Genomic DNA, 114471 nt, shown 5'->3' on the forward strand with positions numbered 1-114471 from the left:
CGATCACAGCATTTCCAAGCGCACGGCGTTCTACGGGCGCGCGGGCTTTCTCAAGAACAACGGCACGTCGACGGCTGGCTGGCCGGGCATCTCGCCGAACGGGCTCAATGCAACGGAAACGCTGGTCGCGGCGGGCATGACGCATCGGTTCTGAGTAAGCGCTGGTTTTCACATGAGAGGTGGTTATGGTTCTGATTCGAATTGGAGTGCGCGCGACCGCATCGGCGCTTGCATGTGTCGGCATGGCATCGGTGTGTGCGTTCGCGCAGGGCGGCGCCGCGAAATTTGCGTCGCCCGCAAGCGTGACAGTGGCTTCGGCGGTAACGGGCGCGGCGGCGTCATCGTCGAAAGCTGCGGACCGCGCGCTCGTGCGGCGAGTGCTCAATGCGCTCGAGAAAGCGAAAGGCTTGCGCGCGAGCGGCATCACCGTGCGAGCGAATAACGGCGCCGTAGTGCTGGAAGGATGGGTGCCGGAGACGTCGCAGGTCGACCTGGCGACGCATATCGCGGAAGGCGTGCCGGGCGTGAAGTCCGTGCAGAACACGTTGACGTTGTCGACGTTCTGAGCAGGTCGCGCTTGTCGCGAGATGGACAGAGTGTCACGCTGAGCGGTTACTGTTTTGGTACAGCCAGCGCGTGATCGTCGATCGATAAAGCGCCTCGGGCTCCGGATCTGTTCTGGCATCGTCCTTGCATTGGCTGTTCTCCTTAGACCACTTCGAGCCCTGCAAGGAGACACCATGAGTCTGGACCTGACGTTTCGCGCCGGCGAGGCCACCGTTTTTGCCGCCCCCGGACAAGCCACCGATGCAATGCCCGAAATCCTGATCGGCCGCGTGGATGGGCCGGTCGGTCACGCCTTCGCCAACATGATGGCACAGTCGAAAGGGCATACCGCCATGTTCGCCATCCGCGCGTGCAACCAGTTGGTGCGTCCCGCGACGATCATCGTCCCGAAGGTCACGCTCAAGGACATGGCGAATATCGACCTGTTCGGCGGCGTGGTGCAATCCGCGACGGCGGACGCGGTGGTCGATTGTTTGATCGAAGGCATCTTGCCGAAGGATCAGGCCAACGATCTGTGCATCATCAGCCTCGTGTGGATCGACCCGCGCTGCGCCACCGACGCGAACCTCGACAAGAAAGACATGTATCGCACGAATTACGAAGCGACCAAGCTCGCCATTCAGCGTGCGATGAATAACGAGCCCAGCGTTGAGACGCTCATTGCAAATCGGCACAGCATCAAGCACGACATGGACGACTGGAGTTAGGTGGCTAGCGATTACCCGCCGGTCGTGCGCTTGCGGCGCGCTTGCGTGATACGCGTGGTGCGGGTGATGTGCGTGGCGTACGGGGCGTACTCGGCGTACGTTGAGGCAAGGCCGCGCGATCTTCGACAACAGGCGCGGCTGCCGACTCGCGCTCGCTCGTCAACGGCGATAAATCGGCCGCCTTCAGTTTGAAATTCACGTGCACGGTGTCGTAGGGAAAGACAATCGCGCCGTTCGCATCGTTTTCCAAGAGGCCGGCTTGCAAAAGCGCTTGTACATCGCGATGCACGCCCTTCACATCGCGCTCGAGCCGGCGGGCGAGCTCGCGGATGGACATCGGCCCCGCGCCCGTCATCACGCGAATGATGCGCCAGCGCGGCGTGGTGAAGGTGCGAAAGAGGAGCTCGGGCGTGGCGTAGGAGAAGTTGCGGCCGTGGAGCGGTTTGCCGTTTTTCACTGCCGCGAGAATCTGCTCGGTGACTTCATCGAGCGAGGAGATTCCGATCGTCGCAGTTTTCTTCATCTTGACCTCCATCTATTCCATATATTCACATCCGCTTGAAAGTCGGCAAGCAGTCTTTCGATCGTGGAGAACATGTAGGGCGTTTCGTTACCTACGAAATGGCGATGGTCGCCCTTATCTCGCTCGTTGTCGTAACGCAGCACGCACTGGCCGGAAATCACGTAAGCAAGACGATACTTGTAAAGGTGCCGGCATCCCGGTACAGGATGCGGAAGCCGCCAGATGACCGTTTCGGCAAACCCGCTCGCAGTGATGGCGCTACGGCGATCCTCAATCAAAACCGCTTTGGTGTTGGACATTTTGACAACGCCTCAGTGTGTTGTCAAATGGTCCAACATCGCCGACTTGCTGCCTATTTCCCGAATGGACGACTTGACGTAACGCCAGGGCGTCGGACCGTCGCTCACACTCCACCTGCAAATTCTCGCGAGCCTCGCTATTCTTATAGGGGCGTTCTATCGGCGGCATTGCCACAAATGCATTTCATCTGCCGACGGCTCTCACATATATTGTTGGATGCCGCCGGCTGTCATCGACACGATGCTTGTGCGCCGCACCATGTCAGACGCGCGACGCCAACGAATGATCGGCGGCAACCTGAATCCAAGGTCGGACCCATCGACACAGCCGGCGCTTTCTTCGTCCACACGGGACCACGCGTCGGCGCCATGTAAAACAAGCAAGCAGAGGCAAGTCCCCCAAGGAGGTAACGCATGTCAAACGAATCGAAGTGTCCGTTCAATCACACCGCTGGCGGTGGCACGACGAACCGTGACTGGTGGCCAAAACAGTTGCGCGTGGACCTGCTCAGTCAGCATTCGAACAAGTCCAATCCGCTCGACAGCAACTTCAATTACGCGGAAGCTTTCAAGAGTCTCGATCTCGCGGCAGTCAAGCAAGATCTCGCCGCGCTCATGACCGACTCGCAGGAGTGGTGGCCCGCCGACTTCGGCCACTACGGTCCGCTTTTCATCCGCATGGCATGGCATAGCGCGGGCACGTATCGCACCGGCGATGGACGCGGAGGCGGCGGGCGCGGTCAGCAACGTTTCGCGCCGCTCAATAGCTGGCCGGACAATGTCAGTCTCGACAAGGCACGACGCCTTCTTTGGCCGATCAAGCAGAAATACGGTCAGAAAATCTCGTGGGCTGACCTGCTGATTCTCACCGGCAACGTCGCGCTCGAAACCATGGGCTTCAAGACGCTCGGTTTCGCGGGCGGTCGCGAAGATACGTGGGAGCCGGACCAGGACGTCTACTGGGGCAACGAAAAAACCTGGCTCGGCGGCGATGTCCGCTACGGCAAGGGGGCGGCCGGCAAGGACGACGATGAAGGCGTGATCACCGCCGATGCGCAAATGCACGGCATCGAACAGAGCCGCACGGATGGCGGGCGCGACCTGGAAAATCCGCTTGGCGCGGTGCAGATGGGCCTGATCTACGTCAACCCGGAAGGCCCGGATGGCAACCCCGATCCGCTTGCGGCAGCGCACGATATTCGCGATACCTTCGGCCGCATGGCCATGAACGACGAAGAAACCGTCGCGCTGATCGCGGGTGGCCACACCTTCGGAAAGACGCACGGCGCGGGTCCGTCGGATAACGTGGGCGCGGAGCCGGAAGGCGCCGAACTTGAAACCATGGGCCTCGGCTGGAACAGCACGTTCGGCACGGGCCGTGGCGCGGACACCATCACGAGCGGTCTCGAAGTCACCTGGACCTCGACGCCGACGCAATGGGGCAACGGCTTCTTCGAGAACCTTTTCGGCCACGAATGGGAACTCACCAAGAGCCCGGCGGGCGCGAATCAGTGGATCGCCAAAGATTCGGCGGAGACCATTCCGCACGCGCACGATGCGTCGAAGAAGCTGCGGCCGACCATGCTGACCACGGACTTGTCGCTGCGCTTCGATCCGGCTTACGAGAAGATCTCGCGCCGCTTCAAGGACAACCCGCAAGAGTTCGCCGATGCCTTCGCGCAGGCGTGGTTCAAGCTCACGCACCGCGACATGGGACCGCGTGCGCGCTATCTCGGGCCGGAAGTGCCGCAGGAAGAGTTCGTCTGGCAGGACCCGATTCCCGCGCTCGATCATCCCGTGATCGACGAGCAGGATGTGGCCGCGTTGAAGCAGAAAATCGCGTCCGCAGGGCTATCGGTCGGGGAACTGGTGACGACCGCGTGGGCATCGGCTTCGACGTTCCGTGGCTCGGACAAGCGCGGCGGCGCGAACGGTGCGCGTATTCGTCTCGCGCCGCAAAAAGACTGGGCAGTCAATCAGCCGGCGCAACTGGCGAAGGTGCTGAAGGCGCTCGAAGGCATTCAGGGCGAGTTCAACGGCGCGCAGTCGGGCGGCAAGAAAGTGTCGATTGCCGATCTGATCGTGCTTGCGGGCGGCGTGGGTATCGAGCAGGCCGCGGACAAGGCGGGGCACAAGGTGAGCGTGCCGTTCAAGCCGGGCCGCATGGATGCGTCGCAGGATCAGACGGACCTGGAATCGGTCGGCATGCTCGAACCCGCCGCCGATGGCTTTCGCAACTATCTCAAGCAGAAGTACGGCGTGCCGGCGGAAGCGTTGCTGATCGACAAGGCGCAGTTGCTGAACCTGACCGCGCCTGAAATGACCGCGCTCGTCGGTGGCTTGCGCGTCTTGAACGTGCGCGCCGGGACCGAGACGCACGGCGTGTTCACGGACAAGCCGGAGACGCTGACCAACGACTTCTTCCGCAACTTGCTTGATATGGAAACGGAGTGGACGCCGATCACGGAAGCGCGTGACGCGTTCGAAGGCGCCGATCGCAAGACCGGCGCGGTGAAGTGGACGGGAACGCGCGTCGACCTGATCTTCGGTTCGCATGCGCAACTGCGCGCGCTCGCCGAAGTCTATGCAAGCGAAGACGGCAAGGAGAAGTTCGTGCGCGACTTCGTGGCGGCGTGGACGAAGGTGATGAATGCAGACCGCTTCGACCTGAAGTAATCGCTGCAAAGCGTTGTTCGACGAACGCGGTGGCCTTTCCGGGCCGCCGCGTTTTTTTGTCAATGCGAAAAGCCCGGACGATCGAGCGCCAGTTGCAGCCTGTGCGCCTGATCCAGTTGCAGAATGAAGGACGGACGCGAGCGCACGAGCAACGTCTTGAGATCGGCGCTTGTAGTCGAACGGATGAAGCCATCCACTAACTTCACGAGCTGTTGCAGGAAGAAGACTTCGCGGTTCAGATAAGTAAGGTCGAAATCGCGGGCATCGGCGTTGTCGAGGGTTTGCAGGTCATCGCGCGTTTGTCGTGTCAGGTCGTCGCTTACGCCGCTTGGCTGCGCCTCTGCGCCGAGTCTTTGCAACAGCGCCAAGCCTTCCTGATAGACCTGTCCGTGTTCCGAGACCATCCGGCTCGCGAAGCTCTGCACGCTGCGCGATTGCGTCCGGCGCAACGCAAGCTGACCGGTCGCAATCTCGGCCTGATTCGCAACGAGCAGAATGCCGAGCATCTGCGCATCAGACGGACGCGAGGATTGAGCGAACGCGTGAAGCGAAGCGAGCAGCAGCAAGAGCGCGCTCGCAACGGTTCTGATGGTGATCGCCTGTCTCATGGATATCGGGCCCTTTGCGGCATTCGCGCCTCGCAGGGTAGCACCTGACGGAATAACACACGATGACCGCACCGGTTTCGCCGCGCACGCGAGCGTGGCGAAACCGGCCTAAACACCCAGCCCTAAAGTCGACAACGCGAACCGCCATCCGAAGAAACATACCGACGAGCAGAGCGGCAGCGCCAAAAGCACGGGGCCGTATCGAAGGCCGAACAGGCAGACGGACGACCACAGGCGCGAGCCGCAGTCGAAAAGCCGGCGGCGTTTCGAGCCTTTCACAGCCGCGTCACCACGACTTCGAGATACTCGCTTGGCAGCACGAGCGTCGCGTCGCCCGAACGATTGCGGCTCTCGATCAGCGCCATCATCTCACCTAGAAACGCCGCCTGACGCTCGCCTTCGAGTGCGCCGATAGCCTTGTTCATGGGCCCGTAATATGTGCGGAACACGTCCATGAAATGCGCGGCCGAGCGATACCGAAACGTGAAATCACGACTCGTCGCGACGATTTCCTGCGCGCTGCCGTCGAACAGCGCGTCGAGCCGCGCCTTCGTGCCCCAGAGTGCAGGCGACATCACGCCGGCTGGCGGCGCAATGTATTTGCCGATCGTCTTGAACACTTGTCCGATGAAACTCTCCGGCGTCCAGTTCGCGAGCCCGATCTTGCCGCCTGGTTTGCACACGCGCGCAAGTTCGCGGGCCGCCTTGGCTTGATCGGGCGTGAACATTACGCCGAACGTGGACATCACGATATCGAACGATGCGTCGGCGTAGGGCAGCGCTTCCGCGTCCGCTTCCTGAAACTGCACGACGAGCCCTTCAGCCGTGGCGCGGGCGCGGCCTGCATCGAGCAGCGCGGCGACGTAATCGGTCGACGTGACATCGCACCAGCGGCGCGCGGCGGCGAGGGTCGCGTTGCCGTTGCCGGCGGCGACGTCGAGCACGCGGCTGCCCGCGCGCAAGTCGAGCGCTTCGCAAAGATTCTCGCCGACGATCTGCAGCGTGGTGCCGACGACGGCGTAGTTGCCCGTCGACCAGGCGGCTTGTTGACGAACCTTGACGGCGGCGAGGTCGGCGGCGGGCGAGAAAGCGGGATCGGCTGCGGTCATGACGAACTCCTGAAAAGGCAAGGGCAGCGATGCGACATGCATGATGTGCTGCTGTTCCGATGGCGCCGCGATATCGCAATCGAGACTGCCCGCGCGGCAACGGGCAATCCGGCGATCATTCGGCCACGCTCACGCCCGAGCCGCCCAATTCGGCTGGAAAGTCCTTCAGTTTGGGCAAGCCGTCTTTCATGCGCAACACCGTTTCGGCGTAATTGACGTGCACGCCCGCTTCGTAGGGAAAGTCCGTCAGGTTGGCGGCGAAGACATCGACGAGCCCGAGCCCCGGATGTTCCGTGAAGAGATGACCGCCGCAGTTCCTGCACCATTTGCGATAGCTGTTCTCGGTCTTGTTGTAAGTGCCGATATCATCCGCGCCGCGCGTCACTTCCAATGCCTCGGGCTGCCAGAGCGTGAAGGCGTTGAGCGGGCTTGCCGACCAGCTTCGGCACGACGCGCAATGGCAGTAGCCCATGCCTTCTGGTTTTCCATGTACCGTGAATTGCACTGCACCGCAAAAACATTGACCGCGATATTCCTCTGCCTGACTCATGCCGTCCTCCTGTTTCGTGGATGCGCGTCTCGTCCGACGAACCGTTTCGCGTTCGTTGTTGCAAGGTCGCATGAGTGCTAGTATCAGCACGCGAGCCGGCTTATGGAATGACCACGCGTCCAGATATTTTGCGCAGGACGCCGAAACTGATGGGCGCCTACATGGATGCGCTTTCCGACGTGCTTCGCCTCGTGCGTCTCGGCGGGGCGGTTTATCTAAATGGCGAATTCACAGCGCCCTGGTGCGTCTTCGGCCACGCCACGCCCGACTTGTGCGCGACGTTTTTGCCGCGCACCGAGCGCATCGTCTCGTATCACCTCATCACGGAAGGCAGTTGCTGGGCCTCGCTTACAGGCGACCCCGCTTCCGCCATTCACGTGAGCGCGGGTGAATTGCTTGTCGTGCCTCAAGGCGAAGCGCATCTGATGGGCAGTTCGCTCGAACTCACGCCCGCGTCGGCAAGCGCCATGCTTTCGAAGTATCTGGAAACGTCGCCGGGCGAAGTGATGAAGCTGAGTTATGGCGGAGGCGGCGCGCACACGCGCCTGATCTGCGGCTTTCTCGCTTGCGACGATACCCTGACCAATCCCGTGCTCGCGGCACTGCCGCGCCTGTTCAAAGTCGACATGCGCAACGACCCGCAATCGGCGTGGCTCGAAACATCGCTCAAACTCGCGGCTGTCGAGGCCGCCGAATGTCGCGTCGGCAGCGCGATCGTGCTGGCGCGATTGTCGGAACTGCTTTTCGTGGAAGCGGTGCGGCGCTGCATCGACGCATTGCCGGACGATCGCAAAGGCTGGCTCGCGGGCGTGAGCGATCGTTTCGTGGGACGCGCGCTCGCGTTGCTGCACGCGCAGCCGGCACACGGCTGGACCGTCGATGAACTCGCGCGCAAGGCAGGCCTCTCGCGTTCCGCGCTGGCGCAGCGCTTCACGCAACTGCTCGGCCAGCCGCCTATGCAATATCTTGCGCGCTGGCGTCTGCAGATTGCCGCGCAGGAATTGCGCAACGGGACCAGCTCGCTTGCGGCCGTCGCCGAGCAAGTGGGTTATGAATCCGAGGCGGCGTTCAATCGCGCGTTCAAGCGCGAGTTCGGCACGCCGCCGGCGAGTTGGCGGCGCAATCTCGGCCTGGCGGATGCGAGCGATTCGCTGGCCGATATGGAAGATGTCGGCGACGCGCTCGCCGTCAGAGCCGCGGGCGGTTCGGCCGAAGGCCAGATCGCGTAGCGGTTGCGCAAGAAGCGAGCGCATTGCTTGGGCCTTGCCCTTGCGCTTCATCCCCAACCGCAAGATCATGGGCGACCAACCCAGTGAGACACGCTCATGCCTCGCACCGTCGCCGAAAAACGCTCGGCCTTCCGCGCACTTCATGATTCCGGCTGCTTCGTCTTGCCCAATCCATGGGACATCGGCAGCGCGCGATACCTCGAAACACTGGGCTTCAAGGCTATCGCAACGACGAGTTCCGGCTTCGCCTGGTCCAAGGGTCACGCCGACAACACGGTCGAGCGCGACGCCGTTCTCGCGCATCTGAAGGAACTGGTCGATGCCACCGACCTTCCCGTCAACGCGGACTTCGAAAGCGGCTTTGGCAAGACGCCGCAAGAGATTGCAGCGAGCGTGAAGCTGGCGATAGCGACCGGCGTGGCGGGACTATCGATCGAAGATTCCACCGGCGATGAATCCGCGCCCTTGTTCGCCATCGATGTCGCGGTGGAGCGCATGAAGGCCGCACGCCGCGCCATCGACGAGAACGGCGGCGACACGTTGCTGATTGGCCGCGCCGAGAATTTTTTCGCGGGCAAACCGGACCTCGACGATGCCATCGCGCGTCTGAAGGCCTACGCCGAAGCCGGCGCCGATTGCCTCTACGCGCCCGGCATCAAGACGCGCGAGCAGATTGCGGCGGTGGTTGCGGCCGTCGCGCCGAAGCCCGTCAATCTGCTGATTGGCTCGGCATCCGAATTCACGCTCGCCGATGTCGCCGCGCTGGGCGTACGGCGCGTGAGCGTCGGCGGCGCGCTGGCACGCGCGGCCTGGGGCGGCGTCATGCGCGCCGCGGAAGGCCTCGTGGAAGGGCGCTTCGACGGCTTCGCGGATGCCGCGCCCGGCGACAAGCTCAACGGCATCTTCAAGCCGCGCGCATGAGGCGCATGACGCGTTCGAGTGCGCGGACGAATCAATCCGCGTGCTCGCGATCGAACGCCCACACTTGCGCGAAGCCCATCAACTCGCACATGTCCGAGAACGGATACATCGCGTCCTTCGCGCCTTCGGTGCTCTTCTTCGCGAGGATCTGGCCGTACACATCCTTGAGAGCCTTCGCGACCGTGAGGAAGCCGGACGCCGGATAAATCGCCAGCGAGAAGCCGAGCTTCTGCAATTCATCGGGCGCGAGTTGCGGCGTGCGTCCGCCTTCCACTACGTTCACGAGCAAGGGCATATCGAAGGCGCGGCCGATCTTTTCCAGCTCCTCCACGCTTTCCGGCGACTCGATGAACAATACATCGGCGCCTGCCTTCGCATAGGCTTCGCCACGGCGCAACGCTTCGTCGAGTCCGAGCGACGTACGCGCATCCGTGCGCGCGATGATGTGAAACCCGTCATCGGTACGGCTCTCGACGGCCACCTTGATCTTGCGCACCATGTCTTCGAGCGGAATCACGCGGCGTCCCGGCGTGTGGCCGCACTTTTTCGGGAATTCCTGATCTTCGAGCTGAATGCCCGCCGCGCCCGCCTGTTCGTAACCGCGCACCGTATGCGCGACGTTCAGCAAGCCGCCGTAGCCGGTGTCGCCATCGCAGATCATCGGCGTGTTCGTGCCGCCGCAAAACGCCGCGACGCGATTCACCATGTCCGTGTAGGTCGCGAGTCCCGCATCGGGCAAGCCCAGATAGGACGCGACCGTGCCGAAGCCCGTCATGTAGAGACAATCGAAGCCCATTGAATCGGCCATCTTCGCGGAGATCATGTCGAAGATGCCGGGCGCCGTCACGATTTCCTTCTGCGCGAAACGTGCCTTCAATGCCTGCCGTTTAGCCTGACTGGTGGTGTTCATAGCGTGTCCTTGTGTGAAGTTCGACGTTGCAGAGTCAATGATGCGATTCGCGCGATAACGCCAGCGCGGCGTCGGCGTCCGTATCGAGCGTCGGCGCGATCTCTTCGAGCGAGCGCTTGTTCGTTTCGATGCCGAATACCGCGAGCACGACGGCCATCACCACGCACGCGCCGATGATCATCGACAACACGTCCTTGATGCCGCCCGTCGCGTACATCACGACGACGAGCTGCGGCGCGAAAATGCCGGTGATGCGGCCCGCGCATCCGGCTATGCCATTTGCGCGCATGCGGTTTTCGGTCGCGAAGAGTTCGGGGATATACGTGGCAATGCCGAGCGCGACCATGAGATACGTCAGCGTGAAGAGGATGAAGCCGAGAAGCGTCGCCATCTCGACACTGGTCGAATGGCTGTACAACCAGCCGATGACCGCAGCGAGGGCGGCCACCGCGATCAAACCGTTCTTGCGGCCGATCCTGTCCGCGATCAGCACGCCGACGAGCGCGCCCGCCGGGCCGCCGAGCGACATCAGCGTGGTGTATCCGAGCGACGAAGCCATGCCGATGCCTTGCTTCATCAGGAACGTGGGCACCCACACGATGAAGCCGTAGATCACCATGTTCACCGCGACCTGCACGACGATCGACACGAACGTGCGGCGAATCAGTGCGCCCGAAAACAGCTCGATGAGCGTGGTTTTCTTGGTGATGGCGCGCGGTAGGTCGGCAATCGGCGGCAAGGGACGCACGCGCGCCGACTCTTCCTCGGCGGCGCGCAGGATTGCTTCGGCCTCGTCGTAACGGCCTTTCGATTCGAGCCAGCGCGGCGACTCGGGCATCTTCTTGCGGATGACCCAGACGATCATCGCGCCCACGCCGACGATAGCGAACATGGCGCGCCAACCGATGGTCGGAATGATCAAATAGCCGAGGAAGGTCGAAAAGAACAGCGCCGAATTGGTGATGAGCGACAGATACGCCGACCATTTGCCGCGCACGGCGGGTGGCATGAATTCGCCGACCGATCCATAACCGACGACGATCTCCGCGCCAAGTCCCAGGCCCATGAAAAACCGGCAGACGATGAGCCAGGTCATGTTCGGGGCAAACGCGCCCGCAATCGACGCGAGCCCGAAGACCGCGAGATTGAACTGATACGTGAACTTGCGGCCCTTGGCGTCGCCGAGCACGCCCGCGGTGAACGCGCCGAGCAACATGCCGATGAACGTCGACGATAAAAACGCCGCGTTCAGATGCATGGACGACCAGCCGGTCTTCGAGAGCGCGCCGAGTACGCCGCCCGCGAGATAGATATCGAAGGAATCGAGGAACATGCCCGCGCCGATCAGCCAGAGCACGCGCTTGTGGAACCCGGAAATGGGCAGGCGGTCCAGACGCGGACCGGCGTTCACCGTACTTGGCTGCATGTCGTGTCTCCGATGTCTTTCGTGTGCGACGGTTTTTTATCGACGGTGCAAGGGGCAACAACGCTACGGACTGAGATGCTCCCGCTCGTGGCGGTCCAGCACGGCCTTTTCGGCGGCCATGATGTGACAGCGCGTGATGGCTTCCGCCCACACCGCATTGCGCTGTTCGAGCGCGAGCACGATCTCGAAGTGCTGACGCGCGCTGCGTTCGCGGTCTTCGTCGCTGTAGGCGTCGAAGGTCCATTTGATGAGCGGCGTTTCCTTCATCGACTTGAGCGACCGGTCGAGCCGCGCGTTGTTCGCGGCGGCGGTGACGATGGCGTGGAATTCGCCGTTCGCGGTGAACCATGCCTCGCACGATTCGGCCGTGGACGGACGATGCGTAATGGCGAGCATGGCGTCCGCCAGCGTGCGAAGGCGCTCGATATCGGCAGGCTCGATCTTGAGTGCGGCGCGCCCCGCGAGATACGGCTCGATCAAGAGACGCGACTCGAAAATTTCGCGCGCGTCCTGCAGGGTCCACGCCTTGACGCGCACACCGTAGTTCGGACGCGTTTCGACCCAGCCTTCGGCGTCGAGTCTTCGCAACGCTTCGCGCACCGGCGTGCGGCTCACGCCCAAACGCTTGGCGAGTTGTTCCTCGCGCAGATACTGGCCCGCGCCGTACTCGTTGCCGGCAAGCGCGCGCTTGATGGCGAGATAGACGTCATCGCCAGGACGAGACGTATCAGGCGTGATTGTATGCAAAGCGGCGCTTATGACAGCCATCGAGGCCCCGTTATGGGAGTGAACGGGATTCATTGTATGCAATGTGCCGCAAATGAAACGTGGGGATTTTCCGCAGCATCACGCGGCCGAACGCGACCGAACGTTATCGAATGCGCCCGAAAAGCGGTGACGCGAGACTCGCAGCCGCCAGTTCGCCGGCGGCAGCAAGCAGCGTCGAGCCAAGCGCGGGCATGCGCTTCTCGGTGAGCCGCACGGCCGGCCCGGCGATGCTGATGACGCCGATAGCCGGATAACCACGCCGCTGCACGGGCGCCGCCATGGCCGTCATGCCGGGCGCGAAGACTTCGTAGATGGTCGCGTAGCCGCGCATGCGGGCGGCGTGCACGAATTCGAGCAAACCCGTCACCGTGGTCGGCGCGCGCGGGCCGTATTGCTTCGGCGCGCCGAAGCCTTGCCGCGTCACGAGTTCGAGCGCGCGTTCGTCGCTCATGGTCATCATCCAGGCGTGGCCGGTGGCGCTGCAAGACAAGACCGTGTCCATGCCCATGTCCGGGTCGTAGCGCAGGCCCTTGAGCGCGCCTTGTGACTTCGCGACCCACGTCAGCCGGTCGCCATCGACGATTGCGAGCCGCACCAGTTCGCCCGAGCTTTCCGCGAGCCGGTCGAGCATGCTCTGCGCGATATCGACGATGCCCGACGTTGCAAGATAGCTGAGGCCGAGCCCGACGAGCTTGGTCGTGAGCACGTAGTCGCCGTGTTCGCGCAATTGCCGCACGTAGCCGCACTGCTTGAGATCGACCAGCAGCCGATGGCACGCGCTACGTGGAATTTCGAGTTGATCGGAGATCATCGCGAGCGGCGTGCCTTCCATTTGCGTCGCGAGGAATTCGAGGACGGCAAGCGTTCGTTCGGTGACGCCGGGCATGGGTTTTACCTATCGTTCGACTCGATGATTTGCGCATGATTGCATATTGCGGGAAGAGATTCCACACTGGAACGATATCCCACCCGGCGCTGTTAATCTGTGCGCCACGTCGTTTTATCGGGATACGACGATTCCCGGGTAAGCGAATGAACGTACACAGAGACACGCCCGAAGAGGAGACAAGATGCAATCGCACTTAGAAGAAACCGCGCACCAGTCGATGCGCACCCGAGCCGTCACCGCCGCCGCCATTGGCACGGCGCTGGAATGGTTCGACTTCACCCTTTACGGCGCGCTTGCCGCGACCGTGCTGCCCAAGCTCTTTTTCCCCGCGATGGATTCGACCTCCGCGCTGCTCGCCTCGCTTGCCACCTTCGGCGTCGGGCTCGCGGCGCGGCCGCTCGGCGCGATCATCTGCGGGCATCTCGGCGACAAGCTCGGCCGCCGCAATCTCATGCTCGGCACCGTCACCGTGATGGGCCTCGCGTCCATGCTGATGGGCTTCTTGCCGACTTACGCGAGCATCGGCGTATGGGCGCCCACGCTGCTCGTGATCCTGCGTATCCTGCAAGGCTTTGCGCTCGGCGGCGAATCGACCGGCGCGCAATTGATGGCAATCGAGCACGCGAGCCCCAGCGCGCGTGGAAAATATTCGGGCCTGCTCGGTCTGTGCTCGCCGCTCTCGCAGATCATGGCGAACGGCGTGCTGCTTACGCTTTCATCGGCCATGTCGGCCGAGTCCTTCGATGCCTACGGCTGGCGCATTCCCTTCATCTTGAGCTTCGTGCTCGTGATGGTCGGCGTGTATATCCGCTTGCGCGTGGCGGAGACGCCCGCGTTCGTCGCCTTGTCGAAAACCGAAGTCGCGGACGTCGGCAGTCCCTTGCGCGACGCCCTGCGTCTTCACTGGCGCACCGTGCTGCGCTGGATGCTCTTCTTCTGCGGACCGGCGGCGATTTTCTATCTGATCGTCGTGTTCTCGCTGAGCTATGTGACGAAGACGCTCGGCGTGCCGAAGCAAACCGGCTTTTTGCTGCTGATGGGCGCGAATGTCTGCGCCATCGTGGGCGCGCTGGCGGGCGGCATGCTGAGTGACCGCATCGGAAGAAGGAAGGCGCTGGCAATCGGTTCGACGGCGACCTTGCTGATGCTTTTCGTCTACTTCCAGATTCTCGACACGAAAAGCTTCCTGCCGATGCTCCTCGCGATGGGCTTCTTCCTCGGCTTCACGCAGTTCCAGAGCGGCATACAACCGGTCGCGTTCGCCGAAGCGTTTCCGACCAACGTGCGCTACTCTGGCTCGGCGCTCGCCTATACCGGCGCGAACCTGATCGCGGGCGGCCCGATGCCGGTCGTCGCGGTCTGGCTCTTCGCGCTGTGCAACGGTTCGCCGTGGGGCGTCGTGGCGGTGTGCGTGATCTTCAACGTCATCTCGCTCGCGATGATCCTCACCGCGCCCGAAACGCTCGGCATCGACCTGAACCGTACCGATTCCACCGCTGAAGTGATCGGCGCGACGACGCAGGCGCCGATGCAATCGAACACTCATTGACTCATCGACAACATGAAACCTCTCGTCTATGTTTTGAACGGCTCCAATCTGAACTTGCTTGGCAAGCGCGAGCCGCATTTGTATGGCACGACGACGCTCGCGCAAGTGCAATCGCGTTGCGAAGCGCTCGCCGACGAACTCGGTCTGCAATGCGATTTTCGTCAGACCAACCATGAAGGCGTGATGGTCGACTGGCTGCAAGAAGCGTTTGAAAAGGACGCATCGGTGGTCATCAACCCGGCCGGATTTTCATTCTCGTCGATACCCGTGCTCGACGCCGTGAAGCTCATTTCGAAGCCGCTCGTCGAGGTTCACGTGACGAATATTCATCGGCGTGACGAGCAGTATCGGCACTCGCTGATCTCGCTTGCGGCGCGTGGCGTGATCTGCGGTCTGGGCGTGCAAGGATACGTGCTGGCGATCCGCGCCGTGGACGAGATGTTGCGCGAGGGGTGAGCTAAAGCGCGTTGGTACGGGCGTTGCTGAGTAGCCAAACATACCAACGTCCCCGGAGTTCAAATGGATACGCGCGCCTATCAACCCTTGCCTTTCGATCCCTCGTTCGAACAAATCCCCGACGACGAAGCCGAGACCACGCAGCAACTCGCCGAAGCCATGCGTAGCATCACGGAGAAGACTTACGCCGATAGCGGTCACGCAATCCGCAGCGTGCACGCGAAGAGTCACGGGCTTCTAACCGGAGAGCTGCAAGTGGTCGATGGCTTGGCGCCTGAGCTCGCACAAGGCATCTTCGCGCACGGCGGCACGTATCCGGTGGTGCTGCGTTTATCGACGAATCCCGGCGATATTCTCGATGACAAAGTCTCGACACCGCGCGGCCTCGCGCTGAAGGTGATTGGCGTGGAAGGCGCGCGCTTGCCCGGGAGCGAAGGCGATGTCACGCAAGACTTGGTGATGATCAATGCGCCCGCGTTCACGGCGGCGACGCCCAAAGCCTTCCTCGGTAACCTGAAGTTGCTCGCCAAGACCACCGACAAAATGCCCGGCACGAAGCAGGCGCTTTCGGCTGTGTTGCGCGGCACGGAAGCGGTGATCGAAAAACTCGGCGGCGAGAGCGGCACGATCAAGAGTCTTGGCGGACATCCCGAAACGCATATTCTTGGCGAAACGTTCTATACGGCCGTGCCGCACCTCTATGGTCAGTACTTCGGGAAGATCAGCGTGGCGCCGGTATCGCCGGAACTGACCGCCTTGACGGATGCGCCCGTCGATCTCGACGATAAACCCAACGGCCTGCGCGAAGCCGTCAGCGATTTCTTCGCGGCCAATAGCGGCGAATGGGAAGTGCGCGTGCAGCTTGCAACGGATATCGAGAAGATGCCGATCGAAGATGCATCGAAGCGCTGGCCGGAAGATGAAAGTCCATACGTAACTGTGGCGCGGATTCGCGTGGCGCCGCAGACTTCGTGGAGCGATAGCCGCGCGGCCGCTATCGACGATGGCATGGCGTTCAGTCCTTGGCATGGGGTGGAGGCGCATCGACCGTTGGGCGGCGTGATGCGCTCGCGCAAGCCGGCTTACGAGATGTCGTCGCGCTTTCGTGGTGAGCGCAACGGCTGCCCGATGCATGAGCCGAAGGGATCGGTTGAAGCATGAAGGCTGAGATTGACGCGCGCGGCGAGTGTCGCGCGCTTCGTCAATTGATCTGCTTTTGCCAGAACGCCAGCGCGGCGCCGCAAAGCGCCACACCCATCACGAACCAGAAGCCGTCCAGCGAACTCAGAAAGCTCGCTTGCTGCGTCACCGCGCGGCCTATTTCCGCGAGCGCAAGTCCTTTTGCATCGGCGGCGTTTCGTCCCAGGGCCTCGAAGCCGCCTATCAGCCGTGCATACGTCTCCTGAAACACCGGATCGAATGGATTGACCCGCTCCACGAGCCGCGTCTGATGCACGGCCGCGCGATGCTGTTCGAGAATGATCACGGTCGCCGTGGAAAACGACACCGTCAGTTGCTTGACGATGTTCTTGAAGCGATAACCATGGTTGAACTCCTCGATCGCGAAGATGCGGAACGTGATATTCGCCACCGGCAGCGCGATGAACAGCAGCACCATGCCGCGCAGCGTGAGCGGTGCGATGAGCCATGGCATGCTGACATCGGGCGGCATGTTCACCATCCACACGCTGACGAACGCGGAGATCAGAAAGCCCGTGCCGATCAGCCACTTCTTGTGCGCGACGCGCGCCGAGTAGCGAAAGTACAAATAAGCCGCGGCAAGCGCGACGAGCGACGTGCAGCCTGTGAGCCTGCCCGCATTCTCCACCGGATAGTGCAGCCCGCCTTCGAGAAAACGCGAGACGAGAAAACTGAGCGTGGTGTTCACGTAATAGAACGCGATATACAACATGATGCCCACGCGAAACGGCTTCTCGCGCAACGCATGCAAGCGGATGAGCGGCCGCGGATGATGCCACTGATGCCACACGAACCAGCCGAGCGCAAAAAGTCCCGCCGCCGTGAGCATGATGAGCAGCGGCGAGCTGCTGAAGAGTTGAAAGCGCACTTGCTGCATGACGATCTGCAACGCGCCTTGCGCAAACGCGAACATGATGTACGGCCAGAAATGCGCCTCGCCGCGCGCTTCGGGTTGCACGCGCCCGCTCGACGGCACGGCGAGCAGCACGAAGAGGCCGCACGCGGCTCCCGCTATCGCCGTGCTCGTGAATAGCGCACGCCAGCCAAACGACGCGACCAGATATCCGCCGATGAGCGGCGCAAGGGCGCTGCCGAGCAAGATCATGTTAAGAAACGCGCGCGTCGCTCGCGGACGTTGCTGCGGCGTGAAGCGCATCTGAATGAGGATGCGGCATGCGCTCATCATCGGGCCGATGAAGTAGCCTTGAAAGCCGCGCGCGAGCGCCAGTTCGAACGACGATTCGCACAGTGTCGCGGCTATCGCGCCGGCGGCAAACAGAAAGAGACTTCCGCCGATATACCGCCGGTTGCCAAGCCGCTCGATCCACCATTGCTGTTGAAGGATGCCAAGCACGGACGCAACCGCGTAGGCACTCGACGCCCACACGAGTTCGTCGGTCGATGAGTTGATGCCGCCCGCGATATAGCTCGTGAAGAACGAGAAGATCGAGTTGTCGAAGTAATCGAGTCCGGTGGCAAGCGCGATGGCCCACGGAAACATGACGTCGCGAAGCGTGGCGGCGCCAAGCTTTGGTGCGGGTAAGCGTGGTAAGCGTGCTGCGGTCATTCGCCATCGACCTCTTGACTGCCTGGCTGGTTGCCGCGCTTCGTCTTTTTCTGCGCGGCCATACGCTCCTGAAACAAGTCTTCCTTGCTTTCTCCGGCAATTCTTCGCCGCAGGTAATCAAGGTCCGCGTTGAGCTCGCCGCGCACGGATTGCGCTTCCTTGAGTTCACGACGCACGCTGGCAATCCGCGCATCGAGCGAATCGATTTGTTGCGACAACGCCTGTTCGATCTCGCGCAGCGAATCCGGCGAAAAACCCGTGCGTCCCGCGCCGAGCGTTTCCAGCGGGCGCTTGAGGATCTCGGTAATGCCTTGCAAGGAAAAGCCAAGCGAACGCAGCCGCAGAACGCGCGCGAACTTCTCCAGATCCTGTTCGCTGTACAGCCGGTAACGTCCCTCGCTGCGGTCCGGCGTGACGAGACCGCGCTCCTCGTAATACTTCAGCGTGCGCGGCGTGACCTGAAGACGCTCGGCGGCGTCGCGAATAGTCAGAAGCGCGGGCTTCGTCGTCATGTGAATGCACTCGCGGACACGTGAACGAGCCGGATTATAAAGCAACGTGTACGTTCACGTTCAGGTTTGAGCGGCCGTGCGTCTTGCTATCGAGCATAGCCAGCCTCGGGCGAAGTTCAATCGTTTCTATAAAAAATTTCGTGAAACGGCCAAAGTGGAAATAATCGGCGAAGATCTTTCGATTTCCGACGCTTTCTGCGCAAGCCGCGGCTTCTTTGAATGATAGACTTGAGCAGTTTTTAAAACCATCAGGGACGTCGCGCCCTCACGAGTTCGCCATGAATACCAACAACACCGGCAAGAAACGTTTCTCGATGATCCGCGAGTTTCATCTGGCCGACTGGTTCACGCTGGGCAACGCGGTCTGCGGCACGGGCGCGCTGTTCTCGTCAATGTCCTATCTCGACGACAACGACGTCCTCCATATCTATCTTGCGTGCGCGTTGGTGTTCGCCGCGCTCGTCTTCGACGTACTCGATGGCCGTATCGCGCGCTGGCGCCAGAAGGCGTCGCTCTTGGGGAAAGAGCTCGACTCGCTCGCCGATGTGATCTCGTTCGGCGTGGCGCCGGCGGTCATCGGTTATGCGTGCGGCATGCGCGGCCTCTATGACCGCGTGATGCTCGCGTATTTCGTCGCGTGCGGCGTCTCGAGGCTCGCGCGTTACAACGTGACCACCGAGGAAATGTCGGCCGGCAGCGGCAAGGTCACGCACTTCGAAGGCACGCCCATTCCGACGTCGTTTGCCATCGTGTTGATGCTCGGCATCGCGGGCTGGTACAACGCGGTCGGCGCGAATCTCTGGTTCGGCGCGTGGGAATTCGCGGGCTTCACGCTGCATCCCTTGACGCTCGTTTATGCCGTCTCCGGCTCGTTGATGATCAGCCGTATCCGCATTCCGAAGCCCTGAGTGGCGAGCCCAGATCAGTGACCGCGCGCGGCGGTGTGTCGGCCGAGCGCGAGGTAATGCACCAACGCCACGAGCGGGAACGCCGTGGCGACCCATCCCACCAGCGTCCAGCCGCCGTGCTCGTAGAGCGGGCCCGCCAGTGCCGAGCCGCACGCGCCGCCCACGAAGATACTCGTCATATACACGGCATTCAGCCGGTTCCGGCTCGTCGCATGCAGCGCGTAGATTTCGCGCTGGCCGAGCACCATGTTCATTTGCACCGCGAAGTCGAGCACCACGCCCGTGACGACGAGCGCGCCCACGCCCCATGCCGGATGAATCAACGCCGGAAGATACGCGAGCGCCGCAAGCGCCAGCGCGATGAAGGTGGCGCGCACGGTGTGACCGGCATCGGCGAGGCGGCCGGCGATCGGCGCGGAAGTGGCGCCCATCGCGCCGATCAATGCGAACAAGCCGATCTGCGTCTGCGTCAACCCAAAGCCGCGCGTGAGCTCGACGGGTATGGCGGTCCAGAAGAGACTGAACGAAGCGAACATCAGCCCTTGATACAGCGAGCGATGACGCAGCACGGGCATCGTGCGCACGAGATGGCCGAGCGAGGCGATCAGTTCGAAGTAAGTCGCCTGATGGCTCGGCTGACGGCGCGGAATGGTGAAGGCGAGCACGCTGGTCACGACGACCATCAGCACGGCGGCCGCGCCGAACATGGCGCGCCAGCCGAAGTGGCCCGCGACCACACTTGAAATCGGCCGCGAAAGCAGGATGCCGAGTAGCAAACCGCTCATGATCGTGCCGACGACCTTGCCGCGCGACTCGTCGGGCGCGAGATGCGCGGCGAGCGGAATCAGGATCTGCACCGCGACGGATGAAAACCCCACGAGAAGCGAGATGCAGAGGAACCAGACGGGATCGTGCGAGAACGCGGCGGCCGTCAAGCTTGCGATGGAAACGAGCGCGGTCACGATCATGAGCCTTCGGTTTTCGAGCAGATCGCCGAGCGGCACGATGAAGAAGAGGCCGAGCGCATAGCCTATCTGCGTCAACGAGACGATCAGACTCGCGGTGCCGCCTTTCATGTGCAGATCGGGCGCGATGAGTTCGGTGATCGGCTGCGCGTAATACAGATTCGCGACGATGGCGCCGCAGCAAAACGCAAAAAGCGCGATCAGGCCGCGCGTGAGTTCGATGCGCCGCGCGCCATCGAGCCCGGACGATGCTGGTGTCGACATGGATGATCCCTGTGTGAAGCCGCAAGGATACGTGTTCGCGAAGCGGCTTGCAGGGCGCGGCGTTTTGAAAGGCGCATGCCGATGCGCGTTCGATCAACCTTCGCGATGCGCTTCCGCGTGCGCATCGACCTGAAACAGATCCTCGTCGCCTGCCGCGAACCGGTAGGTGCCGCGTTGCTCGCGCTTCGCTTCGTAGAGCGCCGCATCCGCGCGTTTCAGGGCGCTCTCGAACAACTCGCCGCGTCGCGCCAGCGCGATACCGACGCTCACGCCCACGCGCGCAATACCGCCATCGTCGAGTTCGTAAGGCGCCGACAGATCGCCGATGATGCGCCGCGCGAATGCCGCACCCGACGTTCGCGCAATGTAAGTCGCCACGATGGCGAACTCGTCGCCGCCGAGCCGCGCGACCAGCTCGCCGCGCCGCATCGCGTTACGCAGGCGGTCGGCGGCCTGGGTCAGCAGCTCGTCGCCCGCGTTGTGGCCGTGCGTGTCGTTGACGCGCTTGAAGCCGTCGAGATCGACATACATCACCATGACCTTCTCGCGGCCCGCGCCGTTCGCCATCAGCCGTTCGGCGTGATCGCCGAGATAGCGGCGGTTGGGCAGTCCCGTGAGCGAATCGTGATGCGCCCAGTGCAGAAGCCGCGCTTCCGAGCGGCGCCGCTCCGTCACGTCCTCGATGATGATCACCGCGCTGCCGTCCGGCACCGCGTTACGGCAAAGTTCGAGTTGCCGCCCATCGGCGAGATTCAGTTCGAGCGCGCCTTGCCCGTCTTTCAGCCACAGCGCGCAACGTTCGACCAGTTGCGCACGCAAGGTCTCGCCGAACTTCGCGAGTCCCGCATGGCCGATGAAATCCGGCAACGATATGTTCAGCCGCAACATCTCGACGGTCGAGCCGAACAGTTCCGCCGCCCGGCGATTGGCGATGATCACCTTGCCTTCCGCATCGACGGTGCAAAGGCCGTGCGGCATGTGGGCGAGGGCGGCGTCGAAGCGCGCGGCGAGTTCGGCGTGACGCTGCTCCGCGATCATCAGCGCGACGAGCGTGCGATAGTGGCGGCGCACGACCGAGCCCATCGCGCCGATATACAGGAAAAGCGGCGGCACGAGCATCCAGAAACTTCCGCCCGCGAGCAGCGCCCCAAAACCGATCGGCGCCGCGCCGAGGCAAATCTGCGCGCTGACGAGATACGGCGTGCCCGCATTGCGCGATGCGATGCCGCCGAGCAATCCCGCCGTCACCATGATCGCGAGCGCGGCCAGCACGGTATCGCCGGAGATGACGCAGGCCATGGCGCCGAGTCCCAGCGCGAGACACGCAAGGAGCGCGAAGGGCGCATAGCGCGCGGCCCAGGGCTCGGGATGCGGCGCGTCCGGGCGGCTCAACGCGCGATACCGGCACACGATACCGACGCGCGCCGCGAGCAACAGCACATCGGCGCCGAGCCAGAGCACGGTCCAGAGCGCATGCAGACGCAAGAGCGCGATCGTCGCGACGAAAGCGCTGGAAAGACCGGAGAGCAGAAGCGGCCGAATGTCCTCGACGAGGGTGGATAGCAGCGACGCGCGAATGGCCGCCGTGATCGGTCCGTCCGTGGTCGAAGGCGTGGCCAGAATGGAATCGCGCAAGGACGAAGTGGCTGACATACTGAGACCGGCTAAACGTTGTAGTTGCGCGGGAGAGCGGATGAATCGCCGTTAGCGCCGGTATACGCGTTATCGGCTGCCCGGTGACGAGCTTTAGCGCGCAACGCGCGACGCATGGCTATTGTCAGTGCGCGCCGCGGGTTGCAGAATCTGCGCATCGTCGAAAGCGAGGTTCGAGCTTTCCACGCTTCATTCATCCACCGAAAGGAATTCGTTATGGCAAAGATCCTCACGCTGCATGGCGTCAATCTCAACATGTTCGGCAAGCGCGACCCCAAGCAGTACGGCACGGCCACGCTCGCGCAGATCGACGAACAGTTGCAAGCGCTCGGCAAGGAACTGGGCGTCGAGGTGGAAAGTTACCAGACCAATATCGAAGGGGAGATGTGCGCGCGCATCCACAAGGCGTTCGAAGACAAGGTGGATGCGATCATCATCAACGCGGGCGCGTGGACGCATTACAGCTACGGTATTCGCGATGCACTCGCCATTCTCACCGTGCCTATCGTCGAAGTGCACATGTCGCATGTGCATGCACGCGAGGAGTTCCGTCACAAGTCGGTATTCGCGGAAGTCGCGAAGGGGCAGATTTCCGGCTTCGGCGTGGACAGCTATCTGCTCGGCTTGCGCGCGGCGGTGGCGGCAATCAAATAATTCATCGGCAGCGGCCGTTTGTCGGGCGACAACGGCCTGCCGTATTCGGACGCGGTACTTCGGGACCGCGCTACTTCAGGCCGTGTGGCTGAAATCCTTGATGCGCTCGGCAAGCGTGCGTTGGTCACGACGCACGCGCGCCGGCTTCATTTGCTGCGCCGCCGAGCCGCGGATGAACAGCACCGCGCAGATCGCGCAAATCGCCCACACAGTTGCGATGATCGTCAGGTAGTTCATGTTCTCTTCCAGATTCTTTGGGCTTGCGCGTCTAATTCCCTGATCGCGGACGGCTTCCACATGGAGCCGCCGCGCTTCTCTTTGGTGCTTAAATTTTCGATGCCGGTAGCGCGAGCAATCGGCCGATGGTCAGTTGCGCCAGTTCTTTCTGTTCGGTGATGGAGACCGCGTCTTGCGCCGAGGCGTCGCGTCCGGCGAGCAGCTTGCCCGCGAGGCGCATGATGTTTTCCGACGCCGCCTGCAGCGTGCTCAAGAGTTCCGCTTCCGAATCCGCTTTCGAACCGATTACGCGATGCGGTGCCGCGTTGCCTTCCATCGTCTGAAACATGTCGACTTCCCCGTTGAGTGCATGAGATGAATTTTGCGGTCGCGGGTGCCGAATCAATCCTCCGAACAAGCCCTGATTCCGGCCTCAAATCGTTTGCGCGGTAGGCCTAAAGTTGCCGGGAACGGCGAGCAAGGTCCGCCCGATAAGGCTCTGCGGCGGCCAGGCGGTAGAATCGCGTTTCGTCCGCTTCGCTGGCCAAAACGATAAAAGCAACGTTTGCGTGTCATTCGGACAAAAAAACAACAGTGGGCCGCTTTGCGGCTCAAAAGAACCCTAGGGGTTTTCGCGCAGTTCAGGCAGGCATCGACATGGCTTTAGGCACTTCACAGACAGAACAGGCAGTACAGGCATCGCAGACGACACTCCGCCGAGGACTCAAGAGCCGGCATATCCAGTTGATCGCGCTTGGCGGCGCAATTGGCACCGGGCTCTTTTTGGGCGTCGCGCAAACCATCCGGCTCGCGGGGCCGTCCGTGCTGCTCGGCTATGCCATCGCCGGGCTGGCGGCGTTTTTCATCATGCGGCAGTTGGGCGAGATGGTCGTCGATGAACCGGTGGCCGGCTCGTTCAGCCATTTCGCTGCACGTTATTGGGGCAACGCGGCGGGCTTCATCTCCGGCTGGAACTATTGGGCGGTCTACATTCTCGTGAGCATGGCGGAGCTGTCGGCCATCGGCATCTACATGCAGTATTGGTGGCCGATGCTGCCCGCGTGGGTGTCGGCGCTCGTGTGCTTCGCGCTCGTCAACGCCATCAATCTGACGGGCGTGAAGTCATACGGCGAGATGGAGTTTTGGTTCGCCATCGTGAAGGTCGCGGCCATCGTCGGCATGATCCTGTTTGGCGCGTATCTGCTGATCTCGGGTCACGCGGGGCCGCAAGCGAGCGTTACCAACCTGTGGAAGCTCGGCGGCTTTTTTCCCTATGGCGTGAGCGGGCTCGTCATGTCCATGGCCGTCATCATGTTTTCGTTCGGCGGGCTCGAACTCGTCGGCATCACGGCAGCGGAAGCGGAAGACCCGTCGCGCAGCATTCCGCGCGCGACCAATCAGGTCATCTATCGCATTCTCATCTTCTATATCGGCGCGCTTGGCGTGCTGCTTTCGCTGTATCCGTGGGACAAGGTCGTGACGGGCGGCAGTCCGTTCGTGTTGATCTTCCGCGAGATGAACAGCGGCCTCGTCGCGAACGTGCTCAATGTGATCGTGCTGACGGCCGCGCTTTCGGTCTATAACAGCGGCGTCTATGCCAACAGCCGCATGCTTTACGGTCTCGCGCAGCAAGGCAATGCGCCGCGCGCCCTGTTGCGGGTGAGCGCGCGCGGCATTCCGCTCGTCGCGCTCGGCGTGTCGGCGCTCGTCACGGCGGCTTGCGTGCTCATCAATTACTTCATTCCGGGACGCGCCTTCGAATTGCTGATGGGTCTCGCGGTATCCGCGCTCGTCATCAACTGGGCGATGATCAGCATCATCCATCTGAAGTTCCGCGCCAGGAAGCGCGCGAGCGGCTCGGTGACGGCGTTCCCGAGCCTCGGCTATCCGCTCACGAACTATCTGTGTCTTGCATTCGTCGCGGGCATAGTCTGGGTGATGTTCGAGACGCCGGGCTTGCGGCTCTCCGTCTGGCTGATCCCGATCTGGCTGGCCGTTCTCGGAATCGGCTACTATCTCGGAAAAAGGAACGGCAGCGCGGGCCAATCGCGCCGCGCGCCGACTCGCTGAACTCCCGTCCCGAAGTCCTGAAACCACCACCATGTTCGAACATATCGATGCCTACCCCGGCGACCCGATTCTCACGCTGAACGAAAACTTTCAGAAGGACCCGCGCACCGACAAGGTCAATCTGAGTATCGGCATCTATTTCGACGATGCCGGCCGCCTTCCCGTGATGCAAGCCGTGCGCGAAGCCGAGCTTTCGCTCTTGCAGGAACTCGGCCCGAAGCCGTATCTGCCGATGGCCGGGTTCGCGCATTATCGCGATGCCGTGCAGACGCTCGTTTTTGGCGCCGAGAGCGCACCGCGTGCCGACGGACGCATTGCGAGCGTGCAGACGCTCGGTGGTTCGGGCGCGTTGAAAGTGGGCGCGGATTTCATCCGGCGTTACTTCCCGGACGCGAAGGTGTGGGTAAGCGATCCGACGTGGGAGAACCACCGTTTCATCTTCGAGCGCGCGGGCTTCGAAGTGAACACGTATCCCTATTACGACGAAGCAACCGGCGGGCTGTTGTTTGATGCCATGCTGGACGCCATCGACAAGCTGCCTGCAAAGAGCGTCGTGCTGCTGCATGCGTGCTGTCATAACCCGACAGGCGTCGATCTGGACGAAGCGCAGTGGGTGAAGGTCATCGACGTGCTGCAAAAGCGCGACTTGCTGCCCTTCGTCGACATGGCGTATCAAGGCTTCGGCGCAGGGCTCGACGCCGATGCCTTCGCGGTGCGCGAGATTGCGCGGCGCGGCGTGCCGGCGTTCGTCGCCAACTCGTTCTCGAAGAATTTCTCGCTGTACGGCGAGCGCTGTGGCGGTCTGCATGTCGTATGCGACGATGCCGCCGAAGCCGATCGCGTGCTCGGTCAATTGACGAGCGCGGTGCGCGCGAACTACAGTAATCCGCCGACGCACGGCGCGAAGATCGTGACCAAGGTGCTGAACACGCCGGAACTCGCGCAATCGTGGCGCGAGGAACTGGCGGCGATGTGTCAGCGCATCGCGCGTATGCGGCACGCGATTCACGACGGCCTGCGCGAGCATGTACGCGGCGAGGCGCTTGCGCGTTATATCAAGCAACGCGGCATGTTCACGTACACCGGCTTGCAGGCGGAGCAAGTGGACCGTCTGCGCGAGGAGTTCTGCGTATACATCTTGCGCTCCGGCCGCATGTGCGTCGCGGGCCTGAACGACAGCAACGTGCAGGTGGTGGCGAACTCCATCGGCAAGGTGCTGGCGCGCTAGTCATAAAGCGGGACACGAGAGCACGCTCTGCGAAGGCAGCGTGCCCGGTCCCGCATCCACCCTTCGAACCGCGCGGCGGCGTCGCAACGAGCCGCACGCTGTTCTCTCCCGCATTCGCGAGCACGTACTGCTCGGGACGTCCATCGGGCTGCCAGTACACGCGATACACCGCATCGTCTCGATAGACGTGCAGCGCGCCTCGTATCGTCTCGTCGCCGCGTTGCAGATTCACGCTTTCGCCTTCGCGCAGCGCGAATGAGTTGCCCGACGCGCCTTCGAGTGTGCCGCATGGCGCGGCTTCGGCGCTGCTTGCCGCGACAGCGCGAAACATCAACGCTATCGCGCATAGCGAAATCACACGAATGTTCATGAGTATCGGCCTCGTTCGATAAAGGGCTGCGCCCCACACTCCGCGCGCGTTTTGCCCGACGTCCCCGCGCGCGTGTGCTACCTTGAATGAAGCAGCGTTCAGTCCCGGAGGGCCGCCATGTCAGTGATCGCACCGGACGAGAAAGCGGAGTTTCTTGCGATTCTCGCGCGCCACCGTTTCACCGAGGGCGATTTCCTCGTGACCGAAGCAGGCGCGTCGGATGTCGTCGACGACGTCTATCCATTGCAGGGCTATGTGACGATCGTGCGGCGATCCACTTCGAAGGAACGCGAATATCGCATCGGGCATGGCTCCCACTGGACCGTTGCCTTCGAGAAGGATCTGAACAAGCGCGTGTTCGGCTGAGGCGGGCACGCGATATCGGGCACGATGACATCCCTGAAGCGGAGCACGCGATGAGACCGACCGATTTTGCCTCGTTCAAAGCGCATGTCGCCATGTTGTTGCGCGACCTGCCGCGCGGCATGACCGCTGATTTTAACGACGTGGCCGTGGCTTACTGGAACGGCAAGCAAGTGATGGGCGCGTACCTGCGCGATAACGGGCGTATCGACGAAGACTTCGATTTCGACGAGAACGCGTGGGGCGTGTGGTGCGACGAGTTCCTCGCGTGGCTCGACGCGCCGCGCTTCTCCGAACGAAGCGATCTGAAAGCTGCATTACTCGCCGATCTCCCCATGGCCGACGTTCGTCTCGGACGCTGGCCGCGCGCTCTGGCTTGAGCCATTGCAACGTGTCGTCACGGCACGCGAATTGCTACCCTCCCCCGGTTCACCATGTCCGAACCACGGCCGCAGGACGGCTGTGTTCCGCCATTCATCATCACGGAGGGTAGCAGTATGGCTGGCACCGGAAGACTTCATCCGCTCACGTTCGTCACGGCCGTCGGGTTCATCATCATCGGCGCGGTGCTTGCGGCCGGTGGTGCTTACCTCGTGACCTTGCAAGGATCGTGGTACTACGTAATGGCGGGCGCGGCCATCGTACTGACCGGCCTTTTGCTGTTGATACGGCGGCGCTCCGCGCTCTTGCTGTTTGCAATTTTCCTGTTCGCCTCGACGATCTGGGCCGTCTTCGAAGTCAAGTTCGATTTCTGGCAACTCATGCCGCGTCTCTGGATTTGGCTGCTGCTCGCACTGTGGCTGCTGATTCCATTCGTGCATCGCGGCGCGCTGTTCGGGCCGCCTTCGACTGCACGCGCCGCACGCGTGCCGCTGGCCGCTGCCGTCATCCTCACGCTGTTGCTCGGTGCAGGCACGTACTTTCAGGACTTCCATGACCGTCCGGGACGTATCGATGTCAACGTAGCCGCCGATCCGAATCAGGCCGATCTGAACGCCGGCACCGGACGCGCGGCAAGCGACTGGACCGATTACGGCGGCTCGCCGCTGGCGCAACGGTATGTGCCGATCGCGCAGATCACGCCCGAAAACGCGCATCAGCTGAAAGTGGCGTGGACGTTTCGCACCGGTGACATGCCCGGCCCCGACGATCCCACGGAGACGACGGACGAGAATACGCCGATCAAGGTCGGCAACACCATTTTTCTGTGCACGCCGCATAGCAAGGTGATCGCGCTCGATGCCGCGACGGGTGCGGAACGCTGGCGCTTCGATCCGCAAATTCAAAGTCCCATCGGCTTCAAACACTGGGAGCACATGACTTGCCGGGGCGTCGCTTATTACGATGCGGCAATGCACGTGGGTCCGCCCTCCGCCGCCGATGCGGCTGCTTCCGCTTCCGCTTCCGCGCCAGCGCTCGACGCGAGCGCATCCGCGCCCGCGGCTTCGACGGATACGACGGCTTCCGACGCCACCGCTTCGGCCAGCGCCTCCGCGCCCGCCGAAGCATCCGCGCCCGGCGCACCGGCCGCACCGGCCGCACCCGTAGCCGTTGCTCAAACCGCCGCCACCGGCGAGTGCTCGCGCCGTCTCTTTCTGCCGACCGCCGACGCCCGGCTCTTTGCGCTCGACGCCGATACCGGCAAACCCTGCACGAACTTCGGCAAGAACGGCGCGATCGATCTGCGTTTGAACATCGGACCGTTCACGCCCGGCGGCTATTACTCCACCTCGCCACCCGCTGTGGTGCGCAATCTGGTAATCGTCGGCGGTCACGTAACGGACAACGAATCGAACAACGAACCTTCTGGCGTGATCCGCGCGTTCGACGTGGACGACGGCCATCTGGTCTGGAACTGGGACTCGGGTAATCCGGACGCCACCGAACCGATCGCGCCGGGCGGCACCTACGTGCGCAACTCGCCCAACATGTGGTCGATGTTCAGCGTCGACGAAAAGCGCGGTCTCATTTATCTGCCGATGGGCAACCAAACGCCCGATCAGTGGGGCGGACAGCGCACGCCGCAAGCCGAGCGCTTCGCGGCAGGCCTGGTTGCGCTGGATGCGTTCACGGGCAAGCTGCGCTGGAACTACCAGTTTACGCACCACGATCTGTGGGACATGGATGTGGGCGGTCAACCGACGCTCGTCGATTTGCAGACGGCGGAGGGCACGCAACCGGCGGTGATTGCATCGACGAAACAGGGCAGCATTTACGTGCTGAACCGCGAGACCGGCAAGCCGATCGTGCCCATTACCGAGACGCCGGTGCCGCAAGGCGCTGCGCGTGGCGACCACACCGCGCCGACGCAGGCGGTTTCCGCGCTCAACTTCAATCCGCCGCGCGTGCGCGAGGCCGACATGTGGGGCACGACGCCGTTCGATCAGCTCTGGTGCCGTATCAAGTTCAAGAGTCTGCGTTACGAAGGCCCGTTCACGCCGCCGTCCGAGCAGGGCACGCTCGTGTTTCCGGGTAACTTCGGCGTGTTCGACTGGGGCGGCGTGTCGGTCGATCCGGTACGGCAGATCCTCATCGCGAATCCAGACTACATGGCGTTCGTGTCGAAACTGATTCCGCGCGAGAAGCTCGACGCGCAGCAAGGGGAAAAGAAGGGCAGCGAGACGAGCGGTATCAAGCAGGCGCGCGGCACGCCGTTCGCCTATGAGATCAGCGCGTTTCTTTCGCCGCTCGGCATTCCGTGTCAGGCGCCGCCGTGGGGTTACGTGGCGGGCGTGGATCTGCGCACGGGCGGGATTGCGTGGCAGCACAAGAACGGTACGATCCGCGATAGCGCGCCGCTGCCCATTCCGATGCCGCTCGGCGTGCCAAGCCTCGGCGGAACGATGGTCACGGCAGGCGGCGTGGCGTTCCTCACCGGTACGCTCGACCAGTACGTGCGCGCCTACGACGTGCGCGATGGCCACAAACTGTGGGAAGCGCGTCTGCCCGCGGGCGGCCAGGCGACGCCGATGAGTTACGCCGATGCCAGCGGCAAGCAATACGTGCTGGTCACGGCTGGCGGCCACGGTTCGCTCGGCACGAAAGCCGGCGACTACGTGATTGCCTACACGCTGCAGTAGCGCAAACGGTAAGCGAAAAAAAGGAACGGCGGGCAATTGCCCGCCGTTCCGTTTTCAACCTGCGCGACAGCATGATCGCCGCCGCATGTGGCGCGACTCAAGCCGCGCGCCGATAGGCATCGGCCATGAGCTTGCTGACTTTTGCGCGTGTCTTGAGCGCGTCCAGAAAAGCGGCGCGCACGGTCTTGGCAATGGCGAAAACAAACGAACTTGAGGTAACGGCGATGACGGCCATGACTAAACTCCCTTAAAAATGAACGACCTAGGGTAACTAACTAGGTAATAACCCTATATTAGCATGTTGTGACGCAGTGCAACAAGTTGCTTTCAATATTTCCAAAAGTGTGGTTTGCGTGCAAGCTGAAGGGCATAGGCCGCATGTGATGGAAGTGGAATCCAAATTGCTTCAATGCAGGGCAAAACCGACTGATTACGCCGTTCTTCCAGAAGGGAGGATGTATGAAAGGGGATCGCTCGAGCCGTGCCGGCGCGTTGCCGTGGCTGTGTAGCGCAGTAATCGTGTCGGCCATCATTGGCGGATGCAGCGGGGGAGGCGGTTCCAGTTCGACTCCGGCGGCGGGCAGCAGCGCGCCGGCGTCGAATCCTTCGGCGGCTTCTAGTCCGTCGGCGGCATCGACTCCGTCAGGCGCGTCGAGTCCTGCGGGCGCTTCGAGCCCTTCAGGCGCATCGGGCGCACCCGGCGCTTCAGGGTCTTCGGGGTCTTCGGGCGGAGCGGGCGGGGGCACCGTCGTTACCCCTGTCGCCCATCCGATGGACGTTGCGACCTATCACAACGACATCGGCCGCACCGGCCAGCAACTCGCGGAAACGAAGCTCACGCCCGCGAACGTCAATTCGACCACCTTCGGCAAGCTCAACGTGCTTGCGGCGGACGGACCCGTGGACGCGGAACCGCTCTTCCTGACGAGCGTGGCAATCGCGGGCGGCACGCACAACGTGCTCTACGTCGCCACCGAAAACGCCAGTGTCTACGCGTTCGACGCCGACACCGGCGCGATTCTGTGGAAATCGTCGACGTTAGGCGCAGGCGAAACACCGAGCGACGACCATGGCTGCGGCCAGATCACGCCGACTATCGGCATTACGGCGACGCCGGTCATCGACCGCACGCGCGGCCCGAATGGCGCGATCTACGTGGTCGGCATGTCGAAAGACACGTCGGGCAAGTATCACCAGCGCATTCACGCGCTCGACATCACGACAGGCGCGGAACTTTTCAACGGTCCGACCGAAATTGCCGCGTCGTATCCCGGCACGGGCGCGGGCAGCGCGAATGGCCGCGTGAGCTTCGATCCCGGCCAGTACGCCGAGCGCGCTTCGCTGTTGCTGCAAAACGGCGTGGTCTATACCGCGTGGACATCGCATTGCGACATCATGCCGTACACCGGTTGGGTGATCGGCTATAACGCCAGCACGCTGCAGCAGGCAAACGTGCTCAATCTCACGCCGAACGGCCAGATGGGCGCGATCTGGATGAGCGGCGCGGGCCTCGCGTCGGACGGCACGTCGATCTATTTCCTCGATGCCAACGGCACTTTCGACGCCACGCTCGACGGCAACGGCATGCCGATTCATGGCAATTTCGGCAACGGCTTTCTGAAACTCGGGACTTCGCCCGCCCTCGCCGTCACTGATTATTTCCAGCCGTCGAACACGGTGAACGAATCGGCAGCCGATGAAGATCTGGGTTCGGGCGGCGCGCTCGTATTGCCCGATCTCGTCGATACGGGCGGCACGACGCATCATCTCGCGCTCGGCGCGGGCAAGACATCGACGATCTACGTGGTCAATCGCGACGCGATGGGTAAGTTCGATTCGAATGCGGATCACATCTATCAGGAGATCGTCGGGCAGATTCGCGGCCCGATGTTCGCCATGCCCGCGTACTTCAACAACACCGTTTATTTCGGCTCGATTGGCGACAGCATCAAGGCGTTCGGCATCGCGAACGCCGCCTTGTCCACGACGCCGACGAGCCAGACCGCGAACAGTTTCGGCTCGCCGGGCGCCACACCGAGCGTGTCTGCGAACGGCGCGGCGAACGGCATCGTGTGGGCGGTGGAGAATGGCACCATCGCCGTGCTGCACGCCTACGACGCCAGCAATCTCGCGCGCGAGCTTTACAACAGCAATCAGGCGGCGGGCGCGCGCGATCAGTTCGGGCAGGGCAACAAGTTCATTACGCCGATGATCGCGAACGGCAAGGTCTATGTGGGGACGCGCAACGGCGTGGGCGTGTTCGGTCTGCGGTGATGCCTGTCATGGACGCGGATTGGTGGCGATGAATTGCTTCACGGCGGCGTAGGCGGGCTTGGGCGTCTGGCCGTCGTCGAGGATCACGCCGTAAGGTCCTTCGCCGCCAGGCGGATCGTCGTAGAGCTGGTAGATCTGCAAGGATTCGATGTCGTAGCGCACCGCGATCGCTCTCAGGCCGCCGAGCATGTCGTTGGCAAGGAAGGCGGCCGCTTGCTGATCGGTGCCGAAGTCGGGCCGCACGCCCATTTCATTGATCCATACCGGCTTGCCGAACCGGGCAAGCGCGCCGATGACGTTGTAGCAGCCCGTGCCGCCGCACGCGTGCTCGATGTTGCCCTGGTCGGAATACCAGTGCCATGCCGTGATGTCCCACGTCACGATGGGATGCCCGCCCGAACCGTCCGGCTGTGTGCCGTTCGCGAGCATCGTCACGAAGCCGTATTGCATCCACGCATTGCCGCCCATGACGATCTTGCCCGACGGGTCCATCGACTTGATGCCGGCGATCATGCCTCGGATGACGCCACGCGCAATCTGGAACTTTTGGTTGTCGAAGTCCGTGGGCCGCACGCCGTCCACCCATCCGGCGACCGTTGCCGAGCCGAGTTCGTTGGTCACTTCGTAGTAGGCGTAACGCTGCACACTCACGACGTCGCGCGCGAGCGCATAGGCCGATTGATACGCGGAGTCTTCATCGGCAAAATCGATGCCCATCAAGATCACCGGGTACACCGTCACCCCACCGGCGGCCAGCGCGTTGGCTACATTGGCGAGACGCATGGCGGTTGATTTGCTATACACCTCGTTGCGATACAGTTTGATGCCGAGATCCTGAAGCTGCGCTAATTGTCTGGCGGCGCCAGCGAGATAATAGACATCGCCATAACTGTTGTGACCGTTCATTCCGTAGAATAAATCGCTGGCGACGGGATTTATGGCGGCGGACGCGGCGTGATGACGATAGCGTGAATTATCGACGCTCGATGGCACGTTAGCGCTGTCCGAACCACCGCAAGCGGTTAATAACAGACTTGCTGAAAAGATCGCAGGCAAAACCGGTTTTGTGTTTCTGCAAAAACGAATTAAGCGATGAGCGATTTGCATAATCCAAAACAAGCCGATGACGTGTGCTCGCCTATGTCGCGGAAAATTAAATTCATTCGCGGACGCGAAGACAGGTGAATAGCGCGATGCTGATAACGCGAAGCGCAAGCGGGGCCGCGCCTTTTGCCGATGGAAATGGCGCGGTGCGTCGAGAAATATAGACGGTGACAGACGGGATAATCAAGACTTAATCGCGTCACTTTCACGAGCCGCGCTTATCTTTGCGAGATAATCGAAGAGCGGAGGATGTAATCTTAATGGCGACAGCGATTCAGGCTTCAGAAGGAAACGCGTTGCGAGATTTATTTGGTCGGAAAAATTAAAGCTGAATAGTCAGCGGGCAATGCGCGGCGCATTTGAAAATAGAAAATTCGCGACGCGCCGCCCACGACGTGTTGGAGAGAATGATAAACGACGTATGCTTCTGACCTTTGTCGTTTCAATCGACTTCGCGCGTTCTCGAATTACGCATCCGATCCAATATCGCGCGGCACTTCGCCAATTTGCCGAAACACGCTCAACCAGTCTTCCAGATGCCACGTCTTCGACACACGGTCATCGCGTATCTCATGGAACGAGTGAATGGCAAACCGAACCGGCTTCGATGTCGCCGCGATGCCCATCAACGGACCGGACTGCGTACCGCTCACCTCCGCGCGCACGCCGACGCGATTGTCCTGCGTGAGCATGTCTAGAATCTCGATGCGCATGTCAGGCAGCGCAGCCGCCATCTCCGCGAAGATGGGGATCATCTGGTCGGGACCGGCTTTGAAGCCTGCCGGCTCAGGCAGATATTCCCAGTCCGACGTCACGGCTTGGCGCAGCAAGTTCACGTCCTTTTGCGCGAAGGCGGCGTAAAGACGCTCGACGGCCGCGCGGGCTTCTGACTGGGTGATGTGTTCTGCCTCCATGGTGCCTCCTGAGCGTTAGGGATGCGGCGTTGCAACCCACTTTAACCCAATGGTCCGGATCGGGTGATCTGTCGTGTTAAGCTCGCGTTTCTTCGTTGGGGAGTAGCCGGCTTTCCCGCCCGGGAAAGCGTCCATGTCAACACGCTCGGTCTTTCGACCGTGGCATGGGCAGCCGTCACAGGTTGGCAAGACCATCGACAGAATGCGCTTCCGGTCGGGCGCGCCTTCTGTCCTTGTGCTTGCCCGACCAGACCAGAGCGCTACTCGATGAACCTCGCTTCCACCGTATTCCTTGCTTTCGCCATGTCCACCGACGCCTTCGCCGCCGCCGTGGGCAAAGGCGCGAGCCTGCATAAACCGCGCATCGGCGAGGCGCTCAAGGCGGGAGTCATCTTCGGCGTAATCGAGGCGCTCACACCGCTCGTCGGGTGGGCGCTCGGCCGCGCCGCCGCGCAATACGTCACCGCGTGGGACCACTGGATCGCTTTCGGCCTGCTTTTCGTGCTCGGCGCGCGCATGATCCGCGAAGGCTTAAGCAAATCGGCTCACGAAGAAGAGAAGCCCAACTCACATTCCTTCTGGGTGCTCGCCGTCACGGGCTTTGCCACCAGCATCGACGCGATGGCGGTCGGCGCGGGCCTCGCGTTCATCGACGTCGATATCTTCTCGACCGCCGCGACCATCGGCTTCGCAACCATGCTCATGGTGACCATCGGCGTGATGGTCGGACGGCTGGTCGGCGCGACTATCGGCAAGCGCGCGGAGATCTTGGGCGGGCTGATTCTCATCGGCGTGGGCAGCGTGATCCTTGCGGAGCATCTCAATTACTTGAGTTGATGCGAAGTTCTGCATGTCGCGTTTGAAATCGCCGCCCATGCCACGAACTCACCACTTCGCCTCATCCGTTCCCGGCGGCACCGATGGCCTCGCGTAACCCGCCGGCGTGCGCTCGAAGCGCGCGCTCGGCGTGACCGCGCGCAGCATGCCGAAACCCGATTCGCGTTCCTCGGTGTATGCGGCGATGTCCGGCCGCGCCGTCTTCAACCCTCCGTCGATACGTCCAAGCCCGCGCAGCCAGTGTCCCGTCTGTGCGAGCGAAACCTCCACGTGCCAGCTACCGCCTTCCGTTTGTTGCTTCCATAGCGCGGCGGCCGCGCCGAATGCCATCAGAAAGCCGCTCGCCATGTCGAGCATCTGCATGGGCAGCGCTCGCGGTTTGCCATCGCCCTGCGCTTCGCCTTCGGCGGCGTTGAAGCCTATCGCGGTCTGCACGAGCGAATCGAAGCCACGCCGATCCGCCCACGGACCTTCCGTGCCATAAGCCGACAAGGACACGTACACGATGCCCGGCCGCCGCGCCACCAGCGCCTCGGGCCCGAAGCCAAGCTCGGCGATCCCGCCCGGCCGATAGCCTTGCGAGAAGACATGCGCCTCATCGATCAGCCGCCACAGCGTCGCGCGACCGTCCTCCGTGTGCAGGTCGAGATGCGCGGAGCGCTTGCCGCGACTCGTCTCGGCGATAGCGGGAATGTTCGGCAGATGCGGCGAATTCACGAGCATCACGTCCGCGCCGAACGAGGCGAGCGCTCGACCGCCCGTGGGACCGGCAAGGATGCGCGTGACGTCCAGCACGCGGATATCGGTCAGCGGGCGCGCGTCATTGTCGAGCGCGGGCAGCGCGAGAGGCGCGGCGTCGCCGATACGCGTGATCTTCAGCAACGGCTGCGCGGCGATGGCTTTGGCTTGCGGCGTCGCATCCCATTCTTCGAAGCTGCGCAGCATCGTCACGACGAGGCCGCGTTCGGCGCACGCGGTTTCGTAATCGTTCGCGCGCCATTCGAGCAGCGCGCGTTCGGCATCGGCGCGCGTGGCGCTGTGCGGGTCGAGACCCAGCACGCGCAACGCGCCATCCTGATGATGCTCGAAGTTTGCGTGTATGCGCACGTAGCCATCGGCCGTGCGGTAGAGGCCCGAGAACTCGCCCCAGGTCTCGGGTTCGGCGCCATCGACCGTGAACCAGTCGGTGCATTCGACGGCCGCGTGCGTCATGTCGACGCTCACGCGCTGGCGGTCGACGCCGCGCGCATGAGCCAGCTCGGAGGCCGCGAGCGCTGCCGCCGCGATGGTCGATTGCGCCGCTTCGCCCACGGCGAACGATGACGGGAACACCGGGTCGTGTCCGGGTAGATCGACGAGGTGGAGGGCATCGTCGGGGAGGCCGGCGAGTTGCCAGAGATTCGTAAGCGTTGCGAAAGAAGTCATGGCGATGAGTGCGCGCGGGTCAGCGATGACGCATTGTCGCGCCGATTGATTGAGCGCGCACGTTGCGCTTGTCTGCAGCGCGTGGATCAGCGGAAAAAGTGGTCCGCGAGGCGGCGCAGGCGGTCGCGACTTGACGCCGACGGCTCAACGCTTGGCATAGGCCCGCAGGATGCCCACCGCCAACCGCCCGCACACCGTCACTTCCCCGCCATCGCCAACACGCGCTCCAGCTCAGGCAAATCCACCGGCTTGACCAAATGTGCGTCGAACCCGGCCGCCCGCGTGCGCGCCATGTCTTCGTCGGAACCAAGACCCGTCATTGCGGCGACGATCACACGCTTGCCTTCATCGCGCATCTGACGAATGACGTCGAAGCCCGTCATGCCCGGCATCGATAGATCGAGCAGCACGACTTGCGGACGCGTCGTCCCGAACGATGCCAGCGCTTCCGGGCCGTCATACGCCGCGCGCGCCGCGTGACCGAGCATATCGACGAGCAAGGTCATGCTGTCGGCCGAGTCGCGATTGTCGTCGACGACGAGCACGTCGAGCTGACGGCTCGCCACTGCATTCGGCGCGGAAGGCGGCATGATGCCCTGCGTGGGCGGTTGCGCGAGCGGCAGCCACAAACTGAACGCGCTGCCCTTGCCAGTGCCGCCGCTCTTCGCCTCGACGTGGCCGCCATGCAATTCGGCGATCGCTCGAACCAGCGTGAGGCCGATGCCAAGCCCGCCTTCATCCGGATGCGCGCCCGGCGCATGCTCCTGCACGAAAAGATCGAACACGGAGGCGAGCGCATCGGCGGAAATGCCGCGACCCTGATCCGTCACGCGCAGAAGCGCCGCGCCGCCGCGTGGACCGATTTCCAGCCGGATGGTCGACTCGGGCGGACTGAATTTCGCCGCGTTGTTGAGCAGGTTATTGAGCGCTTGCACGAGCCGCGTCGGGTCGCCATTGACGAAGAGGCGCTGGCCGCTGTCGTCCACGTCGAGCCGCTGCCCGCGCGCCTCGAAAAGCGGTTGACTCGCTTCGACACTCAGGTGCACGACATCGGCGATATCCACGGTCTCGGTCGCGAGCCGGATCTTGCCGGAACTCACGCGGCCCGCTTCGAGCAGATCGTCCACCAGCTTGGTCAGATGCGCGAGCTGCCGGTCGACGATATGGCGGCTGCGAATGACATCGGCATCGTCGGAAGCCTTCAGTTTGAGAATGCTCACCGCGTTGCGAATGGGCGCGAGCGGATTGCGCAGTTCATGGCCGAGCAACGCGAGAAACTCGTTCATGCGGCGGCTCGACGCCTCGAGTTCTTCCAAACGCCTGCGCGCGGTCATGTCGCGCGTGATGGCGACGAAGCCTTTTTCGCGGCCATCGGCGGCGGGCAGCGCGCTCAGAATGACGTGCGCCCAGAACTCCGAGCCGTCCTTGCGCGTGCGCCAGTCCTCGTGTTCCGTGCGGCCGCGTTCCGCCGCGAGACGCAAGTCGTCGCCAGGACGGTCGCGGCCCTGTTCGTCCGACAGATAGAAGAGCGCGAAATGCCGGCCGATCGCTTCTTGCGCGGTGAAGCCGTAGAGCGCGCGCGCGCCGTCGTTCCACGAACGGATGATGCCGTCGTGGTCGAGCATGCAGATGGCGTAGTCGCTCACCGAATGGATGAGGAGCCGCAGGCGTTCGTCCGCTTCCGTCGCGCGGCGGCGATCCGTGATGTCGTGGATGAAGCACGCGAACTGCCGCTGCCCGTCGAACCACACTTCGCTGATGGTCAGCTCGGCGGCGAATTCGCTGCCGTCGCGGCGCAGCGCATGCAGTTCCACGCGCGTGTTCATCATGCGCGCCTCGCCGGTGGCGAGATAGCGCGTGAGACCGGCGCGATGCGCATCGCGATAACGCTCCGGCACGATGAGCTGCGCGAGTTCGCGGTCGAGCGCCTCTTGCGCGCGCCAGCCGAAGAGGCTGGTTGCGGCCTCGTTCCAGTCCACGACCATGCCGGCTTCGTCCATGGCGACGAACGCAATATGCGCGTTGTCGAGCACGGTGCGGCGACGACGCATGGCATCGGCGAGCTTTTTTTCGTATTCGATACGTAACGACAATTCGACCGTCAGGTCCGCATTTACGCTTTGATTCTCTTGCAGGAGTTTGCGGTTCTCCTGCGCGATTTCCTCGCGTGCAAAGGTTTCCGCAATGCACGCGCAAAACGCGTTGAGAATGGAGATATCGCTTTGGCTGAAGTAATCGGGTTCGCTTGAAACGAGTTTCAGCACCGCGACCGAACGGCCTTCGTAAATGACCGGCGCGACCACCATGGAGACAGCGCCGACGGCTTCGCATGCAGCACGATCCACGCGATGATCATTCGCCGTATTGCGGCTGATGAGCGCTTGTTGCCGCGTGATGCACAAGCCCGAAAGACTGCCCGCGGTGGGCAAACGCGTGCCGACGCTTTTCGCGGCGACTCCGCTCGCCGCGCAATAGACGAGCTGATCGCCTTCGATCCACTCGACAACCGCGGACGCCACGCCGGCAACTTCCCTCAAGGTATCCGTGACTCTTTGCAGATAAGCGGGAAGCGGTAGCCGGGAATGGGCGAGACTTGCAAAAATAGCGAACCAGCGCTGAAAGTGCGCCTGACGGTTATGTTCCGCCTTTGATTTCATGTTCGGAGTCGAAGCCTCGAATTGCGAGTGCATAGCTCTTGTTCCAATCGACGGATCGCGAATTGTAATCGCGGAAATATCGAAAAGCGCAGCCGATATTTTATTTTGGTATTGAAACACAAAATCCTGCGCAAACGTTTGCGAGGAGAGGAAATTTTGACTCCGCTTGTAAGGCGAAGCTGAATCGATTAGGAGTCGATACGGCGAAACCCGCCTTTCGGATGCAAGTCATGCATGCCTTTTAAACGCCGGACCGATTGAAAAACAATATTCTTTGTAGCTTCAGCGGTAAAAACAGCGAACTTCGAATACCGATTTACTTGCCTTCGTCAGAAGCCGGTAAATTTTGGCTTCGGGCTTCGGGCTTCGGGCTTCGGGCTCCGGGCTTCGGGCTCATGCAGTCCGCGCCGCCGGACGAATGCCGGATGGCCGCGCCGCCTTGAACCAGCGTTCTGCCGCCACCCAACGATTCTTGCCCGCGCGCTTGGCTTCGTAGAGTGCGTTGTCGGCGTCGCGCAACACGCCGTCGAGTTCGCGGTCGTCGTCGCTGAACTTCGCAATGCCGATACTCACGCCGATCCCAAGCGCCATCCCGTCGTTCGCCATGAATGGCTTCGACAGTTCGCGCACGAGCGTATCGGCGAGTGCCGGCGGGTCGGCTTCGGGCGGCGTCACGATCACGAATTCGTCGCCGCCCAGGCGCGCGACCAGCGCGCCTTCGCCCGATACCAGGCGCAAGCGTTTCGCGACGAGCGCGAGGAGCGTGTCGCCAATTTCGTGGCCGTGATCGTCGTTGATCGCCTTGAAGCCGTCGAGATCGAGATAGAGCAGCGCGCTTTCATCGTTCTGATAACGCTTGCCTGGCACGCGCGAGCGCAACGCCCGGAACAGACCGGCGCGATTGAGCAGGCCGGTGAGCTCGTCGTATCGCGCGCGGCGGTCGTTTTCCTGCTCGGCCTTCATCGTCGTGACGAGCATGCCGTTCAGGCGGTACGCGGCGGCGCTCATCGCGAAGAGATAAAACGGAATCTGCAGGCACGTGACCCAGAGCGTCGGCTCGCCCGACAGGAGTGCGCCTACGCAGCACGGCCCGAGCGACAGGAAGATCATCACGGCGACCAGACGCGGCGCGCCGAAGTTGCGAAAACAGATGCCGCCAACCATCGCGGCCGCCGACAAAAACGAGAGCGTGGCCGCGACCCAGTCGCCGGAGAGCACGCTGACGAGGGCGCCGTAGCCGACCGTCGCGCCCCACATGGGCGCGAGCAGCACATAGAGATCGGTGAACGTGGCGCGCCGTTCGCGCGCGCGGCGGCGCGCAAGGACGAGCACGACGAGCCGCACGAAACACACGGCGATTTCGAGCGCGAGCCACACATGAAACGCGATGGTCGGATGACGGCGCGTGAGCACCCAGGCGACGAGAATCGTGTTGAGCACGCCGCCCGCGAAAATGGGCAGCGTGCCGAACAGACTGCCGACCAGGGCGACGCGAATCGCGCGGGGGATGTCTGGCCCCGCGTGCAGTAACCACTTGGCTGCCCGCAAGCGGGGCAGCGTGTACACCTCAGTCAGTTGGTCCATGTCGGTGCGATGCGCGGATCGGCAAAGGCCGGAGTGGCGAAAAGCCATCCATCACATCGGTTAACGGCGGGGGCGCGGGGAGCTTTAGGGCGCCGATGACGGCCGTTCGACGCGAAGCGTTCCGCCTCCACCGATCGAAGCCGTAAAGGTTTACTCCTGCAACTCCTTCATTGACACGCCCCGCTTGTCTCAACTACGCTGAATGTACATTGGATGCACTGAACGTTTTCAGCGCAAACCGAGGCCCTCACCAGGAGACATCGATGGAGACGCGTGCGCGCTGGACTCTCGTAAGTCTGTTGTTCGTAGGTGGAGCGATCAGTTATCTCGACCGGGCGGCGTTATCGATCACCGCGCCGCTCATTTCCCGCGAGCTCAACCTCGATCCCGCGCAACTCGGCATCGTGTTCTCCAGTTTTTTCGTGGGCTACGCGATCTTCTGTTTCGTCGGCGGCTATTCGGCGGATCGATGGGGACCGAAATCCGTGCTCGCCGTCTCCATGCTCGTCTGGTCGCTCTTTTGCGGATTGACGGCAACGGCGGTCGGCATCGTCAGTCTGTTGCTCGTGCGCATTGTCTTTGGCATGGGTGAAGGGCCGCTCTGCGCCAACATCAACAAGCTCGTGTCGAACTGGTTTCCGCGCAGGCAGCAGGCGAGCATGATCGGTATCGCGAATTCCGGACAGTCGGTGGGCGCGGCGATCGCGGGGCCCGTGGTCGGCTTTCTCGCGCTGGCGACGAGCTGGCGTACGTCGTTCGTGATCATCGGCGCGGTCGGCACGCTCTGGGTGCTCGCGTGGTTGCTGCTGGCGAAGGACAAGCCGTCGACGCCCATCGAGGAATCCGCCGAAGCCCTCGCGCAAGACGACGCGGCCCTCGCCGCCGATGGCTCCCCCGCGCCGTTGTCCACTTACCTGCTGCGCCCAGCGATCCTTTCGACCGCGTTCGCCTTCTTCGGCTACGCCTACATCCTGTACTTCTTCCTGTCGTGGTTCCCGAGCTATCTGACGATGGCGCATCACCTCAGCATTCAGAAGATGGCCGTGGTGAGCGTGATTCCGTGGGCGGTCGGCGCGACGGGCCTCGTGGTCGGCGGCCTGGTCTGCGACTGGATCTACAAGAAGACCGGCCGCGCCATCTTCGCGCGCAAGATCGTGCTGATCACGAGCCTGGGCGCGGGCGCGGTGTGCATCGGCGTGACAGGCACGGTGACGGACCTGACGAGCGCGGTCACGTTGATGGCCATCGCCGTCTTCTTCATGTACGCGTCGTACAACACCTACTTCGCGATCGTGCTCGATACCGTGGAAAAGCGGCGCGTCGGCGCGGTCGGCGGTTTCGTGCACTTCATCGCCAATCTGGCGGGGATCGTCGCGCCGGCCTTGACGGGTTTTCTCGTGCAATGGTCCGGCAACTTCAAGAGCGCGTTCTTGCTGACTGGCGCGATCGCCGCGCTCGGCGCGATCTTCGTCGCGGTGTTCGTAAGACCGCCCAAGCCTCAATTGCAGCTTCAACCCGAACTCGCGTAACGGCGAAAAAATCATGCGACATTACGCGACCATCGAGGAACTGCGCATCGCCGCCAGGAAGCGCGTGCCGCGCATGTTCTACGACTATGTCGATGCCGGTTCGTGGACCGAATCGACGTATCGCGCGAACAGTGACGACTTCGCGCAACTGCAGTTCCGGCAGCGTGTCGCCGTGGATTTCAGCGAGCGCAATCTCACGACGACGATGGCTGGTATCCCCGTTTCGATGCCGGTCGCCATTGCACCGACCGGCATCGCCGGCATGCAACGCGCGGATGGCGAGATTCTCGCGGCGCGCGCGGCCGCGCGCTTCGGTGTGCCGTTCACGTTATCGACGGTCAGCATCTGCTCGATCGAGGACGTCGCCGCGCATACGCAGAAGCCTTTTTGGTTTCAGCTCTACATGATGAAGGACCGCGGTTTCATTGCGGACCTGATTTATCGCGCGAAAATTGCCGGGTGTTCCGCGCTCGTCCTCACGCTCGACTTGCAGATTCAAGGCCAGCGCCACAAGGACAAACGGAACGGTCTGTCCGCGCCGCCAAAGCTCACGCTGCGCAACCTCGCGCATCTGTCGCGCTATCCGCGCTGGTGTGCGGGCATGCTGGGCACGCCGCGCCGCACCTTCGGCAATATCGTCGGACATGCGCCGGGCGTGACGGGCATCGCGTCGATGGCCGACTGGGCCGCGCGGCAGTTCGACCCGACGCTCACGTGGCAGGACATCGACTGGGTGCGCAAGCAGTGGGGCGGCAAGATCATCCTGAAGGGCATCCTCGACGAGGAAGACGCGCGCATTGCCCGCGATATCGGCGCGGACGCGCTCATCGTTTCGAATCATGGCGGGCGTCAACTGGACGGCGCGCCTTCGAGCATTTCCATGCTGCCGCGTATCGCAGAAGCCGTGCATGGCGATATCGAACTGCACATGGACGGTGGCATCCGCTCGGGACAAGACGTGTTGAAAGCGCTCGCTTGCGGCGCGCGCGGCGTGTACATAGGCCGCGCATTTCTGTATGGACTCGGCGCGGAAGGTGAAGCGGGCGTGACACGTGCGCTCGAAATCATCCGCGATGAACTCGATATGACGATGGCCCTCGCAGGCGTCACCGATACACGCGCGATAGACGGCCGCGTATTGCGCTCAGGCGGCTTTACCTCCGGGCGCGGCGCGCTGGAAACACCGGTGCGCATGCAGGTTGCTTGAATCACGGAAAAAAGGAGACTCGCATCATGCTGAAGGCATTGACCCCGCAACAGGTTGAACATTTCCAGCAACACGGCTATGTCGCGCCCATTCGCGTGATGTCCGAAGAGACCGCGCTCGAACTGCGCAAGCGCCTGGAGGACTTCGAGCACGAGAAAAGTTCGTTCGCGAAGAAGGCGCTCAACGTAAAGAGCCATCTGCTGTTTCCGTGGCTCAACGATCTCGTGCGCAACGACAAGGTAGTCGATGCAATCGACGATCTCTACGGCGAGAATCTGCTTGTCTGGGCCAGCAGCTTCTTCATCAAGAACGCGCGCGACCCGGCTTACGTGTCGTGGCATCAGGACTCGACGTATTGGGGGTTGTCCAAGCCCGATGTCGTGACCGCGTGGGTCGCGCTTTCGGAGAGCAACCGTTCGAACGGTGCGATGCAGGTCGTGCCGGGCACGCATCTGCTCGACCAGATGCCGCATCGCGATACCTTCAACGAGCACAATCTGCTGACACGCGGGCAGGAAGTCGCGGTGGAAGTGGATGAAGCGCAGGCGGTATCGATCGAACTCGCGCCGGGCGAGATGTCGCTTCATCATGTGCGGATCGTGCATGGCTCGCCGCCCAACCATTCGGACAAGCGGCGCATCGGCTATGCCATCCGCTATATCCCGACTTACGTGCGCCAGCTCGAAGGCGAGGACAGCGCCACGCTCGTGCGCGGCATCGATACGTACAACACCTTCGAGCACGAGCCGCGTCCGACCGAGGAACTGGACCCGGCGTTCGTCGCGCTGCATCAGCAGATCGGCGAGCGCAACCTGAACATTCTCTACAAGGGCGCGGGACAAACCGCAACCGGACGACGCTAGACGCATGACGAACACGAAATTCGAAGCAGCGGTCTTGGAGCGTAAAGGCGAGCCCTTGCAGATCAGGCGCGTCACGCTCGGCAATCTGGCCGACACGGATGTGATCGTGCGCGTGAAGGCGACGAGCCTGTGCCATACCGATCTCGAAGCGGTGCGCGGCGACTTACGCACGCCGCTTCCGTTCGTGCCGGGACACGAAGCGGCGGGTATCGTCGAATGGGCGGGCAACGCAGTGCGCGGCGTGAAGGTGGGCGACCATGTCGTCACGTCGTGGAATCCGCATTGCGGCGCGTGCTTTTACTGTGCACGCAAGCTTTCGATTCTCTGCCAGCCGTATCGCGATCACGCGGCGCAGTCGTTCCATTTCGATGGCGCGCCTCGCCTCTTTCTCGACGATGGCGCGCCCGTGCATCAGTTGATGTATTCGGGCAGCTTCGCGGAGTTGTGCGTGGTGTCGGAAGAGTGCGCGGTGAAGGTGCCCCACGAGATGCCGTTCGACCGCGCGTGTCTCATCGGCTGTGGCGTGATGACGGGCGTGGGCGCGGCGCTGAATGTCGCGAAGGTCGAGCCGGGCAGTACCGTGACGGTAATCGGCTGCGGCGCGGTCGGCTTGTCGGCGGTGCAGGGCGCGCGGCTCGCGGGCGCGGCGCGCATCATCGCGGTGGATCGCGCGTCGGACAAGCTCGATCTTGCGCGCGCGGTCGGCGCCACTCACGCGCTTTCAGCCGACGACAACCTCGCTGCCGCGCATGCCGATCTGACCCAGGGACGCGGCGCGGATTACGTATTCGAGGCTGCGGGAAATGGCGCATCGCTGCGGACAAGCGTGGAGCTTGCAAGGCCCGGCGCGCATGTCGTGTGGCTCGGCAAGCTGCCGGCGGAAGAAGAGGCCGCGTTTCGTTGGGCGAGCCTCATGGGCGAGAAACAGATCGTCCGTTCGAGCTACGGCGGCGCGAACCCGGCCAGCGACTTTCCGATGCTCGCCAAAGCGTATCTCGACGGCTCGCTGAAACTCGACGAGTACGTGACGTCGCATATCGCGCTTGCCGATATCAACGACGGCTTGCAAAGGCTCGCCACGGGCGCGGAGCTGCGCGCGGTCATCGAATTCTGAGCGAACGTCATGCGTCATCCCGACATGCAACCCGGCTGGATCGACGCGCCGCATCGCAGCGCGACGCTCGGGCGCTTCGCGCTGGAATCGGGCGAACATATAGACGATCTGCTCGTGTCCTACGTCGTGCACGGCGATATCGGCGACCGCGCACGGCCCGTGGTATTGGGCTTGTGCGCGATCGGCAGCACGCATCATCGGCTGGACTTTCTGATCGGCGAGGCGCGTGCCTTCGACCCGCAAAGCGTGAACATCATCGTCGTGGATGCGCTCGGCAATGGCTTGTCGAGTTCGCCTTCCAATGCGTTGAGCCAGGGCGGCGAGCGCTTTCCGCGCTTCACCATCCGCGACCTGGTGAAGAGCCAGAAGGCGCTGCTCGATCATCTCGGCATCGATGAAGTGGCCGCCGTGGTCGGCGCGTCGATGGGCGGCATGCAGGCGTTGCAGTGGGGCGTGACGTTTCCGCGCTTCATGCGCAAGCTCGTCGCGCTAACGCCGATGGCGAAGACCACGCCCTGGTCGCAGGTGATCAATCATGCGGGACGCAGCGCGCTTTCTAAGTCGAACGGAGACTGGAGCGCGTGGCTCGCGGTGATGCAGATCATCGCCATGCGTACGCCCGAACGCTTCGCCGATGACGCCGCGAAAGCGGGCGGCACATACGCCTGGCTCGATGCGCGCGCCGCATGGTGGGCGACGCAGCGCGCCGATCCGCTCGACTGGATTGCGCAGTCGCATGCCTACGATACCCACGATGTCGGCACCACCCCCGGCTTCGATGGTGACACCGCAAAGGCGCTGGCCGCGATTGCGGCACCCACGCTCGTCTGCGTGCCCGCGCTCGATCTCTACAATCCCGTTGAAGCGGGCGTCTGGGCCGCGGAGCACATTCCGCAAGCGACCTTGCTGCGGCTGCCCTGCACGAGCGGGCACATGATGGCCTCGGAAGCGGACCCGCAGGCGGCGGCGCAGCTGAACGACGCCATCGCCGAATTCATGCGGTGACGGCGCATACGTGCTGGGGTATGGTTGAGCATCGATCGAATCTGCACGAAGAACACATGAGCCAGTTGAACACCTACGCGACGAATGCCGCCGATACCCCGCCGCTTGATGCAGGCGGCTCCATCCAGCATCGCACTTACCGGCTGTTGCGCGAGATGATCGAGGACGGACGTATCGCGCCTGGAGAAAAGCTGCTCGAAGCGCAGGTCGCGAAGTCTTTTTGCATCAGCCGCTCGCCTGCGCGTATTGCGCTTGCGGCGTTGTGCGCTGACAAGATCATCGTCGAGAGCGAGGGGCGCGGGTATCGCGTGGCGGGAACGGCATCGGCGGAACGCGCGGGCAAGGCGGCCGTGCTCGACAAGGTCGAACTCACTAACGAGCCGCAATGGCAGCGCATGTATGCCGATCTGGAGCGCGAACTTTGTACGCGCGTGCTGTTCGGCTCGGTGCGTATTACCGAGGAAGCGCTGGCGCAGTACTTCGACGTGAGCCGCACCGTGGCGCGCGGCGTCATGGCGCGCATGCATAGCGTGGGCGCGCTGTCGCAGGACCGCAATGGACACTGGATTGCCGAACAGGTGACCGAGGCGCGTATTGGGCATCTCTTCGAAATGCGCCGTTTGCTCGAACCGACCGCGCTGGTGCATGCCGCGCCGCTTGTTTCGCGCGAATTTCTCGAAGGCGTGCGCGAGCGGCTCATCGGCGCGATCGAGGCCACGCATCGCGGCGGCGCCGAAATGGACATGGCGGAAACAGACCTGCATATCGACCTGCTCGCGCATTGCCCGAACAAGGAGATCGTCTTTGCGCTGCAGCGTACGCATGTGCTGTTCGTGCCGACGCGCTATTTGAGCGACCCGTATCTGCAGATTCCCGATCAGCTCATCAGCGATGCCTTCACGGAGCATCTGCGCATCATCGACGACATTCTCGCCGGCAAGCCCGAACGCGCGGCGCAGACCTTACAGGAGCACATCGGCGAAGCGGATACACGGTGGATGCTGCGCTTCGAGATCATCCGGCGCTTGAGGCAGCCCGATCTTCCGCCGTATCTTTCGTCGCTCGGCAGCGTCTGATTCCAGTTCACGCGCGGCCGGCTTCTTCGATCGCCTGCATCAAAAGACGCACGCCGGGAGACAGAGGCGCGTCGCGCCGCGTGACCAGTTCGTAAGGCTCGCTACGCGACGACAATGCAAGCGGCAAGGTGCAGACGATGCCATGCGCCGTGCAAAAGCGCGCGACATCCACGGACACCAGCGCCACTAGCGACGGGTTTTTCTGTAGCAGAGAAAGCGTCGCGAACGCAGATGTGGTTTCGAGCAGATGCGCGGGAAAACGCAGGCCTGCATCGTGAAACTCGCGTTCGAGCAAGAGGCGCATGGGCATGTTCGCGCGATACACGACCCACCGGTGCTTCGCCAGATCCTTCAAGGCCACGCGCTTTCTCTTCGCCAAGGGATGCTCCGTATTGGCGATGACCGCGAGCGTCTCGTCCTGCACGATCGCGCTGTCGTAGAGATACGGCGTCTGACTCACGCTCGTGCGGCACACGGCGAGATCGAGCCGGCCGGCATCGATCAGACTCAGCAACGTCGCGCTCGTATCTTCCACGATTTCCACCGACATCTCCGGCTGACGCGTGGCGACTTCGGTGATCGCATCGGTCACGAGCGGCACCGCGCCCATGATGACGCCGACCGCCACGCGCCCGCCGTATCCACGCATGATGCCGACGATCTCTTCACGCAAATGCGCCAGGTCCGTATGAATGAGCCGCGCATAGCGGATCACGCAATGGCCGATCGCGTTGGGTTCGAGCCCGCGATTGGTCCGCACGAATAGCGGCGCGCCGAAGGTGGTTTCGATTTCATGGAGCGCCTTGCTCGCGCCCGGTTGCGTGAGCGCGAGTTGCCTTGCCGCGCCGAGCAGCGAGCCGCGTTCTTCGAGCGCGATGAGAAGCCGCAACTGTTTGACATGCAGGCGGGAGATGATCGAGTCGATGCTGGGCGTCATGGCCGCGAGGGTTGAGTAAAAGTTATAGCGGTATCAATTGTCGTCAGTATCGCCGCGAAGTTCTCCGACGTATACTCGACCACCACCGCGGCGCGCTTCGCTCCATATAACCTTTCCTCAGTCACCATGTCCCTCATCAACTACATCACGCAGATTCAGTTCGACTTCGGCGCGTTGCGCCTGCTTGCGGGAGAGTGCGAACGCTTCGGCATCAAACGCCCGCTGATCGTGACCGATGCAGGCATTCGCGCAGCCGGTCTGCTCGATAAAGTCGTCGATGCGCTGGGCGCGCAAACGCCCGCGCCGGTATTCGACGCGACGCCGCCCAATCCGAACGAAGCGGCCGTGCGCGCGGCGGTGGCGATGTATCGCGAGAACGATTGCGACGGCGTGATCGCGGCAGGCGGCGGTTCGTCCATCGATCTGGCGAAGGGCGTGGCCGTCTGCGCAACCCACGAAGGTCCGCTGCAAAGTTTCGCGGTGATCGAAGGCGGCCTTGCGCGCATCACGGCGGCGACCGCGCCGGTCATCGCCATTCCGACGACGGCGGGCACCGGCAGCGAAGTGGGTCGCGGCGCGATCCTGATTCTCGACGATGGCCGCAAGGTCGGCGTGATCTCGCCTTATGTCGTGCCAAAAGTCGCCATCTGCGACCCCGAACTCACGCTGGGCCTACCGCCGCTAATGACCGCCGCCACCGGCATGGACGCCGTGGCACACTGTCTCGAAACCTTCATGGCGCCGGTGTTCAACGCACCCGCCGACGGTATCGCGCTCGACGGCTTGTGGCGCGCGTGGCGGCATATCGAACGCGCGACGCGCAATCCCGCCGACCGCGTGGCGCGCTGGAACATGATGAGCGCGTCGATGCAGGGCGCGCTTGCGTTCCAGAAGGGTCTCGGCTGTGTGCACAGCCTGTCGCACTCGCTCGGCGGCATCAACCCGAAGCTGCATCACGGCACGCTAAACGCCATTTTCTTGCCGGCGGTCATCGCGTTCAACAGCAGCGCGCCGACCATGCAGGAAGAGGGCAAGCTTTCGCGCATCGCGCAGGCAATGGGCCTCGCATCCGGCAATGAAGTCGGCGAGGCCATCCGCGCGATGACCGCGACGCTCGGACTGCCGCGCGGTTTGTCCGATCTCGGTGTGACGCGCGAATTGTTCCCGCGCATCATCGCGGGCGCGCTGAAGGACCACAGTCATAAGACGAATCCGCGCGAGGCATCGACGGAAGACTACACGGCTATTCTCGAGGCATCCCTGTAATTCGGGCCGGAAGGCAAGACGAGCGACGGCGGCCGATTTGCGGCATTGCAACACGACCCTTACGGGAAAACCCTAGGTTCTGTTACAATGATTGGCAAATTTTGGGGAACTTGCCATGGGCCGCCGCTTCGTTGTCGTAGAAAAGATCGCTTTTACCTTACTCACCATGTCCGCCGTGCTGGACGCGAGCTATATCACGTGGGAAAGCCATCCTAACTTCCGTGAGAACGTCACGGAAATCGTCAAGATGAGTTCAGACCTCTCGTTGGCGAACCCCGGCGGCGACGCCACGCCGCTCGTTCCCATGGCGTTCAATTAAGTTTCACGTCGCCGCACTCGCCTTCTTCGAGCGCGGCAGTCGCATACCCGCTATACGGCCCGCCGTCGCACGGCGCGCGCACCTTGTCTTATGCTGGCGGCTCCTCAAGCCGTTTCCGCCGCCACGCATGTCCGCCGCCATCCACACCAACGCCAGTTTCGGCGATCAAATCACGAGCTTTGCCCGCAGCATCGGGCAGATCGTCCTGCAGCGTAATGCCGCGACGGGCGTCTGCATCTTCGTCGCGCTGCTGTGCGCGAATCCCCGGCTCGCGTGCGGTCTGCTTATCGGCGCGTTGACGGGCAACGTCATTACCGTCATCACGCAAGACGCGGATTCACCCGCCATGCGCGACGATCTCTACGGTTTCAACGGCGCATTGGCCGCGCTCGCGGCGTTCACGTTTATCGGCGATGCATCGCAGGCGGCGGCTGTGGCCATTGTCGCGGCGATGGCCGCGACGCTCATCGCCCCCACGCTCGCCGGCAGACTCATGCGCTTTGGCTTGCCGATCTTCTCCAGCCCGGCGATCATCGTGACCTGGTGCTGGCTGCCGTTTCTGGCCGGGCGCGGCGATACAGGCGCGATTCCGCCCGTCGCGACGGGCTTCGTTTCCATGCTGGAGGCGGCTTTCGCGGGCCTCGCGCCGATTGTCTTCGCGACCGGCGCGCTGGCCGGTGCGCTCATCGCAATCGGGCTGTTTGCCGCCGGGCCGTCGCGTGCGGCGTGGGCGCTCGCGGGCAGCGGACTCGGCGCGTTTCTGCACGCACTCGGCGGCGCAAGCGATGCCGTCGCGCTCTCTGGTGCATGCGGTTTCAATGCGGCGCTCGCGGCGCTGGCTGCCGCGCCGCTCGGCGGCCGCTATGCGCTGCTGGCGATCGTCGCATCGGTGTTGTTCGAGCGCGTGATCGATTGCCTGGGCGTCGCCGCGTTGACCGCGCCTTTCGTGCTGGCGTCGTGGACGGTGCTTTGCATGGCGCGCCGTCTCGAGGCGCATACGGACAAGTCGCATTGCATGCAGGCAGCGCCCGCTCTCGTCGATAAAGGAGACTCACATGTCGTTCACCCACACGCCTGAGCGCCGCATCGCGGAAAGCGGACCGCGTTCGGCGGCCGAAGCGGCGACGCGCGCCGATCTGGCGGCGGCGTATCGGCTCGTTGCGCTCAACGGCTGGGACGATGTCGTCTATACGCACATCTCGGCAAGCGTTCCCGGCGAGCCCGGCCGCTTTCTGATCAACCCGTTCGGGCTTTCCTTCGACGAAGTCACGGCGTCGAATCTTGTCAAGATCGATATCGATGGCAACGTGATCGGCGCGAGCGCGCATCCCGTGAACGCGACCGGCTTCGCGCTGCATGGCGCGGTGCACGCCGCCCGTGCCGATGCCGTTTGCGTGATGCATCTTCACGTGCGCGAAGCGATCGCCGTGTCCGCGCAACCGCACGGTTTGCTGCCCGGCTCGCAACATGCCATGCGCTTTCACGGGCACCTAGCGTACCACGATTACGAAGGCCTCGCGTTTTCGCCGGCGGAAGGCGAGCGGCTGGTTGCGAGTCTCGGCGCGCATCGCGCGATGCTCTTGCGCAATCACGGGCCGCTTACGCTTGGGCGCACCATCGCCGAGGCTTACGTGCTGATGGATATGCTCGTGAAGGCGTGCGATATTCAGCTGCGCGCGCTGGCGGGCGTGGGCAAGATGATCGTGCCGAATCCGGATGTCGTCGCGTGCACGGCCGCACAATTGCACGATGACGATGCGATCGAAGGCGCACTCGAATGGCCTGCGCTGCTGCGCAAGCTCGAGCGCATCGACCCGTCGTATCGGGAATGAAGGTTCAACTCAAAGGAGATCAACGGCATGCCGACATTCAACATTCAACTGTTCGAAGGCCGCACGGCGGAAGAGAAGCGCAAGTTCGTCGAGGCGATCACGCGTACGACTTGCGAGACGCTCGGCTGCGAGCCGGGCTCCGTGGATATCATTCTGACGGATGTGAAGCGCGAGAACTGGGCGACGGCGGGAAAGCTCTGGTCGGAGCAGTAGTTGTTGGTTCGTGTGGCTGACGTTTCGGCTGTCTGCCGCTTTGGATGGATCGCCGGATCTCAATTTTTCGACCGGATCCGAGCGCGATGCGCGCGTCATACGACGGGCGACACCTCTTCAGCGGTAAGCGCGGCCTTCACCGCAGGGCGTGCGCCGATCCGGTCCACAAAGCGTGCGAGCGACTTCCAGCGCTCGATGTCTATTGAGAAGTGCGGCAGCCACGACAGTATCGTGTAAAGGTAGGCGTCCGCCACACCGAAGTCGCCGACCTGTGCGGCGGCCTTCGAGACAGATCGCGCATCCGCCACGGCCACCAGCAAACGCCAATGCATCAAGTTCATCATGATCGGATGGGCTCAAGGGGAAATCGCGGGCGAGCGCTTCGGGGCGCCATGCGTCGATAACATCGACCGCTTTTGAACAAGGTCTGACGCCGATGAATGCAACCTAAGTACGTTCAGCCGAACTCTCGTGCGTAAGTGACTAATCGACGAAGGACCGCCAAGCGGCCCTTCATCCAATGCAACTCAAGCCGTCTGCTTGGCTGCCAGCCGAAACTTATGCAACAACGGTTCCGTATACCCGCTAGGCTGCGTACGACCCTCGAACACCAGCGCGCACGCCGCCTTGAACGCATACGAACTGTCGAATGCCGGCGCCATCGGACGATAATGCGGGTCTGCTTCGTTCTGCTGGTCCACCACGGCGGCCATGCGTTCCAGCGTTTGTCTCACCTGCTCTTCCGTGACGATGCCATGCCGCAGCCAATTCGCAATGTGCTGGCTCGAAATGCGCAGGGTGGCGCGGTCTTCCATCAGGCCGACATCGTGAATGTCAGGCACCTTCGAACAGCCCACGCCCTGATCGACCCAGCGCACCACATAACCGAGAATGCCCTGTGCGTTGTTCTCGATCTCGCTCTTGATGTCGTCTTCCGACCAGCTCGGCTTGTCGACCACCGGAATGGTCAGCAGGCCATCCAGCAGTTCGTTCTTCACGCCGTCGTAGTCGATGCTCTCCATGTCCTGCTGAACGTGCTGCACATCGACCTGATGGTAATGCAGCGCATGCAGCGTGGCCGCCGTGGGCGAAGGCACCCACGCCGTGTTCGCGCCCGCCTTCGGGTGCGCGATTTTCTGCTGCAGCATGGCGTGCATGAGATCGGGCATCGCCCACATGCCCTTGCCGATCTGAGCGCGGCCGCGCAAGCCGGTGTTCAGCCCGACGAGCACGTTGTTGCGCTCGTATGCGCCAATCCAAGCGGACGACTTCATGTCGCCCTTGCGCATCATCGGGCCGGCTTCCATCGACGAATGCATTTCGTCGCCGGTGCGATCCAGAAAGCCCGTGTTGATGAACGCGACGCGCGCGCCCGCCGCCGCGATACATGCCTTGAGGTTCACGCTGGTGCGGCGTTCCTCGTCCATGATCCCCATCTTGATGGTATGACGCGGCAAGCCGAGCAGGTCCTCGACGCGCGTGAAAAGCTCGTCCGAAAACGCCACTTCGGCGGGGCCGTGCATCTTCGGCTTGACGATATAGATGGAGCCCGTGCGCGAGTTGATCTTTATCTTGAGGTCGTGCAGCGCGCCGAGCGTGGTCATCACCGCGTCGAGAATGCCTTCGGGAATCTCGTTGCCGTCACGATCGAGCACGGCGGGGTTGGTCATCAAATGCCCGACGTTGCGGATGAAGAGGAGCGAGCGGCCATGCAGCTTGAGCGTCGAGCCGTCGGGCGCGGTGTATTCGCGGTCGGGGTTCAGGCTGCGCGTGAAGCTCTTGCCGTTCTTCGTCACCTGCTCGGCGAGATTGCCCTGCATGAGACCGAGCCAGTTGCGATAGAGCGCGGTCTTGTCCGCGGCATCGACGGCGGCCACCGAATCTTCGCAATCGATGATCGTGCTCACCGCCGCTTCCATCAGCAGGTCCTTGACATGCGCGCCATCCGTCTTGCCGATGGGATGATCGGCGTCGATCTGAATCTCGACATGCAGGTCGTTATGCTTGAGGAGGATGGCGTGGGGCGCGCTGGCATCGCCCTGAAAGCCCGCGAACTGTTCCGGGTTCGCGAGGCGGCTCTTGTCGTCCTTAAGCGTGACGACGAGCTTGCCCTGTTCGATGCTGTACTTCGTGGCGTCGGCATGGGAGCCGTGCGCGAGGGGCGCATTGTCGTCGAGAAAGGCGCGTGCATAGGCGATTACTTTCGCGCCGCGCTTAGGATTGAACTCGGCCGTGCGCTCGGCGCCGTCGCTTTCGTCGATGGCATCGGTGCCATACAGCGCGTCATACAGACTGCCCCAGCGTGCGTTCGCGGCGTTGAGCGCATAGCGCAGATTCGACAGCGGCACGACGAGTTGCGGACCGGCCTGTTCGGCGATTTCGCGATCGACATTGGCGGTCGTTGCGCGCACGCTGGCAGGCGCGGGCACGATATAGCCAATCTGTTCCAGAAACTTGCGATACGCGCGCAGGTCGCGCACCGGGCCAGGATTGCCGCGATGCCAGTTGTCGAGTTCGGTCTGCAGGCGGTCGCGCTCGGCGAGCAACGCGCGGTTCTTCGGTGCGAGATCGTGCACCAGGGCGTCGAAGCCTTTCCAGAAGGAAGCAGTATCGACGTCCGTGCCGGGAATGGCTTCTTCTTCGACGAACTTGGCGAGACTCGTGGCGACCTTGAGGCCGTGCTGTTGGGTCATGTCGGTCATGGGCACTCCGGCTGAACGATGCTTCAGGGGTTTTTGGGCGGGCTGGGCAATATGGTAGCGCGGATTGACGGCGGGTCGCTGTTCGAAACGGCAAGCGTGGGCGCTGCGGGCTTCATACGGAACGCCTTCCGGTGCGTACGCAACGGCGCCGGAAGACGATTGACCCGCGCATCAATGCAGCGTTGGAAGATTGCCGCCGCAGCACTGCTTGTACTTGCGGCCGCTGCCGCACGGGCACGGGTCGTTGCGTCCGACTTTCGGCTCCAGCCGCTTCAACGGCGTGGGAGAGAGACCGGCTGCCCGCGCCTTTCGCTGCGGCTCGAAGAACCGGTAGATCGTGCTCAGGTTCTCGCACATCTGGCCGATCAGTCCATCGCGCGTTTCGTTTTCGATGGAAAGCGACTGCAAGGTGCGGTTGTCGTCGTGTTCGTGATGCAGGGCCAGCACGGGAGCCAGCAAACGCGCGCGCGTGTCGTCCCTGAGCAGGCTGCTCCAGCTTTCGGCACGCATGCCGACGCCACGGATGAAGCCATGCGCCCAGTCGTTCGCGTTCGCCACGCCGCTCTCGTCTTCTTCGAGCACAGGCTCGTAATGATGCGAACTATCGAGCGTGCGCGCCAGTTCGCCCACGACGACATTCCAGTGGCGTATCAGCAATCCGGTGATCTCGGTTGCCTGCCGTTCGCTATCGAACTCGAAATCGGTGTTCCAGATTTCAGGAAACCATTCGCTGGACTTGATGAGGTCGGGGCAACACGCCAGGGCAGCGAAGAAGCCATCGACCATCTCGACGTTCATCGCGTTCGGACCAACGGATGCGAGGAAGTCGTCGAGCTGGTTGAGTTCGTCGTCGGAGAGATTGTCGGGGCGGATCGAGGGCACGTTTGAAGATTGGACGTTTAGAGTTTTCGGGCAGGAGTCACTTCATCGATTGTACGGCCTGCTTGTTTTCCTCCGATCGAAGGCCAAGGAAAAGGCCCGGTCTCGAAAGACCGGGCCTCACCGTGCATCGACTCACACAGCCGCTTCCAGCAAGTCCTCGATCATCACCGGCAGCTTTCTCACCCGCACGCCGGTTGCGTGATAGACCGCCCCCGTGATCGCCGCCGCGATCCCGGCAAGCCCGATCTCCGCGATCCCGCGTGCGCCAAGTTCGTTGAAGATGGTGTCCGGATGATCGAGGAAGGTAGCGTCGAGCTTCGGCGTATCCGCGTTGGTGGCGACGACGTAATCCGCGAAATTGCTGTTGATCGGCGCCCCGCTGCGCTCGTCGTAGATCGTATGCTCGAAGAGCGCCATGCCGACGCCCATCACCACCGCGCCTTCCACCTGATTGCGTCCCGCGCGCGGATTGAGAATCTTGCCGCCGTCGATCACCGTCACCACGCGGCTCACGCGCAAGCGCGCCGTCGCCGCGTCCCAGGTCACTTCGGCGAAATGCGCGCCGTACGAGTGAATCGACCACTTCTTCTTGAGTGGATCGTCGAAGCCGCCTTTTGCGCTGCCGCTCCCCGATGCCGCATGCATGTTCGACAACTCGAGAATCCGCGTATAAGGCACGCCGCTTTCCGCCGATTCGTTCTTGCGATGCACGCGTGCGCCACTCAACGCGAGATCGTCCGGCTTCGCGCCCGCGAACGGCGATCCCTCCGCCTGCGATGCACGTGTGAGCACGATCTTCACCGCCGCGCGCACGGCATCCGACACCGCCGGAATCACGGATGCCGTCGCCGCCGAGCCGCCGGAAATGGGACCGATGGGCAAGGCCGTATCGCCGAGACCGACTTCGATCTTGCGTAGCGCAATGCCCGTGTGCTCGGCCACCAGCTGCGCGAGGATCGTGTACGTGCCGGTGCCGATATCCTGCGTGCCGCACGCAACCCGCGCCGTGCCGTCCGCGCGCAGATCGACCGCCGCTTCCGCCGAGAAGCGCAAGCCAGGCCAACTGCATGCGCCGACGCCCCAACCGAGCGTCAAGCCATCGCGCTTCATGGACCCGACCTCGGGCGTGCGTTTCGCCCAGCCGAATTTCTCCGCGCCAGTCTTGAGACATTCGACGAGATGCCGCGACGAGAACGGCAAGCCGCTGCTTTCATCGACGGTGGGTTCGTTACGCAGCCGCAATTCCACCGGATCGATCTTCAAGGCGACCGCGAGTTCATCCATCGCCGATTCGAGTGCGTAGAGACCGGGCACCGCGCCTGGACCGCGCATCGACGTGGGCGAACCGACGTTGCGCTTCGCGACGCCGCCCGTTACGCGCAGATTGGCCGTGCTGTACATCTGCGGCGTGGCTTCGCCACAGTCTTCGGCGTATTCGTCGGCGAGCGCGGCGTGGTTCAGAAAATCATGCCGCAGCGACACGAGCTTGCCGTCTTGCGTGGCCGCGAGCCGCACGCGCTGTTGCGTCGTCGGCCGATGTCCCACGTTCTGGAACATCATCTTGCGGCTCAGCACGAGCTTGACCGGGTGCCCGGTCTGCTTCGTCGCGACCGCCGCGAGCAGGGAATGCGGCCACATCCACAGCTTGCCGCCGAAACCCGAGCCGAGGTAGCGCGAGATCACGCGCACTTTCTCTTTCGGCACGCCGAGCATCTGCACGAGCGTGCCGCGATGGTTCGACACCGCCTGGCTCGTCTCGTAGAACGTGTAGCTGTCGCCGTTCCAGTGCGCGATGGTCGAATGCAGTTCGATCGGATTGTGCGTTTCGACGGGCGTCACGTAGGTCTCGTCGATTTTCACGGGCGCTTCGTCGAAAGCACTCGCGGCATCGCCGCGCTCGCTCGCGACCTTCGGCTCTTCGGCGGCGGTCAGGGCCGTGCTGACGTCGTGCGGCGTGACGTCGTAGCTCACCTTGATCGCGGCCGCCGCCGCGCTCGCCGTTTCGAAGGTTTCGGCAATCACGCACGCGACATACTGGCCGTAATAGCGGATCACGTCGTCTTCGAAGGGCGGACGTTGTTCATCGGTATAACCGTCTTCGAACGAATTGCCGGGAATGCGATACAACTTGCCGATATTGCCGCGATGCAGAATCAGCTTCACGCCGGGCATGGCCTGCGCGGCCGCGAATTCGAGCGATGTGATCCTGCCGCTCGCGATGGTGCTGCCAACCGGCACGGCAACCAGCATGCCGGGCAGATCCACGTCTGAAGTGTAAGTCGCGCGGCCGCAAACCTTCAGCGGTCCGTCTATACGCGACTGGGGTCGTCCAATGAAGGACGACGTGGTGTCGGGTGCGGTGGACATGGGCGGGTTCCTCGGTCGGTGTCAGGATGCCTGGGTGGCAAGTTTCAACGCCTGCACGATGCAGCGCTTCGCCAGTTCCACCTTGAAGCCGTTTTCGCTTTGCGGCTTCGCATCGGCGAGGGCGGCATCGGCGGCGCGGCGAAAACTCGCTTCGTCGGGCGTGGCGTCTTGCAGAACCTGTTCGGCTTCGCGCGAGCGCCACGGTTTCGTCGCCACGCCGCCGAGTCCCACGCGCACATGCGCGATACGCCCGTCCTTCACACCGACGACAATCGCCGCCGACGCCAGCGCGAATTCATACGACGCCCGGTCGCGCAACTTCAGGTACACCGAACGCGCGCCTGCCACCGGCGCGGGCAGGCTGACATGCGTGACGAGATCGCCGGCTTCGAGTACGTTCTCGCGCTCGGGCGTGTCGCCGGGCAGGACGTAGAACGCGTCGATGGGAATCGCGCGCTGGCCCTTCGCGCCTTCGACGTGGATGGTCGCTTCGAGCGCGGCGAGCGCCACGTTCATGTCCGACGGATTGCTCGCAATGCACGTGTCGCTCGTGCCGAGAATCGCCTGCGTGCGATTGAAGCCATGAATCGCGGAACAGCCGCTGCCAGGCTCGCGCTTGTTGCAGGGCGAAGCCGTATCGCGGAAATAGACGCAGCGCGTGCGTTGCAGCAGATTGCCGGCCGTCGTCGCCATGTTGCGCAACTGGACGGACGCGCCCGCGAGCACCGCCTGCGACAACACCGGATAGCGCTCCTTGATGAGCGGATGGTGCGCGAGGTCCGAATTACGCGCGGTCGCGCCGATGCGCATGCCGCCGTCATCGGTGGCATCGATATGATCGAGCGGCAGACGGCTGATATCGATAATCCGCAAGGGCTTTTCGACATTGAGCTTCATCAGGTCGAGCAGCGTCGTGCCGCCCGCGAGAAAGCGCACTTCGGCGCCTTGCTGCGCGGTATGCGCCGACGCGCCCGCCGCAATCGCGTCGCGCACGTCGCGCGCGCGGGAAAGCGTGAACATTTCCATGGCGCTCTCCTTAAGCCTTGTTGCCGCGCACGGACTGGATCGCCATGACGATGTTCTGATACGCGCCGCAGCGGCACAGGTTGCCGCTCATCGCTTCGCGCACGTCGTCGTCGCTCGTGCCGACGGGTTCGTCGAGCAGCGCCACCGCCGACATGAGTTGACCGGCCGTACAGTAGCCGCACTGATAGCCGTCGCATTCGACGAACGCGGCCTGCAACGGATGCATGTCCTCGACTTCGCCGATGCCTTCGATGGTCGTCACGGCGTCGCCGTCGTGCGCGGCGGCAAGACACAAGCACGCGTTCACGCGGCGGCCGTTCACATGCACCGTGCATGCGCCGCACTGACCGTGATCGCAGCCCTTCTTCGTGCCGGTGAGATGCAGATGTTCGCGCAACGCATCGAGCAGCGTCGTGCGCGGATCGAGCGAAAGCGCGTGGCTCTGGCCGTTGACGGTGAGATTGAAGCTGACGCTAGCGTCGCCGGTTTTTGCTGGCGGCGGCGCGAGCACGTCGGCGGTGGCTTGCGCGGCCTGCATTTGCATTTGCGGCTGCGAGGCGACGTCGGCGCCAGGGACGCGCGTCGCAGCGCGCTTGGCCCTGTCTCGTTCGTTCGTGGATTGGGGGACTGGATGTTGCATCGAGCGTTCTCCTGGGTATGACAGCAGTGCCTGGAAGTGCAACGGGATGCGGCGAGAGTGTGTCGATGCGCGCTCGTGAAAGCGGCGCAAGATAGCGACGCGGCGAGGGTCTGCGCGATGCGGCAGGACGTTCGAACAGCGCGTACGCGAGCGGCGAAGCAGGAACGATGACGCCAGGACGACACTCAGCCAGTATAGGCAGCGGTCCGGTCATTACAGAAGGAGTACGTGAAGGCCGGCCGCGCTTGAGTTTCGAAAGCGTTGGCCGCACGAAGCGTGCCCGAAGGCACACGCGTGCTATTCGGTTGAACGATTCTGCGAGAGGCCCGGCGCTGGCTGGCGTCGGCGACGGCAAAACGCGGTGAACTGGCTCGAATCGAATTGCCCGATTCGATGCGCGCCGGCTTCAATGAGGCATGAAGATACGCGCGATCACGGAGAGGCCAAATGCGCCGGCCGTGCAAAACACAACCAGCAGTACGACGATCACGAGCAGGCGCACGATCAATTGCATTGCGTCGGTCCAAAAAAATTGGCCGCTTACGCGGCCAGAAGGAGGGGTGGATCGGTCAGATTAGAGCTTAGGGGCGCATTCTTAAGCCTGACTTAAGCGGCTTTACTGGCCTCGCGCGGCCTTGAGCGGCTTGAGGCGCGCGCCGGTCTGGCTGCGATCCGCATGCGTGGACGTCTCCGGCAAGTGCGTCCGCGTGGCGTGCCATGAAGATACCCGAAATGAGCGGGCGCTGATCGGGTTCGTGGCCGCGCTTGGCACTGAGCACCGGCACTTAGCGCAGCGCGTCGCTGTAGCGGTCGCGCAGCGGCAGGATGGTCGCGAGCGCGACCGCGCTGCCGAACATCACGTAATAGCAGATGGAGAGCGCGTCGCCGGTGGTCATCGTCAGCCATTGCACGATGGCGGGTGCAAAGCCGCCGAAGATCATTACCGCGACGTTGTAGCTCACCGAAATGCCCGTCGAACGCACGCTCGATGGCAGCAACTCCGAGATGAACGCCGGATAGCAGCCCTGGTAGATGCCGAGATACATCATGAGCACCGCCTGGCAGGCGATCAGCATCGGCAGGCTCGGATGCGCGGTCAGCACCGCGAAGATCGGATACGCCGTGACGAGCGACAGCACGAGCGCGCCCGTCATCAGCTTCTTGCGGCCCACGCGGTCGGACAGCTTGCCGGAAACCGGGCAGCAGACGAGATACACCAGCGCGCCGATGCTCGAACTGATGAGACCGTCGGTGAGCGCGAGATGCAGTACGCGTGTTGCATGCGTCGGCAGATACAGCAGAAAGATGTATGTGCCGATGGTGCCGAAAACCGTCAGCCCGAAGCCCGCGAGCACGGGCATCCAGTGCTTGGTGGCGGTATCGCGGATAGGCCGCGCCGAGAGCTCGTTCTTTTGCGCCTTTTCGACGAACACCGGCGATTCATCGAGCTTCGAGCGCAAATAGAGCCCCACGGGCACGATCATCAGCCCGAGCACGAACGGCACGCGCCAGCCCCAGCTAGTGAGATGTTCCGGTGAAAGCGTGCGTGTAAGCACCGCGCCGAAGAGCGAGCCGCACAGACTCGCAGCCGCTTGCGCGACCATCTGGAAACTGCCGAAATAACCGCGCCGGTTCGAGGGCGCGTATTCGACGAGAAACGCCGTCGCGCAGCCGACTTCGCCGCCGGCGGAAAAGCCTTGTATCAGGCGGCCGAGCAGCATGAGCAGGGGCGCGGCCACGCCGATTGCCGCATAAGTCGGCGCGAAGGCGATGATCGCGATACCGACCGCCATCAACGAAATGGTCAGCGTGAGCGCGGACTTGCGCCCGACGCGATCGGCGACGGCGCCAAGCACGATGCCGCCGAGCGGCCGCGTAAGAAAACCCACGCCGAACGTCGCCCAAGTGGCAAGCAGCGAGATGGTCGGATTGGTTGCCGGAAAATACAACTTCGCGATGATGACGGCGAAAAAGCCGTAGACCATGAAGTCGAACCATTCGAGCGCATTGCCGATGGTCGAGACGACGATGGCGCGCCGGCCCGACATATTGGACGTGGCGCTTTGTTCGGCCGCATGTGAAGCGGGAAAGGCGGTACTCATCGAGTGTGCTCCGATGGTGGGTCTTCGGGTGCGCACGGGAGAACGCCTGCGCGCCTCTGCAACAACAGAACATTACGCCTTGACGGACTAAGAAAATAAATAATTTACGACGGGTTTTCGTAAGCTTTGAGAAAGGAAGGGGGCGCGCCAAATTCTTTTTGCGTGATGTGTTTGCGGTCCGGCAGCCATCGACCATCTCTTTTCATACGCACTTCTACCAAATGTTTCACACCTGCTTAAAGATGAGGCGATTCCCGCTTGATTAGCAACCCTCAGGACTTTAAATTCAAAGCATGCGATTACGTCGCGCGATCACTTGAAGCGCGCGCGCCTTTTGTCGGAAACGACGATACGGTTTTGTTCGGGTCATGGTGGCCTGGATTTTTGTCTGGAGCAAAGCATGCAACAACGCAGTTCTTGTTTCGTCCGACTCGTTTCCACAACCATCGCGATGAGCGCGCTTCTTCTTGGCGCGCCTTTCGCTCATGCCAACGACAAGGCTCAGTCAGGCGCGGCTACGGCAGTGAACGCAAGCCCGGCTATTGGCGATGCGGCTGTGGTCCAGGCAACGGCCAAAATCACGCACGTTTTCGCCGATACCAACAGCGTGGAGATTCAGGACGCGCGAGGTGACAAGGAGGTCATCGCTGTCGATCCGTCGATTGCGGATCTGAAGAAGCTGAAAGTAGGCGATGAGTTGCACATCCAGTACCGTGGCGCGGTGTTGATGACCGCGGACAAGGTCGATCCGAAAGGCGTGCGTTCGCGGGTGAGCGCGAGCCAGAGATCGCCGGCATCGGAGGGCGTGGTGGTGTCGACGTCGGGCGTGCAGGTGGTGGCCGTGGTACAGAAGATCGATCCGCAGACGCGTGAAGTCACGCTTGCAGGTCCGAAGCGGGTGGTGACCATGAAGGTATCGCCGGATGTCTCGCTCGACAAGCTCAAGGTTGGCGACAGCGTGCTTGCCACGTACATGGCCGCAACCGCGGTGGACGTGACGCGCAACGGAGAGATTGTGAAGTAACCAGCGTCGTCGCAGATCCAGGGTGACTCGAGTTTCAGTCACCCTCCTTTTGTTTGCGTGCGGGTTTGAAATTTAGAAACTCAGTATCTCTTACTATCGTGACGAAATCGCGCGATACAATCTCTTCCATGAAACACGCACCACGGCCCGCTCGATGAAAGCAAGCTTCAAACTTTTTCTCTTCGTTGTTTCGCTGATATCGTTTGCCGGGGCGTGCCAGGCGCAGCAGGCACAACAAGCACCGCAGACCGCTCAAGCGCCGCACGCGCTTACCCGCGAGCAGCAGGCGCAACTCGACAAGCAAGATCAGGATATCGCGCAAGTGGCGTCGACTATCGTGAAGATGGTCGATGAAAACAAGGCGGGCGATATCTGGGATCTTTCCTCGCCGCTGGCCCGGAAAGTCATTACGCGCGACGACTTCGTGAAGAAGGTTACGAATGATCGCGCCGCGCTCGGTGCGGCCGGCATGCGTATGCCGATGGGTGTCAGGCACCTTCATTTCGATGGCACGGGCAACATGCCTGCGGGCTCGTACATCACCGTCACGTTCGATACGCAATTCAGTCAGGCGCAGAAGTCGTCACGCGAGATCGTCACTTTCATTCTCGATCCGGACAATAGCTGGCGCTTCGCGGGGTATTCGGTACGTTGACCGGGCGGCTGGCTCACATATTCGTGTAGGAGGCGCACCAGCCTTTGCCTGCCACGAGTTTGTCGCCGAAGAGCGTGCAGCCGCCCCATGCATCGGTGGATTTGCCTTGAAAGAGCGAGCAGTTGCCGCACGACTGCTCGGCTGCGAAGTTGGGGTACTTCGTCCTATCCACTTTCGCGGCGTCTTCCCTGTAGCCGACTGCCGCGGCCGCGGGATCGGTCTCGTTTAGATGCGCGGCTGCGGCATCGGCGCGAATGAGCCAGAGAGAGGCGCTTGCTCCAGCGCTCATCACGACAAATTTTCGGCGGGTCAGTTTCATTTTGTTCGAGGTGGACGCGGCACACGTAAGGATTTTCAGCACGATACGCCCAATGCGTTGCAGGCAGCTTTCAACGCGACTGCAATTCGAACGACCGGTCGGATCACGGGCTCATTTTCTTTGCATTTTCTCTTAACGCGAGCGCAACGACAGGTATTTCACTCGACGCTAAACCTTTGCGCGTTCGTGCCGTAAATCAGGCCAGAAGGGTTCGCAAACGTATCAATGCGCGGTTGCAAACGCCGCGATTTTTTTGTAAGGAGAACGACTGTGAGTGAAGCTGAATGGATGATGGCCGGTTTTTACGTTGCTGCACTCGTTTGCGGAAGCTTGTTCATGAGCACGCTGGCGCGGCGCGGTTTGAAACGGCTTGAGGCGCGGGGGCATTGAGGGAACGAAGCCACGACGAGAGGCGACGCGCCCGACGTAACCAAGCGTCCGGCGCCGCCTCAATCAATCCAATCAATGAAACAACTTCCCCGCCTGCGTCAACGTGTTCGTCACCCCCCACGCGAGCGGAATCAGCACATACAGCCAAAACACCAGCATCAAGCCCTTGTTCGCGGGCGCACCTGCTTGTCGATCATCCATCGTCTCTCTCCTCTTAGCCGGCAGTTCTCATGTGATGGCTGTCATCCACCCGCTTCACGAGCAGGTTGCAGATAAAGCCGATCACGAGCAGCACTGCCATGATGTGCAGCGTCATCGTGTAGGCATCCGCTTTCGCGACGCCATGCGCCACTTCGTACGCGCGGATATAGTTGACGAGCACCGGTCCCGCGATGCCCGCCGCCGCCCACGCGGTCAAGAGCCGTCCGTGAATGCCGCCGACGAAGGCCGTGCCGAACATGTCCGCGAGATACGCCGGAATGGTCGCGAATCCGCCGCCGTACATCGACAGGATCACGCCGTAAGCCGCGACGAAAAGCGCGATGTTCCCTGACTGCGCGAACTGCGGCACGAGAAAGTACAGCACGGCGCCGAGCGCGAAGAACACGAAGTACGTGTTCTTGCGCCCGAGCCAGTCCGACGCCGACGCCCACACGAAACGCCCGCCCATGTTGAAGAGCGACAGCAAGCCGACGAAGCCCGCCGCAGCGCCCGCCGTGATCGATGTCTTGAAGCTTTCCTGAATCATCACCGAAGCCTGTCCGAGCACGCCGATGCCCGCCGTCACGTTCAGGAACAGCACGAGCCACAGCAGATAAAACTGCGGCGTCTTGAGCGCTTGATCGATATGCACGTGGCTCTTCGTAATCATCTTGTTCGACGTCGCGGGCGGGATCCAGCCTGCCGGTTTCCAGTCGGCGGGCGGGACGCGAATCGCGAGCGCGCCGATGGTCATCGAGATGAAATACAGCACGCCGAGCACGACGAAGGTCTCGGTCACGCCGACGCTCGTCGCGCTCTTGAAGTGGTTCATCAAGGCGACCGAGCCGGGCGCCGCGATCATCGCGCCGCCGCCGAAGCCCATGATCGCCATGCCCGTTGCCATGCCGCGCCGGTCCGGAAACCAGCGGATCAACGTCGATACCGGCGATACATAACCCAGCCCCAGCCCGATTCCGCCGATCACGCCATAGCCGAGATACAGCAGCCAGATCTGATGCAGCGACACGCCGAGCGCAGACACGAGAAAGCCGCCGCCGAAGCAGCAAGCGGCCGTGAACATGGTGCGGCGCGGGCCGACCTTTTCGAGCCACTTGCCCGCGAATGCCGCCGACAGTCCCAGGAACACGATGGCCAGTGAAAATATCCAGCCGAGTGTCGTGAGCGACCAGTCATCGGGCGCGGTCTGCGTAATGCCGATCACACGCGTGAGCGGCGCGTTGAACACCGAGAACGCGTAAGCCTGGCCAATACACAAGTGGACCGCGAGCGCGGCGGGCGGCACCATCCAGCGTGAGAAGCCGGGCCGCGCGATGGTCGCTTCCTTCGAAAAAAAACCATGTGGGCCGTGCGGCGCAGGCCCGGGATTGATCGTACTGTTCATTGTGGTCTCCTTTGCGCGTATCGATAAGCCATGTACGCGCTTCTGCTTTTACTTGAATTCACCCCACGCAAAATGTGCTCCAAGCCTTATGGAAACATTCAGTAAGGATGGACGTGACGTTAGACAAGAGCGATGCGCTTGGCAATATGAATCCCCGTGCCATAAGCGTTTGTCCCGACTCGGGTTGTGCCGCATCGCTACAGGGCACGACAAGTGTTTCGAAAATGGACAACGCGCCACGCGACCCGCCACGCGCTTCATCAAGCGCCATAAGCGTCGTTAGGCGTATACCCCGAATGGCACGGAACTCGCAGATGTAAGCCGCCGGCGACAGCTATCGACATTGCGCCGGCCAACCATGTCGACATGCGAGGAGCACACAGATGAACCATGCGGAGATGCAGTTCCTGAGTACCGATTACCCGTACAAGAAGCAGTATGGAAACTTCATCGGCGGCAAGTGGACGCCGCCCGCGGGGGGAGAGTATTTCGACAATATTTCGCCGATCACGGGTGAGGCCTTCACCTCGATTCCCCGATCGCGCGAAGCCGATATCGAAGCAGCTCTCGACGCTGCCCATGCCGCCAAGACCGCATGGGGCAAGACTTCGGCGACCGAGCGCGCGAACCTGCTCCTGAAGATCGCGGATCGCATGGAAGCGAATCTGCAGCGTATTGCGGTGGCGGAAAGCATCGATAACGGCAAGCCGTTGCGTGAGACCATGGCGGCCGACATCCCGCTCGCCATCGATCACTTCCGCTATTTCGCGAGCGCCGTGCGCGCGCAGGAAGGCTCGATCTCGCAGATCGACGACGACACAGTCGCCTATCACTTCCACGAGCCGCTAGGCGTGGTCGGGCAGATCATTCCGTGGAACTTCCCCATTTTGATGGCCGTGTGGAAGCTCGCGCCCGCGCTCGCAGCGGGCAATTGCGTCGTGCTCAAGCCCGCCGAGCAGACGCCGGCATCTATCCTCGTTCTGCTCGAACTGATCGAAGACCTGCTGCCGCCGGGCATCGTCAACGTGGTGAACGGCTTCGGGCTGGAAGCGGGCAAGCCGCTCGCATCGAACAAGCGCATCTCGAAGATTGCGTTCACGGGCGAGACGACCACGGGCCGGCTCATCATGCAATACGCGAGTCAGAATCTGATTCCGGTGACGCTGGAACTGGGCGGCAAGAGCCCGAACATTTTCTTCGCCGATGTCCTCAACGCCGACGACAGTTTCTTCGACAAGGCGCTCGAAGGCTTCGCCATGTTCGCGCTGAATCAGGGCGAAGTGTGTACGTGCCCGTCGCGCGTGTTGATCGAGGAATCGATCTACGACCGCTTCATCGAACGTGCCCTCAAGCGCGTGGAAGCGATCACGCAAGGCCATCCGCTCGACAGCAAGACGATGATCGGCGCGCAGGCATCGCAGGAACAGCTCGAAAAGATTCTCTCGTATATCGATCTGGGCAAGCAGGAAGGCGCCGAATGCCTGACTGGCGGCGAGCGTAACGCGCTGGGCGGCGAGCTCGAAAAAGGCTACTACATCAAGCCGACCGTGTTCCGTGGTCACAACAAGATGCGCATCTTCCAGGAGGAAATCTTCGGGCCGGTGGTCTCGGTGACGACTTTCAAGAACGAAGAGGAAGCGCTCGAAATCGCCAACGACACGCTGTACGGTCTCGGCGCGGGTGTGTGGACGCGCGATGGCACGCGTGCGTATCGCTTTGGCCGTGGCATTCAGGCGGGACGCGTGTGGACCAACTGCTATCACGCGTATCCGGCGCACGCGGCGTTTGGCGGCTACAAGCAATCGGGTATCGGACGCGAGAATCACAAGATGATGCTCGATCACTATCAGCAGACGAAGAACCTGCTCGTCAGCTATAGCGACAAGCCGCTCGGCTTCTTCTGATCCATCGGCTGTAAAACGGGGCCGCCGCTCACGCGGCGGTTCCGCTTCGAACAAATAACGGGGACATCATGAGCGAACAGGTAATAGAGCGCGTGATCGCGACGCCCGCGGCCATCGAACTGATCGGCAAGCTCAAGGCGGAACACGGCGAGATTCTGTTTCACCAGTCCGGCGGATGCTGCGACGGCAGCGCACCGATGTGCTTTCCCACCAACGAGTTCATGGTCGGCGGCTCGGACGTAAAGCTCGGCGAGATTGGCGGCGTGCCGTTCTACATGAGCGAATCGCAGTTCGAGTACTGGCAGCACACCCAGTTGATCATCGATTGCGTGCCGGGCAACGGCGGCATGTTTTCGCTGGAACGGCCTTCGGGTCTGCGCTTTCTCACGCGCTCCCGGCTTTACGACGATGCGGAAAACGCGTGGCTCGAACAGCATCCCGTGGAGCACGCGGGCTGAGCATTACTCGTTGCTCCAGCGCGCCGGACGTTTTTCGATAAACGCCTGCGTGCCTTCGAGCGCGTCGCCGTCCATCATGTTGCAGGCCATCGTCTCGGATGCAAGCGCGTACGCGTCTTCGATACCCGTCTCGATCTGCCGGTAAAACAGCCGCTTTCCCGCCGCAACCGCCGCGCGTGGCTTCGTCGCGATGCTCTTTGCAAGCGCGCCTACCGCTTCATCGAGCGCATCCGGTGAGGCAACCCGATTCACGAGCCCGCGTTCCAGAGCCGTGTGCGCGTCGATGAAATCGCCCGTCACGAGCATTTCGAACGCTTCCTTGCGCGACACGTTGCGCGACAACGCCACGCTCGGCGTCGCGCAGAATAGCCCGAGATTCACGCCCGATACCGCGAAGCGCGCCTCGCCCGATGCCACCGCGAGATCGCACATTGCAACGAGCTGACAACCCGCCGCCGTTGCAATGCCGTGCACGCGCGCGATTACCGGCTGCGGCATTTGCTGAATGGTCAGCATCATGCGCGAGCAGCGCTCGAAAAGCGCTCGGTAGTAATCGAGCGACGGCGCCGCGCGCATCTCCTTCAAGTCGTGCCCGGCGCAGAACGCACGCCCCGCGCCGCCCAGCACGACCACGCGCGCCTGCGATTGCGCGATGTCCTGCAACTCGTGTTCGAGTGCATCGAGCATGGCTTCGGAAAGCGCGTTGAACGCTTCGGGCCGGTTCAGCGTGAGCCTGACCGCACCTTCGACGCCGTAGGCATCGGGTTCGGACATCACGAGCGCTTCATTCATCGCGTTGTCTCCATCAAACGTCGATTGCCGCAACCGAGCCCGCGCGCTTGCGCAACTCGAACTTCTGTATCTTGCCGGTCGATGTCTTCGGCAACTCGCAGAATTCGATGGCGCGCGGCACCTTGAAGGCCGCCAGATGCGTCCTGCAATGCGCGATCAGTTCTTCCGCGCCGGCCTCGGCGCCCGCCTTCAATTCGACGAACGCGCAAGGCGTTTCACCCCAGCGCGCATCGGGCTTCGCAACGACGGCGACCGCCAGCACCGCCGGATGCCGGTACAACACGTCTTCCACTTCGATGCTCGATATGTTCTCGCCGCCGGAGATGATGATGTCCTTGCTGCGGTCCTTGATACGCACGTAGCCATCCGGATAAGCGACCGCCAGATCGCCCGTATGGAACCAGCCGCCGCGAAACGCTTCCTCGGTGGCGGGCACGTTCTTCAGATAACCCTTCATCGCGATGTTGCCGCGAAACATGATCTCGCCGATGGTCTCGCCATCCGCGGGAACGGGCTCCATGGTGAGGGAGTCGCGCACGCTCACCGCATCCTGCAAGTGGTAGCGCACGCCTTGCCGTGCATTGAGCCGCGCACGCTCGCCGATGTCGAGTTCGCTCCACTCGGCCTGCCGCGCGCAGACGGTCGCGGGACCGTAGACTTCGGTGAGCCCGTAGACATGCGTGAGTTCGAAGCCCAGGCGCTCCATGCCTTCGAGCATCGCGGCGGGCGGCGCGGCCCCCGCGACCATGGCGTGGACCCTATGCGCGATGCCCGTCTTCAGTTCGTCGGGCGCATTCACGAGCAAGTTCTGCACGATCGGCGCGCCGCAATAATGCGTGACGCCTTCGCGGCGAATCAGATCGAAGACCGTCTTCGCATCGATACGGCGCAGGCACACGTTCACGCCCGCGCGCGCCGCGACCGTCCACGGAAAACACCAGCCGTTGCAATGGAACATGGGCAGCGTCCACAAGTACACCGCGTGCTTCGGCATGTCCCATTCGAGGATATTGCTGAGCGCGTTGGTGTAGGCGCCGCGATGGTGATAGACCACGCCCTTCGGATTGCCCGTCGTGCCCGAGGTGTAATTCAGGCAGATGGCGTTCCATTCGTCCGATGGCGGCGACCATTCGCAGGCGGGGTCGCCGCTTGCCAGCAGGCTGTCGTAATCGATCTCGCCGATGCTTTCTCCCGCGCCGGTGTACTGCGGATCGTTCACGTCGATGACGAGCACGGGTTGCGGCACGCTTTTCAGCGCCTCGCGCATCACGCCGGAAAACTCGCGATCGACGATCACTGCTTTTGCCTCGCCATGCGTGAGCATGAAGGCAAGCGTCGCTGCATCGAGCCGCGTGTTCAGCGTGTTGAGCACGGCGCCCGTCATTGGCACGCCAAAGTGCGCTTCGACCATTTCGGGCGTGTTCGGCAGCATGGCGGCGACCGTATCGCCCAAGCCGATGCCACGCGAACTCAGCGCCGATGCAAGCCGCCGCGTGCGCGCGTAAGTCTCGCTCCAGTTGCGGCGCACGTCGCCATGCACGACGGCCGGCCGCGTCGGATACACCGTCGCGGCGCGCTCGATGAACATCAGCGGCGTGAGCACCGCGTAGTTGGCGGCGGTCTTGGGAAGCCCTTCGTCGTATTGGCCGGCTGTCATGGTCGTCTCCTCCGTGGCGGCGTGCTGTTTTATTCTGCTCGAGGCTCCCAATATTACATGTGCCTTAATTGTCGTCGAGCTTGATCTCGAAGCCGCGCTTCACGCCTTCGCGCGCGAATAGCGTGTCGTACCAGCGCTTGACGTTCGGATAGTCGTCGAGGGAAACCTGATGACGCTCGTGCCGCCACGCCCAGCCAAGAATGGCGAAATCCGCCACCGACAACGCGCCCGCGACGAATTCCACTTGCGCGAGCCGCCTGTCGAGCACGCCGTAGAGCCGGCGCGTTTCGTCCGAATAGCGTTTGAGGCCATAGCGCCGGTCGGCTTCCGCTTCCACGGCGCGAAAATGATGCACTTGTCCCGGCATGGGTCCGAAGCCGCCCATTTGCCACATGAGCCATTCGAGCACCGGTACGCGATCGCGCAGACTCGCGGGCAAGAACCGGCCCGTCTTCTCGCCGAGATAAAGCAGAATCGCGCCGGATTCGAACACGCTGATCGGCTGTCCGTCCGGGCCGTCGGGATCGATAATCGCCGGAATCCGGTTGTTCGGGCTGATGCGCAAAAAATCCGGCGCGTGTTGCTCGCCCTTCGAGATGTTCACCGTTTTCACGGAGTAGGGCAGTTGCATTTCTTCCAGCGCGACGCTGATCTTGCGTCCGTTGGGCGTATTCCAGGTATGTAGTTCGATAGTCATGTCGATGCTTCAATGCCGGGTGGAAGTTCAGGTCAGCGGCGCCGAGACATGGCGCCGGAAGCCGTCGCGCGAAGCCTGTTGTCCATACCAGCGTTCGAGCTCCGGCAGCGTCGGACGCGCAAGTTCCGCGATTCCGAACCAGCGCCGCGCATACGCCGCGATGACGATATCCGCGAGTGTGAAGGTACTGCCTTCGAAATACTCGCGCCCTTCGAGATGCGCGTCGACCATGCGCCAGAGTTTCTCGACTTCGCGCGCGGCGGTATCGAGTTGGGCGGGGTCGCGCTCGGCTGCGGGCGTGCGCACGTAGCCCCAGAACACGGGCCGCTCGGCGGGTTGCAGCGTGGAAAGCGCCCAGTCCAGCCAGCGGTCCACGCTCGCTCGCACCTTCGGTTCCGCCGGATAGAGCGCCTGATTCTGCCCGTACTGCATCGCGAGATAGCGAATGATGGAATTCGATTCCCACAACACGAAGTCGTCGTCGACGAGCGTGGGGACGCGGCCGGTCGGATTCATCGCGAGATAGTCGGGTTCGTTGTTGCGCCCGAATTGCAGCCCCGCGTCGATGCGCTCGTAAGCGAGCCCGAGTTCGTCGCAGCACCAGAGCACTTTGTGTACGTTGACCGAGTTGGCCCGGCCCCAGATCGTCAGCATGAGATATCGTCTCCGTTGTCACAGCGTTCTTTTTTGCAAGCATAACGGTTAAGCGACGCGCCCGCGCTGTGCGGGCGCAAGCCGCGTGACGACGGTTTGGAGGTTACCCATGCGCGCGGGCCGCTGGCCGCGTCGCTTAGAATCGATGTCTTGTCGCCGTCGAACTCTTCACGGAGCCTTTTTTGAAGCCGAATTCGCTGTCGCCGGGGCTCATGCTCATCCACGGCAACCGCTCCGAGCGGCTGCGCGATCTGCTCGTCGAGTGGATGAAGCGCTATCCGCTCGCCCCGTTGGAAAACGAGATCATCCTCGTGCAAAGCAACGGTATCGCGCAGTGGCTCAAGTTGGCGCTCGCCGCGCATGTCGATGCCGCGAGCGGCGAGGGCGGTTGCGGTATCGCCGCCGCGCTCGATATCAGCCTGCCTTCGCGCTTCATCTGGCAAGCGTATCGCGCGGTGCTGGGCGCGGACGCGGTCGCGGAAGTCTCGCCGTTCGACAAGGCGCGCGTCGTCTGGCGGCTCATGCGCGTGGTGCCCGCGCTCGTCGGGCGCGAGGAATTCGAACCGCTGCGGCGCTTCATCCGTCATGACGACGATCGCCGCAAGCGCTTTCAACTGGCCGAGCGCATTGCCGATCTGTTCGATCAGTATCAGATGTATCGCGCGGACTGGCTCGCGAAGTGGGCCTCGGGCGAGGATGTCGTGATCGACGCGCGCGGGCAGGCGCATGCGCTACCCGCCGAACAGCGCTGGCAGGCGGCGCTCTGGCGCGCGCTGCTAGGCGATGTCGAACAAAGCCCGCAGGACAATCCCAACGAAATCTCGTCGCTCGGCGGCCGCGCGGCGGTCCACGAGGCCTTCATGCAGCGCGCATCGAGCTGGCCGGAAGGCAAGCGGCCGGCGGGCCTGCCGCGCCGCATCGTGGTGTTCGGCATATCGAGTCTGCCGCGTCAGTCCTTGGAAGCGCTGGCGGCGTTGTCGCGCTGGTCGCAGGTGCTCATGTGCGTGCCGAATCCGTGCGCGCACTACTGGGCCGACATCGTGCCCGACAAGGAATTGCTGCGCGCCTCGCACGCGCGGCAGACGCGTCGCGAAGGCGCGCCCGCCGAATTGCAGCCGGAACAGTTGCATCTGCATGCGCATCCGCTGCTTGCGTCGTGGGGCAAGCAGGGACGCGACTTCATCGGCTTGCTGGACGAATTCGACAGCGCCGAGGCGCGCGAGAGCTATAGCCCGCAATTCGCGAGTATCGGGCAGCGTATCGATCTCTTCGAAGAGCGCGAAGCCGACACCATGCTGCAGCAGTTGCAGGACGATATCCGCGACCTTCGGCCGGTGCGGGAAAGCCGCGACCACTGGCCCGAAGTAGACCCGGGGTTCGATACGTCGATACGCTTTCATATCACGCATAGCCCGCAGCGCGAGGTCGAGATCCTGCACGATCAGTTGCTCGCCGCGTTCAATGCGGACCCGCAATTGAGGCCGCGCGACATCATCGTGATGGTGCCGGATATCGAAACCTACGCGCCGCATATTCAGGCGGTGTTCGGTCTCTTCGAGCGCAGCGATCCGCGCTACATTCCATTCAGCGTGGCCGATCGCGGACAGCGCGCCGCCGATCCGCTGCTCGGCGCGCTCGAGGCGTTGCTCGGCCTGCCGCAATCGCGCTTCGCGGTGAGCGATCTGCTCGATCTGCTCGACGTGCCCGCGTTGCGCCGCCGGTTCGGCATGGAGGAAAGCGATTTGCCGCGTCTGCGTTCGTGGATTCGCGGCGCCAACGTGCGCTGGGGTCTGCATGCCGAACAGCGCGCGAGTCTCGGCTTGCCGCGCGATCAGGCAAGCGCCGCGCCGCATACGTGGGCGTTCGGGTTGCGCCGCATGCTGCTCGGCTACGCCGTCGGTAGCGATGCGCAAGCGTGGAACGACATCGAACCGTTCGGCGAAGTCGGCGGCCTTGATGCCGCGTTGCTCGGGCCGCTCGTGCGCCTTCTGGATGCGCTCGATCACACCTGGCGCAGTCTGCGCGAGCCGGCCACCGTGCCTGTCTGGTGCGAACGCCTGCGCGCGCTGCGCGTCGCGTTCTTCGAGAGCGACGACGCCGAAGACGCCTACACGTTCGCGCGTCTCGACAACGTGCTGCAGGACTGGCTCGACACCTGCAACGAAGCGGGCCTCGACGATGAATTGCCGCTTTCCGTCGTCGGCGACTACTGGCTTTCGCAACTCGACCAGGGCGCGCTGTCGCAGCGCTTCTTCGCGGGTGCGGTGACCTTCGCGACCCTCATGCCGATGCGCGCCATTCCGTTCCGTCACGTCTGCCTGCTCGGCATGAACGACGGCGACTATCCGCGCGCGCGCGTGCCGATGGACTTCGACCTGATGCGCGGCTACTACCGGCCGGGCGACCGCTCGCGTCGCGAGGACGACCGTTATCTGCTGCTCGAAGCGGTGTTGTCGGCGCGCGACCATCTGTATGTTTCGTGGGTCGGGCGCAGCATCAACGACAACAGCGAGCGGCCGCCCTCGGTGCTGATCGGGCAACTGCGCGATCATCTGGCGCAAGGCTGGCGTCTCTTCGACGAAGACGCATCGCTCGTGAATGCGCTGACCGTGGAGCATCGCCTGCAACCGTTCAGCGCGGATTACTTCAACGCGGACGACGAGGCATCGCCGCTCTTTACCTATGCGGCCGAATGGCGGGCGTCAAGCCGACCGAGGCACGCCCAATCCGATGACACGCCGCTTGCAACGCTCGCGCCGCTCGTGCGCGAAGAGCCGCTCACGCTGCGCGAACTCGCCGACTTTCTGAAGAATCCGGTGCGCCAGTTCTTCCGGCAACGTCTGCGCGTGTCGTTCGAAGTGGAGCAGATGGCGAGCGAGGACGACGAGCCTTTCGAGCTCGATGCGCTCGCCATCTGGAAGCTTCAGGACGAATTGATCCGCGCGCAGGCATCGATATTGAACGAAACGGGCGCGTTGCAAGAAGGCGCGCTGGAAGAAGCCCGCGAAACCCGCATGGCGATGATCCGCCGCCGTGGCGATCTGGCGACGGGCGGCTTCGGCGACATCGCGAGCGGCAAGCTGCTCGAACCGATGGACAAGCTCTTCGAAGCGTGGCGCAAGGAGGTCGAGCGCTGGCCGGTGGCTATGGAGCGCGATCGCGAAGTGCGCTTCACGACCGAAGGCGCGACGCAGACGCTCGCGCTCGCGGATTGGCTCGGCAACTGGCGCGCCGACGCCGATGGCCGCGAGGCACGCCTCATCATGGAAACGCGCGAACTCGTTTCGGGCAAGGCGTATAGGTATGCAAGGCTCACAAGCGCATGGGTGGAACACCTCGCGGCGAATCTCGCTGGACGCGAGGTAACGACCGTGATCGTCAGCAAGAAGGGCGTCGTCGAATTCGCGCCGCTCGAAGCGAGCGTGGCGTGGCGGCATATGACCACGCTTCTGCAGGTCTGGGAGCGCGGCATGACGCGGCCGCTGCCGTTCGCGCTGGAATCCGCGCTCGAGTGGCTTTTCAAACATCGCATCGAGCCCGCCGAAGCGCACGGCGCCGCGCGCCGCAAGTACGAAGGCGACGACTACAACAAGGGCGAAGTGCAGAAAAATGCCTCGCTGCTGCGTGCGTATCCCCACTTCGCCGCGCTCGCGGCAAGCGGCGAATTCGCGGAACTGGCGGAGCATCTGCTCGACCCGCTCGTCTCCACCGTGGTCAAGAAAGAGAAGGCTGCCAAGGCATGAACGCATTCGATTCGCAGACCGTCCAGCCGCTCGATCCACTGCGTTTTCCGCTTGCGGGGCGCAGTCTGATCGAGGCGAGCGCGGGCACGGGCAAGACTTTCACCATCGCCATGCTGTATGTGCGGCTCGTGCTCGGCCACGATCCCGGCAACGACGCGGCGCGCCCGCTCACGCCGCCCGAGATTCTCGTCGTCACCTTCACCGATGCCGCGACCAAGGAGCTGCGCGACCGTATCCGCGCGCGGCTGACCGAAGCGGCGCGCTACTTCCAGCAAGACGCAAACGAGATCGAAGCGCTCGACTTTGGCGACGAAGACCTGCTGCACGCATTGCGCCAAGAATACGAGCCCGAAGCGTGGCCTGCCTGCGCGCGCCGGCTCCAACTCGCGGCCGAATGGATGGACGAGGCGGCGGTGTCGACCATTCACGCTTGGTGCAACCGCATGCTGCGCGAGCATGCGTTCGATAGCGACAGCCTCTTCGACCAGACGCTCGAAACCGATCAAAGCGATCTGCTGGCGCAAGTCGTACGAGATTACTGGCGCACGTTTTTAGCGCCGCTCGACGAACGCCGCGCGGAAACGGTGGCCACGTGGGTATCCGGTCCGCGCGAGCTGCAAAAGACGCTGCGCAATCTCATTGACCTAGCCGAGCGTTTGCCCGATGCGCAAGCTCCCGCCGATGTGCTCGATGCACGCGCCTTGCGTCTCGCGCAGATCAAGGAGCCGTGGAAGACGTGGCCCGAGATCATGGGCGAGTTGATCGATCAGGCGCGGCTTGCCAAGCGGTTCAAGCCGCGCAGTTACGGCAAAAGCGATTGCGACCGCTGGCTCAGGACGCTCGTCGAATGGGCGCACGACCCGCACGCGCTCATGCCCGATCTGACGAGCACCGCGTGGTCGCGGCTTACGCCCACCGCGCTCGCGGAGCATTGCGAAGGCGAGCCGCCGTCGCATGAAGCCTTCGAAGCCATGCTGACCTTGCAGGCCGATCTCATCGCACTCGAAGCGAGCCGCACCGAGATTCTCACGCACGCGGCGCGTTGGGTCGCGGAGCGCTTTGCGGGCGAACAGGCACGGCGCGCGCAAATGGGCTTCGACGATCTGCTCGCGCGGCTCGATGCCGCGTTGCATGGCGCGAACGGCGCGCGTCTAGCCGAAGTCATTCGTCATCAGTTTCCGGTCGCGCTGATCGACGAGTTCCAGGATACCGATCCCGTCCAGTACCGTATCTTCGATGCCGTCTATCACGCGCAAGACGCGGGACAGGCGCTCATCATGATCGGCGACCCGAAGCAGGCCATCTACGCTTTCCGCGGCGCGGACATCTACACGTATCTCGCCGCGCGCCGCGCGCCGGGCACGCAACTCTTCACGCTCGCGAAGAACTTCCGCTCGACGGCCGCCATGGTCGATGCCGCCAACCATTGCTTCGACATGGCCGAAGCGCGCGCGGATGGCGAAGGCGCGTTCCTGTTTCGCAGCGGCGACGACAACCCGGTGCCGTTCATCAACGTGAGCGCGCAAGGCCGCGACGATGCGTTCGTCATCGATGGCGAAACGCCACGCGCGCTCACCGTCTGGTGCCTGCCGCCCAGCGACGACGGCAAGCCGACGAGCAAGACCGCCTACATTCAGCGGATGGCGCCGGGCTGCGCAAGCGAAATCGTGCGTCTGCTCAACCTTGGGCAGCGCGGCGAAGCGGGCTTCGAGGGATCGCGTGGCCGCCGTTCGCTCTCTCCCGCCGATCTCGCCGTGCTCGTCAACAACCGCACCGAAGCCGAAGCCATCCGGCGGGAGTTGCGCGCGCGCGGCGTGCGTTCGGTGTATCTGTCGGACAAGGACTCGGTATTCGCGAGTGACCAGGCGGGCGAACTCGTGCATTGGCTTGCCGCCTGCGCGGAACCGGAAGACGGACGGCTCGTGCGCGCCGCGCTTTCCACGCCGACGCTCGGACTCGACTTCGGCGAACTCGACGCGCTCTTCAGCAACGAAACGCAATGGGAAGCGTGCGTGCTGCAATTTCGCGGCTATCGCGAAAGCTGGCGGCGTCAGGGCGTCTTGCCGATGCTGCGGCGCCTTCTCAACGACTTCGACGTGCCCGCGCGTCTTTTCGAACTGCAAGCCGGCAACGGCGAGCGCGTGCTGACCGACCTGCTGCATCTGGCCGAACTGCTGCAACAGGCAAGCGTGCTGATCGAAGGCGAGCACGGGTTGATCCGGCATCTGGTGGAAGAACACGAGGCGGCGCTCGAAGGCAGCGGCGGCGATGCGCGCCAGATGCGTCTGGAAAGCGACGGCGATCTCGTCAAGGTGGTGACCATCCACAAGTCGAAGGGGCTGGAGTATCCGCTCGTGTTTCTGCCTTTTGCGTGCGCGCATCGTGCGGTGACGCCGAAGGATCTGCCCTTGAAATGGCACGATGAAACCGGCGAGCTCAACGTTACGCTCGACGGCGACGAAGACATCCTCGTCAAGGCCGACGACGAACGCCTCGGGGAAGACCTGCGCAAGTTCTACGTGGCGCTGACGCGCGCGCGCTATGCGACGTGGATCGGCATGGCGCCGCTCGAAGCGCTCGAACGCAGCGCCATCGGTTATTTGACGGGCGGGCGGGAGCCTGTCGTCCCGGCCGAATTATTCGACCGGCTGAGCGATGTGTTCGGGGCATCGGCGAATATCGCGGTTTTGCCCGCACCCGAGGCTCGCGCCGAGCGCCTTGCCGCGCGTGCCGAAACCGCGCTCGCCAGCGACGCCCGCAAGTCGGTGCGCGTGGTGCGCGAAGCCTGGTGGATAGCGAGCTATTCGAGTCTCAAGACGTCGGGCGGCACGCATGCCGCGCCGGATACGCCGGTCGAAGACGTCTTCATCGAAACGCGCGATGCGCAAAGCGAAGCGTCGCAGGAAGAAGACGCCGATGCACCGCGCGCGGTGTCATCGTCCGGACGCACGCTGCATGACTTTCCGCGTGGCTCGGAGCAAGGCAGCTTCTTGCACGACTTGCTGGAATGGGCCGCGCAACAAGGCTTCCAACACACCGCCGACGACCCCGCCGCGTTACGCGAACTCGTCGCGCGGCGCTGCGCCGTGCGTGGCTGGGAGCGCTGGATCGCGCCGCTCACCGCGTGGATCTTGAAGATCGTATCGACGCGTTTCGTCGTGAAGGCCGCGCACGGCATGCGCGCGACTGCCATTGCGCTGGCGGACCTCGACACGTCGCTAGCCGAAATGGAGTTCTGGTTCGAGGCCCGGCACGTCGACACGACCGCCGTCGACCGGCTCGTGTGCGCGCATACGGCCGGCGGTGCCGCGCGGCCCACGCTCGAACACGCGCAACTCAACGGCATGCTGAAGGGCTTCATGGACCTCGTGTTCGAGCACGAAGGGCGCTATTACGTGGCGGACTATAAGTCGAACTGGCTCGGTTCGGACGATTCGGCCTACACGACCGAGCGCATTCGCGCGCAGATGCTGCGCTCGCGGTACGACCTGCAGTTCGTGCTTTACACGCTTGCGTTGCATCGGCTGCTCAAGGCGCGTCAGCCGGATTACGACTACGACGAGCATATCGGCGGCGCGGTTTATCTCTTCGTGCGCGGCCTCGACGCCCCGACTCAAGGTCTCTACGCCGAACGTCCGCCACGCGCGCTGATCGAGCAACTCGACGCGTTGTTCATGGGCGAGGCCCGCGCTGTCATCGCAGAAACGGAGTGGGAATGAGCCTTTTGCCGTCCGGCACGCAAGCCGAATTTTCCTTCGAAGAGAGCGAACCCACGCAATCCGTCTTCGATACGACCGAAGACACCGCGCATCTGCTCGATGCCTGGGTAAAGCGTGGATGGCTGCGTGAAGTCGATGCCGCATTCGCCCGTTTCCTCGCCCGCGAAGCCGCCGACGCGCACGGTCTGCTGATCCTCGCGGCGGCTTTGGCGAGCCATCAACTCGGACGCGGACACGCCTGCCTCGATCTCGCCGCGACGCTGGCCGATCCCGGCTTCGTGCTCTCGTTGCCGCCCGATGGCCATCTCGACCCGGACGCGAGCGACGACGAGGAAAAAGACCTGCTGCCATCCAAAGTGCTCGAAGGCGTGACACTCGCGCGCTGGCAGGAAGCGCTGACGCATGCCGCGCTCGTCGGCCATGGCGCGGGTGCGACGCCGCTCGTGTTCACCGGCACGCGGCTTTATCTGCGGCGCTACTGGCGCTACGAACAGGACGTGTGCCGCGCCATTCGGAAACGGCTCGATGCCTCCGCGAACGCGCCCGATGCAGCCGCGTTGCGTGCCGCGCTCGACACGCTGTTTTCCTCCGCATCGGCGGCGACCGACTGGCAGAAGATCGCCTGCGCGCTCGCCGCCAGAAGCGCCTTCAGCATCGTAACGGGCGGGCCGGGCACGGGCAAGACCACGACCGTCGTCAAGCTACTGGCGTTATTGCAGGCACAGGCGCTTGCCACGGGCGGCGACGCGCGCGCGTTGCGCATCCGCCTCGCCGCACCAACGGGGAAGGCCGCCGCGCGTCTGAACGAATCGATCGCGGGCGCGGTCGCGCGACTGCCGCTCGATGCCTTCGCGAACGGCGCCGACATCCGCGCGGCGATCCCCGTCGCCGTGACCACGTTGCATCGCTTGCTCGGAACGGTGCCGGATTCGCGGCGCTTTCGGCATCATGCGGAGAATTTGCTGTCGCTCGATGTCCTCGTGATCGACGAAGCCTCCATGGTCGATCTGGAGATGATGAACGCCGTGCTCGCCGCGCTGCCGCCGGACGCGCGCCTGATCCTGCTCGGCGACAAGGACCAGCTTGCGTCCGTCGAAGCGGGCGCGGTACTCGGCGAATTGTGCAGACGCGCATCGAAGGCGCATTACACGCCCGCAACGCAAGCGTGGATCGAAGCGGCGACGGGCGAGCATTTAGACGGCGAATACATCGATGCGAACGGCAGCGCGCTCGACCAGTCCATCGCGATGCTGCGGGTGAGTCATCGCTTCTCGGCGGCGAGCGGTATCGGGCAACTCGCCGATGCGGTCAACAAGGGCGATGCGCTCGAAGTCCAGAAAGTCTGGTCGCATGGCCACGACGATCTCGCCTTCGTCGAATGTCCGCCGGATAGCGACGCGGTGCTGAAGGCGCTCGCCGTGGAAGGCACGGCGGGGCACGCCAGCGAAGTATCGGAGCGTCAGGGTTATCGGCATTATCTGCAAACGATGCGCGAGCGGCAGCCCGCCCACGACGCCGCCGCCGCCGCCTTCGACGCATGGGCGCGCGCGGTGCTTCACGCTCACGACGCGTTTCAGTTGCTGTGCGCGCTGCGTCGCGGCGCGTGGGGCGTGGAAGGGCTGAACAAGCGCATTGCACGCATGCTGCACGAGGAAGGCTTGATTGCCGCGAACGCGGAGTGGTATCTCGGCCGCCCGGTGCTCGTGACGCGCAACGATTACGAGCTTGGGCTCATGAACGGCGATATCGGCATCACGCTTGCCTTGCCGGTGCACGATGGCACCTGGAGCCTGCGCGTAGCCTTCGCCGCGGGCGATGGCAGCGAACGCATTCGCTGGGTGCTGCCAAGCCGTCTGCAAGCCGTGGAGACCGTCTTCGCGCTCACGGTGCACAAGTCGCAAGGCTCCGAGTTCACGCATGCGGCGCTCGTGCTGCCCGAGCGCTTGAGCCCCGTGCTGACGCGCGAGCTGGTCTATACCGGCATTACTCGGGCGCGGCGTTTTCTCACGATCGCGAGCGCGGGCGGCAAGAGTGTCGTCGAGCGCGCGGTGCAGGCGCGCGTGCTGCGGGCGAGCGGCTTGTCGGCGGGCTTCGGGACGCAGGCATCGGATTAGGCGGCCGCTGCTTTCGCTATGCGCACAGGCACCGACTTGTACGATGGTGTGCCGCTTTCCTTGTCGATGTAGTCGAGCGGCACCAGCACGTTCGCCTCGGGATAATAAGCCCCGATGGAGCCGCGAGCGATCTTGTACGCGATGACCGTGAAGCCCGCGAGCTTCTGCGTGCCATCGTTGGCATGGCCAGGCAGGGCCGTTTCGACATCGACGACATCTCCATGTTCGAGCTGCTGCACGGCCATGTCCGCTTCGTTCATGAAGATCACATCGCGACGGCCGAACACGCCGCGATAGCGGTCGTCGAGTCCGTAGATCGTCGTGTTGTATTGGTCGTGGCTGCGCAAGGTCGTGAGCTTGAGCACGTCGTCGGCTTCGAGCGCGTTCTCTTCGTTCAGTCCGCCAAACGTGATGAACTCCGCTTTGCCCGATGGCGTCGTCCATACGCGTTCGGTCGGCGGCAAGGGCAGGCGGAAACCGCCCGGTATGCGAATCCGCTCGTTGAAGCGCTCGAAGCCTGAGAATACGGCTTCGATGCCATCGCGGATGCGGTCGTAGTCGGCAATCATGTCGAGCCAGCGCACTTTGCTATGCAAGAGCGTCGCCTGCGCAATGCCCGCGATGATCGCAGGCTCCGAGCGCAACGAAGGCGACGCGGGCGGCAGCTTGCCGCGCGAGGCATGCACCATCGACATCGAATCCTCGACGGTCACGGCTTGCGCGCCGCTCGCCTGCTCGTCCATCTCCGTGCGCCCGAGACAAGGGAAGATGAACGATTCCTTGCCCGTGAGAAGGTGATTGCGATTGAGCTTGGTGTTGATGTGCACGGCAAGATCGAGCTTGCGCATGGCGGCGAAGCATTTGGTCGAGTCGGGCAGGGCGACCGAGAAATTGCCGCCCAGACAAAACAGCGCCTTAGATTTGCCATCGAGAATGGCCTGAATCGCGCGCACGGCGTCGTGCCCATGCGCCTTGGGCGGCACGAAGCCGTAAGTCGCTTCCATGCGCGTGAGCATGTCGGCGGGCGGCTTTTCGGTGATGCCGACCGTGCGATTGCCCTGCACGTTCGAATGTCCGCGCAACGGACAGATGCCCGCGCCCGGCTTGCCGAAGTTGCCGCGCATGAACAGCAGATTGGCGATCTGATGCACGTTGGCCGTGCCCTTGCTGTGCTGCGTAATTCCCATGCCATACGTGACGATGGTCGCGTTCGACTTTACGTAGGCGCGCGCGACGAGTTCGAGTTCGTCGCGCGTGAGACCGCTGGCTTTCTCGATATCGGCCCATTCGGTGGCGTGCAGATCGGCGACGAAGGCTTCGTAGCCGTTCGTGTGGCCTCGGATGAACTCATGGTCGATGACGGTGCCATCGGCATCGACGGCGTCGTCGAGCGCGATGATTGCCTTCTGAATGCCCTTGAGCGCCGCCGCATCTCCGCCCACTTTCACCTGATAGTACGAAGAGGCGATGTCCGTCGAACGCATGGTGGCCATTTCGACGGCGTCTTGGGGATCGGCGAAACGTTCCAGCGCGCGCTCGCGCAACGGATTGAACACGATGATGGGCACGCCGCGCCGCGCCATTTCCCACAGCGTACCCATCATGCGAGGATGGTTCGTGCCGGGATTGTGTCCCATCGCGATGAGCAGTTCGCAATGATCGAAGTCTTCGAGCGAGACCGTTCCCTTGCCGATGCCGATCGATTGCGGCAAGCCGACGCTCGTCGCTTCGTGGCACATGTTCGAGCAGTCGGGGAAGTTGTTGCTGCCATATTCGCGTGCGAAAAGCTGATACAGAAAGGCGGCTTCGTTCGATGCGCGCCCCGACGTGTAGAACTCGGCTTCATCCGGCGAGGCGAGCGAACGCATGACTTCGCCGATGCGCTTGAACGCGGCGTCCCATTCGATGGCCTCGTATTTGTCCGTGGTCTTGTTGTAGGCCATCGGATGCGTCAGGCGGCCTTCGTTTTCGAGGTCGTAGTCGGACCATTCGAGCAAAGACGTGACGGTGTGTCTGGCGAAGAATTCAGGCGGGACGCGCTTCTTGGTGGCTTCCCAAGTCACGGCCTTGGCGCCGTTCTCGCAGAACTGGAATGTCGAGCGATGCTCCTTATCCGGCCACGCGCAGCCGGGGCAGTCGAAGCCGTCGGGCTGATTGGTGCGCAAGAGCGTGAGCGGCGCCTTGAAGGCGTCCATTTGCTGCCGCACGGCGCGCGCGGTGGCGTTGAGCGCGCCCCAGCCGCCTGCCGGGCTGTCGTAGAGCTCGATGCCTTGCACTTTCCGATGATCTGCCATGACGACTCCCGGACGTTGATAGCGTTGCTGCCATGACGTGAGCGTCGCATCTGAAGTGGGAGAGGGTCGTGCAGGATCGAACGGTTTTAGCGGATTGGCACGGCGACGTTATCGCCAGCGCGGGTCGTCCAGCACCAGGCGTACTTCGCGTGCAAGATCGGCCTGACGATAAGGCTTGTGGATGACCTTGAAGCGCACGCCATTTGCATCGGCGATATCCTCGATGGTTTCGGCGTAGCCCGTCGCCACCAGTACACGCAGTTCGGGCTTCAGACGCTTGGCTTCGCGCGCGAGTCCCGCGCCGGTCAACGCACCCGGCATCACGAAGTCCGTGAAGAGCAAATCGAATGCTTCGTCGGATGCGAGAATGGCCAGCGCGTCCGCTGCGTTGAGCGCGAGCTTCGTCGAATAGCCCATTTCGTCGAGCATGGCTTGCGCGACTTCGCCCACGTCGCGCCGGTCATCCACGATCAGCACTTTCTCGGTTCCCCTTTGGCTGATCACGTGCGAGGTATCTTGCGACGCCTCCTCGGCCACATCCACCGAGGGGAAATAGAACGTGAGCGTCGAGCCGACGCCGTAGTCGGACGATATGGTGAGCGCGCCGCCTGTCTGACGCGCGAACGAAGCCACCATGCTCAAGCCAAGCCCCGTGCCCTTGCCACGGCCCTTGGTGGTAAAGAACGGCGTCAGCACCTTGCCGGCGACTTCCGGCGTCATGCCCGTGCCGTTGTCGGTGATGGATAGCGTGACGTAGCGTCCTTCGGGTAAATCGACGAGGCCTGTTGAATTGGCCTTCGTCAGTTCGAAGTTATCCGTGCGCAGGAGCACTTGCGCGTCGGTTTGGCCGCTCAATGCGTCGCGCGCATTCAGGATGATATTGAGCATGGCCATTTCGAGTTGCCCGACGTCCAGTTGGCAATTGCGCAAGTCACTGGCAAATTCCGTGCGGATTGAAATGGTGTCGCCGAGCGTGTGACGCGCGAGTTCCAACAAGTCGTCGCAGATGCCGTTCAGGTTCACCGTGCGCCCGACCAGCACCTGCTTGCGCGCGAACAACAGCATTTGCTGTGTGAGCGACGACGCCGTTTTGACCGCGCCGCGAATCTTGGCGATGTTCTTCAGGATGGTTTCGTCGCGTGCATCGGTCTTGACGCTGAGGTCGAGCAGATCGACATAACCGACCATGACTTGCAGCAGGTTATTGAAATCGTGCGCCACGCCGCCGGCCAGTTGACCGAGCGCTTCCATTTTCCGCGCCTGATGCAGACCTTCTTCGGCTTCGTGCCTGCGGCTCACATCGACCTGGGACGCGAAGAAGTACACGAGTTCGTTCTCTTCGGTGAAGATGGGCGCAATGAAAAGCTCGTTCCAGAATGTCGTCTTGTCCTTTCGATAATTCAGGATTTCGGCGGCAAACTCTCTGCCTTCCTTCAGCGCGACGCGGAGATCGGCAAGCGCCGTCAGGTCGGTGTCCGGACCTTGTAGAAACCTGCAATTGCGGCCGTAGATCTCGGCGTCGGTGTAACCCGTGAGCTTGCGAAAGGCATCGTTGGCAAAAATGATCGGGTAGTCGGGAAGGCGCGCGTCCGCCACCAGCATGGGCGTGCGCGTGGTGGTGGCGGCCGCGAAGAACAGATCGTCCCGGCGCGGGTCGAGTCCCCGGTTTTGTTCGACGAAAGGTCGTGGGCCATGTATGGGTGAGTGCATGATCGCTGCTCGCAGAACGTTTCCGCAGACACGCAGTTTGCGCGCTCTGCGCCGGCTGCGAGGGATTATTTGCACGAGCTGGTTGAGCACCGGGGGCGAATGATGGTTCGATACGCCATCGAAGCCTCACCGCCACGAAGACAAAGCTGCCGCCAAGCGGTTTGCGCTCGATTTTCGGCTTGGTCCGGTGCATTACGCTTGGCAACGCTCAAGGCCGCACAATTCGCGACATCGAGTGCCCGCGTTTCAATGAGCGCCTCTCGTGCTCTACCACGTCGTATTTTAGGTAGCCGGCTTGTCTGCCTGATCCTTGTCCTCCGGGCTGTCCGTGACATCCAGATCGTCGAGCACCGAGTCGATCTTCTCACTGTCGCCGTTATCCAGTTTTTCCTGGACTTCGTCGTCAGTCAGCGAATCGGTTTTATCGGCGGGGTGCTGCTTTGCATTACCCGAAGGCATGGGTTTGTAGTTCATGTCGTCCCTTGATTCCAGTTGAAGGTCTGTTGCAAGCGCAATGGCAAGGCGCCTGAGGTATTCGGCAAAAGCCAAAAAGCACCCGCGACGGGCCTGCCACGGGCGGCGCGCAATGGCGGGTCTGTCGACTCTCTGCCCGGCGAAATCACCGCGTCAGGAGACATCCCCTGACCACGACCCTCGGTGATCCTTAACAATCAGCATGAATCGTTCCGAATGTCAAAAAGGCGGTCTAGATGGGGAACGCGTTGGACTTGCGGTAGGGCTTGCGTGGCTTGCAGGCCAAGCGGTAGACGAGCGAGGGAGGTTCGTTCGATTGCCAGCGCGGACTGCGACAGCACCCCTGGAGACGCGCACAGGAAGTACCGGTAGACGGAGGATGGCTTGCCTGGGAAGGCGTTTGGAACTGGCAAAACGACTCAGGTGTCGAGTCATGCGCCCCGCGACTTGCACGCCGAAGCGAAGCGAAAGTGAAATAATCCTACCGACCCAGCGTCACATGCACCAGACACGGCAGATACTTTTCGCTGCCCGGATGCATGCGGATCAAGTTGTCCGCGAGCCTCGGCCAGCCACGCGGCGCGCGGTATTCGAGCAAGCTCACCGATTCGATGCCCGGTGACCACGCGCGCAGACAAGCTTCGATGTCGTTGGTATCGATGCCCCACGGCATTGGCGGTAAGCGATAGTACGGCGTTTTCATCACACCCCACATGGTCAGCGACGAAAACCATTGCGGTATGACATCGAAGATCATCTGGGCTTTGGGAAAGCGCGCGGCGATATCGTTGAACAGGCGCTTCACCGCCGCCGGGTCGAGGTACATCAGCAAGCCTTGAGCGACGACCAGCACATCGCCGTCCGAATCGATCTCTTTTGCCCACAGCGGATCGAGCGCGCTCGCCGCAATGTGACGAAAGCGCTTCGATGGCTGCAAAAAATTCTCCCGAAACGCGATGGCAGCGGGAAGGTCGACGGTGAGCCACTTCATGCGGCCGTTATCGACACGGTGTGCCTGAGTTTCAAGGCCTTCGCCCAGCGAAGCGACTACGCCATTCGGATGATCTTCGAGCCAGCGCAAGACCAGATGATCGATCTCGGCGGCGCGTGCCGCAAACGAGCCGTCCGGGACACCGAAGCGTCCCGCGAAGTCGTAATCGATCGCAGCGCAGATTCTGGAACTCTCGGGATCGGACAGCACGGGGTTCGGCCGTCTGGCCTCGCACGCGCGGTCATACAGCGTCCACAGCATCGTTTCCGATACGCCCTGAAGGTTCACCACGATATCTGCCTTCGCTTCGCCGCTTTTCGACTGGCGCGCGGCGGCACGTCGGCGCCGTAACGGGACAGTCGCGGTGCTCACAAGGCACCTAGCCGTTTGGCATTGGCTGTCGCGCGGTCGTGAATGGGAGCAAGCGTTTCCTGGATCACGTGCGTGGCCGAATTGGCCAGACGCAGCGGATTGATCGGCGCATTATTGACGACGCCAAGCAAAACGGCCTGCCGCTCCAGCCATTGTGACGCAGTCTGGCTGGATGCCAGCGCGATAGTCGCGGAGGAGGCTTCCCAGATGAGCCGCGTCGTGTCGGCGGCGAGGGTGATGGCAAGGGTGAGACAGCCGGAGCCGAGCGCTTGCAACGCTTCCGTCGCGGCTTCTTTCTTTTCGGTGCTCATCAGGCTGAATTCGGTTTGATCGCGCTCGCTCGGCAACGGTCCCGCCATTGCCATGCGGACCGTGCGATGTCCCACCACCTGCGAGGTCGCGCGGAACATTTCGCTTGCGTCGGAGAGCGTTTCGAGCCAGCTGGTCGAGAGGTCGCGAAGGGGGGAAGCGGACGTAGATGCGGCCATGTAGGCGCTCCTTTGATAGTGGAAACTAGGCGGATGGCCTACTGACGATTGTCGATTGTTGACTGCAACTTGACGATGCGAGCGCGGCTAGTGGAACCGCGAGCAATGCAAAGGCCCATGATAGGCCGATAAATGTTGCGACGCAACATAAAAGCACATGTCGCTGCTATTAGTCGAGCAATGCGATGCCTGCATGAAAAGAACGGTCGTTCATAAGCGACGATCAGCTAGTTTTCAACGCAGTTCGCTGCGTGCGTTCCTGCGCAGCACATCGGCGGGTACGCCAAAGGTCCGCAAGAACGCGCGACGCATGCGTTCGCGGTCGGCGAAGCCGGTTTCATCGGCGACCACGTTGATCGTGTGACGCCCTTGCTCGATCATGAATCTCGCGGCTTCCAGCCGAATCTGTTCAACGGCCTTGGCCGGCGACTGACCCGTTTCGGCCATGAACGCTCGGCTGAATTGCCTCGGGCTAAGGTTCGCCACCGCCGCGAGTTCCTCGACCGTGAGTGGATTGCGCAGATTGCGGCGAATGTGCGCGACGACCAACTCGATACGATCGGACCTAGGCGTCATCTCGAGCAACGCGGAATGCTGCTTCTGCCCGCCGAGCCGACGCTGATGCATTACGAGAAGCCGGGCGACGAGCTTCGCGGCATCCGGGCCGAGGTCATTGTCGATCAGCGCCAGAATGAGATCGATGCCGGCGGTCATGCCGGCCGAGGTCCAGACCGGGCCATCGTTGATGAAGATCCGGTCCTCGTTCGTCGTCACGTCCGGAAAACGCGCCCTGAATTCGGGTGCATGCGCCCAGTGCATAGTCGCGCGCCGTCCGTCCAACAGTCCCGCTTCGGCGAGCACGAAAGCGCCGCTGCAAATGGAAGCAATCCGTCTCGATGCCTTGGCCGCCGCTTGCACGAACGCGATCAGATTCGCATCGAATGAAGGCATTTTGAGTTCGGTGATCGACCCGACGATGACAGTGTCGAAAGCCGGGTCGTCGAAAGCCTCCGTCGAAAGCGTCATGCCACCCGACGACTCGATCAAGCCACCGTGTTCGGACAACAGACGAATGTCGTAGTACGGGCCGGTCGGCGGAAGGTTCGCCAGTTCGAACGCCGTCAAGGCCGCAAGACTCATCATCTGAAACCTTTGCGGCACGATGAAACCGATCCGATGCATGGTTAGTCCCGCCGTGTGATGTCCTGAATGGTGGCAACTACGACATGGATCGTAACGGCGCGGAACGTTAAGGTACAAGCGATTTCCGCATCCGCTCGCATCGAGTGAGACGACGAACATTGCGTCGCAAATCGCCCGGGCCGCAGCCGAGCAGATAGTGGCGGTCCTTTAAAGCCGCGAAGGCATGGTCTAAAAGTATTGTCTTGAGCGGGCGCCGCGCACCGAATACAACCATCGGGCTATTTGCCTTGATCGCCAGGAGAAAGGACATGGACTTCAACCAACTCATCGCGGAACGTAACGCGCACTTCGTTCAAACGCGGTTCGAGCCTGAACTGAAGATGCTGCCGTCGCTGGGGACGATTGTCGTTGGCTGTGTGGATCCGCGTGTCGATCCTGCCGCCGTGCTTGGGCTGGAACAAGGCGAAGCGGCGGTAATCCGCAACGTGGGCGGGCGTCTCAATCGATCATTGCTCGAAACGCTGGCCGTGCTGAGCGTCGTGGCGCGTGCGGCCGGACGCCCGAATGGCGGGCGCAACCTCGTGCTGCTTCAGCATACGGATTGCGGGATCATCGGATGCCATCGGCATGCGCCTGCGCTGCTTGCGCAGTATCTCGACGTCGAGCCTTCCGCGCTCGATGCCCTTGCCATTACCGAGCCATACCAGGCAGTCGCGCTGGACGTCGCGGCGCTCAAGGCCAATACGACGTTGCCGGATGATCTAGTGCTGTCGGGTTTGGTCTATGACGTAAAGACCGGTCGTGTCGAAACGGTTGTTCCGCCGGCGCCGTTGCGTGAAGCGGCTGCCTGATTGACCGGTGCGGCGAGCGCCCTTGCATGCTGCCTTGCCGGACAACTTCCGGGCAAGGCAGCATGCCTTTGAGCGATCCTGGTAACGGCTTACTTTCCGATGCCAAGCAACTCGATCTCGAACGTGAGATCGCTGTTCGGCGGAATCGAGCCTATACCGCGTTCGCCGTAAGCGGTCGCTGTCGGGCACGTCAGCTTGGCCTTGCCGCCGACTTTCATCTTCTGCACGCCTTGCGTCCAGCAGGGAATCACGCGACCGAGCGGGAAGCTGGCAGGGCCGCCGTGCTTGTCCGACGCGTCGAATTCGGTGCCGTTCGCGAGCGTGCCGCGATAGTTCACGCGCACGACGTCGTCGGCGGTAGGTTGCGGTCCCGTTCCTTGCTTGATGTGTTCGACGACGACACCCGACGGCAACTTGTCGACCGGGTTTGCAGCGAATGCAGTCGATGCAAGAGTCGAAGCAGCAAGCAAAGCAATGACGAATTTCATGCGAGATCCTCGTTTGTCAAAACCTGATTATATCGGGCGCGTTCCCTCGTCCCGAGTCGGCACGCGGCGTTTCAGCTTGGCGGCATCGGCTGACATTCCACTTGATACCAACGATCCACCTGACGTTGCGCCGCTTGCAGATCGTCGGGGTAATACGGATCGAAAAACATGGACGGGTGATAGCCCGCCGTTTCCAGCGCCGCCAATTCGCTGCGATTACGCTCGGATGTGATCGGCGCATTGTTCTTGAGCGCGGTCAGATCGCGGCACTGTGCAGGGCTAAGATGCGTCGTGCCGTTCTGCATGCTGGTGGCGCAACCGGTGAGCAGGATGGCCGTCGCGCAAATCAGAGGCCGGAATCTCGGCGAGTGCTTCATGTCATGTCTCCAGTGAAGTCCAGTTCTCAAGCGCTGCGTGCCAGCCAACGTTACACCGTGCGGGCCATCATAGCGAATCCAGATTCGCCTTCAGCGCACGCGCTTTCGTGGCTATGGCCGCGCGTTCTTCATCGGGCATCCGGCTCAACTGCTTGTAGATCATCGTAAGCCGATGATTACGCCCGAGCGTCGCCTCGTTGCGCGCGAGAAAGTCCCAGTAGAGCGCGTTGAAGGGACAAGCGTCTTCTCCGTTGCGGCCTTTTCTGTCGTATGCGCAGCCTTTACAGTAGTCGCTCATGCGGTCGATGTACGCGGCGCTCGAAACATAAGGTTTGCTCGCCATCAAGCCGCCGTCGGCAAACTGGCTCATGCCTAGCGTGTTGGGTAACTCGACCCATTCGAAGGCATCGATATAAACGCCGAGATACCACGCACAGACTTCGGGGACGGAGAGACCCGCGAGCAACGCAAAATTGCCGATGATCATCAGCCGTTGAATATGATGCGCGTGCGCCTCTTCGAGCGACTGGCCGACCGCATGCTTCAGGCAACGCATGCGAGTGTCGCTGGTCCAGAACCACTGCGGCAGCGCGCGCTTGTGACGGAACACGTTCTTGCTTGCGTAGCGCGGCATCTGCGCCCAGTACACGCCGCGAATGTATTCGCGCCAGCCGATGATCTGCCGAATGAAGCCTTCCACCGAAGGCAATTCGGCACGGTGCGCGCGATACGCCTCTTCAGCCGCTTCGACCACTTCGCGTGGGTTGAGCATCTTCGTGTTGAGCGCGAACGAAAGCTGCGAGTGGAAGAGACGCGGCTCGTGCGTGCTCATTGCGTCCTGCCATGCGCCGAAGTTCGGCAAGGCTTCCTCGATGAAGCGCGCGAGATGCTGGAGCGCTTCTGCACGATCGAGCGGCCAGCGAATACGCGCGGCCTGCGGATTGCCGAAGCTGTTCACGCCTGCGGCGACGATATTGCGCCATAGCTTCGAATGGTCATGCACCGGCCGAGGGTCTTCGGGCGGCGGCGGCTCGCCATGCCATGCGCGGCGATTGTCGTGATCGTAATTCCACTGGCCGCCTGCTGGCCGATGCTCCGTTTCCATCAGCACGCCATGCTGGGTACGCATATGCCGATAGAACCGCTCCATCAGCCATTGTCCCTTGCCGTGGGTGTCGAAGAACTGCTTCGTTTCGTGGCGCCCGGTGAAGAAGTGTTCGCTGTCGACCATTTGCGTGGCGATCGGCAGCGCCTTCGCATACGCGTCGAGCTGATGATCGAGCCGCCATTCGTCGGGTGCCTGATACTCGAAGCGATCGATTCCCTGCGACGCAATCAACGCGTCCAGATTCGCGGGAACGGAGTGCTCGTTGGCCGTATCGTCGATCTTCAGATAGTGAACGCGCTGTCCAGCCTCACGCAAACCGTCCGCAAAACGGCGCATCGCCGCGAAGATGGCGATGATCTTCTGCGCGTGATGCAGCACGTAATCCGTCTCCTGACGCACCTCCATCATGACGTAATGCACGGTGGCGTCGGGCTCGACGAACCAGCTATGCGCGGGGTTCAACTGATCGCCGAGAATCAGGCGCAAGGTAGTCATGGCGATGGCGTGGAGATTTTGGCGGCAACCTCCTGATGCCAGCAATCCAGACGCCCGGCGTGCATCGCAACCCGGATCGCCGCTTTGGCAACGCGAATACGCCTGCGTGTGGACGTTTTGTCGACTCTCTTTGCGCGAGAACGTCGGCTCGGTCAATGCCCCATCGCCTTGACGGCAAGATAGTGGAAGGGGTAAGTAATGAGCGCGGTACCCGCCACACCCACGCACCAGAGCAGCACGAACCAGAGAAAGCGGCGGAGTGCCGGGCTCGGTTTCATAAGCGTCATCCTCCGCGCGAGATTAGTGATAAGCCGAGCCGGGCTTCACTTTGCCCCGGAACACCCAATAGCCCACCGTCGTATAAGCCAGAATGATCGGAATGATGATGACCGCACCCACGAGCGTGAACGCCTGACTCGTTTCCGGCGATGCCGCCTCCCATAAGGTCACGCTGCCCGGCAACGCATAAGGCCACACGCTCAAGAGCAGCCCGATATAGCCCAGGAACACGAGCAGCAGCGCGATAGCGAGCGGACCGGCCTCTGACTCGCGCTCGATCGCGAAGTACATGGCGACCGCCGTCAGCACCACCGCGACCGGCACCAGATACAGCCAGAGATGAAACGACGAATGAAACCAGCGTTCGGCGATGCGCGCATCGGTGAGCGGCGTCCACACGGATATGACCGCGATGAACGCAAGCAGCACGGCCGTGAGCGGAAGGATGAGCGCGCGCATGCGTCGTTGCAGATCGCCATCCGTCTTGAGGACGAGATAACCCGCGCCCAGCAGCGCATAGGTGCATGTGAGACCAAGCCCTGTGAGAAACGGAAAAGGTGCGATCCAGAAGAACGGGTCGCCCGAGAATGCGTTCTGGCTCACGGGTATGCCGTGCAGATAGGCACCCAGAATCACGCCCTGAAAAAAGCTCGCGCCAGCCGAGCCGCAGATGAAGAACAGGTTCCAGATATTTTTCGTGCGCGTTGCCTTGGCGCGCACTTCGAAGCTCACGCCCCGAAAGATCAGACACACCAGCATGAAGATGATCGGCAGGTAAAGCCCCGACAGCGCGATCGAATACGCAAGCGGAAAGGCCGCGAACAACGCGGCGCCGCCGAGCACGAGCCAGGTTTCGTTGCCGTCCCATATCGGCGCGATGCTGTGCATCATCAGGTCGCGTTCGGCATCGTCGGGAAAGAACGGGAAGATCATGCCGACGCCGAGGTCGAAGCCATCGAGCGCCACGTAGATGAAGATGCCTGCGGCGATGATCGCAGCCCAAACGATTGTCAGATCCATTTCGTCACCTCACGTGATTTGGCGTGCCGCACGGTTAGCGCGAGACGGCGGAGAAGGGGCGGCGGCCCGTGGCTTCGGTGGGATCGCGCGTGGCGTCGGCAGGCAGCGGCGGCGTTCCTTGCGGTCCCTGGCCGATCATGCGGAAGATGTAGTAGAGCCCGATGCCGAAGACGAGGCAATACACCAGCACGAACAGCAGCAGGGAAAGCCCGGCGGAAGCCTGTGTGATGGGCGAGACTGCATCGGAGGTGCGCAACACGCCATAGACCACCCAGGGCTGGCGGCCCGCTTCCGTCGTGATCCATCCGGCGAGCAGCGAGATGAAACCAGTCGGGCCCATCAGGACGGCGGTCCACTGGAACCAGCGCGCTTCGAATAAGCGTCCGCCGCGCCTGAGCAGATTACCCGTCACGGCGACGAGAATCATCAGCATGCCGAGACCGGCCATCACGCGGAAGGTCCAGAAGATCAGCGACGAATTCGGCCGGTCCGCTTTGGGAAAGTCCTTGAGCCCGCGAATCTCGCCGTCCCAGCTATGCGTGAGAATCAAGCTGCCGAGATGCGGGATCTGGATCGCGTGACGCGTGACTTCCGCGTTCATATCGGGAAAGCCGATGAGATTGAGCGCCGTGCCGCCTTTCTCGGTTTGCCAAAGGCCTTCTATCGCCGCGATCTTCGCAGGCTGATAGCGCCGCGTGTTGAGACCGTGCTGGTCGCCCACGAGCGCCTGAACCGGCGCGAGCACGAGCAGCAGCCAGAGCGCCATCGACACCATGGTTCGCGTTTCCGCGTCGCGCCTGCCGCGCAGCAGATGCCATGCGCCCGTTGCCAGAACCACGAGCGCGGCGACGATGAACGCCGCAAGCGTCATATGCGCGAGCCGATACGGGAACGACGGGTTGAACACGATGGCGAACCAGTCGACCGGAACCACGTGTCCGTTCTCGATCCTGAAGCCTTGCGGCGTCTGCATCCAGCTATTGGACGAGAGAATCCAGAACGTGGAGATCAGCGTGCCGATCGCCACCATAATTGTCGCGCCGAAATGCGCTTTCGGGCCGACCTTCTCCCAGCCGAACAGCATGATGCCTAGAAAGCCCGCTTCGAGAAAGAAGGCGGTCATGACTTCATAGGTGAGCAAGGGACCGGTGATGGGTCCGGCAAAGCGTGCGAAGCCCGACCAGTTGGTGCCGAACTCATAGGCCATGACCACGCCCGACACCACGCCCATGCCGAAGCCCACGGCGAAGATGCGCGACCAGTAGAGACAAAGCACTTTGTAATGCGGCTTGCCGGTCTTGAGATAGCAGCCTTCGAGCACGGCGATGAAACTCGCAAGCCCGATGCTCAATGCCGGAAAAATGATGTGAAACGAGACCGTGAAGGCGAACTGAAGGCGCGAAAGGTCGAGAGCGTCGAGATTCATCGGAGCATCCACCAAGGCTGCGCGCTAGCCCGGCGGACCTTGGCGCGGTTCATCGAACCGTGATCCGCGCATGGCGAATCACGGGCCACGTCATCGGGCCGGGGCGTTCGCTTCTTGGAAACGCCTGACGGGCCGGTGTCAATCTGACGACATCATGGCTTCTGCAAACACCTTCGGCATTTATACGTATGTATAGCGAAAGGGCGACATGCCGCTGGCGCGCGGGCGGGAAGACAAATAGCGTGCGAATCTGAAATGCGCGGGTTCGTCGGAGCAAGACGGCGCGCCAGCCTCATGGATGCCGCTTATAGATGCATCCGCGCTTTGCATATTCTTCCGACGGTAATAAGCGCATGACGATACGGCCTTTCTCCAAGCGCGATCAAATGACTAGACTCGAAGGTTTTCACGCGTCCAGCCAAGTCGATTATGCCTCGCCAGATCCGGTTCAATGCCTTCATGATGAATTGCGTGGGGCATCTCGCGCCCGGTCAGTGGACAGCGCCTGCAGACGATTCAGTCGGCTATCTCGACACCCGCTATTGGGTCGAGCTTGCAAAGGTGCTGGAAGAGGGCTGTTTCGACGGCCTCTTTCTCGGCGATGTCACCGGCATCTACGATGTCTACGGCGACAGTCCCGCCGCCGCGTTGCGCACCGCCGCCCAGGTGCCGATGAACGACCCCGTGCCGCTGATTCCCTTGATGGCGCACGCGACCAAGCACTTGGGCTTCGGCGTGACGGTATCGGTGGCTTATGAAGCGCCGTATCTGCTGGCGCGGCGCTTCACGACGCTCGATCAGTTGAGCCGGGGACGCGTCGCATGGAACGTGGTGACGTCGTATCTGCAAAGCGGCGCGTTGAGTCTCGGGCAGACGGAACTGCGCGCCCATGACGAACGCTACGATCGCGCCGATGAGTTTCTCGAAGTTTGCTACAAACTTTGGGAAGGAAGCTGGCAAGAAGGCGCATTGTTGCGCGATGCCGAACGCGGCATCTACGCCGACCCCGCGCGCGTGCGCAAGATCACACACAAGGGCCGCTACTTCGAAAGCGAAGGCATTTTTCAGTGCGAGCCTTCGCCGCAGCGCACGCCGCTTCTGTTCCAGGCGGGCGGATCGACGCGCGGCACGGCATTCGCGGCCAAGCATGCGGAATGCATCTTTCTCGGCGCGCCCACGCGCAATGGCTTGCGCAAGTCGGCGCAGTCCATCCGCAGCGCGCTCACGGAGGCGGGCCGCGCACCGGACAGCGCATTGCTGTTCGCCATGCTGACCGTGATCGTCGATGAAACCGCCGAACGCGCGCAGGCACGCTATGCCGCGTATCAGGCGCGCGCGAGTTACGAAGGTGCCCTGGCGTTGTTATCCGGCTGGACGGGCATCGATCTTTCGCGCTATAAGCCCGACGATACCCTCGCTTACGTCGATACCGATGCCGGCCAGTCCGCACTTGCATCGTTCAGCAAGCTGGACCCGGAACGCGTGTGGACCGTGCGCGATGCGGTGGAATTCGTGACGATCGGCGGACGCGGCGCGGTCGTGGTCGGCGATGCGGCTCAGGTTGCCGACGAATTGCAGGCGCTCGTGGAAGAAACGGATATCGACGGCTTCAATCTCGCGTGGGTAGAGTCGCCGCGCACGTTCCACGATATCGTCCAATATCTCGTGCCCGAGCTGCAAAGGCGCGGTGCATACAAGACCGAATATGCAGAAGGCACCCTGCGCGAGAAGCTGTTTGGCAACGGCGCCTATCTGCAGGCGCCGCACGTCGGCGCGAGCTATCGATAAATGCCGCTAGTCCCTTAGCGCCCCAGCGAATATGAATCCACGAAATTGTTCGTGGCGCGGCACCCGGTTCGCATCGGACAATCGAAGGTCCGACTTTTCCCGGAGTGTCACCCATGAGCGGCGAAGCCCCGCGCCAGTTGCATCTGAACATCAACGCGCTTCATTCCGGCTTCGTGCCTTCCGCATGGCGTCTGGCCGACGCCGATCCGCGCGCCTTCATCGATATCGATCATTACGTGCGTCTCGCGCAGATCGCGGAGCGTGGCTGTCTCGACGCGATCTTCCTCGCCGATAGCGCCGCGATCACCGACCAACTCGACATGCGCCCGATCACGGCGCTCGAACCCACGCTGCTGCTCGCGAGCGTCGCGGCCGCGACGAAGCATATCGGGCTGATCGCGACGGCATCCACGAGTTACAACGAGCCGTTCAACCTTGCGCGGCGCTTCGCCACGCTCGATCTGATCAGCGGCGGCCGCGCGGGCTGGAACATGGTAACGACGGCCGATCTGCCTTCGGCACGCAACTTTGGGCTGGAAGCCGTCCCGGATCACGCCGAACGCTATGCGCGTGCGGAAGAGTTCGCCACGCTCGTGAAGACGTTGTGGAATTGCTGGGAGGACGATGCGCTCGTTGCCGACAAAGGGACCGGCCAGTTCGTCGATCTCGGCAAGCTGCATCCCGCCGCGCATCGCGGACGCTTCTTCGCGGTGCAAGGCGCGCTCAATCTGCCGCGCTCGAAGCAAGGGCATCCGGTGCTCGTGCAGGCGGGCGCATCCGGCGACGGGCGTGATCTCGCGGCGCGTCATGCGGAAGCGGTGTTCTCGGCGTCGCAATCATTCGACGAATCGAAGGCGTATCGCGAGGATCTGAACGTGCGTGCGGCGCGCTACGGACGCGGGCCGCATGCGGTGAAAGTGCTCGCGGGTCTCACGACGATCATCGGCGCGACGCAGGCCGAAGCCATCCGCCGTCGCGATGAACTCGTCGATCTCATTCCATGGCGCTACAGCCTGAACCGGATTGCCGGCACGCTCGGCATTCCGGCCGATTCGCTCTCGCTCGACGAGCATCTTCCCGAGAATCTCACGCTGCCCAACAACGGCAACGGTAATCACACGTTCTTCCACGCGACCATCGCGCAGGCGCGCGCGCATGGCTATACGGTGCGCGAACTCATCCGCGCGTTGGCGGGCGGCGGGGGGCATCGCGTGATCGTCGGCACGCCCGAACAGGTTGCCGAGGACATCGCGCACTGGTTCGAGAACGGCGCCGCCGATGGCTTCAACCTCATGCCCGACGCGTTGCCGGGCGGGCTCGAAGCCTTCGTCGATGGCGTCGTGCCCATTCTGCAAAAGCGCGGAATCTTCCGGCGCGCTTACGAAGGGACTACCTTGCGCGGGCATCTCGGGCTCGACGTGCCGGCGGGCTATCGAGTGGAAGAGGCGGTTTAGGCGAGTTAGACAGCGCTCAGACGATCGACGCCCGGTCATGCCGGGCGTCGTCGCTTACATCACACGCGCATTACTTCTGCGGCGCGCCGTCCCATGCCGGCAAGGTCGCACCGTGATACACCTTCAGGATCGTCGCGGCGACGTTGGCCTGCTGATAACTCGTCTGCAGCGTCTTGACCCACGGCGCCTGCGCATCTTTCGCGTTCACCGCCAGAAAGTTGCGATACGGATTGCCCGGCACTTTCTCCTGCGCAATGCGTTCCTGCGGAATCTGGATGCCCGCTTTGATGGCCCAGTCGGTGTTCACCACGGCAGCGTCCACGTCGCCGATCGCGCGGCCGACGATACCCGCATCGAGTTCCTTGATCTGGACATGCTTCGGATTGTCGGCAATGTCACGCGCCGTCGGCAGCAACCCGACGTTGTCGCGCAGCTTGATGACGCCATTCGCCTGCAGCAGCAAGAGCGCACGGCCTTCATTGCTCGGATCATTCGGCACGGCGATGGTTGCGTTCTGCGGCAGCGCGGCGACCGACTTCACCTTGCGCGAATAAAGCCCGATAGGCTGCACGTAAGTGAAGCCGACCGGCACGATGTCGTAATGGCGCGCCTGAATCTGCGCATCGAGATAAGGCTTGTGCTGGAACGAGTTGGCGTCGAGATCGTGTTGCGCGAGCGCTTCGTTCGGCTGGGTGTAATCCGCGAAAGTGGTGACCTTCACCGTCAGGCCCTGTTTGGCTGCGTTGGCCGCCACCGTGCGCCAGACATCCTCGTCCTCGCCCGACATGATGCCCACGCGCACCGTCTGATTTGCCGCGAACGACGGTGCGGCGCTCATCACGCCGCATGCAAGCAGCAGGGAAAACAGCGCGGTTTTTATTGGCGACTTTATTTTCATGGGGCAAAAGCTGATAAGTTGGGAGAGACGTGATGCTAGAGGCGGCAGCGCCTCGCGACAAATAATATCGAGCGCTATCGATATAGCGCCTTTTCGTTTGCCGTCACGGGCGGTTTGAGCGCTATATAAGGCATGCAGGCGGTGTATTGCTTTGCAGAAAACCTTGTTTGTGAAAGCGTTGCGGGCGGCCTAGATTTGATTCATTCACCATTTGAAGGGGATGAGCCATGCCGCAGTTCCTGTCGCACTATCTCCAAGCCATCTACGCGCCCGCCGGACGCATGCGTGAGCGCTGGCAATTGCGGTCGCTGGAACGTGCGCGCGCCGCATGCGGCTGCAATGCCACGAGCGTAATCGAGCTGCCCGACGACGAAAGCACGCGCGCCGACCGGCTCGAACACATCGCGCTCTATGCGCGCGCGGGCTACTTCAACATGGGCTATACGGTCGATCTATTTCAGTCGCCCGCCGATCTTCCGCCGCACTGAATCCGCATTCGCATCGACGCGCCACGATTCCGGCGCGTCGGTTCATCGTCGATCCAAGCAACGTTTGCATGCCTGAAGTAACGTAAGCGCCGACCTGGACTCGAACCGATTTTCACATGACCCTTTCCCGACAACTCCATCTCGGCGCATTCATGCGGCCGGTGAGCCTGCATACCGGCGCGTGGCGTTTTCCCGGCGCGTATGCGGATGCCAACTTCAATTTCCGCCATCTCAAGCAGTTCGTGCAGAAGCTTGAGAGCGCCTGTTTCGACGCATTCTTCATGGCCGACCACCTCGCCGTGCTCAACATGCCCGTGGACGCGCTCAAACGCAGCCACACCGCGACATCCTTCGAGCCGTTCACGCTGCTTTCCGCGCTGGCTTCGGTGACGGAGAAGATCGGGCTGGTCGCGACGGCATCGACGACATTCGACGAGCCGTATCACATCGCGCGGCGCTTTGCCTCGCTCGATCACTTGAGCGACGGACGCGCCGGATGGAACCTCGTGACCACGTCGAACCCGGATGCCGCATTGAACTTCGGCCGCGAGGATCACATGGAGCACGACGAGCGCTATCGCCGCGCGCGCGAGTTCTATGATGTCGTCACGGGCCTGTGGGACAGCTGGGCCGACGACGCGTTCGTGCGCGACACCGAAAGCGGCCTCTTCTTCGATCCCGCCAAACTTCACGTGCTCGGTCACAAGGGCGAATATCTGTCGGTGCGCGGCCCGTTGAACATCGCGCGGCCGGTGCAAGGCTGGCCGATCGTCGTGCAGGCCGGATCATCGGAAGCGGGCAAGCAGCTTGCGGCTGAAACCGCCGACGCGGTCTTCACCTCGCAACCGAATCTGGCCGCGGGCAAGCGTTTTTTTGCGGATGTAAAGAGCCGGCTCGATGCACTCGGCCGCCCGCGCGAGCATCTGAAGATTCTTCCCGGCGCGTTCGTCGTGGTAGGCGACTCGCGCGAGGAAGCACGCGAGAAGCGCGCATTGCTCGATACCTTCGTGCATTACGAAAGCGGTATCGCTTCGCTTTCCATCGCGCTCGGCCACGATGTCTCCTCGTTCGATCCCGATGGTCCCTTGCCCGAGATTCCCGAGACCAATGCGAGCAAGAGCGCGCGCGAACGCGTGGTCGAAATGGCGCGCACGGAAGGGCTGACCATCCGGCAACTGGCGCAACGCGCGGGCGGCTTTTCGGGCTTGCAGATGATCGGCACGGCAGCCGATATCGCCGATGAAATGGAGCAGTGGCTCGCCGAGGAAGGCAGCGACGGCTTCAACGTGATGTTCCCGTATCTGCCCGCGGGTCTCGACGATTTCGTCGACAAGGTGGTGCCGGAATTGCAGCGGCGTGGCATTTTCCGGCGCGCGTATGAAGGCAACACGTTGCGCGAGCACTTCGGTTTACCAAGACCCGGCAACCGCTTTTTCCCCGCGAATAACGCATAAGCTTATTCGCACACACGCATCCACCGCCTTATATGCGCCGTGCGCCTAGCCGCGTCACGGCGTATTCATTTGCAAATGACATTTGCTTGGTTCCGCTTTTGGCGCGCGTCTCGCATAGTAGGGATTGATGGCTATAGACGTCTTTTCTGAAGACGCTCTGGCGCCTGTCTGCTTCGGCTTTACGACCCTATCCCAAGGAACTCCGCATGTCCGATCGTTCTCTCTCGCTGTCGCGCCGGCGTGCGCTCGCGCAACTGGCCGCCGTCAGCGCAGGCGCCTTCGCGTCGAGCCGCCTCTTTGCCGCCGATGCAGGCAAGACCTTGCGCATCGGCTATCAGAAGTACGGCAACTTCGTGGTGTTGAAGGCACGCGGCACGCTCGACAAGCGGCTTGCGGCGCAAGGCGTCACCGTGCAATGGCTCGAATTTCCCGCTGGTCCGCAATTGCTCGAAGGGCTCAACGCGGGCGCGGTGGATATCGGCACCGTCGGTGAAACGCCGCCGATCTTCGCGCAAGCCGCGGGTGTCGATTTCGTCTATGTCGGCAACGAGCCATCCGCGCCGCGCGCCGAAGCCATCGTCGTGCCGAAGGATTCGCCCATTCGAACGGTGGCCGAGCTGCGCGGCAAGAAAGTCGTGCTGAACAAAGGCTCCAACGTTCACTATCTGCTCGTGGAAGCGCTCAAGAAAGCGGGTTTGGCCTACACGGATATCCAGCCCATCTATCTCGCCCCCGCCGATGCGCGCGCCGCCTTCGTGCAAGGCAGCGTCGATGCATGGGCGATCTGGGACCCGTATCTCGCCGCCGCCGAGAAGCAGGCGAACGCGCGTCAAATCACCGATGGCACGAACCTCGTGCGCAACATCCAGTACTACCTCGCCACGCGCAAGTTCGCCACCGCGCAACCGCAACTCGTGCGTGCCGTGCTCGAAGAACTGGATCTGGTCGATCGCTGGGCGCGCGACAACATCCCTGCCGTCGCCACGCAACTCGCGCCCCTCGTCGGTCTCGATGCGGGCATTCTCGAAGTCGCGCTGAAACGGACGGCTTACGGCGTGCAGAGCGTCGCGCCTGCAACGCTCGAATATCAGCAGCAGATCGCCGACGTTTTCAGCAACCTCAAGCTCATTCCGAAGAAGCTCGACGTCACCGAAGCGCGCTGGAACGTCGCGTAATTCTCAGTAATTCGGGTTAGCAGTTTCGCGCACATTCTTAGCGCGAATCGATGGTTGGGCAAGCGTCGCCGCGTCGCTAGACTGACCCGAGCGTCGGGCTGTTTCGCAAAGCCGCATGCCCGTCTTCACGACACAACGAATTCGAAAGGCAGACCTCCCGATGAATGTTTTCTGGTTCATTCCAACTCATGGCGACAGTCGTTATCTCGGCACGTCGCAAGGCGCGCGTGCCGCTAATTACGACTACTTCCGCCAGATCGCGGTCGCCGCCGACACGCTCGGCTACGAAGGCGTGCTCTTGCCGACGGGCCGTTCTTGCGAGGACGCCTGGGTCGTGGCTTCGAGCCTGATTCCCGCCACCAAGCGCCTCAAGTTTCTCGTCGCGATCCGGCCGGGCTTGAGTACGCCGGGGCTCTCGGCGCGCATGGCATCGACGTTCGACCGGCTTTCCAACGGGCGCTTGCTCATCAACGTGGTGACGGGCGGCGACCCGACCGAACTCGCGGGCGATGGCGTCTTCGAAAGCCACGACACGCGCTACGAAATCACCGACGAGTTCCTGAGCATCTGGCGCGGTCTGCTCGAAAAGTCTCACGACAACGGCAGTATCGATTTCGACGGCAAGCATCTGCGTTCGCAAGGCGGCAAGGTACTGTATCCGCCGGTGCAGAAGGCGCATCCGCCGCTATGGTTCGGCGGGTCGTCGCCGGCTGCGCACGAGATCGCGGCCAAGCATATCGACACTTATCTCACGTGGGGCGAGCCGCCCGCCGAAGTCGAGAAAAAGCTCGCGGACATCCGCAAGCGCGCTGCCGCCGAAGGCCGCAGCATCAAGTTCGGCATTCGCCTTCATGTGATCGTGCGGGAAACCGAAAAGGAAGCCTGGGCCGACGCGGACCGCCTCATCAGCAAGCTCGACGATGAAACCATTCAGCGCGCGCAAGCGTCGTTCGCGAAAATGGATTCGGAAGGACAGCGCCGCATGGCCGCGTTGCATGGCGGCAATCGCGATAAGCTCGAGGTGTATCCGCATTTGTGGGCGGGCGTCGGCCTCGTGCGCGGCGGCGCGGGCACGGCGCTCGTCGGCAATCCGGAACAGGTCGCCGGTCTCATGAAGCAGTACGCGGAACTCGGTATCGATACCTTCATTCTCTCGGGCTATCCGCATCTGGAAGAGTCGTATCGGTTCGCCGAACTCGTGTTCCCGCTCTTGCCGCGCCAGCAAAAAGAAGCGGTGAACGGGCCGCTCTCGGGGCCGTTCGGCGAAGTGATCGGCACGTCCGAACTGCCGAAGGTCGCGCAAAGCTGAGTATCGTCATGGCAAATCAATCTGCTCGAACGGCTTTGGGCGGCATCGGTGCAAAGGCGCTGCCCTGGATCGTGCCGCTGCTGATTCTCGTCGCATGGGAAGCGGCGGCGCGCACGGGCGGTCTCTCTTCGCGCGTGCTGCCCGAACCGCTCGCCGTGGTGAAGGCGGCGTGGGCGCTCATCTTGTCCGGCGACATGTGGGCCAACGTGAAGGTCAGTGCGTGGCGTGCACTCGCGGGCTTTGCGATGGGCGGCGCCACCGGCTTCGTGCTCGGCCTGGCCACGGGGCTTTTCAAGCCTGCGGAAGTCGCGCTCGATTCGACTGTGCAGATGATCCGCAACATCCCTGCACTCGCGATGATTCCCTTGCTGATCCTGTGGTTCGGCATTGGCGAGGAAGCGAAACTCGTGCTGGTTGCGCTCGGCGTGTTCTTTCCCATCTACGTGAACACGTATCACGGCATTCGTTCGGTGGATCGCGATCTCATCGAGATGGCGCGCAGCTACGGGCTGTCGGGCATGGCGTTGTATCGGCATGTGATCTTGCCGGGCGCGTTGCCGTCCATACTCGTCGGCGTGCGCTTCGCATTCGGGCTGATGTGGGTAATGCTGATCGTCGCCGAGACCATTTCGGCGCAATCGGGCATCGGCTATATGACGATGAACGCCCGCGAATTTTTGCAGACCGATGTGGTGCTCGTCGGCATTCTGCTCTACGCGCTGCTCGGCAAGCTCGCCGACATGGCGGCAAGGGCCATCGAGCGCGTCACGCTACGCTGGCATCCGGCTTATCAGACCAAGGCGCGCACATGAGCACGGTGAATCCCACTCTCGAACGTGGCGTTATCGCGCGTCATGCTCCTCGTTCAGGCTCGGTCGTGCGTGCGGCAGAGGGCGATCTCGCGGTATCGCTGCAAGGCGTGGAGAAGCGTTTCGGCGAGCGCACGGTGTTGTCGAAGCTCGATTTTTCGATCGAGCGCGGCAGTTTCGTGTCGATCGTCGGACGCAGCGGCTGCGGCAAGTCCACGCTGCTGCGGCTGATCGCCGGCCTCGAAGCGACCACGGCTGGCGTGCTGCAACGCCGGGCCGCCACGCCGGATGCCGAGTTGCAGGTTCGCATCATGTTTCAGGACGCGCGTCTTTTGCCGTGGAAGAGCGTGCTCGACAACGTGATGCTCGGTCTGCCGCGTTCGGCGCGTGACGAAGCCCGCGCGACGCTTGCTGAAGTGGGCCTTTCCGAGCGCGAACGCGACTGGCCTTCGCAGTTGTCGGGCGGTCAGCGGCAACGCGTGGCGCTGGCGCGGGCGCTGGTGCATCGGCCGGACTTGCTGCTGCTCGATGAACCGCTCGGTGCGCTCGATGCGTTGACGCGCATCGAAATGCACGGGTTGATCGAACGGCTGTGGCGAGAGCATCGATTCACCGCACTGCTTGTCACGCACGACGTGCAGGAAGCGGTGTCGCTTGGCGACCGCGTGGTGCTGATCGAGGAAGGGCGTATCACGCTGGATACGAAAGTGGCGCTGCCGCGTCCGCGCTCGCGTGCGGCGGAGGGGTTTGCGGAGTTGGAGGAGGCGGTTTTGTCGCGGGTTCTGCGGCGGTCGTGAGGGCTGGGGTTTGGACGTTTTTCGCGTATTTCCGCATTAGAACGTACGGGACGATGTCATGCCAACCTCGGCTCGGGTTCATCGAGCGAACACGGGCATGCGCCGCGATCCAAAACCCAACGCAGCCTGGAACCCCGACCATTGATATAAAGACCGTTCGCGGCCATTGCGCAAAGGCGCGTCGCCATGAGAACCGACCACGCGCCTTTCTCCAGGCATCACACCACGAAAAACCCATGCGTGCCATCGCGCTCCAGTTGCGCGACGAGGCCGTATTCCCAGTCGAGATAAGCCTGCATGGCTTCGCGCGCATTGCCCACGCCTTCATACGGACGGCGGTACCGGTCGATGCGTGGCGACGCAAGCCGTGCTTCCCCGCCTTCGGTCTGCAAACCGGCGCGCACCCACGCGGCGTTGCCGCCTTCGAGCACATGCACGGGCTTGTTCGTGAGCGTCGCGATTTCAGCTGCGGCGTAGGGCGCAAGCGCGCTCGTGCCGCATGTGACGACGTAGCGCTTCGCATCGGGAAGGTCGCGCAGATCGTCGTGAGCGGGCGTGATGCGCGAACGCAGAATCCAGTGCGCGCCGACGATATGCGCCTTCACGTAGTTTGCGCTCGGTGCAACGTCGAGCAACACGACGCCGCTCGCGGGATCGTCGAGTAAAGCCGACAATTCCTTCGGCGCGATGGTCGGCACGGGAGCGGGCGCGGGCCGTTCGGGACGCCACGGGCCGCTCTCGGTCAACGCATCGGGGCCGGCTTCATCGACGACATACGCTTCGACGTTCATCTGCGCGAGCCATGAGGCGGTCATGTTGGCGCGCACGCCGTCATCGTCGAAGAGCACGACGCGCGCGCCGCGCACCGGCGCGAACATCTCCGTTTCCTGCACGAGCTGACCGCCCGGCGCGCTCTGAAAACCGGGCGCGTGCGCGGCTTCGTATTCGGTTGGCGTGCGTACATCGAAACGATACGTCGTGCGCGACGTATCGCGCGCCCAGCGCGCGGCTTCATCGAGCGAGGAACGTCGAACGCCTGCACGTTGCGCAAGGGCAAACGCGGCCTGCCGTGACGCTTGCAGATCGCGAGGCGCGCGTCCCGTGTCATCCTCGAAACGGCGCTTGCTGCCGTGTTCCAGCGTCTGCCCCGCGAGCGTCCAGCCGATCGTCCCATTGCGCAGCGCCGCGACCTTGTTCGGCAGCCCTGCATTCACGAGCGATTGCGCGCCTATGATGCTGCGCGTGCGCCCCGCGCAATTCACGACGATACGCGTAGCCGGATCGGGCGCGAGCGCGCGTGCGCGCAGCACGAGTTCCGCGCCGGGCACGCTCACGCTGCCCGGAATGTTCATGGTCTGATATTCGTCGAAGCGGCGTGCGTCGAGCACGACGAGATCGTCGCCGTTCTTCTGCAGCGCGTCGAGCGTTTCAGCGGAAAGCGAAGGCGTGTGACGCTTCGCTTCGACGAACTCGCCGAAGGCCTTGCTCGGCACGTTGACATCGCGAAAGACTTCGCCGCCCGCGCGAATCCAGCCATCGAGACCACCTGCGAGCAGCGCGATGTTCGTGTAGCCGAGCGCGTCGAGCTTGTCGGCGGCGCGCACGGCGAGACCTTCGCCGGCGTCGAAGAGAACGATCGGCACATCGCGGCGCGGCAGACGCGCATGCACGTCGAGTTCGAGACGCGTCAACGAAAAATTGGCTGCGAAAAGCGGATGGCTCTGCGCATGCGGATCTTCTTCACGCACGTCGAGCAGCGCGATCTCCTGGCGGGCAAGCAAGCGCTCGCGCACGTCCTCGAAGGTGCGAACGGGATAGGTCTTCATGTCGTGCGGTCTTCCTTCGGTTTTCCAGGCGTTCGAGGCTATCACCGCGCGGGGCGCAAGCGAAATAGCGGATTGGCATAAGGATATGGGCGCGGTTCGCGGCGTGCTCATTAGAAAAGCACGATTCCTTCGTTTGCACCGCCAATCCGAGGCTCGATACTCGGTATCCCGACAATTCCAGGATGCCCCGTTCCATGACCCAAGCCTTCGATCAGCAAGCACGCGAAACGCTGCGCCTCATCGGTCCCGATCCGGACGACTGGGTCGCGAGCCGCGAGGGCATCGACCATAACGTCGTGATCGTCGGCGGCGGCCAGACGGGCGCGGCATTCGCGTTCGGGCTGCGGCGCGCGGGCATCGGCCGGGTGAGCGTGATCGATGCCGCGCCCGACGATACGCGGGCGGGCGTCTGGCAAACCTATGCGCGGATGAATCGCCTGCGCACGCCGAAAAATCTCGCCGGACCCGAGGCCGGTTTGCCGGGGTTGAGCTTTCAGGCGTGGCACGAGGCGCGGCATGGCGAAGCGTCGTATGCGGATATCGAGCGCATCGGACGCGAGCAATGGGCCGAATACCTCGCGTGGTACCGGCACTTTCTCGCCATTCCCATTCGATACGGCACGACCCTGACGCTGATCGAACCGTTGAGCACGCATTTCCGGCTGCATCTTTCAGTGCGGACCGACGAAGGCACTCAGACGCGCGTAGAAACCGCGCGCAAGGTAATTCTAGGCAATGGCGTCGCGGGCAACGGCCGGCCGAATATCGTGCCGCCGCTCGCCGGTCTGCCCGCCACGCACGTCGCTCACACCACCGACGCGATCGATTTCAACGCGTTGCGCGGCAAGTCGGTGGCGGTGATCGGCTCGGCGGCTTCGGCCTTCGATGCCGCCGCGACCGCGCTCGAATCCGGCGCGGCCACCGTGCATCTGTTCGTGCGGCGTGCGTCGCTGCCTTCGGTGCCTGTGAGCCGCGCAAAGGCATATCCCGGCGCCTACGACAACTTCCCCGCTCTGCCCGATGCCACGCGCTGGAAGCTCGCCCTGCGCTTCAGACGCGCCGGTTCGACCGCGCCCGCCGATGCGATCGATCGCGTCGCGCGCTTCGACAATTTTCATTTGCATCTCGGCGCGCCCTGGCAGCATGCCGAAGCCGCGGGCAAGCAAGTGAAGGCACAAGTCGGCGACGAAACGTTCTCGTTCGATTTCGTCATCGCCGGCACGGGTTACGCGGTGGACCTGCATGCACGGCCCGAGCTTGCGCGGATAGCCGATCACGTTCTGCTCTGGCGCGATCGATACGACGCTGCCGCCGACGAACGCGACGACGCCCTCGGCGCGCATCCGTACCTTGGAGATGCACTGGAATATCTCGAGAAAACGCCGGGCAGCGCGCCGTTTCTGAAAAACATTCATGTGTTCAATCCGGCGGCATTCGTGAGCCGTGGCGTGCCCGTCGGCGACGTGCCGAGCATGAAGCGCGACATACCGGCCGTGATCCGGCGCATCAGCGAAGATCTGTTTCTCGAAGACCTCGATGTGCACGAAGCGCGCATGCATGGCGACGTGCCCGCCGATTTCGACGCCTCGCGCTACGCGCATCGGCTCCATGAGAAAACGGATGCACAGCCGGCTAGCTGAAGCGCGCGACCCGCTTCGTCATGTAAGGAGAAGCGGCGTCAGACGAGTTCCGCCGCCCGGCCGACCTTGAACGCGGCGAGCTCGTCCGGCTCGCATTGCGCAATCAGCCCCGTCTCCCATGCGAGATACGCGCGCGCGGAATCGAGGTTGCCATCATGACGGTCATGCACGAAGAAGAGATAGTCGATGCGCGTCTCTTGCGGCAACTTCACGGCATCGCGATCCACGGGCAAGCCACGTTGCTCCCACGCATCGAGCCCAAACGCGGCGAGTTCGATATCGGCGAAACCTGCTTCGCGCAGATCGGCGGCGACGAGACGCGCCGATGCTTCCGACGCTGCATCGGCAAACAAAACCAGCGGCGTGTCGAGACGCGCATGCAAGGCGGTCAACGTATCGAAGACGCGCGGGCGAACGGTCCAGCGCGCGCCAACCGGCCGGCCGTTCTCATGCGCCGCGCTCGACCGCAGGTCGAGCACGATTGCGTTCGCGGATGGCGCTTCTTCGAGGAGATCGGTTCGATCCAGCGCAGCGGCAGCGGGCGCATGCGTATTCCACTTCGACACGATGGCCACGTCGACGGTCGCCGCTTCGTAGCCCAATTGCACGAGCCAGTGAGCGATGACCGGCGCGCGGATGCCGTCGTAGTCGATCAACAAGAGACGCGCATGACGCACCGCCACGCTCTGATCCGTCGCCTGCACGAGCTGACCGCCCGGCGCATGGGCAATGAAGGGCAGACCATCGCGCGCGTATTCCTCCGGCGTGCGGACATCGAGCAGATAGGTCGTGCGTGCGGTATCGCGACGCCACTGGTTCGCGTTCGCCTCATCGAGCGCAATCACGCCGAAGCGTCGCGCAAGCGCTTGCGCACGCTCGCGTGCCTTGGCCTCGTCGTGCGCGCTTGCCGCGCTCGGGATGATGTCCGCGTAGCTGCGCGTGCTGCCGTGTTCCAGCGCAAGACCGGCGAGCGCCCATCCTTGCGTACCGTTTTCCAGCGCGAAGACATCGCGACGGATGCCGAGATTGCGCAAGGTCTGCGCGCCGATGATGCTGCGCGTGCGCCCCGCGCAATGCACGACGATGGTCGTATCGGGCGAGCCCGCGAAGGCGTCGATATGCGCCGCCAGTTCGCCGTTCGGCACGCACACCGCGCCCGGAATCGCCATCTTGCGATGTTCGTCGCGCGTGCGTGAGTCGATGAGCGAGATCGGACAGCCGCCGCGTTCGGCGCGCCAGCGTTGCAGTTGCGCGGCGCTGACATGTGGCGTGCCGTATTCGTGTTCGACGAGTTCGCCGAAGGTCTTCGACGGCACGTTCACGCCGCGAAAGAGCGTATAGCCTGCTTGCCGCCATGCGGCCGTGCCGCCTTGCAGGATCGCGATATCGCCGTAGCCGAGCCCTTGCAGACGGGCTGCCGCGCGACGCGCCACGGCGTCTTCGTTGGCGCCATCGTCGAATAGCGCGATGCGCACATCGGCACGCGGCAGGAGGCGCGGCGCATCGAGTTCGAGCCGGCTGAAGGGAAACGGTACGGCGAAGAATGGATGGCCTTCGCCGAACTGGCCCGCTTCGCGCACATCGAGCAGCGCGAGTTCGCGGCCGTCGTTGAGCCACTGGCGTAGCGTTTCGGCGTCGATGAAGCGCACGGCGTCAAATGATAAAGGCATGGGAGGTCAGGTACAGGTGAGCCGGAAGGCGCGGCGAAGATCGTCGATCAGATCGGCGGGGTCTTCGAGACCCGCGTGCAGCCGCACGACCGGCGCATCTTCAGTGAAGTAGCCATGCACGCGAAGCCGCGATGCAGGTGCGATGAGCGCAAGGCTTTCGAAGCCGCCCCACGACGCGCCTTGCGCAAAGAGACGCAGGGCATCGACGAAGGCGCGGGTTGCATCGGGCGTCTTGCCGCGCGCGAATGCGAACGACACGAGACCGTTCGCGCCTTGAAAATCACGACGCCAAAGCGCGTGTGACGGATCGTCCGGCAACGCGGGATGATAGACACGCGCGACCGCGCTCTCCGTCTGCAAATATTCGGCGATGGCCAGCGCATGCCGCGCATGTTGCGCAAGCCGCACGCCGAGCGTGCGCGCGCCACGCAGCGCCAAATAGGCATCGTCCGCGCCGACAGCCAGGCCGAGAGCATCGTGGGTATCGCGCAGACGCAGTGCAAGCGCGCGGTCGTTCGTTGCAACCGCACCCTGCATGATGTCCGAGTGTCCGCCTATGTACTTCGTCGTCGCCTGAATGGAGATATGCGCGCCGTGTTCGAGCGGTCGATGCAGAACGCCGGCGCTATACGTGTTGTCCGCGGCGAGCAAGAGGCCGTGCTCGCGGGCGAACGCACCGAACGCGGGAAGATCGACGACCTCATACAGAAACGAACTCGGCGACTCGACATAGACGAGCCGCGTCGTCGCGCGCAACGCATGGCGCGGCGGCCCGTCTTGCGCGGCAAAGTAAGTGGCTGCGATGCCGAACCGCGCAAGCAGAGGCTCGATGCGCTCGCGCACCGGGCCATACACACTGTCCTGAATCAAGACGTGATCGCCCGGCGACAACAACGCCAGGAACACCAGCGTAATCGCGGATGCACCCGACGGCGCAAGCAACGCGTGCGCCGCGCCTTCGAGTTCGCCGATCACCGCTTCGAGCGCTCGATGCGTCGCCGTGCCATGACGGCCGTAAGTCGCGACATCCTCGCCATCGTGGCGTTGTTTGTGCAACCGCTCGTAGTCGGCGCTGCTGGCAAAGCGCACGGTGCTCGTGCGTACCACAGGCATGTTCACCGGCGCCGCGCCATTCTCGAAGCCAGCGAGACCCGCGTGCATGAGCCGCGTGGCGAGCGCGGTACGCTCGTCCGTCATCAGCCGACCGCCTGCGTCTGATGGTGCAGATGCGTCTGGTTGTATCGAACGATCTTGCCGTTTTCGAAACCGAGACGTCCCGTGAGCGTTTCGAGCGGCCTGCCGTAGAGATGGAAGTGCAGCGTAGGCTGCTCGCCGGTCACGTGGATGCTGTGGATATCGTCGGGCAGGAAAGCGATGGGCGTGCCCGGTTCGACCAGCACTTCGCGGTCCACCTCGACGCTCGCGCGGTCCTCGTCGTTGCGGTCGTCCGTGCGGCGATACACGCGGTTCAACTCGCTGCCTTCCACCGCGACGATCACGGCCCACGTGTCGTGGTTATGCGGGATCGTCGCCTTGCCGGGCAACAGCGAGTTCAAATAGAGCGCGATGCCATCGCTGCCCGGATTGAGACGGTAGCGCGTCGACGTGTCGCCACTGGCCGGATCGGGCGGAGGAAAGGCTTCGCGGGTGAAAAGCTCGGGCTGGTCTGCAAGTGTCTGCAATGCGGCCGCGATGTTGGCGAGCGCGTTACGCGTGAGCCCATCGCGTTCGAGAATGGCATGCGTTTGAGCGACGAGCGTATCGACGCGCTGCGTGATGTGAGGGGCGATGGAGGGTGTCGTCACGATTGATTCGATGCTAGCGTGAGGGATGAGCGCGAACGCGTGCGCCGCACGCGTGTGCCCGCGCTGTCGAGAAAGCGCTGCGTGCGTTCGTCGCGCGGCGCATGAAAAAGTTGTGCGGGTGTGCCTTCCTCGACGATCACGCCGCCTTCGGTGAAGACCACGCGGTCGCTGATGTCCTCGGCAAAGCGCATCTCGTGTGTGACGAGCACACACGTAAGGCCTTCGTCCACGAGTTCGCCGATTACGTTCAGCACTTCGCCGACCGTTTGCGGATCGAGCGCGGAGGTCACTTCGTCGAAGAGAATGAGTTCGGGCTGCATGGCAAGCGCGCGTGCAATGGCCACGCGTTGCTGCTGTCCGCCCGAGAGTTCGCCGGGATATGCGTGGGCTTTATCGGCGAGACGCACCTTGGCAAGCAATGCGCGCGCCGTGTGTTCGGCTTCGGCGCGGCTCGTGCCGAGTACGCGGACGGGCGCGATGGTGAGGTTCTCGAGCGCGGTGAGATGCGGAAAGAGGTTGTATTGCTGAAACACGAAGCCAATGCGCTTGCGCAATTCGATCTTCTGCTCGTCGCGCGTCAAGGCCGCGACATCCACACCGTTTACGCGCACTTCGCCACGCTCGGGCGTGATGAGGCCGTTGATGCAACGCAGTATCGTCGACTTGCCCGAGCCCGAAGGCCCGATGATCGATACGGCCTGATTGCGCTTCACGCTCAGATCGATACCGCGCAGCACGGGCGTGGTCCCATACGACAGATGGACGTCGCGCATTGTGACGAGGCCCGCTGGCGGTTCCATATCGAGTCTGGCGACGGCGCGCCCGTAGACGAGAGACATCATGCGTGGCTAGGAAGGGGAATCATTCGGCGCTCCGGCGCTACCTCTTGGGTGAGAGGCCCATTGTAGGAATGGCGCGATGCTTTCCGAACGAAGCAATCTTCACAACCTTATATGCGGCGTAACGGCGCTTTTCTCGGCGCGTGCTTTCCTTAGCAGATCAGATTCGTTTGCAGCGCGCGGCGCTGTGCCTACGCTAGCGTGTCCCGCAATTCGAACATGCAAGCCGAGGCTCCGATGTCTTCTGCCGTATCGCTTCAATCTTCTCTTCTTTTCACGCTCAAGCGCGCGACCCTCGCCGCGCTGACTCTCGCAGGCGTCAGCGCAGGAACGGCGCACGCGGATGCCACGCTCGATCGCATCGACTCGCGTCATGAGATCGTCGTGGGCGTGATGATCACAGGCGGTCCATTCGGTTCCATCGATCCAGCCACGCAAAAGCTGCGCGGCTTCAATGTCGATCTGGCGCAGGACATTGCGAAGCGTCTGAACGTGAACGCGCAACTCGTTTCAGTGCAGCCTTCCACGCGCGTGCAGTTCTTGCAGCAGGGCAAGGTGGACATACTCGTCGCCAATATGGAATTCACCGAGCAGCGCGGCGAGATTCTCGATCATGTCGCGACGCCTTACTATCAAGTGGGCGGCACGGCGATCACGGCGAATACGAGCGGCATCATGCGGTGGGAAGATCTGCGCGGCAAACCGGTTTGCATCTCGCAGGGCAGCAGCTACATCAAACCCGTGGTCGAAAAGTATGGCGCGATTCCGCGCGCGTTTCCCGGCGCGGCCGAGTCCTTGCTCGCACTGAAGGGCGGCAACTGCGTGGCCGCGGTTCACGATGCCGCGCCGCTGCTCTATCCGCTGCAACAGCGCGATCCCGAGTGGCGCGCGTATCGAACCTTGCAGCCCGAACTCGCGCCCGCGCCTTCGGTGATCTGGGTGCGGCAGGGCGAAAAGGACACGGCCGCACGTATCGATAGCTTCGTGCGCGACTGGCATCGCACAGGCTGGCTGATCGATGTTGAAGCGAAGAACGGTCTCACACCGCCATCGTCCGCGCTCGCGCAATGGCACACGACGCAGGTGTCGTCGAAATGACATCGTTCGCGCACGAGTTGATTGCACGCGCGCAGCACGCGGGACTCGACTACCGCTTTCTGCT

103 protein-coding genes and 1 riboswitch (2 of these 104 only partly in view) are annotated in these 114471 nt (G+C 62.8%); of the genes, 49 read left to right on the forward strand and 54 right to left on the reverse strand.

Annotation, left to right across the window (positions count from 1 at the left end; translation table 11 throughout):
* From NCT03_RS25910 to fae, 3 genes are all read left to right on the forward strand, one after another.
* Nucleotides 1-154 carry the 3' end of a porin gene (locus NCT03_RS25910; protein ID WP_250469118.1) on the forward strand. 962 nt of this gene lie to the left of the window's left edge, so only the last 154 of its 1116 coding nucleotides appear in the window; the start codon falls outside the window, past its left edge; it ends in the stop codon at nt 152-154.
* A gap of 31 nt (nt 155-185) precedes the next feature.
* Nucleotides 186-566 (forward strand): BON domain-containing protein, encoded by a 381-nt coding sequence (locus tag NCT03_RS25915; RefSeq protein ID WP_250494434.1) that lies wholly within the window; start codon nt 186-188, stop codon nt 564-566.
* Between the two features lie 174 nt (nt 567-740).
* Complete coding sequence (gene fae / locus NCT03_RS25920) at nt 741-1274, forward strand: formaldehyde-activating enzyme (RefSeq protein ID WP_244829773.1); 534 nt, start codon at nt 741-743, stop codon at nt 1272-1274.
* A 4-nt stretch (nt 1275-1278) separates the two neighbouring features.
* Here fae and NCT03_RS25925 read toward each other — a convergent pair whose 3' ends face one another.
* Nucleotides 1279-1797 carry an HVO_A0114 family putative DNA-binding protein gene (locus tag NCT03_RS25925; RefSeq protein ID WP_250494435.1) on the reverse strand — a complete coding sequence of 173 codons (519 nt, stop codon included), beginning with the start codon at nt 1795-1797 and terminating at the stop codon, nt 1279-1281.
* On the reverse strand, nt 1794-2096 hold the full coding sequence (locus NCT03_RS25930; RefSeq protein WP_250494436.1) for a toxin-antitoxin system TumE family protein: 303 nt from the start codon (nt 2094-2096) through the stop codon (nt 1794-1796). The genes NCT03_RS25925 and NCT03_RS25930 overlap by 4 nt, the downstream gene beginning before the upstream one ends.
* 414 nt (nt 2097-2510) lie before the next feature.
* Between NCT03_RS25930 and katG the strand changes: the two genes are divergently transcribed.
* Nucleotides 2511-4772 carry a catalase/peroxidase HPI gene (gene katG / locus NCT03_RS25935; RefSeq protein WP_250469126.1) on the forward strand — a complete coding sequence of 754 codons (2262 nt, stop codon included), beginning with the start codon at nt 2511-2513 and terminating at the stop codon, nt 4770-4772.
* Nucleotides 4773-4831: 59 nt separating this feature from the next.
* Here the strand turns inward: katG and NCT03_RS25940 are convergent, their stop codons facing one another.
* The 3 genes from NCT03_RS25940 to NCT03_RS25950 form a co-directional block, all read right to left on the reverse strand.
* A complete protein-coding gene (locus NCT03_RS25940) occupies nt 4832-5380 on the reverse strand; it encodes a DUF4142 domain-containing protein (RefSeq protein ID WP_250494437.1) in 549 nt (182 codons plus the stop codon).
* Nucleotides 5381-5655: 275 nt separating this feature from the next.
* Nucleotides 5656-6489 carry a class I SAM-dependent methyltransferase gene (locus NCT03_RS25945; RefSeq protein ID WP_250494678.1) on the reverse strand — a complete coding sequence of 278 codons (834 nt, stop codon included), beginning with the start codon at nt 6487-6489 and terminating at the stop codon, nt 5656-5658.
* 115 nt (nt 6490-6604) lie between these two features.
* Complete coding sequence (locus NCT03_RS25950; protein ID WP_250469130.1) at nt 6605-7039, reverse strand: GFA family protein; 435 nt, start codon at nt 7037-7039, stop codon at nt 6605-6607.
* 161 nt (nt 7040-7200) lie between these two features.
* On the opposite strand from NCT03_RS25950, the gene NCT03_RS25955 reads away from it, so the two are divergent.
* Both NCT03_RS25955 and NCT03_RS25960 read left to right on the forward strand, forming a co-directional pair.
* Nucleotides 7201-8268 carry an AraC family transcriptional regulator gene (locus tag NCT03_RS25955; protein ID WP_250469503.1) on the forward strand — a complete coding sequence of 356 codons (1068 nt, stop codon included), beginning with the start codon at nt 7201-7203 and terminating at the stop codon, nt 8266-8268.
* 96 nt (nt 8269-8364) lie between these two features.
* Nucleotides 8365-9189: an isocitrate lyase/PEP mutase family protein gene (locus NCT03_RS25960; RefSeq protein WP_250494438.1), complete on the forward strand. Its 825-nt coding sequence runs from the start codon at nt 8365-8367 to the stop codon at nt 9187-9189.
* Between the two features lie 31 nt (nt 9190-9220).
* On the opposite strand, the gene NCT03_RS25965 is transcribed toward NCT03_RS25960, so the two are convergent.
* The 4 genes from NCT03_RS25965 to NCT03_RS25980 all read right to left on the reverse strand — a co-directional run bounded on the left by NCT03_RS25965 (nt 9221) and on the right by NCT03_RS25980 (nt 13179).
* Nucleotides 9221-10099, reverse strand: coding sequence for an isocitrate lyase/PEP mutase family protein (locus tag NCT03_RS25965; protein ID WP_250494439.1), 879 nt, complete (start codon nt 10097-10099; stop codon nt 9221-9223).
* 34 nt (nt 10100-10133) lie between these two features.
* The gene (locus NCT03_RS25970) at nt 10134-11525 is read right to left on the reverse strand and encodes an MFS transporter (RefSeq protein ID WP_250494440.1); all 1392 of its coding nucleotides are present in this window, start codon (nt 11523-11525) and stop codon (nt 10134-10136) included.
* 63 nt (nt 11526-11588) lie between these two features.
* The gene (locus NCT03_RS25975; protein ID WP_250494441.1) at nt 11589-12293 is read right to left on the reverse strand and encodes a GntR family transcriptional regulator; all 705 of its coding nucleotides are present in this window, start codon (nt 12291-12293) and stop codon (nt 11589-11591) included.
* Nucleotides 12294-12396: 103 nt separating this feature from the next.
* A complete protein-coding gene (locus NCT03_RS25980) occupies nt 12397-13179 on the reverse strand; it encodes an IclR family transcriptional regulator (RefSeq protein ID WP_250494442.1) in 783 nt (260 codons plus the stop codon).
* A gap of 184 nt (nt 13180-13363) precedes the next feature.
* On the opposite strand from NCT03_RS25980, the gene NCT03_RS25985 reads away from it, so the two are divergent.
* The 3 genes from NCT03_RS25985 to NCT03_RS25995 all read left to right on the forward strand — a co-directional run bounded on the left by NCT03_RS25985 (nt 13364) and on the right by NCT03_RS25995 (nt 16348).
* Complete coding sequence (locus NCT03_RS25985; RefSeq protein WP_250494443.1) at nt 13364-14731, forward strand: MFS transporter; 1368 nt, start codon at nt 13364-13366, stop codon at nt 14729-14731.
* A 12-nt stretch (nt 14732-14743) separates the two neighbouring features.
* Nucleotides 14744-15187, forward strand: a complete 444-nt coding sequence (locus tag NCT03_RS25990) for a type II 3-dehydroquinate dehydratase (protein WP_244830991.1) — start codon at nt 14744-14746, stop codon at nt 15185-15187.
* A gap of 63 nt (nt 15188-15250) precedes the next feature.
* A complete protein-coding gene (locus tag NCT03_RS25995; protein WP_250469143.1) occupies nt 15251-16348 on the forward strand; it encodes a catalase family protein in 1098 nt (365 codons plus the stop codon).
* A 40-nt stretch (nt 16349-16388) separates the two neighbouring features.
* Here the strand turns inward: NCT03_RS25995 and NCT03_RS26000 are convergent, their stop codons facing one another.
* Together NCT03_RS26000 and NCT03_RS26005 are read right to left on the reverse strand one after the other, a co-directional pair.
* On the reverse strand, nt 16389-17954 hold the full coding sequence (locus NCT03_RS26000) for an MFS transporter (RefSeq protein WP_350029532.1): 1566 nt from the start codon (nt 17952-17954) through the stop codon (nt 16389-16391).
* Nucleotides 17951-18466, reverse strand: a complete 516-nt coding sequence (locus NCT03_RS26005) for a MerR family transcriptional regulator (protein ID WP_250494444.1) — start codon at nt 18464-18466, stop codon at nt 17951-17953. Before NCT03_RS26005 ends, NCT03_RS26000 begins: the two co-directional genes overlap by 4 nt.
* 278 nt (nt 18467-18744) lie before the next feature.
* On the opposite strand from NCT03_RS26005, the gene pssA reads away from it, so the two are divergent.
* A complete protein-coding gene (gene pssA / locus NCT03_RS26010) occupies nt 18745-19374 on the forward strand; it encodes a CDP-diacylglycerol--serine O-phosphatidyltransferase (protein WP_244830987.1) in 630 nt (209 codons plus the stop codon).
* Nucleotides 19375-19388: 14 nt separating this feature from the next.
* Here the strand turns inward: pssA and NCT03_RS26015 are convergent, their stop codons facing one another.
* On the reverse strand, nt 19389-20603 hold the full coding sequence (locus NCT03_RS26015) for an MFS transporter (RefSeq protein WP_250494445.1): 1215 nt from the start codon (nt 20601-20603) through the stop codon (nt 19389-19391).
* 93 nt (nt 20604-20696) lie between these two features.
* Entirely contained in the window at nt 20697-22256 is a 1560-nt protein-coding gene (locus NCT03_RS26020) for a sensor domain-containing diguanylate cyclase (protein WP_244830985.1), read from the reverse strand.
* Nucleotides 22257-22472: 216 nt separating this feature from the next.
* On the opposite strand from NCT03_RS26020, the gene aroQ reads away from it, so the two are divergent.
* A complete protein-coding gene (gene aroQ / locus NCT03_RS26025) occupies nt 22473-22910 on the forward strand; it encodes a type II 3-dehydroquinate dehydratase (RefSeq protein WP_244830984.1) in 438 nt (145 codons plus the stop codon).
* 75 nt (nt 22911-22985) lie between these two features.
* Here the strand turns inward: aroQ and NCT03_RS26030 are convergent, their stop codons facing one another.
* Entirely contained in the window at nt 22986-23207 is a 222-nt protein-coding gene (locus NCT03_RS26030; RefSeq protein WP_250494446.1) for a hypothetical protein, read from the reverse strand.
* A 28-nt stretch (nt 23208-23235) separates the two neighbouring features.
* The gene (locus NCT03_RS26035) at nt 23236-23475 is read right to left on the reverse strand and encodes a hypothetical protein (RefSeq protein ID WP_250469167.1); all 240 of its coding nucleotides are present in this window, start codon (nt 23473-23475) and stop codon (nt 23236-23238) included.
* A gap of 308 nt (nt 23476-23783) precedes the next feature.
* On the opposite strand from NCT03_RS26035, the gene NCT03_RS26040 reads away from it, so the two are divergent.
* The 6 genes from NCT03_RS26040 to NCT03_RS26065 all read left to right on the forward strand — a co-directional run bounded on the left by NCT03_RS26040 (nt 23784) and on the right by NCT03_RS26065 (nt 30237).
* On the forward strand, nt 23784-25196 hold the full coding sequence (locus tag NCT03_RS26040) for an amino acid permease (RefSeq protein ID WP_250494447.1): 1413 nt from the start codon (nt 23784-23786) through the stop codon (nt 25194-25196).
* Between the two features lie 31 nt (nt 25197-25227).
* A complete protein-coding gene (locus tag NCT03_RS26045; RefSeq protein ID WP_250494448.1) occupies nt 25228-26424 on the forward strand; it encodes an amino acid aminotransferase in 1197 nt (398 codons plus the stop codon).
* 40 nt (nt 26425-26464) lie between these two features.
* The gene (locus NCT03_RS26050) at nt 26465-26683 is read left to right on the forward strand and encodes a hypothetical protein (RefSeq protein WP_250494449.1); all 219 of its coding nucleotides are present in this window, start codon (nt 26465-26467) and stop codon (nt 26681-26683) included.
* A 228-nt stretch (nt 26684-26911) separates the two neighbouring features.
* Entirely contained in the window at nt 26912-27160 is a 249-nt protein-coding gene (locus NCT03_RS26055) for a hypothetical protein (RefSeq protein ID WP_244830978.1), read from the forward strand.
* Between the two features lie 50 nt (nt 27161-27210).
* Nucleotides 27211-27537 carry a hypothetical protein gene (locus NCT03_RS26060; protein ID WP_250494450.1) on the forward strand — a complete coding sequence of 109 codons (327 nt, stop codon included), beginning with the start codon at nt 27211-27213 and terminating at the stop codon, nt 27535-27537.
* A gap of 117 nt (nt 27538-27654) precedes the next feature.
* Nucleotides 27655-30237: a glucose/quinate/shikimate family membrane-bound PQQ-dependent dehydrogenase gene (locus tag NCT03_RS26065; RefSeq protein ID WP_250494451.1), complete on the forward strand. Its 2583-nt coding sequence runs from the start codon at nt 27655-27657 to the stop codon at nt 30235-30237.
* A gap of 97 nt (nt 30238-30334) precedes the next feature.
* On the opposite strand, the gene NCT03_RS26070 is transcribed toward NCT03_RS26065, so the two are convergent.
* Nucleotides 30335-30472 carry a hypothetical protein gene (locus NCT03_RS26070; RefSeq protein WP_244830975.1) on the reverse strand — a complete coding sequence of 46 codons (138 nt, stop codon included), beginning with the start codon at nt 30470-30472 and terminating at the stop codon, nt 30335-30337.
* Nucleotides 30473-30696: 224 nt separating this feature from the next.
* On the opposite strand from NCT03_RS26070, the gene NCT03_RS26075 reads away from it, so the two are divergent.
* Nucleotides 30697-32511: a PQQ-binding-like beta-propeller repeat protein gene (locus NCT03_RS26075; protein ID WP_250494452.1), complete on the forward strand. Its 1815-nt coding sequence runs from the start codon at nt 30697-30699 to the stop codon at nt 32509-32511.
* 6 nt (nt 32512-32517) lie between these two features.
* On the opposite strand, the gene NCT03_RS26080 is transcribed toward NCT03_RS26075, so the two are convergent.
* Complete coding sequence (locus NCT03_RS26080) at nt 32518-33417, reverse strand: glycoside hydrolase family protein (protein WP_250494453.1); 900 nt, start codon at nt 33415-33417, stop codon at nt 32518-32520.
* Between the two features lie 665 nt (nt 33418-34082).
* Nucleotides 34083-34529 carry an ester cyclase gene (locus NCT03_RS26085; protein WP_250494454.1) on the reverse strand — a complete coding sequence of 149 codons (447 nt, stop codon included), beginning with the start codon at nt 34527-34529 and terminating at the stop codon, nt 34083-34085.
* An 85-nt stretch (nt 34530-34614) separates the two neighbouring features.
* A riboswitch (yybP-ykoY riboswitch) is annotated at nt 34615-34782 on the forward strand.
* 14 nt (nt 34783-34796) lie between these two features.
* On the opposite strand from NCT03_RS26085, the gene mntP reads away from it, so the two are divergent.
* Nucleotides 34797-35366, forward strand: a complete 570-nt coding sequence (gene mntP / locus NCT03_RS26090) for a manganese efflux pump MntP (RefSeq protein WP_250494455.1) — start codon at nt 34797-34799, stop codon at nt 35364-35366.
* Nucleotides 35367-35414: 48 nt separating this feature from the next.
* On the opposite strand, the gene NCT03_RS26095 is transcribed toward mntP, so the two are convergent.
* The 3 genes from NCT03_RS26095 to NCT03_RS26105 form a co-directional block, all read right to left on the reverse strand.
* Entirely contained in the window at nt 35415-36791 is a 1377-nt protein-coding gene (locus NCT03_RS26095; protein WP_250494456.1) for a CoA transferase, read from the reverse strand.
* 197 nt (nt 36792-36988) lie between these two features.
* Entirely contained in the window at nt 36989-39448 is a 2460-nt protein-coding gene (locus NCT03_RS26100) for a hybrid sensor histidine kinase/response regulator (protein WP_250494457.1), read from the reverse strand.
* Between the two features lie 393 nt (nt 39449-39841).
* Complete coding sequence (locus NCT03_RS26105) at nt 39842-41032, reverse strand: GGDEF domain-containing protein (RefSeq protein ID WP_244830968.1); 1191 nt, start codon at nt 41030-41032, stop codon at nt 39842-39844.
* A gap of 263 nt (nt 41033-41295) precedes the next feature.
* Between NCT03_RS26105 and NCT03_RS26110 the strand changes: the two genes are divergently transcribed.
* The 6 genes from NCT03_RS26110 to NCT03_RS26135 are packed head-to-tail and all read left to right on the forward strand — an operon-like array spanning nt 41296 to nt 47826.
* Nucleotides 41296-42561, forward strand: coding sequence for an MFS transporter (locus NCT03_RS26110; RefSeq protein WP_250494458.1), 1266 nt, complete (start codon nt 41296-41298; stop codon nt 42559-42561).
* A gap of 13 nt (nt 42562-42574) precedes the next feature.
* Nucleotides 42575-43768 (forward strand): alpha-hydroxy acid oxidase, encoded by a 1194-nt coding sequence (locus NCT03_RS26115; protein ID WP_250494459.1) that lies wholly within the window; start codon nt 42575-42577, stop codon nt 43766-43768.
* Nucleotides 43769-43794: 26 nt separating this feature from the next.
* Nucleotides 43795-44631 (forward strand): phytanoyl-CoA dioxygenase family protein, encoded by an 837-nt coding sequence (locus NCT03_RS26120; RefSeq protein ID WP_244830965.1) that lies wholly within the window; start codon nt 43795-43797, stop codon nt 44629-44631.
* A 4-nt stretch (nt 44632-44635) separates the two neighbouring features.
* Entirely contained in the window at nt 44636-45745 is a 1110-nt protein-coding gene (locus NCT03_RS26125; RefSeq protein ID WP_250494460.1) for a Zn-dependent alcohol dehydrogenase, read from the forward strand.
* Between the two features lie 9 nt (nt 45746-45754).
* Entirely contained in the window at nt 45755-46750 is a 996-nt protein-coding gene (locus NCT03_RS26130; protein WP_250494461.1) for an alpha/beta fold hydrolase, read from the forward strand.
* Nucleotides 46751-46806: 56 nt separating this feature from the next.
* A complete protein-coding gene (locus NCT03_RS26135) occupies nt 46807-47826 on the forward strand; it encodes a GntR family transcriptional regulator (RefSeq protein ID WP_244830962.1) in 1020 nt (339 codons plus the stop codon).
* Between the two features lie 7 nt (nt 47827-47833).
* Here NCT03_RS26135 and NCT03_RS26140 read toward each other — a convergent pair whose 3' ends face one another.
* The gene (locus tag NCT03_RS26140; protein WP_244830961.1) at nt 47834-48763 is read right to left on the reverse strand and encodes a LysR family transcriptional regulator; all 930 of its coding nucleotides are present in this window, start codon (nt 48761-48763) and stop codon (nt 47834-47836) included.
* Between the two features lie 126 nt (nt 48764-48889).
* On the opposite strand from NCT03_RS26140, the gene gbd reads away from it, so the two are divergent.
* The 5 genes from gbd to NCT03_RS26165 all read left to right on the forward strand — a co-directional run bounded on the left by gbd (nt 48890) and on the right by NCT03_RS26165 (nt 52393).
* Nucleotides 48890-50029, forward strand: a complete 1140-nt coding sequence (gbd, locus tag NCT03_RS26145; RefSeq protein ID WP_250494462.1) for a 4-hydroxybutyrate dehydrogenase — start codon at nt 48890-48892, stop codon at nt 50027-50029.
* Nucleotides 50030-50144: 115 nt separating this feature from the next.
* Nucleotides 50145-50348, forward strand: a complete 204-nt coding sequence (locus NCT03_RS26150) for a hypothetical protein (protein WP_244830959.1) — start codon at nt 50145-50147, stop codon at nt 50346-50348.
* A gap of 127 nt (nt 50349-50475) precedes the next feature.
* Nucleotides 50476-51426 carry an urea transporter gene (locus tag NCT03_RS26155; RefSeq protein WP_250494463.1) on the forward strand — a complete coding sequence of 317 codons (951 nt, stop codon included), beginning with the start codon at nt 50476-50478 and terminating at the stop codon, nt 51424-51426.
* On the forward strand, nt 51404-52180 hold the full coding sequence (locus NCT03_RS26160; RefSeq protein WP_250494464.1) for a class II aldolase/adducin family protein: 777 nt from the start codon (nt 51404-51406) through the stop codon (nt 52178-52180). The genes NCT03_RS26155 and NCT03_RS26160 overlap by 23 nt, the downstream gene beginning before the upstream one ends.
* Nucleotides 52181-52207: 27 nt before the next feature.
* Nucleotides 52208-52393, forward strand: coding sequence for a 4-oxalocrotonate tautomerase (locus tag NCT03_RS26165; protein WP_016347879.1), 186 nt, complete (start codon nt 52208-52210; stop codon nt 52391-52393).
* A 95-nt stretch (nt 52394-52488) separates the two neighbouring features.
* Here NCT03_RS26165 and NCT03_RS26170 read toward each other — a convergent pair whose 3' ends face one another.
* The 7 genes from NCT03_RS26170 to NCT03_RS26200 all read right to left on the reverse strand — a co-directional run bounded on the left by NCT03_RS26170 (nt 52489) and on the right by NCT03_RS26200 (nt 62112).
* A complete protein-coding gene (locus NCT03_RS26170) occupies nt 52489-52737 on the reverse strand; it encodes a glutathione S-transferase family protein (protein WP_250494465.1) in 249 nt (82 codons plus the stop codon).
* Nucleotides 52738-52920: 183 nt separating this feature from the next.
* Complete coding sequence (locus tag NCT03_RS26175; RefSeq protein ID WP_250494466.1) at nt 52921-55095, reverse strand: malate synthase G; 2175 nt, start codon at nt 55093-55095, stop codon at nt 52921-52923.
* 171 nt (nt 55096-55266) lie between these two features.
* On the reverse strand, nt 55267-55977 hold the full coding sequence (locus tag NCT03_RS26180; protein WP_250494467.1) for a UPF0149 family protein: 711 nt from the start codon (nt 55975-55977) through the stop codon (nt 55267-55269).
* A gap of 132 nt (nt 55978-56109) precedes the next feature.
* Complete coding sequence (locus NCT03_RS26185; protein ID WP_250494468.1) at nt 56110-58344, reverse strand: xanthine dehydrogenase family protein molybdopterin-binding subunit; 2235 nt, start codon at nt 58342-58344, stop codon at nt 56110-56112.
* A gap of 21 nt (nt 58345-58365) precedes the next feature.
* Nucleotides 58366-59370, reverse strand: coding sequence for an FAD binding domain-containing protein (locus tag NCT03_RS26190; protein ID WP_284503463.1), 1005 nt, complete (start codon nt 59368-59370; stop codon nt 58366-58368).
* Nucleotides 59371-59380: 10 nt separating this feature from the next.
* Complete coding sequence (locus NCT03_RS26195; protein ID WP_459905115.1) at nt 59381-60010, reverse strand: (2Fe-2S)-binding protein; 630 nt, start codon at nt 60008-60010, stop codon at nt 59381-59383.
* A 785-nt stretch (nt 60011-60795) separates the two neighbouring features.
* On the reverse strand, nt 60796-62112 hold the full coding sequence (locus tag NCT03_RS26200) for an MFS transporter (RefSeq protein ID WP_250469197.1): 1317 nt from the start codon (nt 62110-62112) through the stop codon (nt 60796-60798).
* Nucleotides 62113-62563: 451 nt separating this feature from the next.
* On the opposite strand from NCT03_RS26200, the gene NCT03_RS26205 reads away from it, so the two are divergent.
* On the forward strand, nt 62564-63136 hold the full coding sequence (locus NCT03_RS26205; protein ID WP_250494469.1) for a copper-binding protein: 573 nt from the start codon (nt 62564-62566) through the stop codon (nt 63134-63136).
* A 154-nt stretch (nt 63137-63290) separates the two neighbouring features.
* A complete protein-coding gene (locus tag NCT03_RS26210; protein ID WP_250494470.1) occupies nt 63291-63791 on the forward strand; it encodes a DUF4019 domain-containing protein in 501 nt (166 codons plus the stop codon).
* 13 nt (nt 63792-63804) lie between these two features.
* Here NCT03_RS26210 and NCT03_RS26215 read toward each other — a convergent pair whose 3' ends face one another.
* The 3 genes from NCT03_RS26215 to NCT03_RS26225 all read right to left on the reverse strand — a co-directional run bounded on the left by NCT03_RS26215 (nt 63805) and on the right by NCT03_RS26225 (nt 66103).
* Nucleotides 63805-64110, reverse strand: a complete 306-nt coding sequence (locus NCT03_RS26215) for a high-potential iron-sulfur protein (RefSeq protein WP_250469200.1) — start codon at nt 64108-64110, stop codon at nt 63805-63807.
* 462 nt (nt 64111-64572) lie between these two features.
* On the reverse strand, nt 64573-64701 hold the full coding sequence (locus tag NCT03_RS26220; protein ID WP_244830947.1) for an MFS transporter small subunit: 129 nt from the start codon (nt 64699-64701) through the stop codon (nt 64573-64575).
* 13 nt (nt 64702-64714) lie between these two features.
* Nucleotides 64715-66103 carry an L-lactate MFS transporter gene (locus NCT03_RS26225; RefSeq protein WP_250494471.1) on the reverse strand — a complete coding sequence of 463 codons (1389 nt, stop codon included), beginning with the start codon at nt 66101-66103 and terminating at the stop codon, nt 64715-64717.
* A 383-nt stretch (nt 66104-66486) separates the two neighbouring features.
* On the opposite strand from NCT03_RS26225, the gene adh reads away from it, so the two are divergent.
* Both adh and NCT03_RS26235 read left to right on the forward strand, forming a co-directional pair.
* A complete protein-coding gene (gene adh, locus NCT03_RS26230) occupies nt 66487-68007 on the forward strand; it encodes an aldehyde dehydrogenase (protein WP_244830945.1) in 1521 nt (506 codons plus the stop codon).
* A 68-nt stretch (nt 68008-68075) separates the two neighbouring features.
* Entirely contained in the window at nt 68076-68465 is a 390-nt protein-coding gene (locus tag NCT03_RS26235) for a DUF779 domain-containing protein (protein ID WP_244830944.1), read from the forward strand.
* A gap of 3 nt (nt 68466-68468) precedes the next feature.
* Here the strand turns inward: NCT03_RS26235 and NCT03_RS26240 are convergent, their stop codons facing one another.
* From NCT03_RS26240 to NCT03_RS26255, 4 genes are all read right to left on the reverse strand, one after another.
* Complete coding sequence (locus tag NCT03_RS26240; RefSeq protein ID WP_250494472.1) at nt 68469-69257, reverse strand: enoyl-CoA hydratase; 789 nt, start codon at nt 69255-69257, stop codon at nt 68469-68471.
* Nucleotides 69258-69270: 13 nt separating this feature from the next.
* Nucleotides 69271-70914, reverse strand: coding sequence for an acyl-CoA synthetase (locus tag NCT03_RS26245; protein ID WP_250494473.1), 1644 nt, complete (start codon nt 70912-70914; stop codon nt 69271-69273).
* Between the two features lie 64 nt (nt 70915-70978).
* A complete protein-coding gene (locus tag NCT03_RS26250; RefSeq protein ID WP_250494474.1) occupies nt 70979-71611 on the reverse strand; it encodes a glutathione S-transferase family protein in 633 nt (210 codons plus the stop codon).
* A 27-nt stretch (nt 71612-71638) separates the two neighbouring features.
* A complete protein-coding gene (locus tag NCT03_RS26255) occupies nt 71639-72265 on the reverse strand; it encodes a glutathione S-transferase family protein (protein ID WP_250469205.1) in 627 nt (208 codons plus the stop codon).
* A gap of 182 nt (nt 72266-72447) precedes the next feature.
* Here NCT03_RS26255 and recC point away from each other — a divergent pair, with 182 nt between their 5' ends.
* From recC to recD, 3 genes are read left to right on the forward strand one after another with little or no spacing between them, the layout of a single operon-like run.
* Nucleotides 72448-76008 (forward strand): exodeoxyribonuclease V subunit gamma, encoded by a 3561-nt coding sequence (gene recC, locus NCT03_RS26260; RefSeq protein ID WP_250494475.1) that lies wholly within the window; start codon nt 72448-72450, stop codon nt 76006-76008.
* Nucleotides 76005-79727, forward strand: coding sequence for an exodeoxyribonuclease V subunit beta (gene recB, locus NCT03_RS26265; protein ID WP_250494476.1), 3723 nt, complete (start codon nt 76005-76007; stop codon nt 79725-79727). The genes recC and recB overlap by 4 nt, the downstream gene beginning before the upstream one ends.
* On the forward strand, nt 79724-81841 hold the full coding sequence (gene recD, locus NCT03_RS26270) for an exodeoxyribonuclease V subunit alpha (protein WP_250494477.1): 2118 nt from the start codon (nt 79724-79726) through the stop codon (nt 81839-81841). The genes recB and recD overlap by 4 nt, the downstream gene beginning before the upstream one ends.
* Here recD and NCT03_RS26275 read toward each other — a convergent pair.
* From NCT03_RS26275 to NCT03_RS26300, 6 genes are all read right to left on the reverse strand, one after another.
* A complete protein-coding gene (locus NCT03_RS26275; protein WP_250494478.1) occupies nt 81838-84135 on the reverse strand; it encodes an FdhF/YdeP family oxidoreductase in 2298 nt (765 codons plus the stop codon). The genes recD and NCT03_RS26275 overlap by 4 nt on opposite strands.
* Before the next feature lie 108 nt (nt 84136-84243).
* The gene (locus tag NCT03_RS26280) at nt 84244-85845 is read right to left on the reverse strand and encodes a histidine kinase famiy protein (RefSeq protein WP_250494479.1); all 1602 of its coding nucleotides are present in this window, start codon (nt 85843-85845) and stop codon (nt 84244-84246) included.
* Nucleotides 85846-86127: 282 nt separating this feature from the next.
* On the reverse strand, nt 86128-86319 hold the full coding sequence (locus NCT03_RS26285) for a hypothetical protein (protein ID WP_250494480.1): 192 nt from the start codon (nt 86317-86319) through the stop codon (nt 86128-86130).
* A 481-nt stretch (nt 86320-86800) separates the two neighbouring features.
* Nucleotides 86801-87601: a class I SAM-dependent methyltransferase gene (locus NCT03_RS26290; protein WP_244830933.1), complete on the reverse strand. Its 801-nt coding sequence runs from the start codon at nt 87599-87601 to the stop codon at nt 86801-86803.
* A gap of 77 nt (nt 87602-87678) precedes the next feature.
* The gene (locus NCT03_RS26295) at nt 87679-88170 is read right to left on the reverse strand and encodes a polyhydroxyalkanoate granule-associated phasin (RefSeq protein ID WP_244830932.1); all 492 of its coding nucleotides are present in this window, start codon (nt 88168-88170) and stop codon (nt 87679-87681) included.
* Nucleotides 88171-88404: 234 nt separating this feature from the next.
* Nucleotides 88405-89352: a GlxA family transcriptional regulator gene (locus NCT03_RS26300; RefSeq protein WP_250494481.1), complete on the reverse strand. Its 948-nt coding sequence runs from the start codon at nt 89350-89352 to the stop codon at nt 88405-88407.
* Between the two features lie 269 nt (nt 89353-89621).
* Here NCT03_RS26300 and NCT03_RS26305 point away from each other — a divergent pair, with 269 nt between their 5' ends.
* On the forward strand, nt 89622-90164 hold the full coding sequence (locus NCT03_RS26305) for a carbonic anhydrase (protein WP_250494482.1): 543 nt from the start codon (nt 89622-89624) through the stop codon (nt 90162-90164).
* 89 nt (nt 90165-90253) lie between these two features.
* Here NCT03_RS26305 and NCT03_RS26310 read toward each other — a convergent pair whose 3' ends face one another.
* From NCT03_RS26310 to NCT03_RS26330, 6 genes are all read right to left on the reverse strand, one after another.
* Nucleotides 90254-90652 carry an FKBP-type peptidyl-prolyl cis-trans isomerase gene (locus NCT03_RS26310; protein ID WP_250494483.1) on the reverse strand — a complete coding sequence of 133 codons (399 nt, stop codon included), beginning with the start codon at nt 90650-90652 and terminating at the stop codon, nt 90254-90256.
* 71 nt (nt 90653-90723) lie between these two features.
* Entirely contained in the window at nt 90724-91029 is a 306-nt protein-coding gene (locus tag NCT03_RS26315) for a DUF4148 domain-containing protein (RefSeq protein WP_250494484.1), read from the reverse strand.
* Nucleotides 91030-91096: 67 nt separating this feature from the next.
* Nucleotides 91097-92632 carry a cryptochrome/photolyase family protein gene (locus tag NCT03_RS26320; RefSeq protein ID WP_250494485.1) on the reverse strand — a complete coding sequence of 512 codons (1536 nt, stop codon included), beginning with the start codon at nt 92630-92632 and terminating at the stop codon, nt 91097-91099.
* A gap of 152 nt (nt 92633-92784) precedes the next feature.
* Nucleotides 92785-92910: a hypothetical protein gene (locus tag NCT03_RS33890; protein WP_255784860.1), complete on the reverse strand. Its 126-nt coding sequence runs from the start codon at nt 92908-92910 to the stop codon at nt 92785-92787.
* 22 nt (nt 92911-92932) lie between these two features.
* On the reverse strand, nt 92933-93931 hold the full coding sequence (cydB, locus tag NCT03_RS26325; RefSeq protein WP_250494486.1) for a cytochrome d ubiquinol oxidase subunit II: 999 nt from the start codon (nt 93929-93931) through the stop codon (nt 92933-92935).
* A gap of 34 nt (nt 93932-93965) precedes the next feature.
* Nucleotides 93966-95357 carry a cytochrome ubiquinol oxidase subunit I gene (locus NCT03_RS26330; protein ID WP_244830925.1) on the reverse strand — a complete coding sequence of 464 codons (1392 nt, stop codon included), beginning with the start codon at nt 95355-95357 and terminating at the stop codon, nt 93966-93968.
* Nucleotides 95358-95786: 429 nt separating this feature from the next.
* Between NCT03_RS26330 and NCT03_RS26335 the strand changes: the two genes are divergently transcribed.
* Together NCT03_RS26335 and NCT03_RS26340 are read left to right on the forward strand one after the other, a co-directional pair.
* Nucleotides 95787-97145, forward strand: a complete 1359-nt coding sequence (locus NCT03_RS26335) for an LLM class flavin-dependent oxidoreductase (RefSeq protein ID WP_250494487.1) — start codon at nt 95787-95789, stop codon at nt 97143-97145.
* Nucleotides 97146-97258: 113 nt separating this feature from the next.
* On the forward strand, nt 97259-98599 hold the full coding sequence (locus NCT03_RS26340; RefSeq protein WP_250494488.1) for an LLM class flavin-dependent oxidoreductase: 1341 nt from the start codon (nt 97259-97261) through the stop codon (nt 98597-98599).
* Between the two features lie 70 nt (nt 98600-98669).
* Here NCT03_RS26340 and NCT03_RS26345 read toward each other — a convergent pair whose 3' ends face one another.
* The gene (locus NCT03_RS26345; protein WP_250494489.1) at nt 98670-99497 is read right to left on the reverse strand and encodes a MetQ/NlpA family lipoprotein; all 828 of its coding nucleotides are present in this window, start codon (nt 99495-99497) and stop codon (nt 98670-98672) included.
* Nucleotides 99498-99724: 227 nt separating this feature from the next.
* Between NCT03_RS26345 and NCT03_RS26350 the strand changes: the two genes are divergently transcribed.
* From NCT03_RS26350 to NCT03_RS26375, 6 genes are all read left to right on the forward strand, one after another.
* Nucleotides 99725-99985 carry a hypothetical protein gene (locus NCT03_RS26350; RefSeq protein ID WP_244830921.1) on the forward strand — a complete coding sequence of 87 codons (261 nt, stop codon included), beginning with the start codon at nt 99725-99727 and terminating at the stop codon, nt 99983-99985.
* A 116-nt stretch (nt 99986-100101) separates the two neighbouring features.
* Nucleotides 100102-101439: an LLM class flavin-dependent oxidoreductase gene (locus NCT03_RS26355; RefSeq protein WP_250494490.1), complete on the forward strand. Its 1338-nt coding sequence runs from the start codon at nt 100102-100104 to the stop codon at nt 101437-101439.
* Between the two features lie 206 nt (nt 101440-101645).
* Nucleotides 101646-102614 (forward strand): sulfonate ABC transporter substrate-binding protein, encoded by a 969-nt coding sequence (locus NCT03_RS26360; RefSeq protein ID WP_250494491.1) that lies wholly within the window; start codon nt 101646-101648, stop codon nt 102612-102614.
* A 160-nt stretch (nt 102615-102774) separates the two neighbouring features.
* Complete coding sequence (ssuD, locus tag NCT03_RS26365) at nt 102775-103923, forward strand: FMNH2-dependent alkanesulfonate monooxygenase (RefSeq protein ID WP_250469223.1); 1149 nt, start codon at nt 102775-102777, stop codon at nt 103921-103923.
* Between the two features lie 8 nt (nt 103924-103931).
* A complete protein-coding gene (gene ssuC / locus NCT03_RS26370; protein WP_250469224.1) occupies nt 103932-104735 on the forward strand; it encodes an aliphatic sulfonate ABC transporter permease SsuC in 804 nt (267 codons plus the stop codon).
* Nucleotides 104732-105529: an ATP-binding cassette domain-containing protein gene (locus NCT03_RS26375; RefSeq protein WP_250494492.1), complete on the forward strand. Its 798-nt coding sequence runs from the start codon at nt 104732-104734 to the stop codon at nt 105527-105529. Before ssuC ends, NCT03_RS26375 begins: the two co-directional genes overlap by 4 nt.
* 218 nt (nt 105530-105747) lie before the next feature.
* Here the strand turns inward: NCT03_RS26375 and NCT03_RS26380 are convergent, their stop codons facing one another.
* Nucleotides 105748-107355, reverse strand: a complete 1608-nt coding sequence (locus tag NCT03_RS26380; RefSeq protein ID WP_250494493.1) for a rhodanese-related sulfurtransferase — start codon at nt 107353-107355, stop codon at nt 105748-105750.
* Between the two features lie 194 nt (nt 107356-107549).
* Between NCT03_RS26380 and NCT03_RS26385 the strand changes: the two genes are divergently transcribed.
* A complete protein-coding gene (locus tag NCT03_RS26385; RefSeq protein ID WP_250494494.1) occupies nt 107550-108995 on the forward strand; it encodes an NAD(P)-binding domain-containing protein in 1446 nt (481 codons plus the stop codon).
* Between the two features lie 38 nt (nt 108996-109033).
* Here NCT03_RS26385 and NCT03_RS26390 read toward each other — a convergent pair whose 3' ends face one another.
* Genes NCT03_RS26390 through NCT03_RS26405 form a run of 4 tightly spaced genes read right to left on the reverse strand, consistent with a single transcriptional unit; the run spans nt 109034 to nt 113312 of the window.
* Nucleotides 109034-110665, reverse strand: coding sequence for a rhodanese-like domain-containing protein (locus tag NCT03_RS26390; protein WP_250494495.1), 1632 nt, complete (start codon nt 110663-110665; stop codon nt 109034-109036).
* 6 nt (nt 110666-110671) lie between these two features.
* Entirely contained in the window at nt 110672-111862 is a 1191-nt protein-coding gene (gene metC / locus NCT03_RS26395) for a cystathionine beta-lyase (RefSeq protein WP_250494496.1), read from the reverse strand.
* Complete coding sequence (locus NCT03_RS26400; RefSeq protein WP_404989404.1) at nt 111862-112473, reverse strand: cysteine dioxygenase family protein; 612 nt, start codon at nt 112471-112473, stop codon at nt 111862-111864. The genes metC and NCT03_RS26400 overlap by 1 nt, the downstream gene beginning before the upstream one ends.
* Nucleotides 112467-113312 (reverse strand): amino acid ABC transporter ATP-binding protein, encoded by an 846-nt coding sequence (locus NCT03_RS26405; protein WP_284503464.1) that lies wholly within the window; start codon nt 113310-113312, stop codon nt 112467-112469. Before NCT03_RS26405 ends, NCT03_RS26400 begins: the two co-directional genes overlap by 7 nt.
* A 234-nt stretch (nt 113313-113546) precedes the next feature.
* Here NCT03_RS26405 and NCT03_RS26410 point away from each other — a divergent pair, with 234 nt between their 5' ends.
* The gene (locus tag NCT03_RS26410; RefSeq protein WP_250494497.1) at nt 113547-114407 is read left to right on the forward strand and encodes a transporter substrate-binding domain-containing protein; all 861 of its coding nucleotides are present in this window, start codon (nt 113547-113549) and stop codon (nt 114405-114407) included.
* Nucleotides 114377-114471 carry the 5' end (the start) of an ABC transporter permease subunit gene (locus NCT03_RS26415; protein ID WP_502800422.1) on the forward strand. 679 nt of this gene lie beyond the right edge of the window, so the window shows 95 of its 774 coding nt (coding positions 1-95); its start codon is at nt 114377-114379; its stop codon lies off the right edge, out of view. Before NCT03_RS26410 ends, NCT03_RS26415 begins: the two co-directional genes overlap by 31 nt.

The sequence above is a fragment of the Caballeronia sp. GAWG1-1 genome (genome assembly GCF_023631465.1).
Lineage (GTDB): Bacteria > Pseudomonadota > Gammaproteobacteria > Burkholderiales > Burkholderiaceae > Caballeronia.

Coding starts and splice junctions, on each gene's coding strand:
- NCT03_RS25915 (WP_250494434.1), top strand. CDS start 186: ATGGTTCTGATTCGAATTGGAGTGCGCGCGACCGCATCGGCGCTTGCA.
- fae (WP_244829773.1), top strand. CDS start 741: ATGAGTCTGGACCTGACGTTTCGCGCCGGCGAGGCCACCGTTTTTGCC.
- NCT03_RS25925 (WP_250494435.1), bottom strand. CDS start 1,797: ATGAAGAAAACTGCGACGATCGGAATCTCCTCGCTCGATGAAGTCACC.
- NCT03_RS25930 (WP_250494436.1), bottom strand. CDS start 2,096: ATGTCCAACACCAAAGCGGTTTTGATTGAGGATCGCCGTAGCGCCATC.
- katG (WP_250469126.1), top strand. CDS start 2,511: ATGTCAAACGAATCGAAGTGTCCGTTCAATCACACCGCTGGCGGTGGC.
- NCT03_RS25940 (WP_250494437.1), bottom strand. CDS start 5,380: ATGAGACAGGCGATCACCATCAGAACCGTTGCGAGCGCGCTCTTGCTG.
- NCT03_RS25945 (WP_250494678.1), bottom strand. CDS start 6,489: ATGACCGCAGCCGATCCCGCTTTCTCGCCCGCCGCCGACCTCGCCGCC.
- NCT03_RS25950 (WP_250469130.1), bottom strand. CDS start 7,039: ATGAGTCAGGCAGAGGAATATCGCGGTCAATGTTTTTGCGGTGCAGTG.
- NCT03_RS25955 (WP_250469503.1), top strand. CDS start 7,201: ATGGATGCGCTTTCCGACGTGCTTCGCCTCGTGCGTCTCGGCGGGGCG.
- NCT03_RS25960 (WP_250494438.1), top strand. CDS start 8,365: ATGCCTCGCACCGTCGCCGAAAAACGCTCGGCCTTCCGCGCACTTCAT.
- NCT03_RS25965 (WP_250494439.1), bottom strand. CDS start 10,099: ATGAACACCACCAGTCAGGCTAAACGGCAGGCATTGAAGGCACGTTTC.
- NCT03_RS25970 (WP_250494440.1), bottom strand. CDS start 11,525: ATGCAGCCAAGTACGGTGAACGCCGGTCCGCGTCTGGACCGCCTGCCC.
- NCT03_RS25975 (WP_250494441.1), bottom strand. CDS start 12,293: ATGGCTGTCATAAGCGCCGCTTTGCATACAATCACGCCTGATACGTCT.
- NCT03_RS25980 (WP_250494442.1), bottom strand. CDS start 13,179: ATGCCCGGCGTCACCGAACGAACGCTTGCCGTCCTCGAATTCCTCGCG.
- NCT03_RS25985 (WP_250494443.1), top strand. CDS start 13,364: ATGCAATCGCACTTAGAAGAAACCGCGCACCAGTCGATGCGCACCCGA.
- NCT03_RS25990 (WP_244830991.1), top strand. CDS start 14,744: ATGAAACCTCTCGTCTATGTTTTGAACGGCTCCAATCTGAACTTGCTT.
- NCT03_RS25995 (WP_250469143.1), top strand. CDS start 15,251: ATGGATACGCGCGCCTATCAACCCTTGCCTTTCGATCCCTCGTTCGAA.
- NCT03_RS26000 (WP_350029532.1), bottom strand. CDS start 17,954: ATGACCGCAGCACGCTTACCACGCTTACCCGCACCAAAGCTTGGCGCC.
- NCT03_RS26005 (WP_250494444.1), bottom strand. CDS start 18,466: ATGACGACGAAGCCCGCGCTTCTGACTATTCGCGACGCCGCCGAGCGT.
- pssA (WP_244830987.1), top strand. CDS start 18,745: ATGAATACCAACAACACCGGCAAGAAACGTTTCTCGATGATCCGCGAG.
- NCT03_RS26015 (WP_250494445.1), bottom strand. CDS start 20,603: ATGTCGACACCAGCATCGTCCGGGCTCGATGGCGCGCGGCGCATCGAA.
- NCT03_RS26020 (WP_244830985.1), bottom strand. CDS start 22,256: ATGTCAGCCACTTCGTCCTTGCGCGATTCCATTCTGGCCACGCCTTCG.
- aroQ (WP_244830984.1), top strand. CDS start 22,473: ATGGCAAAGATCCTCACGCTGCATGGCGTCAATCTCAACATGTTCGGC.
- NCT03_RS26035 (WP_250469167.1), bottom strand. CDS start 23,475: ATGTTTCAGACGATGGAAGGCAACGCGGCACCGCATCGCGTAATCGGT.
- NCT03_RS26040 (WP_250494447.1), top strand. CDS start 23,784: ATGGCTTTAGGCACTTCACAGACAGAACAGGCAGTACAGGCATCGCAG.
- NCT03_RS26045 (WP_250494448.1), top strand. CDS start 25,228: ATGTTCGAACATATCGATGCCTACCCCGGCGACCCGATTCTCACGCTG.
- NCT03_RS26055 (WP_244830978.1), top strand. CDS start 26,912: ATGTCAGTGATCGCACCGGACGAGAAAGCGGAGTTTCTTGCGATTCTC.
- NCT03_RS26060 (WP_250494450.1), top strand. CDS start 27,211: ATGAGACCGACCGATTTTGCCTCGTTCAAAGCGCATGTCGCCATGTTG.
- NCT03_RS26065 (WP_250494451.1), top strand. CDS start 27,655: ATGGCTGGCACCGGAAGACTTCATCCGCTCACGTTCGTCACGGCCGTC.
- NCT03_RS26070 (WP_244830975.1), bottom strand. CDS start 30,472: ATGGCCGTCATCGCCGTTACCTCAAGTTCGTTTGTTTTCGCCATTGCC.
- NCT03_RS26075 (WP_250494452.1), top strand. CDS start 30,697: ATGAAAGGGGATCGCTCGAGCCGTGCCGGCGCGTTGCCGTGGCTGTGT.
- NCT03_RS26080 (WP_250494453.1), bottom strand. CDS start 33,417: ATGAACGGTCACAACAGTTATGGCGATGTCTATTATCTCGCTGGCGCC.
- NCT03_RS26085 (WP_250494454.1), bottom strand. CDS start 34,529: ATGGAGGCAGAACACATCACCCAGTCAGAAGCCCGCGCGGCCGTCGAG.
- mntP (WP_250494455.1), top strand. CDS start 34,797: ATGAACCTCGCTTCCACCGTATTCCTTGCTTTCGCCATGTCCACCGAC.
- NCT03_RS26095 (WP_250494456.1), bottom strand. CDS start 36,791: ATGACTTCTTTCGCAACGCTTACGAATCTCTGGCAACTCGCCGGCCTC.
- NCT03_RS26100 (WP_250494457.1), bottom strand. CDS start 39,448: ATGAAATCAAAGGCGGAACATAACCGTCAGGCGCACTTTCAGCGCTGG.
- NCT03_RS26105 (WP_244830968.1), bottom strand. CDS start 41,032: ATGGACCAACTGACTGAGGTGTACACGCTGCCCCGCTTGCGGGCAGCC.
- NCT03_RS26110 (WP_250494458.1), top strand. CDS start 41,296: ATGGAGACGCGTGCGCGCTGGACTCTCGTAAGTCTGTTGTTCGTAGGT.
- NCT03_RS26115 (WP_250494459.1), top strand. CDS start 42,575: ATGCGACATTACGCGACCATCGAGGAACTGCGCATCGCCGCCAGGAAG.
- NCT03_RS26120 (WP_244830965.1), top strand. CDS start 43,795: ATGCTGAAGGCATTGACCCCGCAACAGGTTGAACATTTCCAGCAACAC.
- NCT03_RS26125 (WP_250494460.1), top strand. CDS start 44,636: ATGACGAACACGAAATTCGAAGCAGCGGTCTTGGAGCGTAAAGGCGAG.
- NCT03_RS26130 (WP_250494461.1), top strand. CDS start 45,755: ATGCGTCATCCCGACATGCAACCCGGCTGGATCGACGCGCCGCATCGC.
- NCT03_RS26135 (WP_244830962.1), top strand. CDS start 46,807: ATGAGCCAGTTGAACACCTACGCGACGAATGCCGCCGATACCCCGCCG.
- NCT03_RS26140 (WP_244830961.1), bottom strand. CDS start 48,763: ATGACGCCCAGCATCGACTCGATCATCTCCCGCCTGCATGTCAAACAG.
- gbd (WP_250494462.1), top strand. CDS start 48,890: ATGTCCCTCATCAACTACATCACGCAGATTCAGTTCGACTTCGGCGCG.
- NCT03_RS26150 (WP_244830959.1), top strand. CDS start 50,145: ATGGGCCGCCGCTTCGTTGTCGTAGAAAAGATCGCTTTTACCTTACTC.
- NCT03_RS26155 (WP_250494463.1), top strand. CDS start 50,476: ATGTCCGCCGCCATCCACACCAACGCCAGTTTCGGCGATCAAATCACG.
- NCT03_RS26160 (WP_250494464.1), top strand. CDS start 51,404: ATGTCGTTCACCCACACGCCTGAGCGCCGCATCGCGGAAAGCGGACCG.
- NCT03_RS26165 (WP_016347879.1), top strand. CDS start 52,208: ATGCCGACATTCAACATTCAACTGTTCGAAGGCCGCACGGCGGAAGAG.
- NCT03_RS26170 (WP_250494465.1), bottom strand. CDS start 52,737: ATGATGAACTTGATGCATTGGCGTTTGCTGGTGGCCGTGGCGGATGCG.
- NCT03_RS26175 (WP_250494466.1), bottom strand. CDS start 55,095: ATGACCGACATGACCCAACAGCACGGCCTCAAGGTCGCCACGAGTCTC.
- NCT03_RS26185 (WP_250494468.1), bottom strand. CDS start 58,344: ATGTCCACCGCACCCGACACCACGTCGTCCTTCATTGGACGACCCCAG.
- NCT03_RS26190 (WP_284503463.1), bottom strand. CDS start 59,370: ATGGAAATGTTCACGCTTTCCCGCGCGCGCGACGTGCGCGACGCGATT.
- NCT03_RS26195 (WP_459905115.1), bottom strand. CDS start 60,010: ATGCAACATCCAGTCCCCCAATCCACGAACGAACGAGACAGGGCCAAG.
- NCT03_RS26200 (WP_250469197.1), bottom strand. CDS start 62,112: ATGAGTACCGCCTTTCCCGCTTCACATGCGGCCGAACAAAGCGCCACG.
- NCT03_RS26205 (WP_250494469.1), top strand. CDS start 62,564: ATGAGCGCGCTTCTTCTTGGCGCGCCTTTCGCTCATGCCAACGACAAG.
- NCT03_RS26210 (WP_250494470.1), top strand. CDS start 63,291: ATGAAAGCAAGCTTCAAACTTTTTCTCTTCGTTGTTTCGCTGATATCG.
- NCT03_RS26215 (WP_250469200.1), bottom strand. CDS start 64,110: ATGAAACTGACCCGCCGAAAATTTGTCGTGATGAGCGCTGGAGCAAGC.
- NCT03_RS26220 (WP_244830947.1), bottom strand. CDS start 64,701: ATGGATGATCGACAAGCAGGTGCGCCCGCGAACAAGGGCTTGATGCTG.
- NCT03_RS26225 (WP_250494471.1), bottom strand. CDS start 66,103: ATGAACAGTACGATCAATCCCGGGCCTGCGCCGCACGGCCCACATGGT.
- adh (WP_244830945.1), top strand. CDS start 66,487: ATGAACCATGCGGAGATGCAGTTCCTGAGTACCGATTACCCGTACAAG.
- NCT03_RS26235 (WP_244830944.1), top strand. CDS start 68,076: ATGAGCGAACAGGTAATAGAGCGCGTGATCGCGACGCCCGCGGCCATC.
- NCT03_RS26240 (WP_250494472.1), bottom strand. CDS start 69,257: ATGAATGAAGCGCTCGTGATGTCCGAACCCGATGCCTACGGCGTCGAA.
- NCT03_RS26245 (WP_250494473.1), bottom strand. CDS start 70,914: ATGACAGCCGGCCAATACGACGAAGGGCTTCCCAAGACCGCCGCCAAC.
- NCT03_RS26250 (WP_250494474.1), bottom strand. CDS start 71,611: ATGACTATCGAACTACATACCTGGAATACGCCCAACGGACGCAAGATC.
- NCT03_RS26255 (WP_250469205.1), bottom strand. CDS start 72,265: ATGCTGACGATCTGGGGCCGGGCCAACTCGGTCAACGTACACAAAGTG.
- recB (WP_250494476.1), top strand. CDS start 76,005: ATGAACGCATTCGATTCGCAGACCGTCCAGCCGCTCGATCCACTGCGT.
- recD (WP_250494477.1), top strand. CDS start 79,724: ATGAGCCTTTTGCCGTCCGGCACGCAAGCCGAATTTTCCTTCGAAGAG.
- NCT03_RS26275 (WP_250494478.1), bottom strand. CDS start 84,135: ATGGCAGATCATCGGAAAGTGCAAGGCATCGAGCTCTACGACAGCCCG.
- NCT03_RS26280 (WP_250494479.1), bottom strand. CDS start 85,845: ATGCACTCACCCATACATGGCCCACGACCTTTCGTCGAACAAAACCGG.
- NCT03_RS26285 (WP_250494480.1), bottom strand. CDS start 86,319: ATGAACTACAAACCCATGCCTTCGGGTAATGCAAAGCAGCACCCCGCC.
- NCT03_RS26295 (WP_244830932.1), bottom strand. CDS start 88,170: ATGGCCGCATCTACGTCCGCTTCCCCCCTTCGCGACCTCTCGACCAGC.
- NCT03_RS26300 (WP_250494481.1), bottom strand. CDS start 89,352: ATGCATCGGATCGGTTTCATCGTGCCGCAAAGGTTTCAGATGATGAGT.
- NCT03_RS26305 (WP_250494482.1), top strand. CDS start 89,622: ATGGACTTCAACCAACTCATCGCGGAACGTAACGCGCACTTCGTTCAA.
- NCT03_RS26310 (WP_250494483.1), bottom strand. CDS start 90,652: ATGAAATTCGTCATTGCTTTGCTTGCTGCTTCGACTCTTGCATCGACT.
- NCT03_RS26315 (WP_250494484.1), bottom strand. CDS start 91,029: ATGAAGCACTCGCCGAGATTCCGGCCTCTGATTTGCGCGACGGCCATC.
- NCT03_RS26320 (WP_250494485.1), bottom strand. CDS start 92,632: ATGACTACCTTGCGCCTGATTCTCGGCGATCAGTTGAACCCCGCGCAT.
- NCT03_RS33890 (WP_255784860.1), bottom strand. CDS start 92,910: ATGAAACCGAGCCCGGCACTCCGCCGCTTTCTCTGGTTCGTGCTGCTC.
- cydB (WP_250494486.1), bottom strand. CDS start 93,931: ATGGATCTGACAATCGTTTGGGCTGCGATCATCGCCGCAGGCATCTTC.
- NCT03_RS26330 (WP_244830925.1), bottom strand. CDS start 95,357: ATGAATCTCGACGCTCTCGACCTTTCGCGCCTTCAGTTCGCCTTCACG.
- NCT03_RS26335 (WP_250494487.1), top strand. CDS start 95,787: ATGCCTCGCCAGATCCGGTTCAATGCCTTCATGATGAATTGCGTGGGG.
- NCT03_RS26340 (WP_250494488.1), top strand. CDS start 97,259: ATGAGCGGCGAAGCCCCGCGCCAGTTGCATCTGAACATCAACGCGCTT.
- NCT03_RS26345 (WP_250494489.1), bottom strand. CDS start 99,497: ATGAAAATAAAGTCGCCAATAAAAACCGCGCTGTTTTCCCTGCTGCTT.
- NCT03_RS26350 (WP_244830921.1), top strand. CDS start 99,725: ATGCCGCAGTTCCTGTCGCACTATCTCCAAGCCATCTACGCGCCCGCC.
- NCT03_RS26355 (WP_250494490.1), top strand. CDS start 100,102: ATGACCCTTTCCCGACAACTCCATCTCGGCGCATTCATGCGGCCGGTG.
- NCT03_RS26360 (WP_250494491.1), top strand. CDS start 101,646: ATGTCCGATCGTTCTCTCTCGCTGTCGCGCCGGCGTGCGCTCGCGCAA.
- ssuD (WP_250469223.1), top strand. CDS start 102,775: ATGAATGTTTTCTGGTTCATTCCAACTCATGGCGACAGTCGTTATCTC.
- ssuC (WP_250469224.1), top strand. CDS start 103,932: ATGGCAAATCAATCTGCTCGAACGGCTTTGGGCGGCATCGGTGCAAAG.
- NCT03_RS26375 (WP_250494492.1), top strand. CDS start 104,732: ATGAGCACGGTGAATCCCACTCTCGAACGTGGCGTTATCGCGCGTCAT.
- NCT03_RS26380 (WP_250494493.1), bottom strand. CDS start 107,355: ATGAAGACCTATCCCGTTCGCACCTTCGAGGACGTGCGCGAGCGCTTG.
- NCT03_RS26385 (WP_250494494.1), top strand. CDS start 107,550: ATGACCCAAGCCTTCGATCAGCAAGCACGCGAAACGCTGCGCCTCATC.
- NCT03_RS26390 (WP_250494495.1), bottom strand. CDS start 110,665: ATGCCTTTATCATTTGACGCCGTGCGCTTCATCGACGCCGAAACGCTA.
- metC (WP_250494496.1), bottom strand. CDS start 111,862: ATGACGGACGAGCGTACCGCGCTCGCCACGCGGCTCATGCACGCGGGT.
- NCT03_RS26405 (WP_284503464.1), bottom strand. CDS start 113,312: ATGATGTCTCTCGTCTACGGGCGCGCCGTCGCCAGACTCGATATGGAA.
- NCT03_RS26410 (WP_250494497.1), top strand. CDS start 113,547: ATGTCTTCTGCCGTATCGCTTCAATCTTCTCTTCTTTTCACGCTCAAG.